98 protein-coding genes (1 of these 98 running past the window's edge) are annotated in these 115,343 nt (G+C 61.9%); 29 read left to right on the forward strand and 69 right to left on the reverse strand.

What is annotated here, in order from left to right; translation table 11 throughout:
* Positions 1 to 165: 165 nt before the first annotated feature.
* The 5 genes from F6S08_RS22015 to F6S08_RS22035 all read right to left on the reverse strand — a co-directional run bounded on the left by F6S08_RS22015 (position 166) and on the right by F6S08_RS22035 (position 4,921).
* Positions 166 to 387 (reverse strand): MbtH family protein, encoded by a 222-nt coding sequence (locus F6S08_RS22015; RefSeq protein ID WP_027603905.1) that lies wholly within the window; start codon positions 385 to 387, stop codon positions 166 to 168.
* 82 nt (positions 388 to 469) lie between these two features.
* Positions 470 to 1,864, reverse strand: coding sequence for an aspartate aminotransferase family protein (locus tag F6S08_RS22020; RefSeq protein WP_315872347.1), 1,395 nt, complete (start codon positions 1,862 to 1,864; stop codon positions 470 to 472).
* A 166-nt stretch (positions 1,865 to 2,030) separates the two neighbouring features.
* Positions 2,031 to 2,798, reverse strand: coding sequence for an N-acetylmuramoyl-L-alanine amidase (locus F6S08_RS22025; protein ID WP_065927230.1), 768 nt, complete (start codon positions 2,796 to 2,798; stop codon positions 2,031 to 2,033).
* Positions 2,799 to 2,921: 123 nt separating this feature from the next.
* On the reverse strand, positions 2,922 to 4,244 hold the full coding sequence (locus tag F6S08_RS22030) for an ATP-binding protein (RefSeq protein ID WP_065927229.1): 1,323 nt from the start codon (positions 4,242 to 4,244) through the stop codon (positions 2,922 to 2,924).
* Entirely contained in the window at positions 4,241 to 4,921 is a 681-nt protein-coding gene (locus tag F6S08_RS22035; protein ID WP_065927228.1) for a response regulator, read from the reverse strand. The genes F6S08_RS22030 and F6S08_RS22035 overlap by 4 nt, the downstream gene beginning before the upstream one ends.
* Positions 4,922 to 5,097: 176 nt before the next feature.
* On the opposite strand from F6S08_RS22035, the gene dsbD reads away from it, so the two are divergent.
* Genes dsbD through dsbG form a run of 3 tightly spaced genes read left to right on the forward strand, consistent with a single transcriptional unit; the run spans position 5,098 to position 8,413 of the window.
* Positions 5,098 to 6,825, forward strand: a complete 1,728-nt coding sequence (gene dsbD / locus F6S08_RS22040) for a protein-disulfide reductase DsbD (RefSeq protein ID WP_315872348.1) — start codon at positions 5,098 to 5,100, stop codon at positions 6,823 to 6,825.
* The gene (locus F6S08_RS22045) at positions 6,825 to 7,676 is read left to right on the forward strand and encodes a TlpA disulfide reductase family protein (RefSeq protein ID WP_065927226.1); all 852 of its coding nucleotides are present in this window, start codon (positions 6,825 to 6,827) and stop codon (positions 7,674 to 7,676) included. The genes dsbD and F6S08_RS22045 overlap by 1 nt, the downstream gene beginning before the upstream one ends.
* Positions 7,652 to 8,413 (forward strand): thiol:disulfide interchange protein DsbG, encoded by a 762-nt coding sequence (gene dsbG / locus F6S08_RS22050; RefSeq protein ID WP_315872349.1) that lies wholly within the window; start codon positions 7,652 to 7,654, stop codon positions 8,411 to 8,413. Before F6S08_RS22045 ends, dsbG begins: the two co-directional genes overlap by 25 nt.
* Before the next feature lie 316 nt (positions 8,414 to 8,729).
* Here the strand turns inward: dsbG and F6S08_RS22055 are convergent, their stop codons facing one another.
* Together F6S08_RS22055 and F6S08_RS22060 are read right to left on the reverse strand one after the other, a co-directional pair.
* Complete coding sequence (locus F6S08_RS22055) at positions 8,730 to 21,626, reverse strand: non-ribosomal peptide synthetase (RefSeq protein ID WP_315872350.1); 12,897 nt, start codon at positions 21,624 to 21,626, stop codon at positions 8,730 to 8,732.
* A 51-nt stretch (positions 21,627 to 21,677) separates the two neighbouring features.
* Positions 21,678 to 22,430 carry a thioesterase II family protein gene (locus F6S08_RS22060; protein WP_065927223.1) on the reverse strand — a complete coding sequence of 251 codons (753 nt, stop codon included), beginning with the start codon at positions 22,428 to 22,430 and terminating at the stop codon, positions 21,678 to 21,680.
* Between the two features lie 302 nt (positions 22,431 to 22,732).
* Between F6S08_RS22060 and F6S08_RS22065 the strand changes: the two genes are divergently transcribed.
* Complete coding sequence (locus F6S08_RS22065) at positions 22,733 to 23,284, forward strand: RNA polymerase factor sigma-70 (RefSeq protein WP_027603895.1); 552 nt, start codon at positions 22,733 to 22,735, stop codon at positions 23,282 to 23,284.
* Between the two features lie 256 nt (positions 23,285 to 23,540).
* On the opposite strand, the gene F6S08_RS22070 is transcribed toward F6S08_RS22065, so the two are convergent.
* Positions 23,541 to 24,329 carry a substrate-binding periplasmic protein gene (locus F6S08_RS22070; RefSeq protein ID WP_065927222.1) on the reverse strand — a complete coding sequence of 263 codons (789 nt, stop codon included), beginning with the start codon at positions 24,327 to 24,329 and terminating at the stop codon, positions 23,541 to 23,543.
* 93 nt (positions 24,330 to 24,422) lie between these two features.
* Entirely contained in the window at positions 24,423 to 25,046 is a 624-nt protein-coding gene (locus F6S08_RS22075; protein WP_065948329.1) for a TetR/AcrR family transcriptional regulator, read from the reverse strand.
* Between the two features lie 153 nt (positions 25,047 to 25,199).
* Here F6S08_RS22075 and F6S08_RS22080 point away from each other — a divergent pair, with 153 nt between their 5' ends.
* The 7 genes from F6S08_RS22080 to F6S08_RS22115 all read left to right on the forward strand — a co-directional run bounded on the left by F6S08_RS22080 (position 25,200) and on the right by F6S08_RS22115 (position 34,416).
* The gene (locus F6S08_RS22080) at positions 25,200 to 26,978 is read left to right on the forward strand and encodes an acyclic terpene utilization AtuA family protein (protein WP_315872351.1); all 1,779 of its coding nucleotides are present in this window, start codon (positions 25,200 to 25,202) and stop codon (positions 26,976 to 26,978) included.
* Positions 26,979 to 27,079: 101 nt separating this feature from the next.
* Entirely contained in the window at positions 27,080 to 28,696 is a 1,617-nt protein-coding gene (gene atuC / locus F6S08_RS22085; RefSeq protein WP_315872352.1) for a geranyl-CoA carboxylase subunit beta, read from the forward strand.
* Between the two features lie 16 nt (positions 28,697 to 28,712).
* A complete protein-coding gene (gene atuD, locus F6S08_RS22090; RefSeq protein WP_315872353.1) occupies positions 28,713 to 29,870 on the forward strand; it encodes a citronellyl-CoA dehydrogenase in 1,158 nt (385 codons plus the stop codon).
* Entirely contained in the window at positions 29,867 to 30,628 is a 762-nt protein-coding gene (locus F6S08_RS22095) for an enoyl-CoA hydratase/isomerase family protein (protein ID WP_092486482.1), read from the forward strand. The genes atuD and F6S08_RS22095 overlap by 4 nt, the downstream gene beginning before the upstream one ends.
* An 809-nt stretch (positions 30,629 to 31,437) precedes the next feature.
* Positions 31,438 to 33,321 carry an acetyl/propionyl/methylcrotonyl-CoA carboxylase subunit alpha gene (locus F6S08_RS22100; RefSeq protein ID WP_315872354.1) on the forward strand — a complete coding sequence of 628 codons (1,884 nt, stop codon included), beginning with the start codon at positions 31,438 to 31,440 and terminating at the stop codon, positions 33,319 to 33,321.
* Between the two features lie 74 nt (positions 33,322 to 33,395).
* On the forward strand, positions 33,396 to 33,938 hold the full coding sequence (locus F6S08_RS22105) for an exonuclease domain-containing protein (protein ID WP_065924152.1): 543 nt from the start codon (positions 33,396 to 33,398) through the stop codon (positions 33,936 to 33,938).
* 193 nt (positions 33,939 to 34,131) lie between these two features.
* Positions 34,132 to 34,416, forward strand: a complete 285-nt coding sequence (locus F6S08_RS22115; protein WP_027603886.1) for a pyrimidine/purine nucleoside phosphorylase — start codon at positions 34,132 to 34,134, stop codon at positions 34,414 to 34,416.
* Positions 34,417 to 34,479: 63 nt separating this feature from the next.
* Here the strand turns inward: F6S08_RS22115 and F6S08_RS22120 are convergent, their stop codons facing one another.
* On the reverse strand, positions 34,480 to 35,286 hold the full coding sequence (locus F6S08_RS22120; protein ID WP_065924151.1) for an MOSC domain-containing protein: 807 nt from the start codon (positions 35,284 to 35,286) through the stop codon (positions 34,480 to 34,482).
* 39 nt (positions 35,287 to 35,325) lie between these two features.
* Complete coding sequence (locus F6S08_RS22125; protein WP_027603884.1) at positions 35,326 to 36,261, reverse strand: chemotaxis protein CheV; 936 nt, start codon at positions 36,259 to 36,261, stop codon at positions 35,326 to 35,328.
* A gap of 29 nt (positions 36,262 to 36,290) precedes the next feature.
* On the opposite strand from F6S08_RS22125, the gene F6S08_RS22130 reads away from it, so the two are divergent.
* The 4 genes from F6S08_RS22130 to F6S08_RS22145 all read left to right on the forward strand — a co-directional run bounded on the left by F6S08_RS22130 (position 36,291) and on the right by F6S08_RS22145 (position 39,165).
* The gene (locus F6S08_RS22130) at positions 36,291 to 36,524 is read left to right on the forward strand and encodes a hypothetical protein (RefSeq protein ID WP_315872355.1); all 234 of its coding nucleotides are present in this window, start codon (positions 36,291 to 36,293) and stop codon (positions 36,522 to 36,524) included.
* Between the two features lie 287 nt (positions 36,525 to 36,811).
* Positions 36,812 to 37,261, forward strand: a complete 450-nt coding sequence (locus tag F6S08_RS22135) for a hypothetical protein (RefSeq protein WP_174562740.1) — start codon at positions 36,812 to 36,814, stop codon at positions 37,259 to 37,261.
* A 354-nt stretch (positions 37,262 to 37,615) separates the two neighbouring features.
* Positions 37,616 to 38,509 carry a sensor histidine kinase gene (locus F6S08_RS22140; protein ID WP_065924150.1) on the forward strand — a complete coding sequence of 298 codons (894 nt, stop codon included), beginning with the start codon at positions 37,616 to 37,618 and terminating at the stop codon, positions 38,507 to 38,509.
* Positions 38,506 to 39,165 carry a response regulator transcription factor gene (locus F6S08_RS22145; RefSeq protein ID WP_065924149.1) on the forward strand — a complete coding sequence of 220 codons (660 nt, stop codon included), beginning with the start codon at positions 38,506 to 38,508 and terminating at the stop codon, positions 39,163 to 39,165. Before F6S08_RS22140 ends, F6S08_RS22145 begins: the two co-directional genes overlap by 4 nt.
* Here F6S08_RS22145 and yegS read toward each other — a convergent pair.
* The 40 genes from yegS to fliS form a co-directional block, all read right to left on the reverse strand.
* On the reverse strand, positions 39,124 to 40,044 hold the full coding sequence (gene yegS / locus F6S08_RS22150; protein ID WP_065924148.1) for a lipid kinase YegS: 921 nt from the start codon (positions 40,042 to 40,044) through the stop codon (positions 39,124 to 39,126). The genes F6S08_RS22145 and yegS overlap by 42 nt on opposite strands.
* Before the next feature lie 292 nt (positions 40,045 to 40,336).
* Positions 40,337 to 40,663, reverse strand: a complete 327-nt coding sequence (locus tag F6S08_RS22155; protein WP_074847403.1) for a hypothetical protein — start codon at positions 40,661 to 40,663, stop codon at positions 40,337 to 40,339.
* 451 nt (positions 40,664 to 41,114) lie between these two features.
* Entirely contained in the window at positions 41,115 to 41,507 is a 393-nt protein-coding gene (locus F6S08_RS22160) for a DUF2802 domain-containing protein (RefSeq protein ID WP_065924146.1), read from the reverse strand.
* On the reverse strand, positions 41,508 to 41,990 hold the full coding sequence (locus tag F6S08_RS22165; protein WP_005790025.1) for a chemotaxis protein CheW: 483 nt from the start codon (positions 41,988 to 41,990) through the stop codon (positions 41,508 to 41,510).
* Positions 41,991 to 42,071: 81 nt separating this feature from the next.
* On the reverse strand, positions 42,072 to 42,866 hold the full coding sequence (locus tag F6S08_RS22170) for a CheW domain-containing protein (protein ID WP_027603875.1): 795 nt from the start codon (positions 42,864 to 42,866) through the stop codon (positions 42,072 to 42,074).
* Positions 42,867 to 42,868: 2 nt separating this feature from the next.
* Positions 42,869 to 43,657, reverse strand: coding sequence for a ParA family protein (locus F6S08_RS22175; protein ID WP_065924144.1), 789 nt, complete (start codon positions 43,655 to 43,657; stop codon positions 42,869 to 42,871).
* A 51-nt stretch (positions 43,658 to 43,708) separates the two neighbouring features.
* Entirely contained in the window at positions 43,709 to 44,596 is an 888-nt protein-coding gene (gene motD, locus F6S08_RS22180) for a flagellar motor protein MotD (protein ID WP_065924143.1), read from the reverse strand.
* A 142-nt stretch (positions 44,597 to 44,738) separates the two neighbouring features.
* Positions 44,739 to 45,479, reverse strand: coding sequence for a flagellar motor protein (locus tag F6S08_RS22185; RefSeq protein WP_027603872.1), 741 nt, complete (start codon positions 45,477 to 45,479; stop codon positions 44,739 to 44,741).
* Complete coding sequence (locus tag F6S08_RS22190; RefSeq protein WP_074847404.1) at positions 45,479 to 46,612, reverse strand: chemotaxis response regulator protein-glutamate methylesterase; 1,134 nt, start codon at positions 46,610 to 46,612, stop codon at positions 45,479 to 45,481. The genes F6S08_RS22185 and F6S08_RS22190 overlap by 1 nt, the downstream gene beginning before the upstream one ends.
* A 49-nt stretch (positions 46,613 to 46,661) precedes the next feature.
* Positions 46,662 to 48,887: a chemotaxis protein CheA gene (locus F6S08_RS22195; protein ID WP_137212127.1), complete on the reverse strand. Its 2,226-nt coding sequence runs from the start codon at positions 48,885 to 48,887 to the stop codon at positions 46,662 to 46,664.
* Positions 48,888 to 48,898: 11 nt separating this feature from the next.
* Complete coding sequence (locus tag F6S08_RS22200; RefSeq protein WP_065924973.1) at positions 48,899 to 49,687, reverse strand: protein phosphatase CheZ; 789 nt, start codon at positions 49,685 to 49,687, stop codon at positions 48,899 to 48,901.
* A gap of 18 nt (positions 49,688 to 49,705) precedes the next feature.
* Entirely contained in the window at positions 49,706 to 50,080 is a 375-nt protein-coding gene (locus F6S08_RS22205) for a chemotaxis response regulator CheY (RefSeq protein WP_160385018.1), read from the reverse strand.
* Positions 50,081 to 50,249: 169 nt separating this feature from the next.
* Positions 50,250 to 50,990 (reverse strand): RNA polymerase sigma factor FliA, encoded by a 741-nt coding sequence (fliA, locus tag F6S08_RS22210; RefSeq protein WP_065924972.1) that lies wholly within the window; start codon positions 50,988 to 50,990, stop codon positions 50,250 to 50,252.
* On the reverse strand, positions 50,987 to 51,820 hold the full coding sequence (fleN, locus tag F6S08_RS22215) for a flagellar synthesis regulator FleN (protein ID WP_003192912.1): 834 nt from the start codon (positions 51,818 to 51,820) through the stop codon (positions 50,987 to 50,989). Before fleN ends, fliA begins: the two co-directional genes overlap by 4 nt.
* Positions 51,821 to 51,925: 105 nt before the next feature.
* The gene (flhF, locus tag F6S08_RS22220; RefSeq protein ID WP_065924971.1) at positions 51,926 to 53,242 is read right to left on the reverse strand and encodes a flagellar biosynthesis protein FlhF; all 1,317 of its coding nucleotides are present in this window, start codon (positions 53,240 to 53,242) and stop codon (positions 51,926 to 51,928) included.
* Positions 53,243 to 53,254: 12 nt separating this feature from the next.
* Complete coding sequence (flhA, locus tag F6S08_RS22225; protein ID WP_370737638.1) at positions 53,255 to 55,369, reverse strand: flagellar biosynthesis protein FlhA; 2,115 nt, start codon at positions 55,367 to 55,369, stop codon at positions 53,255 to 53,257.
* 236 nt (positions 55,370 to 55,605) lie between these two features.
* Positions 55,606 to 55,812 carry a cold-shock protein gene (locus tag F6S08_RS22230; protein WP_027603866.1) on the reverse strand — a complete coding sequence of 69 codons (207 nt, stop codon included), beginning with the start codon at positions 55,810 to 55,812 and terminating at the stop codon, positions 55,606 to 55,608.
* 116 nt (positions 55,813 to 55,928) lie between these two features.
* Positions 55,929 to 57,065: a flagellar biosynthesis protein FlhB gene (flhB, locus tag F6S08_RS22235; RefSeq protein WP_065946824.1), complete on the reverse strand. Its 1,137-nt coding sequence runs from the start codon at positions 57,063 to 57,065 to the stop codon at positions 55,929 to 55,931.
* A gap of 3 nt (positions 57,066 to 57,068) precedes the next feature.
* A complete protein-coding gene (gene fliR, locus F6S08_RS22240; RefSeq protein ID WP_027603864.1) occupies positions 57,069 to 57,854 on the reverse strand; it encodes a flagellar biosynthetic protein FliR in 786 nt (261 codons plus the stop codon).
* Positions 57,855 to 57,858: 4 nt separating this feature from the next.
* Positions 57,859 to 58,128, reverse strand: coding sequence for a flagellar biosynthesis protein FliQ (fliQ, locus tag F6S08_RS22245; RefSeq protein ID WP_027603863.1), 270 nt, complete (start codon positions 58,126 to 58,128; stop codon positions 57,859 to 57,861).
* An 18-nt stretch (positions 58,129 to 58,146) separates the two neighbouring features.
* Complete coding sequence (gene fliP, locus F6S08_RS22250) at positions 58,147 to 58,890, reverse strand: flagellar type III secretion system pore protein FliP (RefSeq protein WP_065924965.1); 744 nt, start codon at positions 58,888 to 58,890, stop codon at positions 58,147 to 58,149.
* Complete coding sequence (gene fliO / locus F6S08_RS22255) at positions 58,890 to 59,324, reverse strand: flagellar biosynthetic protein FliO (protein ID WP_065924964.1); 435 nt, start codon at positions 59,322 to 59,324, stop codon at positions 58,890 to 58,892. Before fliO ends, fliP begins: the two co-directional genes overlap by 1 nt.
* Before the next feature lies 1 nt (position 59,325).
* Positions 59,326 to 59,793: a flagellar motor switch protein FliN gene (gene fliN, locus F6S08_RS22260; protein WP_027603860.1), complete on the reverse strand. Its 468-nt coding sequence runs from the start codon at positions 59,791 to 59,793 to the stop codon at positions 59,326 to 59,328.
* Positions 59,794 to 59,831: 38 nt separating this feature from the next.
* Positions 59,832 to 60,800, reverse strand: coding sequence for a flagellar motor switch protein FliM (fliM, locus tag F6S08_RS22265; RefSeq protein ID WP_065924963.1), 969 nt, complete (start codon positions 60,798 to 60,800; stop codon positions 59,832 to 59,834).
* Between the two features lie 9 nt (positions 60,801 to 60,809).
* A complete protein-coding gene (gene fliL / locus F6S08_RS22270; RefSeq protein WP_065924962.1) occupies positions 60,810 to 61,316 on the reverse strand; it encodes a flagellar basal body-associated protein FliL in 507 nt (168 codons plus the stop codon).
* Positions 61,317 to 61,706: 390 nt separating this feature from the next.
* The gene (locus tag F6S08_RS22275; protein ID WP_315872356.1) at positions 61,707 to 63,047 is read right to left on the reverse strand and encodes a flagellar hook-length control protein FliK; all 1,341 of its coding nucleotides are present in this window, start codon (positions 63,045 to 63,047) and stop codon (positions 61,707 to 61,709) included.
* Positions 63,048 to 63,133: 86 nt separating this feature from the next.
* On the reverse strand, positions 63,134 to 63,478 hold the full coding sequence (locus F6S08_RS22280) for an Hpt domain-containing protein (protein WP_065924960.1): 345 nt from the start codon (positions 63,476 to 63,478) through the stop codon (positions 63,134 to 63,136).
* 30 nt (positions 63,479 to 63,508) lie between these two features.
* On the reverse strand, positions 63,509 to 65,227 hold the full coding sequence (locus F6S08_RS22285; RefSeq protein ID WP_065946826.1) for a fused response regulator/phosphatase: 1,719 nt from the start codon (positions 65,225 to 65,227) through the stop codon (positions 63,509 to 63,511).
* Positions 65,224 to 65,529, reverse strand: a complete 306-nt coding sequence (locus F6S08_RS22290; RefSeq protein ID WP_027603854.1) for an STAS domain-containing protein — start codon at positions 65,527 to 65,529, stop codon at positions 65,224 to 65,226. The genes F6S08_RS22285 and F6S08_RS22290 overlap by 4 nt, the downstream gene beginning before the upstream one ends.
* A 95-nt stretch (positions 65,530 to 65,624) precedes the next feature.
* A complete protein-coding gene (gene fliJ, locus F6S08_RS22295) occupies positions 65,625 to 66,074 on the reverse strand; it encodes a flagellar export protein FliJ (RefSeq protein ID WP_027603853.1) in 450 nt (149 codons plus the stop codon).
* 3 nt (positions 66,075 to 66,077) lie between these two features.
* Positions 66,078 to 67,436 (reverse strand): flagellar protein export ATPase FliI, encoded by a 1,359-nt coding sequence (fliI, locus tag F6S08_RS22300; protein ID WP_027603852.1) that lies wholly within the window; start codon positions 67,434 to 67,436, stop codon positions 66,078 to 66,080.
* Positions 67,426 to 68,190: a flagellar assembly protein FliH gene (gene fliH / locus F6S08_RS22305; RefSeq protein ID WP_065946827.1), complete on the reverse strand. Its 765-nt coding sequence runs from the start codon at positions 68,188 to 68,190 to the stop codon at positions 67,426 to 67,428. The genes fliI and fliH overlap by 11 nt, the downstream gene beginning before the upstream one ends.
* Before the next feature lie 10 nt (positions 68,191 to 68,200).
* The gene (gene fliG, locus F6S08_RS22310; protein WP_017527617.1) at positions 68,201 to 69,217 is read right to left on the reverse strand and encodes a flagellar motor switch protein FliG; all 1,017 of its coding nucleotides are present in this window, start codon (positions 69,215 to 69,217) and stop codon (positions 68,201 to 68,203) included.
* Positions 69,210 to 70,988, reverse strand: coding sequence for a flagellar basal-body MS-ring/collar protein FliF (fliF, locus tag F6S08_RS22315; protein ID WP_065924957.1), 1,779 nt, complete (start codon positions 70,986 to 70,988; stop codon positions 69,210 to 69,212). The genes fliG and fliF overlap by 8 nt, the downstream gene beginning before the upstream one ends.
* Positions 70,989 to 71,004: 16 nt before the next feature.
* Positions 71,005 to 71,334 (reverse strand): flagellar hook-basal body complex protein FliE, encoded by a 330-nt coding sequence (fliE, locus tag F6S08_RS22320; RefSeq protein ID WP_005790083.1) that lies wholly within the window; start codon positions 71,332 to 71,334, stop codon positions 71,005 to 71,007.
* A 128-nt stretch (positions 71,335 to 71,462) separates the two neighbouring features.
* A complete protein-coding gene (locus tag F6S08_RS22325; protein ID WP_065924956.1) occupies positions 71,463 to 72,839 on the reverse strand; it encodes a sigma-54-dependent transcriptional regulator in 1,377 nt (458 codons plus the stop codon).
* A gap of 4 nt (positions 72,840 to 72,843) precedes the next feature.
* Positions 72,844 to 74,055, reverse strand: a complete 1,212-nt coding sequence (locus tag F6S08_RS22330) for a sensor histidine kinase (RefSeq protein ID WP_065924955.1) — start codon at positions 74,053 to 74,055, stop codon at positions 72,844 to 72,846.
* A 110-nt stretch (positions 74,056 to 74,165) separates the two neighbouring features.
* Positions 74,166 to 75,641, reverse strand: coding sequence for a sigma-54 dependent transcriptional regulator (locus tag F6S08_RS22335; protein WP_027603847.1), 1,476 nt, complete (start codon positions 75,639 to 75,641; stop codon positions 74,166 to 74,168).
* A gap of 168 nt (positions 75,642 to 75,809) precedes the next feature.
* Positions 75,810 to 76,106: a flagellar protein FliT gene (locus F6S08_RS22340; protein ID WP_033901076.1), complete on the reverse strand. Its 297-nt coding sequence runs from the start codon at positions 76,104 to 76,106 to the stop codon at positions 75,810 to 75,812.
* A 25-nt stretch (positions 76,107 to 76,131) separates the two neighbouring features.
* Complete coding sequence (gene fliS, locus F6S08_RS22345; protein ID WP_248077923.1) at positions 76,132 to 76,536, reverse strand: flagellar export chaperone FliS; 405 nt, start codon at positions 76,534 to 76,536, stop codon at positions 76,132 to 76,134.
* A 259-nt stretch (positions 76,537 to 76,795) separates the two neighbouring features.
* Here fliS and F6S08_RS22350 point away from each other — a divergent pair, with 259 nt between their 5' ends.
* Genes F6S08_RS22350 through F6S08_RS22365 form a run of 4 tightly spaced genes read left to right on the forward strand, consistent with a single transcriptional unit; the run spans position 76,796 to position 84,187 of the window.
* The gene (locus tag F6S08_RS22350) at positions 76,796 to 77,920 is read left to right on the forward strand and encodes a DegT/DnrJ/EryC1/StrS family aminotransferase (protein WP_248077925.1); all 1,125 of its coding nucleotides are present in this window, start codon (positions 76,796 to 76,798) and stop codon (positions 77,918 to 77,920) included.
* Positions 77,917 to 79,062: a hypothetical protein gene (locus tag F6S08_RS22355; protein WP_248077927.1), complete on the forward strand. Its 1,146-nt coding sequence runs from the start codon at positions 77,917 to 77,919 to the stop codon at positions 79,060 to 79,062. Before F6S08_RS22350 ends, F6S08_RS22355 begins: the two co-directional genes overlap by 4 nt.
* Positions 79,059 to 79,850 (forward strand): class I SAM-dependent methyltransferase, encoded by a 792-nt coding sequence (locus F6S08_RS22360; RefSeq protein ID WP_248077929.1) that lies wholly within the window; start codon positions 79,059 to 79,061, stop codon positions 79,848 to 79,850. The genes F6S08_RS22355 and F6S08_RS22360 overlap by 4 nt, the downstream gene beginning before the upstream one ends.
* A 2-nt stretch (positions 79,851 to 79,852) precedes the next feature.
* Positions 79,853 to 84,187: a glycosyltransferase gene (locus F6S08_RS22365; RefSeq protein ID WP_248077931.1), complete on the forward strand. Its 4,335-nt coding sequence runs from the start codon at positions 79,853 to 79,855 to the stop codon at positions 84,185 to 84,187.
* A gap of 104 nt (positions 84,188 to 84,291) precedes the next feature.
* Here F6S08_RS22365 and F6S08_RS31510 read toward each other — a convergent pair whose 3' ends face one another.
* From F6S08_RS31510 to F6S08_RS22430, 14 genes are all read right to left on the reverse strand, one after another.
* Positions 84,292 to 84,543: a hypothetical protein gene (locus tag F6S08_RS31510; protein ID WP_409999774.1), complete on the reverse strand. Its 252-nt coding sequence runs from the start codon at positions 84,541 to 84,543 to the stop codon at positions 84,292 to 84,294.
* Positions 84,506 to 85,570 carry a group II intron reverse transcriptase/maturase gene (ltrA, locus tag F6S08_RS22370; RefSeq protein WP_409999775.1) on the reverse strand — a complete coding sequence of 355 codons (1,065 nt, stop codon included), beginning with the start codon at positions 85,568 to 85,570 and terminating at the stop codon, positions 84,506 to 84,508. Before ltrA ends, F6S08_RS31510 begins: the two co-directional genes overlap by 38 nt.
* Before the next feature lie 508 nt (positions 85,571 to 86,078).
* The gene (gene fliD / locus F6S08_RS22375) at positions 86,079 to 87,479 is read right to left on the reverse strand and encodes a flagellar filament capping protein FliD (RefSeq protein WP_248077933.1); all 1,401 of its coding nucleotides are present in this window, start codon (positions 87,477 to 87,479) and stop codon (positions 86,079 to 86,081) included.
* An 81-nt stretch (positions 87,480 to 87,560) separates the two neighbouring features.
* The gene (locus F6S08_RS22380) at positions 87,561 to 87,911 is read right to left on the reverse strand and encodes a flagellar protein FlaG (RefSeq protein ID WP_248077935.1); all 351 of its coding nucleotides are present in this window, start codon (positions 87,909 to 87,911) and stop codon (positions 87,561 to 87,563) included.
* Positions 87,912 to 87,987: 76 nt separating this feature from the next.
* Complete coding sequence (locus F6S08_RS22385; protein WP_248077937.1) at positions 87,988 to 89,409, reverse strand: flagellin; 1,422 nt, start codon at positions 89,407 to 89,409, stop codon at positions 87,988 to 87,990.
* A 274-nt stretch (positions 89,410 to 89,683) separates the two neighbouring features.
* Positions 89,684 to 90,613 (reverse strand): ketoacyl-ACP synthase III, encoded by a 930-nt coding sequence (locus F6S08_RS22390; RefSeq protein ID WP_248077939.1) that lies wholly within the window; start codon positions 90,611 to 90,613, stop codon positions 89,684 to 89,686.
* Positions 90,614 to 90,889: 276 nt separating this feature from the next.
* Positions 90,890 to 92,506 carry a flagellar hook-associated protein 3 gene (locus F6S08_RS22395; protein ID WP_315872357.1) on the reverse strand — a complete coding sequence of 539 codons (1,617 nt, stop codon included), beginning with the start codon at positions 92,504 to 92,506 and terminating at the stop codon, positions 90,890 to 90,892.
* 14 nt (positions 92,507 to 92,520) lie between these two features.
* Positions 92,521 to 94,569: a flagellar hook-associated protein FlgK gene (gene flgK, locus F6S08_RS22400; protein WP_248077943.1), complete on the reverse strand. Its 2,049-nt coding sequence runs from the start codon at positions 94,567 to 94,569 to the stop codon at positions 92,521 to 92,523.
* Positions 94,570 to 94,579: 10 nt separating this feature from the next.
* Positions 94,580 to 95,848, reverse strand: coding sequence for a flagellar assembly peptidoglycan hydrolase FlgJ (flgJ, locus tag F6S08_RS22405; RefSeq protein ID WP_065924948.1), 1,269 nt, complete (start codon positions 95,846 to 95,848; stop codon positions 94,580 to 94,582).
* A gap of 4 nt (positions 95,849 to 95,852) precedes the next feature.
* Positions 95,853 to 96,941 (reverse strand): flagellar basal body P-ring protein FlgI, encoded by a 1,089-nt coding sequence (locus tag F6S08_RS22410; protein WP_033901075.1) that lies wholly within the window; start codon positions 96,939 to 96,941, stop codon positions 95,853 to 95,855.
* Positions 96,942 to 96,968: 27 nt separating this feature from the next.
* Positions 96,969 to 97,664, reverse strand: coding sequence for a flagellar basal body L-ring protein FlgH (flgH, locus tag F6S08_RS22415; protein WP_065924947.1), 696 nt, complete (start codon positions 97,662 to 97,664; stop codon positions 96,969 to 96,971).
* Positions 97,665 to 97,717: 53 nt separating this feature from the next.
* A complete protein-coding gene (flgG, locus tag F6S08_RS22420; RefSeq protein WP_027603835.1) occupies positions 97,718 to 98,503 on the reverse strand; it encodes a flagellar basal-body rod protein FlgG in 786 nt (261 codons plus the stop codon).
* 72 nt (positions 98,504 to 98,575) lie between these two features.
* Positions 98,576 to 99,316 (reverse strand): flagellar basal body rod protein FlgF, encoded by a 741-nt coding sequence (locus F6S08_RS22425; protein WP_065924946.1) that lies wholly within the window; start codon positions 99,314 to 99,316, stop codon positions 98,576 to 98,578.
* Positions 99,317 to 99,607: 291 nt separating this feature from the next.
* Positions 99,608 to 101,170: a sigma-54-dependent transcriptional regulator gene (locus F6S08_RS22430; protein WP_315872358.1), complete on the reverse strand. Its 1,563-nt coding sequence runs from the start codon at positions 101,168 to 101,170 to the stop codon at positions 99,608 to 99,610.
* Between the two features lie 257 nt (positions 101,171 to 101,427).
* Here F6S08_RS22430 and phhA point away from each other — a divergent pair, with 257 nt between their 5' ends.
* The 3 genes from phhA (at position 101,428) to F6S08_RS22445 (ending at position 103,874) form a co-directional block, all read left to right on the forward strand.
* Positions 101,428 to 102,219 (forward strand): phenylalanine 4-monooxygenase, encoded by a 792-nt coding sequence (gene phhA, locus F6S08_RS22435; RefSeq protein WP_065924944.1) that lies wholly within the window; start codon positions 101,428 to 101,430, stop codon positions 102,217 to 102,219.
* Positions 102,220 to 102,324: 105 nt separating this feature from the next.
* Positions 102,325 to 102,681, forward strand: coding sequence for a 4a-hydroxytetrahydrobiopterin dehydratase (locus F6S08_RS22440; RefSeq protein WP_315872359.1), 357 nt, complete (start codon positions 102,325 to 102,327; stop codon positions 102,679 to 102,681).
* The gene (locus tag F6S08_RS22445; RefSeq protein ID WP_315872360.1) at positions 102,681 to 103,874 is read left to right on the forward strand and encodes an amino acid aminotransferase; all 1,194 of its coding nucleotides are present in this window, start codon (positions 102,681 to 102,683) and stop codon (positions 103,872 to 103,874) included. The genes F6S08_RS22440 and F6S08_RS22445 overlap by 1 nt, the downstream gene beginning before the upstream one ends.
* A 136-nt stretch (positions 103,875 to 104,010) precedes the next feature.
* Here the strand turns inward: F6S08_RS22445 and F6S08_RS22450 are convergent, their stop codons facing one another.
* Positions 104,011 to 104,820, reverse strand: a complete 810-nt coding sequence (locus F6S08_RS22450; RefSeq protein WP_065924942.1) for a UDP-2,3-diacylglucosamine diphosphatase — start codon at positions 104,818 to 104,820, stop codon at positions 104,011 to 104,013.
* 137 nt (positions 104,821 to 104,957) lie between these two features.
* Here F6S08_RS22450 and F6S08_RS22455 point away from each other — a divergent pair, with 137 nt between their 5' ends.
* From F6S08_RS22455 to F6S08_RS22465, 3 genes are all read left to right on the forward strand, one after another.
* Positions 104,958 to 105,707 (forward strand): AraC family transcriptional regulator, encoded by a 750-nt coding sequence (locus F6S08_RS22455; RefSeq protein WP_315872361.1) that lies wholly within the window; start codon positions 104,958 to 104,960, stop codon positions 105,705 to 105,707.
* A gap of 99 nt (positions 105,708 to 105,806) precedes the next feature.
* On the forward strand, positions 105,807 to 106,691 hold the full coding sequence (locus F6S08_RS22460; RefSeq protein ID WP_315872362.1) for a DMT family transporter: 885 nt from the start codon (positions 105,807 to 105,809) through the stop codon (positions 106,689 to 106,691).
* Between the two features lie 131 nt (positions 106,692 to 106,822).
* On the forward strand, positions 106,823 to 107,104 hold the full coding sequence (locus F6S08_RS22465) for a hypothetical protein (protein ID WP_027603827.1): 282 nt from the start codon (positions 106,823 to 106,825) through the stop codon (positions 107,102 to 107,104).
* Between the two features lie 41 nt (positions 107,105 to 107,145).
* On the opposite strand, the gene F6S08_RS22470 is transcribed toward F6S08_RS22465, so the two are convergent.
* Positions 107,146 to 107,433, reverse strand: coding sequence for a SelT/SelW/SelH family protein (locus F6S08_RS22470; RefSeq protein WP_027603826.1), 288 nt, complete (start codon positions 107,431 to 107,433; stop codon positions 107,146 to 107,148).
* 84 nt (positions 107,434 to 107,517) lie between these two features.
* On the opposite strand from F6S08_RS22470, the gene F6S08_RS22475 reads away from it, so the two are divergent.
* A complete protein-coding gene (locus tag F6S08_RS22475; protein ID WP_065924938.1) occupies positions 107,518 to 109,707 on the forward strand; it encodes a patatin-like phospholipase family protein in 2,190 nt (729 codons plus the stop codon).
* 207 nt (positions 109,708 to 109,914) lie between these two features.
* Here F6S08_RS22475 and F6S08_RS22480 read toward each other — a convergent pair whose 3' ends face one another.
* Together F6S08_RS22480 and recQ are read right to left on the reverse strand one after the other, a co-directional pair.
* Positions 109,915 to 110,349: a MarR family transcriptional regulator gene (locus F6S08_RS22480; RefSeq protein ID WP_092486562.1), complete on the reverse strand. Its 435-nt coding sequence runs from the start codon at positions 110,347 to 110,349 to the stop codon at positions 109,915 to 109,917.
* A 121-nt stretch (positions 110,350 to 110,470) separates the two neighbouring features.
* A complete protein-coding gene (recQ, locus tag F6S08_RS22485; protein ID WP_315872363.1) occupies positions 110,471 to 112,597 on the reverse strand; it encodes a DNA helicase RecQ in 2,127 nt (708 codons plus the stop codon).
* Between the two features lie 279 nt (positions 112,598 to 112,876).
* Here recQ and F6S08_RS22490 point away from each other — a divergent pair, with 279 nt between their 5' ends.
* From F6S08_RS22490 to F6S08_RS22500, 3 genes are all read left to right on the forward strand, one after another.
* Complete coding sequence (locus F6S08_RS22490; protein ID WP_027603822.1) at positions 112,877 to 113,464, forward strand: YecA family protein; 588 nt, start codon at positions 112,877 to 112,879, stop codon at positions 113,462 to 113,464.
* A gap of 20 nt (positions 113,465 to 113,484) precedes the next feature.
* On the forward strand, positions 113,485 to 113,868 hold the full coding sequence (locus F6S08_RS22495) for a YbaN family protein (RefSeq protein WP_315872364.1): 384 nt from the start codon (positions 113,485 to 113,487) through the stop codon (positions 113,866 to 113,868).
* Positions 113,869 to 113,987: 119 nt separating this feature from the next.
* Positions 113,988 to 115,343, forward strand: the 5' end (the start) of a protein-coding gene (locus F6S08_RS22500; protein ID WP_065924935.1) for a PAS domain-containing hybrid sensor histidine kinase/response regulator. It continues 2,115 nt past the right edge of the window; only the first 1,356 of its 3,471 coding nucleotides appear in the window; it begins with the start codon at positions 113,988 to 113,990; the stop codon falls past the right edge of the window.

Below are 115,343 nucleotides of genomic sequence, written 5' to 3' on the forward strand. Positions count from 1 at the left end.
GAAGCAGCCCCACTCAAGAAGCACTCGGTGTATCAGACATAACTCAGCGGCTGGTTTTGGGGCTGCTGCGCAGCCCAGCGCGGGGCAAGCCCGCTCACCACAACAAGCCCGCTTGCCACAAAAAGCCCGCCCACCACGACAGGCCGGCCTACTGCAGGTTTTGCGTCAGGCCAGCGTTGCGCCGTCCATCTTCTGGCGCAGGCTCAACGGACGCATATCGGTCCAGGTTTCTTCGATGTAGGCCAGGCACTCTTTCTTCAGGCCGCTCTTGCCCACGGTGCGCCAGCCTTCCGGCACGGCCTTGTAGTCGGGCCAGATGGAATACTGTTCTTCATGGTTGACCACTACCTGAAACAGGATGTCGTCGCGGTCAAATACTGAGGTCATTGCTGTTCTCCATCGCTCAAAGGCTGGCTGCGCACCATGCGCAGCGCTGATATCTGTAGAAACGTACCAACACGCCAAAAAATTAGAGGCTGGCGACGGCTGCCGCCAGGGCGCGCCCGAAGATCTCGGCCACGCGGTCGATCTCGGCGGCGGTGATCACCAGTGGCGGCAGGAAGCGCACCACGCTGCCATGCCGGCCGCCCAGCTCGAGGATCAGGCCGCGCTTGAGGCATTCACGCTGTACCAGCGGTGCCAGTTGGCGATGCACCGGCGGGTGGCCCTGGATATCCAGGGCGCCGTCCGGGTCCACCAGTTCCACACCGAGCATCAGCCCGCGCCCGCGAATATCCCCCAGGTGCGGGTAGTCACGCTGCAGGATGCGCAGGTGTTCGCCCAGGCGCTCGCCCATGACGGTCGCATGGCCGGCCAGGTCGTGCTCCTTGAGGTAGCGCATCACCGCCGAACCGGCCGCCATGGCCATCTGATTGCCACGGAATGTCCCGGCATGGGCGCCCGGCAGCCAGGTGTCGAGCCAGTCGCGATACACCACCACCGCCAACGGCAGGCTTCCGCCGATGGCCTTGGACATCACCACCACATCCGGAATGATGCCGGCGTGTTCGAAGGCAAACATCTTGCCGGTACGGCCGAAACCGCTCTGGATCTCATCGACGATCAACGCCACGCCGGCCTGCGCGGTGATGCGCCGCAGGCCGCGCAGCCAGTCGAGATCGGCCGGGATCACCCCGCCCTCGCCCTGCACCACCTCGACAATCACCGCCGCCGGCAGCAACACCCCGGCTTCCGGGTCGTTGAGCAGGTTTTCCAGGTAATGCAGGTTGATCCGCACGCCTTCTGCGCCGCCGAGACCGAACGGGCAACGGTAGTCGTAAGGGAATGGCAAAAACTGCACGCCATTGCCGAGCAAGGCACCCAAGGGTTTTTTCGGCCCCAGGCTGCCCATCAGGCTCAACGCGCCCTGGCTCATGCCGTGATAACCGCCCTGGAACGACAGCACCGTGCTGCGCCCCGTGGCAGTACGCACCAATTTCAATGCTGCTTCCACGGCATCGGTACCGGTGGGGCCGCAGAACTGGATCTTGGCTTCCCGCGCCAGCTCCGCCGGCAGCAGGCCGAACAGGTCCTGCACAAACTGGTCCTTGACCGGAGTGGTCAGGTCCAGGGTGTGCAACGGCAGTTCGTCGCTCAGCACTTGCTGGATGGCCTGGATCACCACCGGGTGGTTGTGCCCCAACGCCAGGGTGCCGGCGCCGGCCAGGCAATCGATGAAACTGCGGCCCTCCACGTCTTCCACATAGATCCCCTTGGCGCGCTTGAGCGCCAGGGGAATGCGCCGTGGGTAACTGCGGGCGTTGGATTCCTGCTGGCGCTGGCGGGCCAGCAGCGGGCTTTCGTCGAACTGATAAAGCGTTTCATGCACCTGGGTATCTTCGATACGGCTGGTAGCGACTGACATCTCTCGATCCCTCAATACGCGGATGATGGTGACCAAACTGCCGATCCGTTGGCGTCTGGCCCAAGGGCATGCGCACGGATTTCCTGTTCTGGAAACGCACCAGCTTCAATCGGATTTAGGGGCTGTTGTCGGTAACTGATGCATGAAGATCCAAATATGCCGGGCTTTACAGTCCGCGGTACTTTTCATTCAGGGCATACAGGATCGCGCAGGTCTCGGCATCCAACACACCACAATAATCCCGCGCCCGAAAGTGCATCTGAAACGCCCGGGTGCGCTGCTCGAACGCCTGGCGATTCTGCGCCGGCTTATAGCCATAGCGCTGAAATGCCCGCTCCACCTCCACTTCAGGCGGCAGCCCGACACAAAACCGGCGCTGGTACATGGCCCGCGTCGACTCGTCGAACCACGCCCCGACTCCCGCCTCGAACAAACCGCGCCACGGCAGGCGCGGTCCCGGATCGCTCTTGCGCCAGTACGCCACGTCCGAGTGCCCGAGAATGTCGGCCGGCCCGATCTGCGGGTAACGCCCAAGGATGTCGCGAAGCAATGCAATCAACACCGCCACCTGCTCCTGGCCGTACGCTGGAAAGGTGAATACGCCCCCGTCATCCCGGGCCAGATTGACAATCTCGATGCCGATCGCCCGACTGTTGAGGTTATCGCGCCCCGCCCAGTGACTCGCCCCGGCATGCCAGGCGCGCTGGTTTTCGTGCACCAGGCGGAACACGCGCAACTCGTCATACCCGGCGGCGCGGTAGCCGGGCTCATGGGGATCTGGCAGCAGGTAATGCGCGCTGACCCCGTTCCGGGTCAGGGTGCGCAAGGAGGAGGCGAACGGCGCCGCGGTGTAATGCAGGATCACCTGCCGCACGGGTTCGCCGTGACGTTCGTTGAAATCCCTGGCGGGGAAACTGGTATCGATGACCAACATAAGAACCGTCCTTTTCAATACAGGCCGAGTCTTTCGGCCCGTTCAAGCGCAAAAAAATTACCGCCATCCTGAAGGCTTGCACTTCAAGCGGGCGGTAACTATTTGGCTTGTGAAAAAACGCGGTCAGCGTCGCAACGGCATGCCCAGGTCAACGCGCAGGCCATCCACCTGGCTATCGAACGTCAACGAGCAGGAACAGCGCTGCACGATCGCCTGCACGATCGCCAGGCCCAGGCCACAGCCCTCGCTGTTGCCATTGCGCCAGAAGCGTTGGGTGAGGTATTGCAGGTCTTCGGGGGAGATCTGCTTGCCGTGGTCGCGCACGCGGAAGATCACGTGATCGGCGGCGGTGAACACACTGAGCTCCACCCGTGTGTCTGCGGGTGTATGGCGCAGGGCGTTGTCCAGCAGGTTGCGCAGGGCCGCGACCGCCAGGCCCACCGGCATGTCCACCGGGGTTTCGCTGAGGTTGTCCGCCAGGTTCAGGTCGATACGCCCATTATCGCCGGCATTCGCGTCCTGGATCGCCAGCCGCGCGACTTCCTCGGCGCTGGACTGCAAGCCATCGTCGAATGACAGGCTGCCTTCCACCCGCGCCAACAGCAGCAATTGCTCCAGGGTGCGATGCAAGCGGTCGGCGCCCTCCTCGGCGTGGGCCAGGGATTGGTCGCGGGCCGCGCCCTCGGTCATGCGCGCCACTTGCAGGTGGGTCTTGATCGCCGTCAGCGGGCTGCGCAGCTCGTGGGCGGCGTCGCCGGTGAGGCGGCGTTCGCGCTCGATGGTCTTGGCGATGCGTTGCAGCAGTTGGTTCTGGGTGTCGAGCAGCGGCTTGAGTTCGCTGGGCAATGGGTGGATCTGCAACGGTTCGAGGGAATCGGCACTGCGGCGCATCAGCGCGTCACGCATGCGGTTGAGCGGCAGCAGGCTCTGGCCGATGCCCAGCCACAACAGGCACAGGCAACCGAGCATCGCCACGCCCACCGGCACCGAGGCGGCGAGCAGGATCGACAGGTTCAGCGCCTCGCGCTCCACCTGGCGGTCGGCGGTGGTGATCAACAGGTCGCCACGGGACAGGGTAAAACTGCGCCAGCCCACGCCATCGATGACTTGGTCACGAAAGCCGCTCTTGCGCGACTCCAGGCCCTCATCCGGCGTGGTATGGCTGCGGGCGAGGATTTCCCCGCGCAAGGAGCTGACCTGGCAGGCCATGCCCCCCGGCACATTCAGTTGCTCGGCACTGAAATGCGCGCCGCCGCTGACACTGGCCAGGCCCGGCATCTGCTCGGTCAGGCCCGCCACCATGCGCGCCGACGCCACCAGGCGCTGGTCGAGGGAAAACATCATCTGGTTGCGCAGGTCGTTAAGCATCCAGGCCGCCGCCAGGGCCCAGATCAGCACAAACGCGGCGCCGAGCTTGAACGTCAGGCGCAGGCGCAGGCTTTTCACGAAGCGTTCTCTCCATCATCTGCCGGGCCGAGGCGATAACCCAGGCCGCGTACGGTCTCGACGATGCCATTGCCCAACTTGCGCCGCAGGTGATGGATATGCACGTTGAGGGCGTTGCTTTCCAGTTCATCGTTGAAGCCGTAGACGCTGTCCTTGAGTTGCTCGCTGGACAGCACCCGGCCCTTGTTGTGCAACAGCGCCTGCAACAGCGCCTGTTCACGTCGGGACAGGTCCACCGGCTGGCCGCCCAACAGGGTTTCGCGACTGCTCGGGTCGTAGGTCAGCCGGCCGTGCTCGATCAGGTTGACGCTGCGCCCCGCCATCCGGCGCAGCAGGGTTTGCAGGCGTGCGGCCAATTCGCGCAGGTCGAAGGGTTTGAGCAGGTAGTCATCGGCACCGGCTTGCAGGCCGTCGACGCGGTTGGTCACCGAGTCCCGCGCGGTAAGGATCAGCACCGGAATCTCCAGGCCCTGGCTGCGCAGCTGTTGCAGCAGCTTGAGGCCGTCTTCGTCGGGCAGGCCGAGGTCGAGCACCATGATGTCGAAGGTCGCCGCCTTGAGCATCGCGCGCGCAGCGGCAGCCGTGGCCACGCGCTCGACTGTAAAGCCCTGGGCACCGAGGCCGGCCACGATGCCGCTGGCGATCAGTTCGTCGTCTTCACAGACCAGTACGTGCATGCTGAACCCTTCATGAAAGATGGGGGGATTAAAAGTGCAGCGGATTAAGCGCAGATTATGCCGTGAAAAGATGCAAGCTCAGATAATCCCTACACTTTAGAATAGCGCCCGGTTAATCATCGGTTAATCAACGCCACACATTGTGTGCCTCACTTGCATCGAACTAAGGCTTGACCATGCGGCATCTGTTTACCTTTCTGCTGGTGTTATTCGCGGGGTTCGCCCAGGCCGCGCCGGGCAATCCGTTTGAGACCAAAGCCGATTTCCTCCCGGTGGGCAAGGCCTTCACCTTTACCTCCGAACGTCTTGAAAGTGGCGAGACCCAGCTGTATTGGCAGATTGCCGACGGTTATTACCTGTACAAGCAGCGCATGAAGTTCGATGGCCTGGCCGAAAAGCCCGTGCTGCCGCAAGGCGAAGCCCATAGCGACGAGTTCTTTGGCGAGCAGGAAGTGTATCGCCAGGGCCTGGAAGTGAAGATTCCCGCCGGTGTCACCGGCCAGGTCAAGCTCGGCTGGCAGGGCTGCGCCGATGCGGGGCTGTGCTATCCGCCGCAGTCGATCAGCGTAGACCTGGGCGGCAACCCCGCCGTTGCGGCCACCGCCGAAGCCCAGGACCAGAGCCTGGCCAGCGGCCTGCAACAACGCAGCCTGGGCTGGAGCCTGCTGGTGTTCTTCGGCCTGGGCCTGCTGCTGGCGTTTGCCCCGTGTTCGTTGCCGATGCTGCCGATCCTCGCCGGCCTGGTGGTGGGCAGTGGCGCCAGCCCGCGTCGCGGCTTTGCCCTGGCCGGCAGCTACGTGGTGTGCATGGCGCTGGTGTATGCGGCGCTCGGTGTACTCGCCGCCCTGCTCGGCGCCAACCTCGCGGCGCTGTTGCAAACCCCGTGGATCCTCGGCAGCTTCGCCGCCTTGTTCGTGATCCTCGCCCTGCCGATGTTCGGCTTCTTCGAACTGCAACTGCCCGTGGCCTTGCGCGATCGCCTGGATAACGTCAGCCGCAACCAGAGCGGCGGCAGCCTGGTCGGCGCCGGGGTGCTCGGCGCGCTGTCCGGCCTGCTGGTGGGGCCGTGCATGACCGCGCCCCTGGCCGGTGCATTGCTGTACATCGCCCAGAGCGGCAATGCCCTGCACGGCGGCCTGATCCTGTTCGCCATGGGCATCGGCATTGGCGTGCCGCTGCTGTTGCTGGTGACCGTGGGCAACCGTTTCCTGCCCAAGCCGGGCACCTGGATGAATGTGCTCAAGGGCATCTTCGGCTTCCTGTTCCTGGCCACCGCCGTGCTGATGATTCGCCCGGTGATCGACGAAAGCCTGTGGCTCGGCCTGTGGGGCGTGCTGGCCATGTCCATGGCCTATTGCGGCTGGCGCCTGGCCCAGGATTTCGGGCGGGTCGCCATGCTGTTCGGCGCCGGTTCCGTGGTCGTGGGGGTGTGGGGCGGCCTGCTGCTGGTGGGTGCGGCGGGTGGCAGCGACGACCTGTGGCAACCGTTGAAGGTCTACAGCGGCTCGCGGACCACTGCCGCACCCACCGCCCACGAAGCCTTCATGACCATCAATGACCCGGGCGTGCTGCAAGGCCAGCTCGACAGCGCCAAGGCCCAGGGCCAATGGGTGCTGCTGGACTACTACGCCGACTGGTGCGTGTCGTGCAAGATCATGGAAAAACAGGTGTTCGGCAAACCCGAAGTGCTCGACGCGCTGAAGGATGTACGCCTGCTACGCCTCGACGTCACCGCCGACAATGCCGCCAGCCGCGCACTGCTGGGCCGCTACCAGGTGCCGGGGCCGCCCAGCTTCGTGTGGATCGGCCCTGACGGTGAGGAATGCCGCGCCCAGCGCATCACCGGCGAAGTGGATGCCGCCGCTTTCCTGCAACGCTGGACTCAAGCCCGGGACGCCCTCTGATGCTGACCCTGACCATCGGCACCTTCGCCATCGCCCTGAATCACATCCTGCTGATCAGCGCGTTGATTCTCGCCACCCTGGTGGGTTGGCGCGTGGCCAAGCGTGGCGGTGAAAATCCGGAATCGGTGCTGTTCAGCCTGTTCCTGCTGGGCATGCTGGCGGCCCGCGTCAGCTTCGTGCTGATGTACTGGAGTTACTACAGCAATGACTGGCTGCAGATGGTCGACCTGCGCGACGGCGGTTTTCTCGCCTGGCCCGGTATCGTCGCCCTGATCCTCGGTGCACTGCTCTATGGCTGGCGTCGCCCGGCGCTGCGCAAGCCCCTGAGCGCCGGGGTCATCACCGGGCTGGTGTTCTGGGGCATGACCAGCCTGTCCTTGAGCGTGTATGAAAAAGGCACACGCCTGCCGGACATCACCTTGCGCAACGCCAATGGCGAAGTGGTGCAACTGGCGGATTACCAGGGCGGTCCGCTGGTGATCAACCTGTGGGCCACCTGGTGCCCGCCGTGCCGCCGCGAAATGCCGGTGCTGGAAAACGCCCAGCGCATGCGCCCCGACGTGACCTTCCTGTTCGTCAACCAGGCCGAAAGCATGCAAAGCGTCAGCACCTTCCTCGCCACCCAGGGCCTGACCCTCGACAACGTGTTGTTCGACGCCAGCGGCCGCCTCGGCCAGGCCGTGGGCTCCATGGCCCTGCCCACCACGCTGTTCTACCAAGCCGACGGGCGCCTGATCAACAGCCACCTGGGCGAGTTGTCCCAGGCCAGCCTGGCCCGTGCCATGGAACCCTTCGACACCGCCCCTGCCGCCACAAGGAAACCGACATGCCTCGCCTCCGCCACCTGCTGACCCTGCTGCCGCTGACACTGGCGGCTACCCTGGCCCAGGCCGAAGACTGGCCGGCACCGATCAAACAGATCGAAGCCAAAGGCGCCAAAATCCTCGGCAAGTTCGACGCCCCCAGCGGCCTCACCGGCTACGCCGCGCAATACCAGAACCGCGGCATGGCGCTGTACCTGACCGCCGACGGCAAGAGCGTGATCGCCGGCAACCTGTACGACACCCAGGGCAATGACCTGAGCAGCGCGCCCCTGGAAAAACTGGTGTACGCGCCGATGGCCAAGGAAGTCTGGGCCAAAATGGAAAAAAGCAGCTGGATCCAGGACGGCGACAAAAACGCCCCGCGCGTCGTCTACCTGTTCAGCGACCCCAACTGCCCGTACTGCAACATGTTCTGGGAACAGGCGCGGCCATGGGTAAAAGCCGGCAAGGTGCAGTTGCGCCACATCATGGTCGGCATCATCCGCGAAGACAGCGCCGCCAAGTCGGCCGCCCTGTTCGCCGCCAAGGACCCGCAAAAGGCCCTGGAAGAACATGAAGCCGCCGGCAAGGGCAGCAAATTGCAGGCGCTGGCCAAGATCCCGGCGGACATCGAAGCCAAGCTCGATGCCAATATGAAGTTGATGGATGAGCTGGAACTGTCGGCGACGCCGGCGATTTTCTACCTGGATGACAAGGGCGGCTTGCAGCAACAGCAAGGGGCGCCGTCGCCGGAGAAGTTGGCGAAGATTATGGGGCCGAAGTAAGCGGCGCCTGGTCTGACGCCATCGGGGCATGGGTATCTACACAACTTTCAGTGAATACGGAATTTATGGCAATTAGGCTTCTGTAGTGAGCGGGCTTGTCGAATCGTCGCACCGCCCGCGCTGGGCTGCGAAGCCGCCCCAATAAGGTCACCGCAGAGTGCCAGAATCAATCGAGGTGAAGGTTTTGGGGCTGCTTCGCAACCCAGCGCGGGGCAAGCCCGCTCACCACAGAGTTATGTGTCAGCCTTTAAGAGTTGTGTAGATACCTATGGCCATCGGGGGCAAGCCCCGATGGCGTCCTGACAGACAGCGAAGATCAGAGCCCTTCCAGCTCCGCCATCAAATCACTCAACCGATCCACCTTCTCCGCACTGATTTCATTGGCCGCCAGCCCCTCGATGTACGCGGCCAACTCCGCCACCGTGCTGCATTCGAACATCGCCCGCAGCGGCACATCCCGCTGCAGGGTCTTCTGCACGCGCGAAGCAATCTGCGTGGCCAGCAACGAGTGACCGCCCAGTTCGAAGAAGTTGTCCTGCACGCCGACCCTGTCGACTTTCAGCACCTCGGCCCAGATCGCGGCCAAGGTGTTTTCCAGTTCGTTGCGTGGTGCCAGGTAGTCCTGGCTGTGCAACTGGCCGATCTCCAGTTCCGGCAGGGCCTTGCGATCGAGTTTGCCGTTGGCGTTGAGCGGCAGGCGCTCGAGCCATAGCCAGTGCAGCGGCACCATGTACTCCGGCAGTTCGGCGCGCAGGCGTTGCTTGATGCGGTCCAGGCGTTCGCCCGGATTCAGCCTCTCATCGGCGGCCACCAGGTAACCCACCAGATGCTTGCCGTTGACGCCTTCCTGCACGCCCACTGCCGCGTCGCGCACTTGCGGATGTTCGTGCAGGCGCGCTTCGATTTCACCCAGCTCGATGCGGTAGCCGCGAATCTTCACCTGATGGTCGATACGCCCGACGTACTCCAGCACGCCATCGCTGCGCCGCCGTGCCAGGTCGCCGGTGCGGTACAGGCGCTCTCCCGGTGCGCCGAACGGGTTCGGCACAAACACCTGGGCAGTGCGCAGCGGATCGCTGACATACCCACGGCCCACCCCGGTGCCGGCCACGCACAACTCACCGACCGCCCCCTGGGGCACCAATTCCAGCGCGCCATCCACCACGTACAAACGGTTATTGTCCGTCGGCGTACCAATCGGCAGGTAAGTGCCACGGGTAGACGCCAGGTCGACGCGGAAGAACGCCACATCGTCCGAACATTCCGCCGGGCCGTAGGCGTTGACCAGGCCGATCTCCGGGTAACGCAACAACCACTGGTGCGCCAGCTCCGGCGGCATCGCTTCACCGGTCGGCAGCATCCAGCGCAAACCGTCCAGGTTGATGCGATCCTGGGCAAGCATGCCCTGGATCAGCGACGGCACGCTTTCCAGCACGGTGATGCCGTGTGCCTGCACATGGGCCAGCAAGCCCTGCGGAACGTGGGCGATGCTGTTCGGCACGATATCCACCCGTGCGCCGAACAGCGGCGCGGCGAGGAATTGCCACACGGAAATATCGAAGCTTTGCGAGGCGGTCTGGGCGATCACATCCGCTGGCGTCAGGTCCATATACGGCACCTTGCTCAATTGGTTATTGAGCATGCCGCGCTGTTCGACCATTACGCCTTTGGGCAAGCCGGTGGAGCCCGAGGTGTAGATCACGTAGGCAAGGTTGTCCGGGCCGCTGTAGATGCCCGGATTTTCCCCACGGGCAGGCACGTCCTCCCACACCAGCAACTGGCAGTCGACGCCGTCCAGCAGTTCGATGGCCTGCTCGCGGCACGCCTCGGTGCAGACCAGCAACGGTGTGCGACTCAGGTCGATGATGCGGCTCAGGCGCGGGCGTGGCAGGCCCGGGTCCAACGGCAGGTAACCGGCACCGGCCTTGAAGCTGCCGATGATCATGCCCAGCAGGTCGAGGTTACGCTCGGCCAGCAACGCCACCGGTTGGTCCAGGCCGACGCCCGCCGCAATCAATGCATGACCCAGGCCGTTACTGCGCCGGTTCAGCTCGTCATAGGTCCATTGCCGGTCCAGGCAACGGGCGGCGATGCGCTGCGGATGCGCGCTCACCTGGGCTTCGAACAACTCGATATAGCTGCGTTCCAGCGGGTAGGCGTGTTCGCTCTGGTTGCAGCCGTCCAACAGGAACGCGCGTTCCTGTTCGCCCATCAGTGGCAGGTCGGCCATGTCACCATGGAAGCCCTGCACCAGCACCAGCAGCAGGCGCTTGAATTCACCGAGCATGCCCTGCACGGTGGTTTCATCGAAGTAACGCTGGTCGTAGGACAGGTGCAGGCCGAGGTCATCCCCCGGGTAGCACACGGCGGTCAGCGGGAAATTGGTGTGGGTGCGGCCGGAGTCCGAGGTGGCATTCAGGCTGTGGGCGCGGTCCAGCACCGAGACTTCCACCGGGGCGTTTTCGAACACGAACAGGCTGTCGAACAGCGGCTGGCCCTTGGGCAGTTCGCTGTGTTCCTGGATCGTCACCAGCGGCAGGTATTCGTACTCGCGCAGTTGCATATTGCTGTCGAGCAACGCGTTCAACCACTGGCGTACGCTGCAACGCTGGTCGTCTTCGGGCAGCTTCACCCGCAGCGCGATGCTGTTGATAAACAGGCCGACGGTGCGTTGCATCTCGGGCATTTCCACCGGGCGCCCGGCCACGGTGACGCCGAACAGCACGTCACGCTCGCCACTCAAGCGTCGCAGCACCAAGGCCCAGGCCGCCTGGGCAAAGGTGTTGACGGTGAGTTGATGGGCCTGGGCCAGTTCGCGAAGTTGCGCACCGTCACGGGCGTCGAGGCGGGTGTAGCAGTCACCCACCACCATGCCGCCACTGTGGCCGGCATGTTCGCGCAGGAACGGCCGGTCGCTGGGGATCGGCGTGGTGCGCTCGAACCCTTGCAGGTTCTGCTGCCACCACTGGCGTGCTTCGGCCAGGTTCTGGCGTTGCAGCCAGGCGATGTAGTCGCGGTAGCGCGGCGGCGTGGCCAGCTGCGCCTCACGGCCTTCGCCAAGGGCCATGTAGATATCGAAGAAGTCATTCATCAGCAGCGAGCGGCACCAGGCATCGATCAGGATGTGGTGGTTGCTCATCATGAACCAGTAGCGCGCTTCACCGACGCGGATCAGGCGCAGGTGGAACGGCGCCTGGTTGAGCAGATCGAAACCGGCTTCGCGTTCGGCCTTGAGCAGCGCTTGCAGGCGCGGTTCCTGTTCACTTTCCTGGTCGGCACTCCAATCCAGGTACTCGATCGGCGTGCTGCCCGGCTTGTGGATCACTTGCAGCATGTCTTCGCCGACGTTCCAGCAGAACGAGGCGCGCAAGGCTTCGTGGCGAGCGATCACCGCTTGCCAGGCCTGGGCGAAACGCTCGGGGTCCAGAGCGCTGTTGATGCGGTAGCGGTCCTGCATGTAGTAGAGGCCGGTGCCCGGTTCCAGCAGGGTGTGCAGCAGCAGGCCCTCTTGCATCGGGGTCAGCGGGTACACGTCTTCGATGGCGCTGGCCGGTACCGGCAAGCTGTCGAGTTGCGACTGGCTCAAGTGCGCCAGGGGGAAGTCGGACGGCGTGAGGCCGCCGGCGTTGTCCTCCAGGCAATGGGCGACCAACGCATGCAGTTCGGCCAGGTAGGCCTGCGCCAGGTCCTGGATGGCCTGTGGGTCGTGGCGTTCGCGGCTGAAGGTCCAGCGCAGCACCAGTTCGCCGCCGTACACCTGGCTGTCCACACTCAGTTCGTTGGGCAGCGGCGCATCCGGGTCATGGGCCAGGCCCGCCGATTCGTCCAGTGGGTGGAACAGTGCATCGGCGCCGAAGCTTTGGTCGAACTGGCCAAGGTAGTTAAAGGTGATCTGCGCACTCGGCAAGGCGGCCATGCTCTGTTTGCACAGGTCATCGGCGAGGTAACGCAGCACGCCATAGCCCAAACCTTTATGGGGCACCGCACGCAGCTGTTCCTTGATCGCCTTGATCGAATCGCCCTGCCCGGTTTGCGGGGTCAGGCGCAGCGGGTAAGCGCTGGTGAACCAGCCGACGCTGCGGGTCAGGTCGATGTCGTCGAACAGGCTTTCGCGGCCATGGCCTTCGAGCTGGATCAGCGCCGACCCGTGCCCGCTCCAGCGGCACAGCACACGGGCCAGGGCGGTCAGCAGCAGGTCGTTGACCTGGGTGCGGTAGGCGCTCGGCGCCTGTTGCAGCAACTGGCGGGTGTGTTCGGCATCCAGGCGCACGCTGACGGTATCGGCATCACGGTTGCGCAGCGAACCGTGCGGGCGGGCCACGGGCAATGCCGCGTCAGAGCCGGCCAACCGGTCCTGCCACAGGCTCAGTTCTTCACGCAGGGATTCGCTGCCGGCATACGCCTGCAAGCGCGCGGCCCAATCGCGCAGGGCGCTGGTCTTGGCCGGCAGGCTGACGGACTGGCCGTCGCTGAGCTGGCGGTAAACGTTTTGCAGGTCTTCGAGCAACACGCGCCACGACACACCGTCCACCACCAGGTGATGGATCGCGATCAGCAAGCGTTGCTGGCCTTGGGGGCCATCCACCAGCAAGGCGCGCACCAGCGGGCCGTGTTGCAGGTCGAGGCTGCGCTGGGTGTCGGTGAACAGCGCGGTGCACTGTTGCATGTCGCGCACTTGCGCCTGCATCAGCACGCCGCCTTTCGGCACGGCCAGGTGTTCGGCATGCCATTGCGCATCGCGCCGGGTAAAGCTCAGGCGCAGGGCGTCGTGGTGTTCGAGTACCGCCAGCAGCGCTTGCTCCAGGCGATGAGGCTCGAGCAGTTGCAGCGGCTTGAGCACCAGCGCCTGGTTCCAGTGCTGGCGCGCGGGAATATCGGTGTCAAAGAACCAGTGCTGGATCGGTGTAAGGCCCGAAGCGCCGGTGAGCACGCCTTGCTCGGCGCTGACCTGCTCGGAGCGCGTGGCCACCCCGGCCAGGGTTTGCACGGTCTGGTGCTGGAACAGGTCGCGAGGGCTGAAATGAATCCCCGCCTGCCGCGCGCGGCTGACCACCTGGATCGACAGGATCGAATCGCCGCCCAGTTCAAAGAAGTTATCGTCGAGGCCGACTTGCTGCACGTTCAACACCGCGCACCAGATCGCTGCCAAGGTGCTTTCCAGCTCGTTGCGCGGCGCCACGTACTGTTGCCGATTGGCCTCGGGATCGGGTTGCGGCAGGGCGCGGCGGTCGAGCTTGCCGTTGGCGGTCAGCGGCATGCTGTCGAGTACGATCAGGTGCGCGGGCACCATGTAGTCCGGCAGTTGCGCCTTGAGATGGGCCTTGAGCGCCTCACGCAAGGTGCCGTGGTCGGCGTCGCTGACCAGGTACGCCACCAGTTGCTTGCCACTCGGCGAATCCAGCGCCAGCACCACCGCTTCGCGCACGGCTGCGTGCTCCAGCAGGCGGGTTTCGATCTCGCCCAGTTCGATACGGAAACCGCGAATCTTCACCTGGTGATCGATACGCCCCAGGTACTCCACCAGGCCATCGGCGCGCTGGCGCACCAGGTCGCCGGTGCGATACAGGCGACCGCCCTGGCGGGCAAACGGGTCGGCGACAAACCGTTCGGCCGTCATCCCCGGACGTTCGTGGTAACCCTGGGCCAGACCGGCGCCGCCCACATACAACTCGCCGGTCGCGCCTTGCGGCACCAAGGCCAGGTCGGCGTCGAGAATATAGGCCACGCGATCGCCGATGATGCTGCCGATCGGCACGCTGGCGGCGCCCTCTTCCAACTGCTGCGGCGCCAGGCTGGCCAGGGGCATGACCACGGTTTCGGTCGGGCCGTAGGCGTTGAAAAACACCTCGGGCTGGAACGCCGCGCGGATACGCTGCAAGTGTTCGCCGGTCAGCGCTTCGCCGCCGGTGATGCACATGCGTACCGGCAAGGTCTGGTGCTGGGTCGCCAGCCACTGCGCCAACTGGCTGCCGTAGCTCGGGGTAAAACCAAGGATGGTGATGCCATGGGTACGGATCAGCCCGCAGATTTCCTCGGCATCCCATTGGCCCTGGGCGCGCAGGACCACTTGCGCACCGCTGAGCAGCGGCACCAACAGACGCTCGGTGGCGGCGTCGAAGTTGATCGAATAGAAATGCAGCTCGCAATCGTCCGGGCGCATGCCGAAGCGCTCGATCACGGACTGGCAATGCATGGCGATTTCACCGTGGGACACCACCACACCCTTGGGTTTACCGGTGGAACCGGAGGTGTAGATCAGGTAGGCCTGATGTTGCGGCAAACTGATAAACGGCAGCTCGCCGGCCGGGTAATTGGCCAGCACCGGCAAGTCATCTTCCAGGCACCAGCAGGCCACGCTCGCCGGCAATTCGCCAAGGGCGTCGAACATCGCCGCATCGCTGAGCAACAGACCGATGCCGCTGTCTTCGATCATGTAGTGCAGGCGGTCCAGCGGGTATTCCGGGTCCAGCGGCACATAGGCGCCACCGGCCTTGAGGATCGCCAGCAGGCCGATGACCATTTCCAGCGAGCGCGGCAGCGCCAGGCCGACCCGCACCTGCGGGCCCACGCCGCGCTCGCGCAGCATCCAGGCCAGGCGGTTGGCGCGGGCGTCGAGTTCAGCGTAGGTGAGGGTCACACCGGCAAAGGTCAGCGCCGGGGCATCGCCACGCTTGAGCGCCTGCTGGCTGAACAGTTGCTGGAGGCACTGGTCGAGACGATGCTCGCCCGCCTCCACTCCCAGGCTGTCCTGCAACGCGCGTTGCTCGGTGACGCTCAGCAACGGCAGTTCGCTGAGGCGTTGTTGCGGGTTGGCGATCAACGCTTCGAGCAGGTTGCGCCAATGCTCGGCCATGCGCGCGATGCGCGGTTCATCGAACAAATCGGTGCTGTAGGTCAGGCAGCAACCCAGGCGGTGGTCGAGGTCGGTGACTTCCAGGTTGAGGTCGAACTTGGTCGCGCGAGCATCGTTGGCCAGGTATTCGACGGTCATGCCGGCCAGTTGGCGGCTCTGCTGGAATTCCCAGCGCTGCACGTTGCACATCACCTGGAACAACGGGTTGTACGCCGCGCTGCGTGGCGGTTGCAGGGCCTCCACCAGATGGTCGAACGGCAGGTCCTGATGGGACTGGCCTTCGATCACGGTGTGACGGACCTGCTCGAACAGCTCGGCAACACTCATCTGCCCCGTGAGCTGGCAACGCAGTACCTGGGTGTTGAGGAACGCGCCGATCAGCCCTTCGCTTTCAGGGCGAATGCGGTTGGCCACCGGCGCGCCGATACGCAGGTCGGTCTGGCCGCTGTAGCGGTAGAGCAGCACGGCCAGGGTGGCGGTCATGGTCATGAACAGGGTCAGGCCACGTTCGGCGTTGAAGGCACGCACACGGGCGGCCAGATCGTCGCTGAGGTCGAAGCGGTACAGCTCGCCCCGGTGACTTTGCACCGGTGGCCGTGGGCGGTCGCCGGGCAATTCGAGCAGTGGGTGTTCGTTGCCCAGTTGCGCGGTCCAGTAGTCCAATTGGCGTTGGCGTTCGCCGGACTCCAGCCACTGGCGTTGCCACACGCTGTAGTCCAGGTACTGCACCGGCAACGGTGCCAGCGGCGACAGGCGCTCATCGATAAAGGCTTCGTACAGCGCGCTGAGTTCACGGGCAAAAATGTCCATGGCCCAGCCTTCGGTGACGATATGGTGCAGGGTCAGCACCAGGTAGTGCTCCCGCTCACCGGCCTTGACCAGGCACGCACGCAGCAGTGGCCCGGTTTCCAGGTTGAACGGGGTGTGCGCCTCGTGGTCGGCCAGTTGCTGCAAACGCTGCTCGCGCTCGCCTTCGTTCAACGCCGACATATCCTGCCAGTCCATGCGCAGGCCGGTCTGCGCCGACACCTTTTGATAGGCCACGCCGTCGACACTCGGGAATGTAGTGCGCAGGGTTTCGTGGCGCATGATCAAGGCCTGCAACGCCGCCTCGAAACGCCCCACATCCAGCACGCCACGCAGGCGCGCCATGCCGCCGACGTTGTAGGCCGGGCTGTCCGGTTCCATCTGCCAGAGGAACCACATGCGCTGCTGGGAATACGACAACGGCACCGGCAGGCTGCGGTCGACGGTGGCGATTGCGGTTTGCTGGTTGCGTTGACCGCTGGCCTGGATCAGGCCGACTTGCTCGGCAAAAGCCCCCAGCTCGCTGGCCTCGAACAAGGTGCGCAACGGCAATTCGACGTCGCAGGCCTGGCGGGTGCGGGAGATGATTTGCGTGGCCAGCAGCGAGTGGCCGCCGAGGGCGAAAAAGTCATCGCGCAGGCCGATTGTTGCCAAGCCGAGTACTTCGCGCCAGATCGCTGCAATCTGCTGCTGCAACGGTGTTTCGGGCTCGATGTGTTCGCGGGTTTGCCACACCGGCGCCGGCAATGCGCGACGGTCGAGCTTGCCGCTGGGGCTCAGGGGCATCGCGTCCAGGCGCATCAGTTGCGCGGGCACCATGTACTCCGGCAGCTCGGCGGCCAGGGCGGCTTTGACGTCCTGTTCGTCGAGGGCGGCATGGGCGGTGTAGTAACCGATCAACTGCGCGTCACGCACCAGCACCACGGCCTGGGCGATACCGTCCAGGGCCAGCAGGCGCGCTTCGATTTCTTCCGGCTCCACCCGGAAGCCACGCAGCTTGACCTGTTGGTCGAGACGGCCAAGGTATTCAAGCACGCCATCCGCGCCCCAGCGTGCGCGGTCACCGCTGCGATACAGGCGCGCGCCGGCCTCGCCCAGCGGGTCGGCGACAAAGCGCTCAGCGGTCAAACCGGCACGCCCAAGGTAACCGCGCGCCAGGCCGATACCGCCAATACACAGCTCACCCGGCACACCGGCCGGCAACGGGTTGAGCTGCTCGTCCAGCACGCGGCAGATCACATTGCCCAGCGGCCGGCCGATCGGCGAGCGCTCGCCATCCTCGGCGCGGCACTGCCAGTGGGTGACGTTGATCGCGGTCTCGGTCGGGCCATAGCGGTTGTGCAATTGCACCGCCGGCAACTGCGCCAATACGCGATTGCGCAACTCGGCGGGCAAGGCTTCGCCACCGGAGAACAGGCGACGCAGGCTGGTGCACTCGGGCACCAGCGCTTCGTCGATAAACAGCTGCAGCAGCGGCGGCACAAAGTGCAGCGTGGTTACGCCGTGCGCCTGCACCAACTGCGCGATGCGGTGCGGATCGCGGTGCTCGCCAGGACCGGCCAGCACCAGGCGGCAACCGGTGATCAACGGCCAGAAGCATTCCCACACCGACACGTCGAAACTGATCGGTGCCTTTTGCATCAGCACGTCGCTGTCATTGAGTTGATAGGTGGCCTGCATCCACTGCAAGCGCTCGGCCAGGGCCGCATGGGTATTGCCCACGCCCTTGGGCTGGCCGGTGGAGCCGGAGGTGTAGATCACATAGGCGAGGTTGTCGCCATCGAGGTGCAGGCCGGGCGGCTGGGTCGGCCAGCTGTCGAGGTGCAGGCTGTCCATGGCAATCACGCACACGCCTTCGGCACTCGGTACGCGGTCCAGCAATGCGGTCTGGGTCAACAGCAGGTGCACGTCGCTGTCCTTGAGCATGTAGGCCAGGCGCTCGGCAGGGTAATCCGGGTCCAGCGGCACATAGGCACCACCGGCCTTGATGATCGCCAGCAGGCCCACCAGCAACTGCGGCGAACGCTCGGCGGCGATGGCTACGCTCACGTCCGGGCCGACGCCTTTGTCGCGCAGGTAATGGGCCAGGCGGTTGGCCTGGGTGTGCAGTTGGGCGAAGGTCAGGCTGCCGTCCTGCCAAACCAGCGCGGTGTTGTCCGAGGTGTGCTGGTTGAGCAGTTCGGGCAGCCATTGTTGAGCGGGTGCGCACGGCGCCTGGCACCACGTTTGCTGTTCGTCCTGCTGCATCAGCTGGATGTCGCCGAGGGCTTGCTGCGGTTGCTCACAGACCGCTTGCAACAGGTGGATGTAGTGCTCGGCCAGGCGCTGGATCGTCGCGCTGTCGAACAGTTCATCGGCGTAGTCGAAGGACAGGCTCAGGCGCCCGTTGCGGTCTTCTTCGCTGTGCAGCTGCAGGTCGAACTTGGCTTCGCGGCTGTGCCAGGGCAGCTCGTCGGCGAGCATGCCCGGCAGGCGGCGCAAGGCGCTGAGGTCACGTTGCTGGTGGTTGAACATGACCTGGAACAGGCCTTGTTCGCGGGCTTGCGGGAAGGCTTCCAGCAGTTGCTCGAAGGGCAGGTCCTGATGGGCCTGGGCGCCCAATGCAGTCTGGCGGGTGGCGGCCAGCAGCTCAGTGAAAGGCCGGCGCCCGTCCAGCTCGGCCCGCAGCACCAGGGTGTTGATAAAGAAGCCGATCAGGCCTTGGGTTTCCTGGCGCGGGCGGTTGGCGTTGGGCACGCCGATGCGGATATCGCGCTGGCCGCTGTAGCGGTAGAGCAAGGTCTGGAACGCCGCCAGCAACAGCATGAACGGCGTGGACTCGTGGGTCTGGGCGGTCTGGCGAATCGCCTCGCTGAGGCTGACACTCAGGCGCACACTATGGCGCGACGCACTGTGGCGTTGCCGGGCCGCACGCGGGTGGTCGGTGGCCAGGCTCAGGGTCGGATGCTCGTCGCCCAACTGCGCTTTCCAGTACGCCAGTTGGCGCTGGCCTTCACCGTCGGCCAGCCATTGGCGCTGCCAGCTGCCGTAGTCGGCGTACTGCAAGGCCAGTGGCGGCAACACCAGGGCCTGGCCCTGGCTTGCGGCGGCGTACAGGCGCGAGAACTCGTCGAGGAGGATATTCAACGACCAGCCATCGGCGATGATGTGGTGCAGGGTCACCAGCAACTGGTGATCGTCTTCGTCCAGGCGCACCAGGGTCACCCACAGCAGCGGGCCTTTTTCCAGGTCGAACAGGGTACGGGCTTCGTCCTCCCGGATCTGTTGCGCGCGGGCTTCACGCTCGGCGACGGGCAAGGCGCTGAGATCGATAACCTGCAGGTCGAAATCACTGTTGGCCTCCACACGCTGGAAGCCCTGGCCATCGCGTTCATAGAAGCGGGTGCGCAGGGCTTCGTGGCGCTGGATCAGGTGCTGGAAGCTCGAGCGCAGCGCGTCTTCATCCAGCTCGCCACGCAGGCGCAGGGCGCCGGGGATGGTGTAGGCGCTGCTTTGCGGGTCCAGTTGCCAGGTGATCCACAGGCGGTTCTGGGCCAGGGATTGGGGCAGTTCGTCCTGGCGCGACAACGGGCGGATCGCACCTTGGGCAATGCCGCCGTCCTGTTGCAGGTGCGCCACGCCGGCGGCGAACCCGGACAGCGTCGGCGCCTCGAACAGCAGGCGCAGGTTCAGCTCCAGGCCGAGGGTTTCCCGCAGGCGCGCCACCACCTGAGTGGCGGTGATGGAGTTGCCGCCGAGCAGGAAGAAGTGGTCATCGGCCGCCACCGTGGCAACCTGCAACTGCTCGCACCAGATCGCGGCGATCCGGCTTTGCAGTTCGGATTCCAGCACAACAGCGCTCGCCTGGGCGCGCAGATCGGGGAACTGCGCGTAGCAGTCGAGGCTGCCGTCGGCCTGCCGAAGCGCGCACGCCGCACGCTGCACCTTGCCGCTTGAGGTCTTGGGCAGGCCGCCGGGGTTGAGTAGCACCACCACGCACGGCGCTTCTTGATAGGCCTCGGCCACGGCTTGGCGGATGGCTTTGATCAGCGCTTCAGGCGGCAGGATCTTCTGCACGCTGCGGCTGATTTCCGCGGCGATGCCGATGCCTTCCAGGCCGTTGTCATTCACCGCAAACGCCGCGACCCGACCCTTGCGCACCACTTCCACTTCACGCTCGATGGTCTGTTCGATGTCCTGGGGGTACAGGTTATGACCGCGCACGATCAGCAGGTCTTTCAGGCGACCGGTGATGTACACCTCGCCCTCGCGGATAAAGCCCAGGTCACCGGTGCGCAGCCAGGTACGGCCGGCATGCTGCACGAAGGTCTTGGCGCTGGCCTCCGGGTTGCGCCAGTAGCCGTGGGCGATGCTCGGGCCGCTGGCCCAGAGTTCGCCGACGCAGTTGTCGGCCAGCTCGCTCAGTGTGTGCGGGTCGGCGATCAGCACCGCGTGTTCCGGCTGGGAGGTGCCGCAACTCATGATCGCACTGCCCTGCCCCGGCTCGGCGCGGTTGGCGGCCAGGGCCTGCTCGTCGACGCGCAGCGCCGGGATGCCATGGCCACGCCGGCCGCCGGCGACAAACAGGGTGGCTTCGGCCAGGCCGTAGGAGGCGAAGAAACTATCCGAGGTAAACCCGCAGGCGGTGAACTTCTCGGCGAAGCGCTCGAGGGTGTCGAGGCGGATCGGTTCGGAGCCGGAATAGGCCACGCGCCAGTTGCTCAAGTCCAGGCGTTCCAGGGCCGACTCACTGACCCGCTCGCTGCACAGGCGGTAGGCGAAATCCGGCCCGCCGCTGATGGTGCCGCGGTATTCGCTGATCGCTTCGAGCCAGCGCAGCGGCCGGCCGAGGAAATAGGCCGGCGACATCAATACGCACGGCACGCCGCTGAAAATCGGTTGCAGCAGGCCACCGATCAGGCCCATGTCGTGGTACAGCGGCAGCCAGCTGACGATCACGTCGTCAGGGTTCAGGTCGATGCCAAAGCAGCGCCGGATCAGCACTTCGTTGGCCACCAGGTTGCCGTGACTGACTTGCACGCCCTTGGGCAACGCGGTGGAGCCGGAGGTGTATTGCAGGAAGGCGATGTCGTCGGGGTGCAGGTCGGGGGCGCTCCAGGCGCTGGCGATCTGTGCGTCGAGGGTGTCGACACTCAGCACCGGCGGCGCGTTTTCGATCTGCGCGAGGCCATCGGCCAGGCTGGCGATGGTCAGCAACAGGCGCGGTTCGGCGTCACCGATAATCGACAGCAAACGCTCCTGGTGATGACGGCGGGTGGACTCCGGCGGGTAGGCCGGCACCGCGATCACCCCGGCGTACAGGCAGCCGAAGAACGCCGCGACGTAGTCCGGGCCACTGGGGAACAGCAGCACCGCACGGTCGCCCTGTGCCGCATTGGCCTGGAGGGCGGCGGCGATGGTGCGGGCGCGTTGGTCCAGGTCACGGTAACTGAGTACCACGTTGTGCTCGGCCGACTCGGCGAGGAAGCGCAGGGCGACCTGGTCCGGGGCCTGGGCGGCGCGACGTTGAAGGGACTCGACCAGGGTGCGGGGAAGTTCGAAGGCGTCCATCATGGGGTTCCTGCCTGAAATCGGCTTACGGGAAATTCGGGAATGGGAGAGCGATCAGCCGGCGGCCAGTTGCCGCGCCGCGCCAATGCGCCAGCGGGCCAGGTGTTCGTCGGCATAGCGCCGCACGCAGCGCAATACGGCGCTTTCGTGCTGGATAAGGAAGAAGTGGTGGCCGTCGAACATGTCCAGGGAAAAACCGCTGGCGGCATCGAGCTGCCAGTCGAGCAACTGGTCGGCGCGCACGCTGTCCTGCTTGCCGCCGAACACATGGATCGGCAGGTCCAGCGGCTTGCGCTCGCCGTAGGTGAAGCTGCCGCACAGCAGGAAGTCGGCACGCAGGATCGGCAGCATCAACTGCATCAGCTCGGGATTGGCCAGGGCTTCTTCGGCGGTGCCTTGCAGTTCGCGCAGGCGGGCGATCAGTTGCGCGTCGGTCTTTTCGATGGCGTATTCGCTGACATCGCGGCGAGCCGGACCGGCCGTGCCGGAGGCGAACAGCGCCAGCGGCGCAGGGACATTTCGTGCGTTTAACGCGTGGGCCAATTCAAAGGCCAGCAGGCCGCCGAGACTATGGCCGAACAACGCGTAAGGGCCGCTCAAGTCGCGACTGATTTCCTCCGCGAGCTGCGCCGCCAAGGCCTTGATATCGCGCTGCAGGGGCTCGTCCATGCGCATGCCCCGCCCAGGCAGTTCCAGCGGACACACCTGCAACCACTCCGGCAACGTGCGGCGCCAACGTGCGTAAACCATGGCGCTGGCGCCCGAATAGGGCAGGCAGAACAGGCGCAGTCGAGTCGGCGTAGTCATCCAGCGACGACTCCAAACTGAAACACGCTGTGTGCACGATAAAAACCCATGTCGTCCTCCTGCGGGTGCTGATCCTTGGCCGCTTGACTAGCGACCCTGTCACCCAGAAGAACGGACGGCACCGGCAAATAATTAGTCGCCGGGTACCTGCGAGACGTGGTTCACACCAAACAAGAAAGCATAAGATTAGTTCGCCTTCTCATTTGACAATCATTATCATTCAGCATAATTTGTTGCCCGATGTGTAGGAGGCCTCAGCAAGGACGCCCTCCCCTAACCTCTTTTGCGACAAGGTGATTTCCATGACGGAACAAGTATCCACAGGCAGGTGCGACTCACCGCTTCTCCAGGCATTTGTCGACAATCGACTGATTCTGGTGAAGATTGCGGCACGTATTACCGGGTGCCGCTCCCGCGCCGAGGATGTAGTGCAGGATGCCTACTTCCGCCTGCAATCGGCGCCGACGATCACGTCATCGTTCAAGGCCCAACTGAGTTATCTGTTCCAGATCGTGCGCAACCTGGCGATCGATCACTACCGCAAGCAGGCCCTGGAACTCAAATATTCCGGGACGGAAGAGGAAGGCTTGAATGTGGTCATTCACGGCGCTTCACCGGAAACCTCCCACATCAATTTCAACACCCTGGAAAACATCGCCGACGCCCTGACGGAGTTGCCCCAGCGCACCCGCTACGCGTTCGAGATGTACCGCCTGCACGGTGTGCCGCAAAAGGACATTGCCAAGGAACTGGGGGTTTCACCGACGTTGGTGAACTTCATGATTCGCGATGCGCTGGTGCACTGCCGCAAGGTGTCCGGCAACCATAGCGATACGTTTGCACGGCGGGTGTGATTGAGGTGAAAGGGCTTGTTGTGGTGAGCGGGCAAGCCCTAATGCCAGTCAGTTAAGCGTACATCGCCTCCTGTAGGAGCGAGCTTGCTCGCGAAAAACGTCAACGATAACGCGTGCTTCCTGAATGAACGCGGCGCCTGTGAGTTTTTCGCGAGCAAGCTCGCTCCTACAAAAAGCCTTAACTGACTGGCATTAGGGCAAGCCCCGCTCACCACAACCAAAACCCGAACCACAGCCGCACTCATCCGAGCCAAGATCAGGGCACAGGCATCACATCAATACGATACGGCTCGAAAATCTTCAGCATCTCGCCGCTATCGCGCAGTCGCTTGAGCAACCCCGAAAACGCCTCGCCCGTGATCGGCGCCTTGGGCCGCAGCAACGCGTAGTGGTGATAGACCTGGTCGATGCGCTCCGAGACCAGGAACTGCCCGGCCATATCCGCATTGCGCACCATGAAGTCACTCAGGTACGAACGGGTTACCAAGGCGATGTCCGCACGCCCGCGCGCAACCATCAGCAGGTTGCTGTCATGGGAATAGGTCAAGGTGGCGTTGAAGTGCTCGGCCAAGTACTTGGGGTCGGGGTTGAAGTTGGCAAAGGCGTAGTGATAGCCGCTGAACACCGCCAGGCGTTTCCCGGCAAGGTCGGCGAAATAGTCCTGGCCTCGACCGGGCTCACGCTGGGCGACGAAGATTTCCGCGTCTTCCAGGCCCATGTCGATGCTGGTGTGGGCAACCTTCTGCCAGCCCCAATCGGGATTTTCGAAGATGGCCATGTCGATACGGCCTTGTTCGAAATCACGAAAACGCCGAGGGATGGAGGTGGGTACCAGCACAAACTGGTAGTCGGTTTGCGAGGCGTTCAGGGCCTCCACCAGTTGCGGCAACAGACCGGTGTCGGCGCCTTGCTCCGGGCGCACGGTGTAGGGCGGAAAATGCGCCGCGCCGATGCGCACCAGTTGCGCAGCCGAAGCCGGCAACCACGCTGCGGTGCCGAGTGCCCATAAAGTAAGTCCTGCAGCCAACCGCCATGGCGAAAACATCAAGGCACACACCGTTCAATACATCGATGTCGATAAGCTAGGCGTTTTTGTCCAGCTAGACAACTTTCCACCGGCAAATTAATAGCTTGCGCCTCAATCGGCCTTCAAAACCATCAACAAGGCTTCTTCGGCCAATTGCTCCAGGGTCAGGTTGCCCTCGGCGCGAAACCAGGTGGTGGTCCAGGACAAGGCCCCGGTGAGGAAGCGTCGCGCAATAAACACATCGCCCTTGATGTAACCCGCCGCCTTGGCCTCGCCCAACACCTGCAGCCAAATGTCTTCATACACATCGCGCAGCGCCAGCACCTGGGCCTGGGCGTCGGCCGAGAGCGAACGCCATTCATACACCAGCACCGCCATGGCCTCGCCGCTGCCACCCATGATCGACTGCAATTCGCAGCGAATCAGCGCCAGCACACGTTCACGTACGGTGTTCGCCTCCTCGAGCGAGGCACGCATCAAGGCCGTGTTGTAGTGGATGGTTTCCTCCATCACCGCACGCAGGATCTCGTCCTTGCTCTTGAAGTGATGAAAGATACTGCCGGACTGGATGCCCACGGCACTGGCCAGGTCACGCACGGTGGTGCGTTCAAAGCCCTTGTTGCGAAACAGGTGCGCCGCGGTTTGCAGCAACTTGCCCCGGGCACTGTCGGGGTCGGTCAATTGGCCGCCGTCGACCATGGTGCGCATCACCCGCAGGGCTTTGTGCTCATCCATGCTGCTCTCCTCTACTTCTACTGACGTCTTGGCCGGCAATTTAGGCCGTGCCAGTCACCCAAGCAAGCGCTTGGGCAAAACTTGTGACCGGAGTTTACAAACCAAGCGCTTGCTTGGTAGTCTCGTTGCCAGCCATTCGAGGAAGGATTTCTCATGAGCAAGACGGTTCGTATCGGCTGCGCCAGCGCCTTCTGGGGTGACACCTGCAGCGCCGCCGCGCAGTTGGTGCACGGCGGCAAGCTGAACTACCTGGTGTTCGACTACCTGGCGGAAGTCACGATGTCGATCCTCGCCGGTGCACGGATGAAAGATCCCCAGGCCGGCTACGCCACGGATTTCGTCGAGGTGCTCACACCGCTGCTGGCCGAGATCCAGCGCCAGGGCATCCGCGTGATCAGCAATGCCGGCGGCATCCACCCCCAGGCCTGCGCCGCCGCCCTGCAAGCTGCCTGCGATAAAGCCCAGGTGCCGTTGAAAATCGCCGTGCTGCTGGGCGATGACCTGCACCCCCGGCTCAAGCACCTGCACGGCATCACCGACATGTTCAACGGCGCGCCGCTGCCGCCCCTGTGCGTATCGGCCAATGCCTACCTCGGCGCACCGGGCATTGCCCAGGCGCTGCAACTGGGCGCGGACATCGTCATCACCGGCCGGGTGGTCGACAGCGCGGTGGTCAGCGCGGCGCTGGTGCATGAGTTCGGTTGGTCGTGGCAGGACTATGACCGCCTGGCCCAGGCCGCGCTGGCCGGGCATATCATCGAATGCGGCGCGCAGTGTACCGGTGGCAACTTCACCGACTGGCGCGACGTGCCCGACTACGAGCACATCGGCTTCCCCATCGTCGAAGTCAATGCCGATGGCCAGTTCACGGTCAATAAAGTCGAGGGCAGCGGTGGCCTGATCAGCGAACTGAGCGTGGCCGAACAACTGCTGTATGAAATCGGCGACCCTCACGCGTATCTGCTGCCCGATGTGATCTGCGATTTCAGCCAGGTGAAGCTGCAGCAGCAAGGCAAAAACTGCGTACGCCTGCACGGCGCCAAGGGGTTGCCGCCAACGCACCAGTACAAGGTCAGCGCCACGTACCCGGAAGGCTTTCGCTGCACCGCCAGTTGCCTGATCGCCGGGATCGATGCGGTGGCCAAGGCCGAGCGGGTCAGCCAGGCGATCATCAACAAGACCTCGGAACTGTTCAGCCAGCGCGGCTGGGCGCCCTACACCGACGTAAATATCGAACTGCTGGGCAGCGAAGCGACGTATGGCCCCCGCGCCCTGCGCCACGACTGCCGCGAGGTGGTGGTCAAGCTGGCGGTGCGCCACCCGAGCAAGCCGGCGCTGGTGCTGTTCGCCCGCGAGATCGCCCAGGCGGCCACGGGCATGGCGCCGGGGCTGGCCGGGATTGTCGGTGGGCGGCCGACGGTGTACCCGCTGATCCGCTTGTTTTCGTTCCTGATCGATAAGGCCGCCTGCGAGGTGGTAGTCGACTTCCAGGGCCAACGCCACGTCTGCGCGCTGCCTATCACCGATGCGCCGATCCTGCCTGCCGCGCCGCTGAATCCACCCAAACCCCAAGGCCGCGCCGACGCCAGCGTCGCGCTGGTGAAACTCGCCGTGGCGCGCTCCGGCGACAAGGGCAACCACAGCAATATCGGAGTCATCGCCCGCGCCCCCGAGTACCTGCCGTGGATCGCCGAAGCACTGACCCCGGAGGTGCTCGTCGACTGGATGGGCCACGTGCTCGACCCCGTGCACGGCCGCGTAGAACGCTGGTATTTGCCCGGCAGCCACAGCCTCAACTTCCTGCTGGAAAACGCCTTGGGTGGCGGTGGCATCGCCAGCCTGCGCATCGACCCCCAGGGCAAGGCCTTCGCCCAGCAGCTGTTGGAAATCCCCATCGCCGTGCCGCAACACATCGCCGATCAACTCACATAAAGGAGCGTCGCCGTGGCCTTCGACTCGATCTTCAAAGCCGGCCTGTTCCAGGGTCACACCGTGATCGTCAGCGGCCGCGACACAAGGCGGAGCAATAAACCATGCCGCTGATTGACAGCCTGATCGATCCCCACAGCCCGCAGTTCGCCCAGAACCGCGCCGCCATGCTGGCAGGCATCCAACACCTGCGCCAGTTGGAACAGACCCTGCTGAGCAAGGCCGAGGAGGCCAGGCCCAAATTCGAAAAACGTGGCCAACTGCTGCCCCGCGAGCGCCTCAACCTGCTGCTGGACCCTGGCGCGCCGTTCCTGGAACTGGCGAGCCTGGCCGGCTACAAGCTGCATGATGACAAGGACGGCAGCGCCGCCGGCGGTGGGTTGATCGCCGGCATCGGCTACGTCAGCGGCGTGCGCATGCTGGTGGTGGCCAATAACAGCGCGATCAAGGGCGGCACCGTTTCGCCCTCCGGCCTGAAAAAATCCCTGCGCCTGCAACAGATCGCCATGGACAACAAACTGCCGGTGGTGACCCTCGCCGAAAGCGGTGGCGCCAACCTCAACTATGCCGCGGAGATTTTCGTCGAAGGCGCGCGCAGCTTTGCCAACCAGGCGCGCATGTCGGCCATGGGCTTGCCGCAGATCACCGTGGTGCACGGCTCGGCCACGGCGGGTGGCGCGTACCAGCCAGGGCTGTCGGATTACGTGGTGGTGGTGCGCGGCAAGGCCAAGCTGTTCCTTGCCGGCCCGCCGCTGCTCAAGGCGGCGACCGGTGAAGTCGCCACCGATGAAGAATTGGGCGGCGCCGAAATGCATGCACAGATCGCCGGCACTGCCGAATACCTGGCGGAAAATGACGCCGATGGCGTGCGCATCGTGCGTGAAATCGTCAGCCTGTTGCCCTGGGATGAGCGCCTGCCGTTGACGCCCAAACGCACTTACGCCGAGCCGCTGTACCCCATCGACGACCTGCTGGGGCTGATCCCCGCTGACCCGAAAAAGCCCTACGACGTGCGCGAAATCCTCGCGCGCCTGGCCGACGGTTCGCAGTTCCTCGAGTTCAAGGCAGCGTTCGACGCCCATACCGTCTGCGGCCATCTGCACATCCAGGGCCGCGCGGTCGGCGTGATCGGCAACAACGGCCCGATCACGCCCAAGGGTGCGAGCAAGGCGGCGCAGTTTATCCAGCTGTGTGACCAGAGCCGCACGCCGCTGCTGTTCCTGCACAACACCACCGGGTTCATGGTGGGTACCGAAGCGGAGCAGCAAGGGGTGATCAAGCATGGCGCGAAGATGATCCAGGCGGTGGCCAACGCACGGGTGCCTAAACTCACGGTGGTGGTCGGTGGCTCCTACGGCGCCGGCAACTATGCAATGTGCGGTCGCGGCCTGGACCCGCGGTTTATCTTCGCCTGGCCCAACAGCCGCACGGCGGTGATGGGCGGTGCCCAGGCGGGCAAGGTGCTGCGGATCGTCACCGAGGCCAAGCAGCTGAAAGACGGCCTGGTGCCGGATCCCAAGGTGCTGGACATGCTCGAACAGGTCACCGCGCAAAAACTCGACAGCCAGTCCACCGCCCTCTATGGCAGCGCGAACCTGTGGGATGACGGGCTGATAGACCCACGGGATACCCGTACCTTACTCGGCTTTCTGCTGGACATCTGTCACGAGGCCGAGGTCCGCGAGTTGCAGCCCAACAGCTTCGGCATCGCGCGCTTCTAACCGGAGAACAAGAACAATGATCTTCACCCAGGAACACCATGAACTGCGCCGCACCGTCCGTGCCTTCGTCGACCGCGAGATCAACCCCCATGTGGACGCATGGGAAAAGGCCGGGCGCTTCCCCATCCACGACATCTTCCGCAAGGCCGGCGACCTCGGCTTGCTGGGGATTTCCAAACCGGAGCAATTCGGTGGCATGGGCCTGGACTACAGCTACTCGATCGTCGCCGCCGAAGAGTTCGGCACCATCCGCTGCGGCGGCATACCCATGTCCATCGGCGTGCAGACCGATATGTGCACCCCCGCCCTCGCCCGCTTCGGTTCCGATGAATTGCGCGACGAATTCCTGCGCCCGGCCATCAGCGGCGAGCAGGTCGGTTGCATCGGTGTCTCGGAAACCGGCGCCGGCTCCGACGTAGCCGGGCTCAAGACCCATGCGCGCAAGGACGGCGACGACTATGTGATCAACGGCAGCAAAATGTGGATCACCAACTCGCCCAGCGCCGACTTTATCTGCCTGTTGGCCAACACCTCCGACGACAAGCCGCATATCAACAAGTCGCTGATCATGGTGCCGATGAACACCCCAGGGATCAGCGTCAGCCCGCCCCTGGAAAAACTCGGCATGCACAGCTCCGAGACCGCCCAGGTGTTCTTCGACGGCGTGCGCGTACCCCAGCGCAATCGCATCGGCCATGAAGGCGCGGGTTTCATGATGCAGATGCTGCAGTTCCAGGAGGAACGCCTGTTTGGCGCGGCCAATATGATCAAGGGCCTGGAGTACTGCATCGACAGTACCGTCGAGTACTGCAAGGAACGCCAGACCTTCGGCAAGGCGCTGATCGACAACCAGGTGATTCACTTTCGCCTGGCCGAACTGGCCACCGAAATCGAATGCCTGCGCGCACTGGTCTACCAGGCCACCGAACAGTACATCAAGGGCCAGGACGTGACCCGCCTGGCCTCCATGGCCAAGCTCAAGGCCGGGCGCCTTGGCCGCGAAGTCAGCGACAGTTGCCTGCAGTACTGGGGCGGCATGGGATTCATGTGGGACAACCCGGTGGCCCGCGCTTATCGCGATGTGCGCCTGGTGTCGATTGGCGGCGGTGCCGATGAAATCATGCTGGGCATCATCTGCAAGTTGATGGGCACTTTGCCGGGGAAAAAGCCATGAATACCCTGCTGCTCGAACCCCACAACGGCGTGTTGCACATCACCCTCAACCGGCCCGAATGCCGCAATGCCATGAGCCTGGAAATGGTCAACGAACTGCGCGCGGTGCTGGCCGGGTTGGACAGCCAGGTGCGCGCCGTGGTGATCAGCGGCGCAGGCGGGCATTTTTGCGCCGGTGCCGATGTGAAGGACCTGGTCAGCGCCGGCGATCAATTGCAGGCCCTGAACCGGGCCTTCGGCACGTTGCTGCAAGCGGTGGAAGCCGTGTCGCAAGTGGTCATCGTGGTGCTGCAAGGCGCGGTGCTGGGCGGCGGGTTTGGCCTGGCCTGCGTGAGTGACATCGCGATTGCCGATCACCAGGCGCAGTTCGGTTTGCCGGAGACCAGCCTGGGGTTGCTGCCGGCACAGATTGCGCCGTTTGTGGTCAAGCGTATCGGCCTGACCCAGGCGCGGCGACTGGCGCTGACGGCGGCGCGGTTCGATGGGTTGGAAGCTCAACGGCTGGGGCTGGTGCACTTCACCGAGACCGACCCGCAGGCGTTGGCGGAGCGTCTGGATGAGGTGCTGGGGCAGGTGCTGCGCTGCGCGCCGGGCGCCAACGCGCGTACCAAGGCGCTGTTGCTGGCCAGCGTGGAGCAGCCCTTGGGGCCGCTGCTGGACCAGGCGGCGCAGTGGTTTGCCGAGGCGGTGACCAGTGCGGAAGGGATTGAGGGGACGCAGGCGTTTGTGCAGAAGAGAAAGCCCAGGTGGTGCAAGTGACGCCCGCTGAGCATGGGTATCTACACAATTTTCAGTGGTCTGTGGCGAAGGAGCTTGCTCCCGTGGCGGCCTTCGGGCCGACCATGTCGTTGGAGTTGACCGAGTGCATATCCGTTGCTGCGGTAACGGCGGCTATTGGTTCCGCCCTTACGGCGGGTCACTTTTGGAAGAGCCCAAAAGTAACCAAAAGGCTCTCGCCCCACCACTCGGTACCTCGCCTAGGCTCGGTATGCCCGAACGCAGGCTTGAATCCGTGGGCCGCCGTCATGGGCCATCCATGGCCCAGGACGGCTAACCCGGCGTCCTGCCGGGTTACCCACGGATTCAAGCCTGCGTTCGGCCAGCGTGGTTAACGGGGCGCCTGAGATCAAGATCAAAAGCCAGAGCCAGAGCCAGAGCCAGAGCCAGAGCAGATCAAAAGATTGCTGACTTCGTCAGCGGTTAAGGAAGTAGAAGCCACACCGCGCACGCTTCAAAGATCAGGTCGGCTTTAAGGCCGCCTCGCTTTGTTTTTGATCTGGGATCGCCCCGTCAAACACGCTGGCCGAACGCAGGCTTTGGAGCGTGGGTAACCCGGCAGGACGCCGGGTTAGCCGCACTGGGCCAAGGATGGCCCATTGCGGCGGCCCACGCTCCAAAGCCGGAGTGAGGGCACACCGAGCCTAGGCGAGGTGCCGAGTGTTGGGGCGAGGACCTTTTGGTTACTTTTGGCTGGGCCGGCATTCCGGTCCTTCCAAAAGTGACCCGCTGTAAGAGCGGAACCCTAAGTGGCCGTTACCTAAATAACGGATATACACACGGAGCAAAAAATGCCGCAGTTCACAAAAATCCTGATCGCCAACCGCGGCGAAATCGCCTGCCGCATCCAGCGCACGGCCCAGGCATTGGGCTACCGCACCGTCGCCGTCTACAGCGACGCCGACGCCCAAGCCCGGCACATACAAATGGCCGACGAAGCCGTCCACATCGGCCCCGCCCCGGTACAGCAGTCGTACCTGAACATAGAAGCCATCCTCAATGCAGCCAAACTGACCGGCGCCGACGCCATCCACCCCGGCTACGGCTTCCTCTCGGAAAACCCCGATTTCGCCCGCGCATGCCAAGACGCCGGCCTGACGTTCATCGGCCCCAGCGCCGAGGCCATCGAACTGATGGGCAGCAAGCGCCGCTCCAAGCTCGCCATGCTCGAGGCCGGCGTGCCTTGCATCGCCGGCTACCAGGGCAGCGCCCAGGACGACACCTGCCTGCAACGTGAAGCCGAGCGCATCGGCTACCCGCTGATGATCAAGGCCAGCGCCGGCGGCGGTGGCCGTGGCATGCGCCTGGTCCACCAGCCGGAGGCGCTGCTGGAAAGCCTGCACAGCGCCCGCTCGGAGGCCAGGCATGCGTTCGGCAGTGACGAACTGATCCTCGAACAGGCGCTGATCGAGCCGCGCCACGTCGAGATCCAACTGTTCGGCGACCGCCACGGCAACCTGATTTACCTCGGCGAACGGGACTGCTCGATCCAGCGCCGTCATCAAAAAGTCATCGAGGAAGCGCCCTGCCCGGTGATGACGCCCGAACTGCGCCAGGCCATGGGCGAAGCCGCGCTCAAGGCCGGACGCGCGGTAAACTACCTCGGCGCCGGTACCGTGGAGTTCCTGCTCGACCGCAACGGCCGGTTCTACTTCCTGGAAATGAACACCCGCCTGCAAGTGGAGCACCCGGTCACCGAGCTGATCACCGGCCTCGACCTGGTGGCCTGGCAACTGCAAATCGCCGCCGGCCAGCCGCTGCCGCTCGAGCAGGCGCAGGTGAGCCTGAACGGCCACGCCATGGAAGTGCGCCTCTATGCCGAAGACCCGGCCCAGGGCTTCCTGCCGCAAACCGGTGAGGTGCTGCGCTGGGAACCGGCCGTGGGCGTACGGGTTGACCATGGGCTGTGCGAAGGCGAAACCATCAGCCCGTTCTATGACCCGATGCTCGGCAAGCTCATCGCCCATGGCGCCACCCGCGAAGAAGCCCGGCGCAAGCTGCTGCGGGCGGTGGAAGACACGCTGTTGCTGGGGGTGACGACCAATCAGCGCTTGTTGGCTGAACTGCTCAAGCACCCAGGCTTTATCGACGGTGATTTCAGCACCGGGTTTATCGCCGAGCACTTCAGCGAAATACCGCGCCCGGCCGCGACAAGTGATCAACTCGCCCTGGCCGCCGCGCTGTTTTACCAACACAGCGCCGACCAGCATCCCCACGGCCTCGCGGGATGGCGCAACAACGCCCGTGTTCCCTGCACCTTTCGCCTGGAGGCCGACGGCGAAACCCACACCGTCACCGCCGCCGCCCTGCCACTCAGCACCGATGGCCGTCGCGCCACCCTGGTGCTCAACGGCGTTCGCCGTCGCATCGCCTATCACCTGGAGGGCTCCCGGCTGTGGCTGCCTGGCCTTACCGTCACCAACCGCACCCAGCAGGTTGCCGGGCGCCAGGCCGACGCCGGCAGCGGCACGATCAAGGCACCGATGGACGGTGCCATCGTCGACGTCCGCGTCAGCACCGGTGAACAGGTGACTAAAGGCCAACTGCTGCTGGTGCTCGAAGCCATGAAAATGGAGCATCCACTCAAGGCCGACAGGGACGGCGTGGTCAAGGCCGTGCAGGTCACAACAGGCGATCAGGTACGCAATCGCCAGGTTCTGCTGGAGATCGAATAACCCCCTAGTCGGAACTACAAGGCCGGTCTACGCTCTATCCCCAACAGGAAAGGACGAGTACGGGAACCTGCGCGATGCCTCATTGGCTGATTATTGACCTTGAAGCCACAACGGATGAAGGCGGCTGGCCCGTGACGGAGATGGAAGTCATCGAGATCGGCGCGAGCCTGGTGAACCGCCAGGGCCGCGAGCTGGACCACTTCCAGCGCTTTGTGCGGCCGCTGCGCCGCCCCTTGCTCACGCCCTTTTGTCGCCAGCTGACCCATATCACCCAGGCAAATATCGACGGCGCTGCGCCGTTCATCGAGGTGTGGCCGCTGTTCGAGCGCTGGCTGGGCCAGCATCAGGCGCGCCTGGAAGGCTGGGCCAGTTGGGGTGACTACGATCGCGTACAGCTGGAGCTCGAGTGGCAGCGCCATGGCCTGACCAGCGCCATGGCCCCCACGCCCCATGTCAACCTCAAGCAACGCTTCGCCAAGGCCCGGCGCCTGGACAAGCCCCTGGGGCTCAATGGCGCCCTGCAATTGGCGGGGATGCAGTTCCAGGGCCAGCAACATCGAGCGCTGGAAGATGCACGCAACACCGCGCGCCTGCTGCCGCTGATTTTGCCGGTCTAGGCAGCGCCCGAAGCCTTGGGCATACTGACTCCCCCTTTTCCTTGCTGCTCAACTGTAGGAGCGAGCTTGCTCGCGAAGGTCGTTAACGATAACGCGGTAAACCTGGCACCCAGCGGCGCTCTCAGGTTTTTCGCGAGCAAGCTCGCTCCTACAGGATGAGCGTAAAGCATCAACTTTTTCCGAGGATTCGCCCATGTTCAAAGTCAACGAGTACTTCGACGGCACCGTCAAGTCGATCGCTTTCGGCACCGCAGAAGGTCCGGCGACCATCGGCGTGATGGCCCCGGGTGAATACGAATTCGGCACCGCCCAGCGTGAAATCATGCACGTGGTGTCCGGCGCCCTGAGCGTCAAGCTGCCCGACGCCAACGACTGGGAAACCTTCGCCGCCGGCAGCCAGTTCAACGTACCGGCCAACAGCAAGTTCCAGCTGAAGGTCGCGGTAGACACCGCTTACCTGTGCGAATACCGCGGCTGATCGCTGCGCCGCAAAAAAAATGCCCGTCTCCTGCGAGACGGGCATTTTTTATGGGCCCATGGTTTATTCGAGGATGATCACCGGCATGCCCACTTCCAGGCGGCCCACACCATCGTTGACCAGGTTCTGGCCAAAAATCGCGCCGTCCTCGGTCTTGCGGTAGGCCTCCAGCGTCACAAAAGGCTCACGGTCGGGGCTGCGCTCGCCGGTGTGCGGATCGATGGTGGTGAGAATGCAGCGTGAGCAGGGCTTGACTGCGCGAAACTCCACATCCCCGATGCGCAGGCGCTTCCAGCCGTCTTCGGCGAAGGCGTCGCTGCCTTCGATCACCAGGTTGGGGCGAAAGCGCAGCATGTCCATGGGACGGCCGACTTTCTGCGAGAGGTCGTCGAGGGACGCTTGCCCGATCACCAGCAACGGATAACCGTCGGCGAACGCGACCTGGTCATCATCGCGGCCGTAACCTGCCTGGGTAGTGCGCGCCCGTTCCAGAGGAATCTGCACCAGCCGCGTGGGCTTGCCGATAAAGGCGCTGACCCAGGCGGCGGCTTCGTCGCCGGCGTCCGGCACACGCAAGGTGTCGCGCCAGATGGTCACGCCACGTAACTCAGCCGCGCTGCCGGGCAGCGCCACATCCAGCGGCGCGTAGCCAGGCGAACTCAGGGTCAGGCCACCGCTGCTGTTCCACAGCGCCGACAGTTGGCTCATCTTCGCCACGGCGCGTTGGGTGAGGAAACGCCCGCTGGCCTCATCCACCAGCATCCAGCGTCGATCGCCGTCCAACCCCAGTTTATCCAGGCCGACCTGTTGAAGAGTTTCGGCCTTGCCGGACTTCAAGGGGTAACGGTACAACGCGCTGAGACGAAGCATGGGCCAACATTCCTGAGGGGCAAAGCCGTCACCCTAAGGTCAAGCGGACGCTTCGTCCAGCATCAGGCGCTGACGTACCACATCCACCAGCTTGTCCGGCTGGAACTTGGACAGGAAGTTGTCGCAGCCGACCTTCTTCACCATCGAGTCGTTGAAGCTGCCTGACAGCGAAGTGTGCAGTACCACGTAGAGCTTGCGCAGCCGTGGGTCGTTGCGGATTTCGGTGGTGAGGCGGTAGCCGTCCATCTCGGGCATTTCGGCGTCGGTGAAGATCATCAGCAGCTTGTCGGTCATCACATGGCCGGCGTCGGCCCAGGCCTTGAGCATATTCAGCGCCTTGAGACCGTCGCTGGCGATGTGCATCTTCACGCCCAGTTGGCCGAGGGTGTCGCGCAATTGCGACAGGGCCACGTTGGAGTCGTCCACCAGCAGCACTTCGCGGCCACGGGCGCGTTCCAGCACCGGGTCGTCGAGTTTTTCGCGGGAGACCTTGGCGTTGTACGGCACGATCTCGGCGAGGACTTTTTCCACGTCGATGATCTCCACCAACTGGTCGTCGACCTTGCTGATGGCGGTGAGGTAATGCTGGCGCCCGGCGCTGGTCGGCGGCGGCAGGATGGCTTCCCAGTTCATGTTGACGATGCGGTCCACGCCACCCACCAGGAACGCCTGCACCGAGCGGTTGTACTCGGTGACGATAATGGTGCTGTTGGGGCCCGGCACCAGCGGACGCATGCCGATGGCCTGGGACAAGTCGATCACTGGCAGGGTCTGGCCCCGCAGGTTGACCACGCCGCACACGAAGGGGTGGCGCTGGGGCATCAGGGTCAGCTTGGGCAGTTGCAGGACTTCCTGCACCTTGAACACGTTGATGGCGAACAGCTGCCGCCCGGCCAGGCGGAACATGAGGATCTCCAGGCGATTCTCACCCACCAGTTGCGTGCGTTGGTCTACCGTGTCGAGAATGCCGGCCATTAAGAGCTCCTGGTGTGCGCTGGAAAGTAATGCGCGAAGTGTTTGTGCAGTTAGCTTGTTATCGGCGGCAAACGCCGGACCTTGACCCCGGTAAAATGCCACGTAAATTCATTGATGTCACACTGACATCATGCTTTACTGCCGAGGCCTGTTCATATGGCGGTGCAGCGACGTTGCGCGACATTCAAATCGACGCAAGGTTCCGCCATGTAAGGGATTCCCCTATACACAATCAGGCCCAACCTGATATTCGCAATATCTAATAGCCATTAATGTGACGCCATTCTCATTGCATGAATGGAGTCAGGCTTTTGTTTGCCATCCCCAGCCCTCGTCTTATGGGTTTTCCAGACGCTCACGTCGCGGCAACTGAAGGTGTGCAATCGAGCCCACTCACGAGGGCCACGCGCAGCCGTCGCCGTCATTCAAATAAACGTCCTACTGAAAACTCAGAAGCGACCTACAGATTCCCGTTATCTTTCAGCGGTAGTTTTACGCCATTCACCCGGTGCGACCTCTCATCACCCGACCTTATGTTGTGGAGACTTGCATGATGAACGACGGTAACGAGTGGCAAGTTGCACTTCCTGAGTTCCTGCGCGAGGCTGAAAAGCTGCTGACCAAGTCGGAAGAATGCCTGAGCCACCTGCATTTGATCCGCAACGACAGTGACGCCATCGACTGCATGAAAATCAGCCTGATCAAGCTCGCCGAAAAGGCCGATTGCCTGGCCCTGCAAGCGATCAGCGAATTCTCGCGGCATATCCAGGACGTGATCGCCAACGCCGAAAGTCCTTTGCAGTTACATGATCAAGCCCTGGAAGCCCTGCATGACTGCTTGACATTGCTGGCCTGGCAGCTGGAACTGATCGATGCAAAAACAGGCCAGCTGACCCTGGATAAAGAAGAACAGACCAAGTTGATTGACACGGTCACCCTGCACATTCCGCAAAAGGGTTTCAGTTACAATCCGCAACAACGTATGCACCATTTGTCTTGAAGCGTTATCAGGTCGCATTCAAGCACGGGGTTATCTAAAAACGACGACTCCAACTAATCCGCTGGAGAAAAATGGCGATTCAATATCAATTAGCCATTAACGATACAAACCCTTTAAAATAATACAACCTCACTTCATCAACTCTGGGATTATCATTCCCCGAGTTTTTGCGCGTTTAAATAGGCCTGCCAGGCAAGGCACCTGGCGACCAACGGTAAGAGTGGTGGTACTATGCCCCCGCTTGAAGTGACTCAACTTCAACCTGCTTGAAAACGATTCAAGAACGTATTCCAAACAGAGCCCGGTCAGCCGCTACCGGTCTTTTCGCAGCGAACCTTATTGGCTCCATCCGCTATGCATGCCAGCCTCAAGACATTCATCGCAAGGTCCGCGTCCCGCAGTAACGCACGCCGTTTGATCCTCGCCCTGTGCCTCGGCTCGCTGCTGCTGAGCCTGTGGGCCTACAGCCGCTCCGCGCCGTTGCCGCTGCTGGTGCTGCTGCTCAACCTGGCCACCTTGGTGGTGGTTGGCCTGCAACAGTGGCGCTCGCGTAAATCCATCAAGTTCCAGCCCCAGGAGTTGGCCGATCGCCTGCTGCAAGTGCAGGAAAACGAACGTCATCGCCTCAGCCGTGAACTGCATGACGATATCGGCCAGTTGCTGACCGCCGCCAAGCTGCAAAGCGAATGGCTCAAGCGCCGCCTGCCGGATGAATTGCAAAGCCAGTGCACTGTGCTGTGCAACACCTTGAACGAAACCCTGGCCAAGGTGCGCGACGTGTCCGCCATCCTCAACCCCCGGCAGCTCGCCAGCCTGGGCCTGGAAGCCAGCCTGCGCGCGCACCTGCTCAAAACCCTGGAAAACACCCCGGTGCACTGGAGCCTTGAATGCCAGCAACGGCTGAGCGGCATCCCTGAGGAAATGGCCGTGGCGGCCTTTCGCATTACCCAGGAAGCCGTGACCAACATGCTGCGCCACGCCCAGGCGCGCAACCTGCTGGTGCGCCTGCAGCGCCTGCCCGAGGGCCTGTCGCTGACCATCTGCGATGACGGCCAGGGCTTTTCGCCCGCCATCAACCCCGGCCTGGAAGGCCAACGGGGCATGGCTGGCATGTCCGAGCGCATTGACCAGCTTGGCGGTTCATTATCCGTCAGCAGCCAACCAGGCCACGGCACACGGATAGACGCGCTTTTCCCCTGGGCGCCTCGCTCCCTCGAACGGGCCAGCGCCCCTAAGGTTATCGAGTGACCTGCACATTACTCCTGGTGGATGACCATGCACTGATCAGGGCCGGCGTACGTGCGCTGATCCAGGATATTCCCGGCTACACGGTGACCGGCGAAGCCAGCGATGGCGCGCAATTGCTGGAGCAGTTCAATACCTTGCTGCCGGATATCGTGCTGTTGGACCTGTCCATGAAGCACACCAGCGGCCTCGAGGCGCTACAGCAACTCAAGCATGCGCACCCCAGGAGCAAGGTGCTGATCCTGTCGATGCACACCGACCCGGAGCTGATCATGTGTGCGCTGGAGGCAGGCGCCCACGGCTACCTGCTCAAGGACACCACTGCCAACGAGCTGGAACACGCGTTGCTGGCCTTGCGCAACAACGAGCGCTACCTGAGCCCGGCGATCGCCCATACCGTGATCAACCAGGCGCTGGTGCGCAGCCAGGGGCCGACCACGCCCGCCAGCCACAGCCATAACCTCACGGCCCGCCAACTGGAAATCCTGCGCCTGATCGTGCGCGGCAAATCCACCCGCGAGATCGCCCACGGCCTGGGCCTGAGCATCAAGACCGTAGAAGCCCACCGCTCGCAAATCATGAAGCGCCTGCAGATATTCGACGTGGCGGGCCTGGTGTTATTTGCCGTGCGCGAGCAGATCATCAGCCTGGACGACTAGGGGCGAACCCACCGGCAAATGCACGCGCAGGGCCTTGGGCAAGGCCTCGAAGTGCAGGTCGTCACCTTCCAGCGGCTCGCCATCGAGGTTGATGTACAAGCCCTGCGCGACCTTGATGTTGACCCACGGCAGGCGTGCCCGCACGAACATCGCGTCCAGCTCCCAGCCGTTCCCCATCAGCTCGCGCAAGGTGCCGACCACTTCCTGGGGCGCCGGCAGGATACTGACGTCCAGCAAGCCATCGTCGGCCAATGCCCCAGGGCACAGCACATGCCCACCGCCCGCCTGGCGACCGTTGCCGATGCCCAGCGCGAGCAGCTCGCCCTTCCAGTGGAAATCCGGCCCGTCCAGCTCGGCATAGGCGGCCTTCAACTCGCTGAAGCGCGTCAGGCCGGTGAACAGGTAGGCGGCGCCACCGAGGACTTTCTTCAGGTCTTCGGAGGTATTGGCGGTGACCTGGCTGCCGAAGCCGCCGGTGGCCATATTCAGGAAGATTTGCCCGCCGACCTGGCCGAGGTCGATCGCACGGGGCGGCACATCCAGCAACGCCAGGGCCTGGGCGGGCTCCAATGGCACGCCGGCAGCCTTGGCGAAGTCATTGGCGGTCCCCAGGGGCATCAGCACCAGGCTGGCTTCACCCTTGGCCTCGGCCATGGCCTCGGCCACGTCGCGCAAGGTGCCGTCGCCGCCGCCGGCAACGATGTGGGTATAGCCGCCCTCCAAGGCTTCCTTGACCAGGCGCTTTGCGTCACCGCCCTCCCAGGTCACCCGTACCGCCAGCTCCCCACCCTGCCTGCGCCGGGCCAACACGGCGCTGCGCACGTCCTCGTTGAGGGCCTGCTTGCCGTGGAGGATCAACAGTGCCTTGGGGGTAGTCATGGGTGGCTTACTCCTGGATTCAAAGGTGCTTGAAGGATGTGGACCCTGGGCGACCGAAAAAAAGCCATGGGCGTTGAAAAATTAATCCAGCGACCCAGGCATGCCCAGGCTTTCGCCGTTGTGATCGGGGAAGCCCGCTTTCGTCGACGCCATCACCCCGGCGCCCGGCACGTTCCAGTCCAGGCAATCACGTCCAGGCAATCACGCCCCGGCACCGCGCGCACCAGCAGCGCCACGGGAACCACACGTAAAATGTCATCAGCAGTCAACTCGCAGAGGAATAAAGGGCCGCTTACGGCTGACGGCAATTCTGCTTGACCGACAGCTCTGGCGCCGGCTCGTACTTCACCTGCTGCAAGCCATCAGCGCCCTGGAAGATGAAGTACTTGATCCGGCAGTCCTTGAACATCGGCGAATAACCCTCAGCCCGGAAGCCTTGGCCGTCGACCTGCTTGGTCACAGTGTTGTTGCGGCTGACCACCGCGAGCACCTGGGCATAACCCTGGCCCATCTTCACCCCCGGCTCGCCGGTGACCGTCATCGACGAGGCGCAACCGCCCAACCCTGCCGCCGCCAATACCAGCGCGACGCCGTACAGTCCATTGCGTAGATCGTTCATTCGCTGCTTCCCTTCAATGATGGATCAGCGGCGGCCATCGCACACTGGAGATTCGCCAACGCGTCCCTGGCATGGCCCGTGGCTCAACGTGAGGTCAATGCCGCTGGCACTGATGCAACGTCCTTGCAACGGATCATCGACAGGGTTTACTGGACATCTTCAGCCTGATCGCCACTGAGCACTACGCGGTCGATCTTGAAGCACGGCGTTTGATTGCGCGCTAAGCGCGGAAGTGGCCACCCAAGACGGCAGCCAAACAGAGGGTTTTGCTCGAGAGGGGGATCAACAGACATTTCGCATCCTTGTGAGTGAAATTTCCTACATGCGTAGATGGGTCATCACAAAGAAGTAAAAGTGCCACGGAGAACCATGGCACTGTGACACATCCGACACAATCAGCCGCAGCCGGCATTCAAGGCATAGAGAGAGGCGCACGGTTCACACGGCGCAATCAGCTCTTGTGTAACTTACTCATCAACTGCGCCTCAGCCTGGGTCAAGCCACACGACTGGGTCAGTTCATCCACGGTAGCGCCCATGCCCACCAGCTTCGCCGCCTGGGCAAATGACAGGCTGGAAGGATCACGCTGCTCGATCTGCGCCAGTTTGTCCGGCAACGGCGCGAGGATGGCGCGCAGTTCATGCACCTCGTCCCCGACCTTCACCGCACTCTGCTGGAAGTGATCGACCCGCTTGACCAACTCCAGCACCCGTCGATCACGCACCGCATCGCGCTCGGCCTGCTGCATCGCCAATTCGCGCTGCTGGCGTATATAGCGCAGCAGAAAACCCAAGGTCCCGGCCCACAACAGGGCCAGGACAATCACCGCGACCTCAAGGAACAATCAGATGCTCTCCAGTTCCGACCATTCTTCTTCGCTCATCATTTTGTCCAGCTCAACCAGAATCAACAGTTCGTTGTTCTTGTTGCACACGCCCTGGATGAACTTGGCCGATTCCTCGTTGCCCACGTTCGGCGCGGTTTCCACTTCCGATTGGCGCAGGTAGACCACTTCCGCGACGCTGTCGACCATGATCCCGACCACTTGCTTGTCGGCCTCGATGATGACGATACGCGTGTTGTCGCTGACTTCGACCGTGTCCAGGCCAAAACGCTGGCGGGTGTCGATCACCGTCACCACGTTGCCGCGCAGGTTGATGATGCCCAGCACATAGCTTGGCGCACCGGGAACCGGAGCGATCTCGGTGTAGCGCAGCACTTCCTGCACGCGCATCACGTTAATACCGTAGGTTTCGTTGTCCAGTTTGAAGGTAACCCATTGCAGGATCGGATCATCCAAACCTTGTGCGGACGCTGACTTGTTCATATCTCTGACCCCTTCAAATGCCGATGTAGGCGGCGTGTGTACTTCTTTTGGCCGCACGCTCGCGCGGCCCTTATTGTCCAATCAACTGCGTTTGTTCACCGGCATCGCCTTAACGGCACCGCTGGCGATCAACTCGGCCAGTTCGGCAACGTCCAGCAACGCGCACATGTGTTCGATCACGGTGCCTGCCAGCCAGGGCCGCTGGCCCCGATGGCTGCGCCATTTGATTTCATTCGGGTCCAGGCGCAGCGAGCGGCTGACTTGATGCACCGCCAGCCCCCATTCGTAGCCCTGCACCGAGATCACGTATTGCAAGCCTTGGCGGAAGTCATCGCGGTAGCGGTCGGGCATCACCCAGCGCGCGGTGTCCAGCACCTTGAGGTTACCGGCCTGGCTCGGCAGGATGCCCAGGAACCACTCCGGCTGCCCGAACAACGGCGTCAGTTCCTGGCCCTCCAACGAGTAGATCGAGCCCAGGCACACCAACGGCACCGCCAGGGTCAACCCGGCGACGTCGAACAGCAGACATTCAAATGGCTCGGCCGCCCAGGCCGGCCGATCATCGCCACTCACCGGCGGTGGCGTGATGCTCGGTGGCAGGTGCACTTCCACGACCGGCTCGACCACCGCAGGTACGACGGGAGCGACCACCGGGACGCTGACCGGGACGACGAGTGCATCGCGGGCCTGCTCTTCCAATACAGCCAACTGGAACTCATCCAGGCTGCTCGAGGACGGCACTTCGACCGCCGGCTCCAGCACCAGGATAGGCTCCTGTAATTCTTCTGCGGTCGCGTCCTGCAGCAAGGCATCCAGGTAGGATTCCAGTGCCAGTTGCGGCCGGGTCTTGACCTTGAGTTCGACGGGACGGTTCATCATCAGGCCACCTGCGCCACAAGCTGCTGGGACAGCAGGTGCTTGAGCAACGCCCGGTACGCCAGCACGCCCCGGCTTTTGCCGTCGAACTGCGACGGCGTGAGCCCGGCACGGCTGGCATCACGCAGGCGGGTGTCCACCGGGATGTAGCCGTTCCAGATGGTCTCCGGGTAGGCATCGCGCAGGACGCGCAAGGTGCCCAGGGACGCCTGGGTGCGGCGGTCGAACAGGGTGGGCACGATGCTGTAGGGCAACGCCTGTTTGCGCGAACGGTTGATCATCGCCAGGGTACTGACCATGCGCTCCAGGCCCTTGACCGCCAGGTGCTCGGTCTGCACCGGGATCACCAGTTGCTGGCTGGCCGCCAAAGCGTTGACCATCAGCACGCCGAGCAACGGCGGGCTGTCGATGATGGCGTAGTCGAAGTCCTGCCACAGTTGCGCCAGGGTCTTGGCGATCACCAGGCCCAGGCCGCTCTGCCCCGGCGACTGGCGCTCCAGGGTGGCCAGCGCGGTACTCGACGGCAGCAGGGAAATGCTTTCGTTACTGGTGGGCAGCAGCAATTGCCCGGGCAGGTCGGCCGGTACGTTGCCTTTGTGCAGGAACAGGTCGTAGTTGCTGTGCTCCAGCGCATCCGGGTCGTAGCCGAAATAGCTGGTCATCGAGCCGTGGGGGTCGAGGTCGACCACGACCACACGCTTGCCCGCCTCGGCCAGCAAGCCGGCTAAAGCGATGGAGGTGGTGGTCTTGCCGACTCCACCTTTTTGATTGGCAACTGCCCAGACTCTCATTCGGATGGTTCCTCCCGGTGGGCACACGCGCGACCGAGACATTGCATAAGGTTATTGAGCCGGCGACGGAGAATTGACGGCACTCTGCTGAACCGGCGGCTTTGCAGGGGCCGGTGCAGTTTGTGTGCCAGCGCGCTTCAAGGCCGCATCCGGTGTTGCATTGGCGGTACCGGTGCCGGTCAGGCTACGGCGCACCTCCAGGTTTCGGGACACCACCAGCACCACCCGACGATTGCGTGCGCGGCCTTCGAGCGTGGCGTTATTGGCCACCGGCTGGAACTCGCCATACCCCACCGACGCCAGGCGCCCAGGGTTCACGCCCTGCATCGCGAGCATGCGCACGATGCTCGCGGCACGGGCCGATGACAGCTCCCAGTTGGTCGGGTACTGCGCAGTACTGATCGGCACATTGTCGGTAAAGCCTTCAACGTGGATCGGGTTTTCAAACGGTTTGAGGATCGCCGCCACCTTGTCGATGATGGTGAACGCCTGGTCGCTGGGCAATGCATCGGCACTGGCGAACAGCAGGCTGGAATTGAGCTCGATCTCCACCCACAACTCATTGCCGCGCACGGTCATCTGGTTGGAGCTGATCAGGTCGCCAAACGCGGCACTGATGTCATCGGCGATGCTTTTCAGCGGATCACTGGTGCCGCCCACACCGGCAGCGGTTTCGTCGCTGTCATTGACCAGCGGCTTGGCCGGGGTCACGGTCTTGGGCCGCTCTTCGCCAATCGGGATCGGCTTGAGCGAACGGTCGGCGTCGTTGAACACGCCGATCAACGCCTGGGAAATGACTTTGTACTTGCCTTCGTTGATCGACGAGATGGAGTACATCACCACGAAAAAGGCGAACAGCAAGGTGATGAAGTCCGCATAGGACACCAGCCACCGCTCGTGGTTGACGTGTTCTTCAGGCTCGCGACGGCGACGGCTCACAGGCGATTACCTCCGCAAAACAAATCAACTGTAGGAGCGAGCTTGCTCGCGAAAAACCCGAGAGCAACGCGTTCATCCAGGATGCCCGCGTTATCGTTGACGATTTTCGCGAGCAAGCTCGCTCCTACAGGGTTCATGACCATCAATCCATGAAGCCCTGGAGCTTCAATTCGATGGAGCGCGGGTTCTCGCCCTCGGCAATCGACAGGATGCCTTCGAGCAGCATCTCGCGATAGCGCGACTGGCGCATGGCAATCGACTTGAGCTTGCTGGCCACCGGCAACAGCACCAGGTTGGCACTGGCCACCCCGTAGATGGTGGCAACGAACGCCACGGCAATGCCGCTGCCCAGTTGCGACGGATCGGCCAGGTTGCCCATCACGTGGATCAGGCCCATCACCGCGCCGATGATGCCGATGGTCGGCGCGTAGCCGCCCATGCTTTCAAACACTTTGGCGGCGTTGATGTCGCGGCTTTCCTGGGTGTAGAAATCCACCTCGAGGATGCTGCGGATCGCTTCCGGCTCGGCGCCGTCCACCAGCAATTGCAGGCCTTTGCGCGAATAGCTGTCGGGTTCGGCATCGGCCACGCCTTCGAGGCCCAGCAGGCCTTCCTTGCGCGCGGTGAGGCTCCAGTTGACGACGCGATCGATGCCACCGGCCAGGTCGACACGCGGCGGAAAAATGATCCAGATGAGGATTTGCATCGCGCGCTTGAACGAACTCATCGGTGACTGCAGCAACGCGGCGCCCACCGTGCCGCCAATCACGATCAGCGCCGCCGGGCCGTTGGCCAGGGCGCCCAGGTGACCGCCTTCGAGGTAGTTGCCGCCAATAATGGCGACAAACGCCAGGATGATGCCGATCAGGCTCAATACATCCATCAGAGGCAGGCCTCCACCAGATGCCTGCCGATATCGTCCAGGCTGTAGACGGCGTCGGCCAGGTCAGCCTTGACGATGGCCATGGGCATGCCATAGATCACGCAGCTGGCCTCGTCCTGGGCCCAGATCGCACTGCCGCCCTGCTTGAGCAGGCGCGCGCCTTCACGACCGTCGGCGCCCATGCCGGTGAGCACCACCGCCAGAACTTTGTCGCCGTAGGACTTGGCCGCCGAACCGAAGGTGATGTCCACGCACGGCTTGTAGTTGAGGCGCTCATCACCCGGCAGGATTTTGATCGCGCCACGGCCGTCGACCATCATCTGCTTGCCGCCCGGAGCCAGCAACGCCAGGCCAGGACGCAGGATGTCGCCATCCTCGGCTTCCTTGACGCTGATGCGGCAGAGCTTGTCCAGGCGCTCGGCAAAGGCCTTGGTGAACGCGGCGGGCATGTGCTGGATCAACACGATCGGCGCCGGGAAGTTGGCCGGCAATTGGGTCAACACGCGCTGCAAGGCGACCGGGCCGCCGGTGGAGGTGCCGATGGCGACCAGTTTATAAGCCTTGCGCTTGGGCGCAGGCGAATGGGCAGCCGCCGGTGCGGACGTCCGCACCGGCGGCGCGGCAGGCCGTGCAACCGGCGCAGGCGCCGGGCGGCCAAACGTGGAACCGGCAGGCGCCGCCGGCGCAGCAACCGGTGCCGGCGCAGGGGCTGGCGCGCTGAACAGGCTGCGGCGGTTGCTGCGGGAAATACTGTGGACTTTCTCGCACAGCAGTTGCTTGACCTTCTCGGGGTTGCGCGAGATGTCTTCGAAATTCTTCGGCAGGAAGTCCACCGCCCCCGCATCCAGCGCGTCGAGGGTCACTCGGGCGCCTTCGTGGGTCAGCGAGGAGAACATCAATACCGGGGTCGGGCAGCGTTGCATGATGTGCCGGACTGCCGTGATGCCATCCATCATCGGCATCTCGTAGTCCATGGTGATCACGTCCGGCTTCAACGCAATGGCTTGATCAATCGCCTCTTTGCCGTTGGTGGCCGTGCCGACCACCTGGATGCTTGGATCGGCGGAAAGAATTTCCGAGACGCGGCGGCGGAAGAAACCCGAATCGTCCACCACCAGGACCTTGACTGCCATAAACACTCCGTTAGGTGGGGCGGGCAATACCGCCTATGCCCCACCAGAATCAAATACGCCGAGCGGCGTAACGCTTGAGCATGCTCGGAACATCGAGAATCAGCGCGATCCGACCGTCACCGGTGATGGTCGCACCCGACATGCCCGGGGTTCCCTGCAGCATTTTGCCCAAAGGCTTGATGACCACTTCTTCCTGGCCAACCAGTTGATCGACGACAAAGCCGATACGCTGGGTGCCCACGGAGAGAATCACCACATGGCCTTCGCGCTGCTCTTCATGGGCGGCCGATGCAACCAGCCAGCGCTTGAGGTAGAACAGGGGCAACGCCTTGTCCCGCACGATCACCACTTCCTGGCCGTCGACCACGTTGGTGCGCGACAGGTCGAGGTGGAAGATCTCGTTGACGTTGACCAGCGGGAAGGCGAACGCCTGGTTGCCCAGCATCACCATCAGGGTCGGCATGATCGCCAGGGTCAACGGCACCTTGATGACGATCTTGGAGCCCTGGCCCTTGGTCGAGTAGATGTTGATCGAGCCGTTGAGCTGGCTGATCTTGGTCTTCACCACGTCCATGCCCACGCCACGGCCCGACACGTCGGAAATCTCGGTCTTGGTCGAGAAGCCGGGGGCGAAGATCAGGTTGTAGCACTCGGTGTCGGTCAGGCGGTCGGCGGCGTCCTTGTCCATCACGCCACGCTTGACGGCGATACTGCGCAGGATATTCGGATCCATGCCCTTGCCGTCATCGGTGATCGACAGCAGGATGTGGTCGCCTTCCTGCTCCGCCGCCAGGATCACCTTGCCGCCACGGGACTTGCCTGAGGCTTCGCGTTCTTCCGGGGTTTCGACACCGTGGTCGACAGCGTTGCGCACCAAGTGGACCAGCGGGTCGGCCAGGGCCTCGACAAGGTTCTTGTCGAGGTCGGTTTCTTCACCCACCAGTTCCAGGTTGATCTCTTTCTTCAGCTGGCGCGCGAGGTCGCGAACCAGGCGCGGGAAGCGGCCGAAGACTTTCTTGATCGGCTGCATGCGCGTTTTCATCACCGCGGTCTGCAGGTCGGCGGTGACCACGTCGAGGTTCGACACGGCCTTCTGCATGGCTTCATCGCCACTGCTCAGGCCCAGGCGCACCAGGCGGTTACGCACCAGTACCAGCTCGCCGACCATGTTCATGATGTCGTCCAGCCGTGCGGTATCGACCCGCACGGTGGTTTCGGCTTCACTGGCCGGTTTTTCCGCGACCGGCGCCGTAGCGGCACGCGCTGGAGCCGGGGCAGCAGCCGGCGCAGGCGCAGGCTTGGCGGCGGGCGCGGCGGCTTTGGCGGCAACCGGTGCCGCCGTGGCTGCAGCAGCGGCCGGGGCGACTTCGGTGAACTTGCCCTTGCCGTGCAGATCGTCCAGCAGTGCTTCGAATTCGTGATCGGAGATCAACCCATCATCCGCAGGCTTGGCGCCGGCAGCGGGTGCTGCCGGGGCCGCGGCCGTAGCGGCGACTGCCGGCAAGGCATCGGCCGCGAAGGTGCCCTTGCCATGCAACTGGTCGAGCAACGCTTCGAATTCATCGTCAGTGATGTCGGTGCTGGCAGAAGCGGCAGGCGCCTGCGCAGCACCGGCGGCGGCACCGGCAGGCGCCACGGCGTCGGCGGCGAACTGGCCCTTGCCGTGCAATTGATCGAGCAGGGACTCGAACTCAGCGTCGGTAATGTCCTCGCTGGTCGGCGCGGCAGCCGGGGCAACCGGGGCAACCGCAGCCGGCGCTTCGGCTTCGGCCTTGACGGCACTGAGGGAGCTGAGCAGTTGCTCGAACTCGCTGTCCGTCACATCCGCTTCAGGCTCCGCCACCGGTTCCGGTACGGCTTCGACCACCGGCGCTGCCGAGGTGTCGGCCGGCTCTGCATAGCGCGCCAGGGCGGCCAGCAGTTCCGGAGTGGCTGCGGTGATCGGGGCACGCTCGCGCACTTCGCTGAACATGCCGTTGACCGCATCCAGTGCTTCGAGAATCACGTCCATCAACTCCGAATCAACGTGACGCTCACCCTTGCGCAGGATGTCGAACACGTTCTCGGCGATGTGGCAGCACTCCACCAGCTCATGGAGCTGGAGGAAGCCGGCGCCCCCTTTTACAGTATGAAAACCGCGAAAAATTGCATTGAGCAGGTTCGCATCATCCGGGCGGCTTTCCAGCTCGACCAGTTGTTCGGACAGTTGCTCTAAAATTTCGCCGGCCTCTACAAGGAAATCCTGAAGGATCTCTTCATCGGCGCCGAAGCTCATGTGGGTGCTCCTTAGAAGCCTAAACTGGATAACAGGTCATCTACGTCATCCTGACCTGACACAACGTCTTCACGTTTATCGGCATGAATCTGCGGACCTTCACCCTTGGCGAGATGTTTTTGTGGATCTTTTTCAGAGAGGATCGCTTCGCGGTCATGTTCGATGCCGGCAAAACGGTCGACCTGGCCGGCCATGAGTACCAATTTGAGCAGGTTGCTTTCCACTTCGGTGACCAACTGGGTCACACGCTTGATCACCTGACCGGTCAGGTCCTGGTAATCCTGGGCGAGCAGAATGTCATTGAGGTTGCTGGAAACCGTGCGGTTTTCCTGCTCGCTGCGCGACAAAAACCCTTCGACCCGACGTGCCAGCTCACGAAACTCTTCCGCACCGACTTCACGGCGCATGAAGCGGCCCCAGTCAACGCTCAGGGCGTGGGCTTCCGTGGCCATGCCGTTGACCAGGGGCGTGGCGTTTTCCACCAGGTCCATGGTGCGGTTGGCCGCCGCCTCGGTCAGCCTGACCACATAGGACAGGCGTTCGGTGGCGTCGGTGATCTGCGAAATCTCTTCGGCCTGGGGCATGTGCGGGTCAATCTGGAAATTGACGATCGCGCTGTGCAGCTCGCGTGTGAGCTTGCCCACTTCCTGGTACAGGCCTCGGTCACGGGTCTGGTTGAGCTCATGGATCAACTGCACCGCATCGCCGAACTGGCCTTTTTCAAGGCTGTCGACCAACTGGTGAGCATGCTTTTTCAGGGTCGACTCAAAGTCTCCCTGTGACGTTTCTTTATGCTCCATAGCTCCCCCGCGATGGCATCAGCCGTGGATGCGTTCGAAGATCTTTTCGATCTTCTCTTTCAAGGCCTGTGCAGTGAATGGTTTGACCACGTAACCGTTGACCCCGGCCTGGGCGGCTTCGATGATCTGTTCACGCTTGGCTTCGGCGGTCACCATCAACACGGGAAGGCTGCGCAATTTTTCGTCGGCACGCACGTGGCGCAACAAGTCGATACCGGTCATCCCCGGCATGTTCCAGTCCGTTACCAGAAAGTCGATGCTCCCGCTGTTGAGGATCGGAATCGCCGTAAGGCCGTCATCCGCCTCGACCGTGTTTGTGAACCCAAGGTCACGCAACAGGTTTTTTATGATCCGCCGCATCGTTGAGAAGTCATCAACGATGAGGATTTTCATGTTCTTGTCCAATTCGACCTCCAAGCAGTCTTAAACGCGCCCAGCACCTGGACGCGCCATTTCAATCAACAGGCATTACACAAAAAGGACTGCCGAGGGCACCACGGCCCGAGCCCGCGAAGGCTATCACCTTCGCGGTATCGCTTTGCAATGCTCCCCACACTGCCTGTCAGCGCGCTCGCCACTCTCCCAGACGCCCCCGCAAGCGGGCCGCGCACTGGCTGTGCAACTGGCTGACACGGGATTCGCTGACCCCCAGGACCTCACCGATTTCCTTGAGGTTCAGCTCTTCGTCGTAGTACAGCGCCAACACCAACCGCTCGCGCTCCGGCAAGTTGGCAATGGCGTCCGCCAACGCTCCCTGGAAACGCTCATCTTCCAGGTCACGCGACGGCTCCATATGCGTGCTCGCGCCGTCCTCATGCAGCCCTTCGTGTTCGCCGTCCTGTAACAGGTCGTCGAAACTGAACAGGCGGCTGCCCAAGGTATCGTTCAAAATCCCGTAATAATCGTCGAGACTCAATTGGAGTTCGGCCGCAACTTCGTGATCTTTAGCGTCGCGACCGGTTTTTGCTTCAATTGCACGAATTGCGTCACTGACCATGCGTGTATTGCGGTGCACCGAACGCGGCGCCCAATCGCCTTTGCGCACTTCGTCGAGCATCGCGCCACGGATGCGGATGCCCGCATACGTCTCGAAGCTCGCGCCCTTGCTCGCGTCGTACTTGGTCGACACTTCGAGCAGGCCGATCATGCCCGCCTGGATCAGGTCTTCGACCTGGACGCTGGCGGGCAGGCGTGCCAGCAGGTGATAGGCGATGCGCTTGACCAGTGGCGCATAGCGCTCGATCAACTCGCCCTGGCTGTCACGGGCAGACTTCTTGTAAGCGTTATAGCCGTTCGCTGTCATAGCACCGGTCCTGCACTCGTCTGATGCACCAATCGCTCGACGAAAAACTCCAGATGCCCCCGAGGGTTGGCAGGCAACGGCCAGGTATCGACCTTCTGGGCAATAGCCTTGAACGCCAATGCGCACTTGGAACGAGGGAACGCTTCGTAGACTGCACGCTGCTTTTGCACAGCCTTGCGCACACACTCGTCGTAGGGAACTGCACCGACGTATTGTAAGGCGACATCGAGAAAGCGATCCGTGACCTTGGTCAACTTGGCGAACAGGTTGCGACCTTCCTGCGGGCTCTGGGCCATGTTGGCCAGGACGCGGAAGCGGTTCATGCCGTAGTCACGGTTAAGCAGTTTGATCAGGGCGTAGGCGTCGGTGATCGAGGTGGGTTCATCGCAGACCACCAGCAAGACTTCCTGCGCCGCGCGCACGAAGCTGACCACGGACTCGCCGATCCCGGCGGCGGTGTCGATCACCAGCACGTCGAGGTTGTCGCCGATGTCACTGAATGCCTGGATCAGGCCGGCATGCTGCGCCGGGCTCAGGTGCACCATGCTCTGGGTACCGGAGGCGGCCGGCACGATGCGGATCCCGCCTGGGCCCTGGAGCAGCACGTCGCGCAGCTCACAGCGCCCCTCGATCACATCGGCCAGGGTGTGTTTGGGCGTCAGTCCCAGCAGAACGTCGACGTTCGCCAGCCCCAGGTCAGCATCCAGCAGCATGACGCGACGGCCAAGCTCTGCCAGGGCCAGGGACAAATTCACTGACACGTTAGTTTTTCCGACGCCACCTTTGCCGCCGGTCACCGCGATCACCTGTACGGGATGCATGCTGCCCATTTTATTTCTTTACCTTGTCTTGCTTAGACGCAGGCTACATGGCTTGGCCGCGTGAATCGCTTGCAGACCATCGATGTAGGTACATTTCACGGTGTTCATCGCGCCTCAACCCACCCGCTTTGCCGGGTTGTGGTAAAGGTCGGCGAACATATCGGCCATCGCTTCCTCGCTAGGCTCTTCTTGCATTTGCACGCTGACAGCGCGGCTGACCAGTTGATGACGGCGCGGCAGATGCAAATCATCCGGGATCCGCGGGCCGTCGGTCAGGTAGGCAACCGGTAGTTCATGGCTGATAGCCAGGCTCAACACTTCGCCCAGGCTGGCGGTTTCATCCAGTTTAGTCAGGATGCAGCCGGCCAGACCGCAACGCTTGTAGCTATGGTACGCAGCGGTAAGAACCTGTTTCTGGCTGGTGGTTGCAAGCACCAGGTAATTTTTCGACTTGATACCACGCCCGGCCAGGCTTTCCAGTTGCAGGCGCAACGCCGGATCGCTGGCCTGCAGGCCGGCGGTGTCGATCAGCACCACGCGCTTGCGCAGCAACGGATCGAGCGCGTTGGCCAGGGATTGGCCCGGGTCGACGTGGGTGACCGGCACATTGAGGATACGGCCCAGGGTCTTGAGCTGTTCCTGGGCGCCGATGCGGTAGCTGTCCATGCTCACCAGCGCGATGCTGTTCGCGCCGTACTTGAGCACATAGCGCGCCGCCAGCTTGGCCAGGGTGGTGGTCTTGCCCATGCCGGCAGGGCCGACCATGGCGATCACACCGCCCTCTTCCAGGGGTTCGATTTCCGGGGTGGCGATCATCCGCGCCAGGTGGGCCAGCAACATGCGCCAGGCCTGGCGAGGCTCTTCGATTTCGGTGGTCAGGGCCAACAGGTCGCGGGACAACGGGCCGGACAGGCCGATGCGTTGCAGGCGGCGCCACAGGTTGGCCTGGTGCGGTTTGCTGCCTTGCAGTTGGGTCCAGGCCAGTGAACCCAGTTGCACTTCCAGCAATTCGCGCAGGCCGTTGAGTTCAAAACGCATCGAGTCGAAGACGCGCTGGTCGACTGCGGCGGCCGGGGCTGGCGCGGCAGGACGTGGCGGTTCGATGAACGTTGGCTCAACCAGCGGCTCGGCGGCGGTCAGCGGCAGGCCGGCGAACAACTGGCGATTGGTGGTGGCATCGCTGTCGCCACGCATGCTCAGCTCAGCCTGGGCCGAGACGATGCGCGAAGCGGTCTTGCGCAGCTCGTCTTCGAGTTCCATGTTCGGCACACGCGGCGCCAATGCCGAGGGGGTGTAGTCCAGGGCAGCCGTCAGCTCGACACCGCCGGCAATACGACGATTACCGATAATCGCGGCATCGGCGCCCAGCTCATCGCGGACCAGTTTCATGGCCTGACGCATATCGGCGGCGAAAAAACGCTTAACTTGCATAACCCACTACCCTCAGCCGTTGGGCCCTACTGTCGCAACGATAGTCACTTGCTTGTTGTCAGGAATTTCCTGATAAGCCAAAACGTGCAAATTCGGTACTGCCAGACGTCCAAACCGCGACAGCATCGCCCGGACCGGACCCGCCACCAGCAGAATCACCGGTTGGCCCTGCATTTCCTGGCGCTGTGCGGCGTCGATCAACGAACGCTGCAGTTTCTCAGCCATGCTTGGCTCCAGCAGAACGCCCTCTTCCTGGCCTTGTCCTGCCTTCTGAATACTATTGAGCAATATCTGTTCCAACCTTGGTTCCAAGGTGATCACAGGCAGCTCGGAGTCAAGCCCTACAATGCTTTGCACGATTGCGCGGGACAATCCGACACGCACCGCCGCCACCAGCGCGGCGGTATCTTGACTCTTGGCGGCATTGTTGGCGATAGCCTCGGCAATGCTGCGAATGTCGCGTACCGGCACCTGTTCGGCCAGCAGCGCCTGCAGCACCTTGAGCAGTTGCGACAACGACAGCACGCCCGGCACCAGCTCTTCTGCCAGTTTTGGCGAGGCCTTGCCCAGCAAGCCCATCAATTGCTGGACTTCTTCGTGGCCGATCAGCTCGTGGGAGTGCTTGTACAGGATCTGGTTGAGGTGGGTTGCGACCACGGTGCTGGCGTCCACCACGGTGTAGCCCAGGGACTGCGCCTGGCTGCGCTGGCTGATTTCGATCCACACCGCCTCCAGGCCAAAAGCCGGATCTTTGGCGGTAATGCCGTTGAGGCTGCCGAATACCTGGCCGGGGTTGATTGCCAGCTCGCGGTCCGGGTAGATCTCGGCTTCGGCCAGGATCACGCCCATCAGGGTCAGGCGGTAGGCACTGGGGGCCAGGTCGAGGTTGTCGCGGATATGCACGGTGGGCATCAGGAAGCCCAGGTCCTGGGACAGCTTCTTGCGCACGCCCTTGATCCGCGCGAGCAACTGGCCGCCCTGGTTGCGGTCCACCAGCGGAATCAGGCGGTAGCCGACTTCCAGGCCAATCATGTCGATCGGGGTCACGTCGTCCCAGCCCAACTCCTTGGTTTCCTGGGCGCGGGCCGGGGATGGCAGCAGTTCCTGCTGGCGCGCAACTTCTTGCAGGGCCTGGACCTTGACCGCATTCTGCTTTTTCCAGAACAGGTAGGCAGCGCCGCCGGCCAGGGCCGCCATGCTCAGGAACGACACATGGGGCATGCCCGGCACGATCCCCATGATCGCCATGATGCCGGCCGCCACAGCCAAGGCCTTGGGCGAGGCAAACATCTGGCGGCTGATCTGCTTGCCCATGTCTTCGGAGCCCGAAGCACGGGTCACCATGATGGCGGCAGCTGTAGATAACAACAGTGATGGCAATTGCGCCACTAAACCGTCACCGATGGTCAGCAGGGCGTACACCTTGCCCGCATCGCCGAAGGTCATGCCGTGCTGGAAGATCCCGACCGCCATGCCGCCGATCAGGTTGATGAACAGGATCAGCAGGCCGGCGATGGCGTCACCGCGCACGAATTTACTGGCACCGTCCATGGAACCGTAGAACTCGGCTTCCTGGGCGACTTCCAAGCGGCGGGTCTTGGCCTGGTTCTGGTCAATCAGGCCGGCGTTGAGGTCGGCGTCGATAGCCATCTGCTTGCCGGGCATGGCGTCGAGGGTAAAGCGTGCGCTCACCTCGGAAATCCGCCCGGCGCCCTTGGTCACCACCACGAAGTTGATGATCATGAGGATCGCGAACACCACGATACCGACCACGTAGTTACCGCCGATCACCACCTCACCGAAGGCCTGGATCACCTTACCGGCAGCGGCGTGGCCATCCTGGCCGTGGAGCATGACCACACGGGTGGACGCCACGTTCAGCGCCAGGCGCAACAGGGTTGCCACCAGCAGGATCGTCGGGAACACCGCGAAATCCAGCGGCCGCAAGGCGTAGACGCACACCAGCAGGACGACGACGGACAGGGCGATGTTGAAGGTGAAGAACACGTCCAGCAGGAACGGCGGCATCGGCAACATCATCATTGCCAGCATGACCAGCAACAACAACGGCACACCCAGATTGCCCCGCGAGAGGTCAGTCAGGGTGCCACGGGCCGTGCTGAACATTTGAGAGCGATCCACCACCGGTATTCCTCGTTTCCTTAAAGCAAACTTTTGACGCCGGGAGGCGTCCTGGAGGCGGTATTGCAAGAAGCCTTCCAACTTTGCTTTTGAGGAGGTGGATCGCTACAGGCGCCCGAGCTCTATCGGATGTAAACACTCCAACTGCGGGAGGGACAAGCCCCCTCCCGCAGTCGGTTCTGTGCACATCCATTGCCGACAGCGAAACTAGCGCTCGCGGGCTAGCTCACAGTTTTAACTTCAGTTGCCTGCAGCCCCTTGGGGCCGTTGGCAAGCACGTATTCGACCTTTTGGTTTTCATCCAGGCTTTTGAAACCGCCGGAAACGATCCCCGAGTAATGCACAAATACATCTTCAGAACCATCGTCCGGCTTGATGAAACCAAACCCCTTTTCTGCGTTGAACCACTTTACGATGCCGGTTGCCATTAACCTTCTCCACCCTGCTTGTTTTAAGACCTGAGCCTAATCAAACGCGCTGGAAATAAGATTGACTACTGTCAAAGTTGACAGGTAGACGGCAGTTAGTGACGAGTGGTAGGAGGTCAGGAATCGCGACGCAACTCCGGCGGAATCGGCAGGTCCTTGAGCGGATCCGGGCGTTTCCCCTTGCCCGCGCGGTATTGGCGAATCTGATAGACATACGCCAACACCTGGGCCACGGCCAGGTACAACCCCGCCGGGATTTCCTGGTCGAGGTCGGTGGAGTAGAAGATCGACCGCGCCAGCTCCGGCGATTCCAGCAGCAGGATGTCGTGGGCCACGGCGATTTCACGGATTTTCAGTGCGGTAAAGTCGCTGCCCTTGGCCAGCAGCATCGGCGCGCCGCCCTTCTCCGGGTCGTACTTGAGGGCCACGGCGTAGTGGGTCGGGTTGGTGATGACCACGTCGGCGTCGGGCACCGAGGCCATCATCTTGCGTTGGGACATTTCCCGCTGCAGCTGGCGGATGCGTTGCTTGACCTCGGGGCGGCCTTCCTGATCCTTGTGCTCGTCGCGCACTTCCTGCTTGGTCATCAGCAGTTTCTTGTGGCTTTCCCACAACTGGATCGGCGCATCCACCGCCGCGATGATGATCAGCCCGGCGGCCATCCACAGCGCACTCCAGCCCACCACCTGCACACTGTGGATGATCGCCGACTCCAGGGGTTCATGGGCGATGCGCAGCAGGTCGTCGATGTCGGACGACAACACCATCAGTGCCACGAACAGAATCAGGATGAACTTGGCCAGGGCCTTGAGCAGCTCCACCAGGGCCTTGGCGGAGAACATGCGCTTGAGACCGGCCGCAGGGTTCATGCGGCTGAACTTGGGTGCCATGCTGCCGGCGGCGAACAGCCAGCCGCCGAGGGCGACCGGGCCGATCAGTGCGGCCAGCAGCAGGGTGATCAGGATCGGCTGCACCGCCAATATCGCGATCTTGCCCGAGTGCAGCAGGTATTGACCCATGGAGCCAGGGTTGAGCAGCACATCGCGGGGCAAGGTGAAGTTGTGCTTCATCAGCTCCATCAAGTCCAGCGCCAGGCCGCCACCATAGATCAGCAAGGCACCGGATCCGGCCATCATGGTCGCAACGGTGTTGAGCTCCTTGGAACGGGCAATCTCGCCCTTTTCCCTGGAGTCCTTTTTACGCTTCTCCGTGGGGTCTTCTGTCTTGTCCTGACCACTCTCGCTCTCGGCCATGGCTCAGCGCGCCCGTGCCAGATCACGTAGGAACTGCAAGGCGTCGGTCGCCAGCGGTTGATACTGATTGAGAATGTCGGCCAGGCCGACCCAGAAAATCCCCATGCCCAGCACCAGGGTCAAGGGGAAACCAATGGAGAAAATGTTCAGCTGTGGCGCCGCGCGGGTCATGACGCCAAACGCGATGTTGACCACCAGCAAGGCCGTGATCGCCGGCAGTACCAGCAACAGCGAGGCACCGAGCACCCAACTGAGACGCCCCACCAGCTCCCAGAAGTGATTGACCACCAGCCCGGAGCCTACCGGCAAGGTGGTGAAGCTTTCGGTCAACACCTCGAACACCACCAGGTGGCCGTTCATGGCCAGGAACAACAAGGTCACCAGCATGGTCAGGAACTGCCCGATCACCGCCGCCGATACGCCGTTGGTGGGGTCGACCATGGACGCGAAGCCCATGCCCATCTGGATCGAGATGATCTGCCCGGCGATCACGAACGCCTGGAAGAACAGTTGCAGCGAAAAGCCCAGCAGCGAGCCGATCAGGATCTGCTCGGCAATCAGCATCAAGGCACTGAGGTCGAGTGCGTTGACCGGGGGCATCGGCGGCAGGCCAGGCACGAGCACCACGGTGATCGCCACGGCGAAATACAGGCGGATGCGGCGCGGCACCAGGGTAGTACCGAACACCGGCATGCTCATCAGCACCGCCGTCACCCGGAACAACGGCAGGATGAACGAGGCCACCCACGTGCTGATCTGGGTGTCGGTCAATGCCAGCAAGGACTGCATCGGGTCAGCCGATCAACTGCGGAATACTGCCGTACAGCTGCAGGATGTATTCCATGAAGGTTTGCACCAGCCACGGGCCGGCGACAATCAGGGTGATCAGCATCACCAGCAGGCGCGGCAGGAAACTCAAGGTCTGTTCGTTGATCTGGGTCGCGGCCTGGAACATCGCCACCAGCAGGCCCACCAACAGGCTCGGCACCACCAGCACGGCAACCATCACGGTGGTCAGCCACAGTGCTTCACGGAACAGGTCGACGGCGACTTCTGGGGTCATGCTGCTTCACCTAACAAATCACACCCCTCCGAAACTGCCGGCCAACGTGCCGATAATCAGCGCCCAGCCGTCCACCAGCACAAACAGCATGATCTTGAACGGCAATGAAATAATCAGCGGCGACAGCATCATCATCCCCATGGCCATCAGCACGCTCGCCACCACCAGGTCGATGATCAGGAACGGGATAAAGATCATGAAGCCGATCTGGAATGCGGTCTTCAGTTCCGAGGTGACGAACGCCGGCACCAGGATGGTCAGCGGCGCCTGGTCCGGGGTCGCGATGTCGGTACGCTTGGACAGGCGCATGAACAGCTCAAGGTCGCTGGAGCGGGTCTGCGACAGCATGAAATCCTTGATCGGCCCTTGCGCCCGGTCAATCGCAACCTGGGCCGTGATGGTCTCGGCCAGGTACGGCTGCAGGGCTTGCTGGTTCACCTTGTCGAACACCGGCGCCATGATGAACAGCGTCAAGAACAATGCCATGCCGGTGAGGATCTGGTTCGACGGCGTCTGCTGCAGGCCCAGGGCCTGACGCAGGATCGAGAACACGATGATGATCCGCGTGAAGCTGGTCATCAGCATGACAAACGCCGGGATAAAGCTCAGCGCAGTCATGATCAGCAGGATCTGCAGGCTGACCGAATACTCCTGGGCCCCCGCGGCGTTGGTACCCAGCGTAATCGCCGGGATCGACAACGGGTCGGCGGCCAGCGCCAATGGCGCGGCCAGCAACAGCATGAGCGTCAATAAAACGCGCATTACTTCTTATCCTTCTGATCCTTGCCCAGCAATTCCATCAGGCGCTGGGCGAATTCTGGCGTGGCGGGCTGGGATTGGGTGGTGGGCACCGGGGTCTTGAGCACATGCAGCGGCGTGATTCGGCCGGGGGTAATGCCCAGCAGGATCTGTTCCTCGCCCACTTGCACCAGCACCAGCCGGTCACGCGGGCCGAGGGCGCGCGAGCCGATCATTTCGATGACCTGGGCATTGCCCGGGCCGATGCTCTGCACACGACGCATCAGCCAGGCCAACACGAAGATCAAGCCGACCACCAGCAACAGGCCCAGCACCAGCTGCGTCAGTTGCCCGCCAACGCTGCCGCCGACGGGCGCAGCGGCAACTTGGGCCGCCGGCTCCGCCGCCCACGCCACCAATGGCAGCGCGGCGAACAGTCCCACCATCAGCCGTTTCATATCAGCGCAACTTCTTGATGCGTTCGCTTGGGCTGATCACGTCGGTCAGGCGGATGCCGAACTTTTCGTTGACCACCACCACTTCGCCGTGGGCGATCAGGGTGCCGTTGACCAGCACGTCCAGCGGCTCACCGGCCAGGCGATCCAGCTCGATCACCGAGCCCTGGTTGAGTTGCAGCAGGTTGCGGATGTTGATGTCGGTACTGCCCACTTCCATGGAGATCGACACCGGGATGTCGAGGATCACGTCCAGGTTCGGCCCATCGAGGGTCACCGGGTCGTTGTTCTTCGGCACGCTGCCGAACTCTTCCATGGGCAGGCGATTACCCGCTGGTGCTGTGGCGGCATCAGCGGCCAGCAGTGCGTCGATATCATCCTGGCCAACATCGCCGGTCTCTTCCAGGGCCGCAGCCCACTCGTCAGCCAGGGCCTGGTCTTCGGCGGAAGTGTTTTCGTGTTCGGTAGCCATTACATGTCCTCGGCGGAGCAAACATTCATAAATAGGGATCAGCGACGGTTGATCGGCTCAACCACTTGCAAAGCGAGGTTGCCCTTGTGGGACCCCAGCTTGACCTTGAACGACGGCACGCCGTTGGCGCGCATGATCATTTCGTTCGGCAATTCGACCGGGATAATGTCCCCCGGCTGCATGTGCAAAATATCCCGCAGGCGCAACTGGCGCCGGGCCACGGTGGCGCTCAGCGGCACGTCGACATCCAGCAGGTCTTCGCGCAGGGCCTTGACCCAGCGTTCGTCCTGGTCGTCCAGGTCGGACTGGAAGCCGGCGTCGAGCATTTCGCGCACCGGCTCGATCATCGAGTACGGCATGGTCACGTGCAGGTCGCCGCCACCGCCATCGAGCTCGATGTGGAACGTGGACACCACAATGGCCTCGCTCGGCCCGACGATGTTGGCCATGGCCGGGTTCACTTCCGAGTTGATGTACTCGAAATTGACTTCCATGATCGCCTGCCAGGCTTCCTTCAAGTCAATGAAGGCCTGTTCCAGCACCATGCGCACCACGCGCAATTCGGTAGGGGTGAATTCACGGCCCTCGATCTTGGCGTGACGGCCGTCACCGCCGAAGAAGTTGTCCACCAGCTTGAACACCAGCTTGGCGTCGAGGATGAACAGCGCGGTACCGCGCAATGGCTTGATCTTGACCAGGTTGAGGCTGGTGGGCACGTACAGCGAGTGCACGTACTCGCCGAACTTCATCACCTGCACGCCGCCCACCGCCACGTCCGCCGAGCGGCGCAGCATGTTGAACATGCTGATCCGGGTGTAACGGGCGAAACGTTCGTTGATCATCTCAAGGGTCGGCATGCGTCCACGGACGATGCGATCCTGGCTGGTCAGGTCATAACTTTTGACGCTGCCGGGCTCGGCAGCCATTTCAGTCTGTACCAGACCGTCGTCGACGCCATGCAACAGCGCGTCGATTTCATCCTGGGACAGCAGGTCCTGCACGGCCATGGGGTGATCCTACTGCAATACGAAATTAGTGAAGAGCGCCTGCTCGATCACGACTTTGCCGAGCTCCTTCTGGGCCACTTCCTGCACGCTGGCAGTGACCTTCTGGCGCAGCATTTCCTGGCCCACCGGGGTGGCCAGGGTGTCGAAACTCTGCCCGGAAAACAGCATCACCAGGTTGTTGCGGATCACGGGCATATGCACCTTGAGGGCATCCAGGTCCGACTGGTTACGCGCCAGCAAAGTGATGCTCACCTGCAGGTAGCGTTGACGACCGTTCTGATTGAAGTTGGCGACAAAGGCCGGAAGCATCGGCTCGAAGATTGCCGGTTGCTTGGCGTTAGTGGCGGTTTCGGCGGCAGGTGCCGGCTTGCTGGCACTGCTGTGCATGATGTACCAGGTGCCGCCCACCGAGGCGCCGATGGCCAGGAGCAGGCCCACGACAATCATCAGGATAAGCTTGAGCTTGCCTTTGCCTGCGGGTGCGGGTGCTTTTGCTGCGTCGTCGCTCTTCGCCATGCCAATAATCCGTCACTATTCGGGGATTCATAGATCTACGGAAAGGCAAGAGCAAGTGTTATGCCAGAGTTGGTTGGCTGAACGCAGACGAGGGAACACCACAAATCAAGTGTGGGAGGGGGCTTGCCCGATGAGGGTGTATCAGTCAACTGATGCATGAACTGACACACCCTCATCGGGGCATAAGTATCTACACAACTTCAGTAGGATAACGCGTAGCAGCTGTCGAGCCTTGGCGAGGCTGCGTCGGCGGTGTGTCAGACGCGCCGCAAACGCAGCCTCGCCAAGGCTCGACAGCTGCTACGCAGGGGACTCGGCTCAAGATGTGTAGATACTTATGCTCATCGGGGGCAAGCCCCCCTCCCACATTTGTCCTATGCCAGACTCACATCAGGCGTAGTAATCGACGGCGCTGGAGCCGATCACCGTCGAAGTCACGGGCGCCACGGCTTCGGCCACTTCAATGTGGCTGCCGCTGTCGCCGCTGTCGCCACCCCGCCCGCTACGACTAACGCCCCCCGTCTGCGCCTGCTGTTGCTGCTGCTCCTGGCCACGGGACTGGTCGGACACGTTCACATCCACCTGCCCCATGCCCTGCTGGGCGAACATCTCGCGCAAGCGACCGGACTGGCTTTCCAGGGCTTCACGCACCACCGGGTGGGCGCTCATGAAGTTGACCTGGGCCTGCTGGTCGGCGGTCATGTTGACCTTGATGTCCAGGCGCCCGAGTTCGGCCGGTTGCAACTGGATCTCCGCCGACTTGAGGTTGGCGCTGGAGAGGTACATCACACGGTTGACGATCTCGTCGGTCCAGCCGCTCTGATGCATGGCCAGCGGCGCATTCGTCACCGGCGGCAAGGCATTCGCGGTTTTCGGCGTGGCCGCCTGGGTCAATGCGGCCAGGCGGTTGGCGAAGTCATCGACGCGGGTGTCGCTGCTGGCCTCCTTCAAGTCCTTGAGGCCGCCTTCGATCAAGCCGCTGAAGGCCTTGTCGCCGCCCTGGTCCGTACTGTCCTTGGTGGCTTGCTGGTCGACCATGGTGGCCAGGCCGGCGGCAAAGTTCTGGGCGGCGGTTGGCTGGTCCTGGGTGGTCGTCGGGGCGGTTTTGGCCGGTGCCTGGCTGCTGGCCGACACATGCCCGCCCTGCTCCATTGCCAGGCGTACGGCCGGCATGGCGTCCAGGGGATCGGCCTCAGGGTCGAAGGCCGGCGTGGCGTCCTCGGTCGCTGCGATTGGCGCCGCAACCACGGGTGCGGCCTTATCATCCTTGGCAGCGGCAACGGGTGCCGGGGTTTCCACCGGTACTGGCACCACCACCACCGGGGTGACCGTGGCAATCAATGCCGGGTCGACCACCGGGTCCACCGCAGGCTGCTGCGCCAGGGCCGGATCCACAGGTGCAGCGTCATCCTTGCTGGCAGTGTCGTCGGACGATGCCGCAGGCTTGGCAGGCAAGGTATTGCCGCTATCGGCAACCGCTGGCGTGGCGGCGGCAGGTTTGTCGTTGCCCGCCGCAGGCTTGGCGCTGGCATCGACAGGCTTGTCCCGCGTGGGCTTGGCCGAGTTGTCATCAGCCTTGACCGTGGGTTTGGAACCCTGGCTGGCGAACACCTGAGCGAAGCCAGGGCCCTTGTCCCGTGGGTCCGCAGCCACTGCCGGTGGATTGACGGCAGGCGCTTGAGGCTTGGCCGCAGGGGCAGCCTGGAGAAGCGAATTCGGGGCGACTGGCATAGGTAAAGGTCTCCACTGCATGGGGATCGGGGATGCAGTATCAGGAGGTAGAGCAAGAGTCGGGCCAGGTTTTCAAACTGATGGAATCAAATCTGGAACCGCTGCCGCTCCGACTCATACATCGGCTTCACCAAGGCAAACTCATGATCGATCTGATCCACCAGCGCCCCCAGGTCCGCCGCGGCCTCGACCGACTCCGCCTCCAAGCGCTGGCACAGGTACGCCAACCGCACTGCGCCGAGGTTGCCACTGCTGCCCTTGAAGCTATGGGCGATACGCCCCAGTGCCTTGGCGTCGTCCCGTGCCTTGCGCAACGCTTCGACGCGTTTTTGGGAATCATCGAGGAAGGTATCGAGCAGCTTGGGGTACTCGCCTTCCATGACCTCCTGCAAACCCGACAACACGTCCGGGTCCATATGAATCTCAGCCACTTGCTCGCTCCTTGATCAAGAATCGGCGGATTATGCCAGAGCCCCCCAGCAAAACTCTACGCAGACACTGCGCCCGCCGTCGGACCAGCGCACCTCGCTGCTGAGTTGACGCACCAGGCTCAGGCCCCGACCGGACAGGCAATCAATGTCCAGCGGCCGGGCCAGCACCTGCTCCACGTCGAACCCTGGCCCACTGTCTTCAACGCGCAGGGTCATCTTGCCGCCCGCCTCGGTGGGCACCACCTGCACATGCACGCGCACATAACCACTGTTCAGCTGCGCCAGGCGGTCATTGCGCTGGCGATAATACTCGGCAAAGCCCCGGGCATCGCGCTTGAGCCGCGAGTCCAGGCCCAGCACGCCATGTTCCAGCGCATTGGAATACAACTCGGCCATGACGCTGTAGAGCGCCCCGCTCTGCTCGCGCAGCCCCTGGATCTCCAGCAGCAGTTGCAGTAGGTAGGGCAAGGGGTTGTAACGCTTGAGGGTTTCGGCACGAAATTCGAAACTCACCGACCAATCCAGCGGGCACGACTGGCCGCTGTCGGCATACAACGGCCCGGTGGCCCGCAGCGGCTGCCCGGGACGCAGTGTGATTTCCACCATGCTCACATCATCCCGCGTCACACCGCGAAAGGCCGCCAGGGCCTGCTCGATGTCGTCGAAGAGCCGGTCGGGCTCACGGTTGGCGGCAAAGACCTGCTGCAAGCGCTCGACGCCAAACAGCTGGTCGTTGGCGTCGGCGGTGTCCAGCACGCCATCGGAGAGCAGGAACACGCGGTCACCCAGCGCCATGGGCCAGACCTCGGTGCGATCATCAAATGCCTCAGCCGACAGCACCCCCAACGGCAAATGCCGCGACTGCAGCGGCGCGCGCTTGCCGCTGGCGACTTCATGCACATAGCCTTCGGGCATGCCGCCGTTCCACACCTCCACCACCCGTCGCTGCGTGCTCAGGCACAGCAGGGTGGCGCAGCAGAACATATCCACCGGCAGGATGCGCTTGAGCTTGGCATTCATCTCCCGCAGGATCTGCGCCAGGCCGTAGCCCTTGGCAGTCATGCCGTAGAACACCTCCGCCAGGGGCATGGCGCCCACCGCCGCCGGCAGGCCATGGCCGGTGAAATCGCCGAGCAGCACGTGCATGTCGCCCGACGGCGTATATGCCGCCAGCAGCAGGTCGCCGTTGAACAGCGCATAAGGCGATTGCAGGTAGCGGATATTCGGCGCCGCGTTGATGCAGCCGGAATGGGCGACTTTATCGAACACCGCCTTGGCCACCCGCTGCTCACGCAACAGGTACTCATGATGCCTGGCGATCTGGTCACGCTGCTGCAGCATCGTCGCCTGCAGCCGGCGCAGGCGGTCCATGGCGTTGATCTTGGCCGCCAGGATCAGCTGGTTGTAGGGCTTGGGCAGGAAATCATCGCCGCCGGCATCCAGGCACTCGGCCAGGGCGGCACTTTCGCGCAGGGACGTGAGGAAGATGATCGGCACCAGCTCCTCCCCCGCCAACTGCTTGATCCACCGCGCGGCGGCCAGGCCATCCATCACGGGCATGATCGCGTCCATCAACACCAGTTGCGGACGCTCGCGCGCGAACAGTTCAACGGCCTCCTCGCCATTGGTTGCAGTGAGCACCTGGTGCCCCTGGCGTCGCACAATGGTCGACAGCAACAGCAGGTCGGCGGCACTGTCTTCGGCGATCAGGATCGTCAGCGGCTCAACCGCGGGGGCCAGGGCGCTCAATTGATGTCGAACAATTTGTCGAAGTTGGAGATGGCGAGGATCTTGCGCACATCGGAGTTGGTGTTGATCACCTGGACCTCCGACTCCTCGCCGCCGGCATGGTCCCTCAACAGCAGGAGCATGCCCAGGGCCGAACTGTCCATATAAGTGGTTTCCTTCAGATCGACCACATACGACTCAGGCACCTTGTAGAAACGCTCGTAAGCCTCACGAAACGCCTGGTGGCTGCTGAAATCGAACCGACCCTTGATTGCGATCGTCAACTTCTTCCCGTCCAGGGATACTTCTGACTCGATTGACATGCGACTGCTTCCTTGTCATAGGCATAGACACAAGGTGTAGCAGGCGAATGGGATACCAGCAACACGACAGACCAAATGTGGCAGGCGGGCAACCGTCAGTATTGTGATTGGCGCGGCAGGCGCTGGGACAATTCGTCGAGCAATTTCTGCTCGCGCTTGTCTTCCAATGCCCGCGCTTCGTCGATGTAGCGCTGCACCAGTTTGCGCAGGCCCTCGACGCGGGCGAAGGCTTGCTGCCAGCTCTCGCGGGCCTTGTCGAGGTTGTTCTGGTGCCAGGCCAGGCTTTGGCGCTGCTGGCCGACGGCCGTCTCGAGCTGATTGAGAAAGCCCTGGTAACCCATCAGCCATTGCCCCGACACACCTTGCGTGCCGCGTTCGATCCATTGCTGCTGGTACTCGCCACGAAAGCGCTCCAGGTCGCCCAGCTTGCTTTCCGCCAAACGCACCTGGCCCTGGAAATACCCCAGGCGCTGGACCGCGGTTTTCTCGGCTTTTTCGGCCATGTCGACCACCGGGGCCAGGCGCGCAGCGCGGCTGTTGGCCATGGCTTAGCCGCCCGGCGCAGGGGCGAAGATCGAACCCAGGTGCGCTTCGCTTTCACCCATGCTGATCTTGTCGTTGAGGCCCTGGCGCAAGTAAGTCACCAACTGCGGTTGCAGGGCGATCGCCAGGTCGGTGTCGCGGTCGCCGCCGGCCACATAGGCGCCGACGCTGATCAAGTCGCGGCTCTGTTGATAACGCGACCACAGCTGCTTGAACTGCTGCGCGCGGGCCATATGCTCCGGCGTGACCACTGCCGGCATGACCCGGCTGATGGACGCTTCGATGTCGATGGCCGGGTAGTGCCCCTCCTCGGCCAGACGCCGCGACAGCACGATGTGGCCGTCGAGCACGCCCCGCGCCGAGTCGGCGATGGGATCCTGCTGGTCATCGCCTTCGGACAATACGGTGTAGAACGCGGTGATCGAGCCGCCACCGGCCTCGGCATTACCGGCGCGCTCCACCAGCTTGGGCAGCTTGGCGAACACCGACGGCGGGTAGCCCTTGGTGGCCGGGGGCTCGCCGATGGCCAGGGCGATTTCCCGCTGGGCTTGGGCGAAACGGGTGAGCGAGTCCATCAGCAACAGGACGTTCTTGCCCTTGTCGCGAAAATATTCGGCAATGCGCGTGCAGTACATGGCCGCGCGCAGACGCATCAACGGTGCATCGTCCGCTGGGGATGCGACCACCACCGAACGCTTGAGGCCTTCTTCGCCGAGGCTGTGTTCGATGAACTCCTTCACCTCGCGGCCCCGCTCGCCGATCAGGCCCACCACGATGATGTCGGCCTCGGTAAAGCGCGTCATCATGCCGAGCAACACCGACTTACCCACACCCGTACCCGCGAACAGGCCCAGACGCTGGCCACGGCCGACCGTCAATAAACCGTTGATGCTGCGAATCCCCACGTCCAGCGGCACGCTGATGGGGTTGCGGTTGAGCGGGTTGATGGTGGGGCCGTCCATCGGCACCCAGTCTTCGGCTTTCATGCCGCCCTTGCCGTCCAGTGCGCGACCGGCGCCGTCCAGCACCCGGCCGAGCATGCTCATGCCCATGGGCAGGCGGCCGGTGTCGGCCAGGGGCACCACGCGGGCGCCGGGGGCGATGCCGGCCAGGCTGCCGACGGGCATGAGGAAAATCTTGTTGCCGGAAAAACCCATCACTTCGGCTTCGACCTGCACCGGATGGTAGCTGTCGTCGTTGATCACCATGCAACGGCTGCCCATGGCGGCGCGCAGGCCCTCGGCTTCGAGGGTCAGGCCGACCATGCGCAACAGACGCCCTTCGAGGATTGGCTGGCCGGGCAATTCGGTGGCCTCGGCATAGCCGCCCAGGCGCTTGGCGAAGCTGGTGCGATCAAGGCGCATCGGGGGCGTCCAGGTCCACGCTCAGGTCCGGCTCGGCCGGGTTCAGCGCCTGCTCGTGTTGTTGATCAAGCAGCTTGGCCATGATCTGGCTGATGCGGGTTTCCACCGTGGCATCGATGCGGCTGTGCTCGGTCTCGACCCGGCAACCGCCGGGCTGCAGCGCCGCATCTTCGACGATGCGCCAGGTTTCTTCATGGCGCTCGCGCATCGCTTTGACCTGTTCGAAGTCCTGCGGGTTGATGTACAGCCGCACATTGCCGACGCCCAGGGGCAGCAACTTGAGGGCTTCGCGCATCACGCTTTCGATCTGGCTGGAATCCAGCACCAGTTCGCGCTGAATCACCTGGCGGGCGATGTGCTGTACCAGGCCGACCATGGCTTTTTCGATTTGCGAATCCTGCTCGGCGATGGGCGCGAACAGGTTGCCCATCAGGCGCTCCAGGCTGGCCAGCTTGACGCTCAGCGCCGCCTCGGCTTCCTGGCGCACCTTGAGGGTGGTGCTGCGAAAACCGTCTTTCTCGCCAGCGGCAAAGCCTTCGTTGTAGGCCTCCTGACGGATGCTTTCCAACTCTTCCAGGGTCAGTGGCTGGACTTCCTCCAGCGGCACTTCTTCCATTTCCACCGGCGGCTCTTCGACCGGTTCCGGCTCGGGCTCGGGCACATGCGGATCGAAGCTGGGCAACGACCAGATGTCGAACCCACCGACGTCCCGTGCGCGAATCAGATCGCTGGGCGCCTCATCTTTGTTCGACATGGGGAGCGCCTTAGATCATTTCTTCGCCGCCCTTCCCACCGAGAACGATTTCTCCGGCTTCGGCCATACGGCGGGCAATGGTGAGGATTTCTTTCTGGGCGGTTTCCACGTCGCTGACGCGCACCGGCCCCTTGGCTTCCAGGTCGTCGCGCAACAGCTCGGAGGCACGCTTCGACATGTTCTTGAAGATCTTCTCCTTGACGCCTTCGTCCGAGCCCTTGAGGGCCAGTACCAGCACGTCGGAGGACACTTCGCGCAGCAACGCCTGGATGCCACGGTCGTCGACATCGGAGAGGTTGTTGAATACGAACATGAGGTCTTCGATCTGGCCGGACAGGGTGTCGTCGATCTCGCGGATCGAGTCCATCAACTGGCCTTCGACCGAGCTGTCGAGGAAGTTCATGATGTCGGCCGCGCGCTTGATACCACCCAAGGTGGTCCGCGAGGCGTTCGAGTTGCCCGAGAACTGTTTCTCGAGAATCGTGTTGAGTTCCTTCAGGGCCGCCGGCTGCACGGTGTTCAGCGACGACACGCGCAGGATGATGTCCAGGCGCACCTTATGGTCGAAGTGGCCAAGCACTTCACCGGCCTGGTCCGGGTCGAGGTAGGCCACCACGATTGCCTGGATCTGCGGGTGCTCGTAGCGGATCACGTCGGCGACCGCGCGCGGCTCCATCCACTTGAGGCTGTCCAGGCCACTGGTGTTGCCGCCCAGCAGGATGCGGTCGATCAGGCCGTTGGCCTTGTCTTCGCCCAGGGCCGAGGTGAGCATCTTGCGGATGTAGCTGTCGGAGCCGACGCCCAGGCTGGTCTGGTCGCCGACGATCTCGACGAACTCGCTCATCACCTGTTCGACTTGCTCGCGGTGCACATTGCGCATTTGCGCCATGGCCACGCCCACCCGCTGGACCTCTTTGGGGCCCATGTGGCGCAGCACTTGGGCGGCGTCGGTTTCCCCCAGGGACAGCAGCAGGACTGCGGCTTTGTCGACCCGGGAGAGCTTGGCAACAGCGGCTCGATCACTCATCTGCGTTAATCCACTCTTTCACGACCTGGGCCACACGGCCCGGGTCTTCTGCTACCAGACTTTTGATTGCGTTCAACTGAGCGTCATAGCCTTCGCTCGGGCTCGGCAACAGAATGCTTTGCGGGCCGCCGAGGCTGACGCGGTCGTTGGCCAGTTCGCCGTCCAGGCCGCCCATGCCACCCAATTCGACATCGCTGCCACCGAAGGCCGCCAGTTGTTTCTTGCCGTTGCCGGTGATGTTGTTGAGCACCGGGCGCAGCACACCGAACACCAGCACCAGGATGAACAACACACCCAGCACTTGCTTGACGATGTCCCAGAACCACGGCTGGGTGTAGAACGCCGCTTCGGCGATCACTTCGCCACGCTCGGCGGAGAACGGCATGTTGATTACGCTGACGCTGTCACCCCGACTGGCGTCAAAACCAACGGCGTCCTGCACCAGGCGTGTGAAGCGCGCCAATTCGTCGGCGCTCCACGGTGCACGTGTTACGGCACCGTCAGCGGCGTTGACCTTGACCTGGTCATCCACCACCACCGACACCGACAGGCGATTGACGCGACCCTGCTGCTGCTTGGTGTGGCTGATGGAACGGTCGAGTTCGAAGTTCTTGGTGGACTGGTTACGCTTGTCCGCCGGGTACGGCGCGAGCATCGGCTGGCCGGTGGCCGGGTCCATGATCTGCTGGCCGTTGGCATCCAACAGTGGCTGGCCAGGCTGGATCGCGCCAGCGGTGGCTGCGGCGCCACCGGTGGTTTGCGGCGCCGAGGCCGGGGCCGGCGGCTGGTTGCTCAGGGCACCCGGCACACCTTGCGGGCCATTGCTGGCGGTACGTTGTTCGCTGGTCGATTGCTCACTGCGCAGGGCCGGCTGGTCCGGGTTGAACTGCTCGGAGGTCGACTCGACGGCGCTGAAGTCCACGTCGGCAGACACTTCCGCCTTGTAGCGGTCATTGCCCAGCACCGGTTGCAGGATGTTGTGCACACGCTGGGTGAGCATGCTTTCCATGCGGCGGCTGTAGTCGAACTGCTTGCCGGCCTGGGTCAGCGCGGAGTTTTCGGCCATGTCGGACAGCAGGTTGCCCTTCTGGTCGACCACGGTGATCTGCGACTTGCTCAGTTCGGGAACGCTGGTGGCCACCAGGTTGATGATCGCCAGGACCTGGCCAGGCTCCAGGGAGCGGCCGGAAAACAGTTCGACCAGGACCGAAGCACTTGGCTTGCGCTCATCGCGCACAAACACCGAGCTTTTCGGGATCGCCAGGTGCACGCGGGCACCCTTGACGTTGTTCAGGCTGGAAATGGTGCGCGCCAGCTCGCCTTCAAGGCCACGACGGTAGCGGGTGGCTTCCATGAACTGGCTGGTCCCCAGGCCCTGGTCCTTGTCGAGGATCTCGAAACCGATATTGCTGTCGGACGGGGTCACGCCGGCGGCGGCCAGCTTCATGCGCGCACGGGCCACATCGTCGGCCTTGACCAACAAGGCGCCGGAGTTGGGCTCCACGGTGTAGGCGATGTCGGCGGCGGCGAGGGTTTCCATGATCTGCTTGGAATCCATGCCCGCCAGGCTGCCGTACAACGGCCGGTAATCGGGTTGCTGCGACCACAGCACTACGGCAAAACCAATCGCCACGCTGGCAGCCAGGCCGACCATCAGGCCCACCTGACGCAGCATGGTCATTTCCGAGAGGTTTTCCAGGAACGACAGGCCAAACAGCGGCGGCTTGCCGTCTGTCTTGGCGGGTACGTTGTCGGAGACTGCTTCTGCCATGACTTAAATCTCGCCCTTAAACCGGCATCTGCATGATGTCTTGATAGGCCTGAACCAGCTTGTTACGCACTTGGGTCAGGGCCTGGAAGGAGACGCTGGCCTTTTGCGAGGCGACCATCACATCGGTGAGGTCCACGCCGCTTTTGCCGATTTCGAACGCAGTGGCCAACTGGCTGGAAGCTTGCTGGGTGTCACTGACTTTGTTGATGGCCTGGCCGAGCATGTCGGCGAAGCTGCTTTGGCCCAATTCCGGCGCTGGCGCGACGGATTTCGGTTGAGCCATGGCATCCATCTGCATGGCGCGCATGTCCAACATCAACCGATTGAACTCAATACCCTGGCTCATGACCTTCTCTCTCCAACCTGCAATTTTTTGACACTACGCAGCGATTACTAGGGGAGGTAGCAACAAGGGTGCCAGATCCGCATCAACTCGTAAGAAAAGGCGACAAACCTTGTCGACCTTCTTACCGGTTACGTGGCGAATAGATACGCTTCCACATCCATTCCGGCGTCACGCATCTGCGCCAGCTTGTAGCGCAGGGTGCGCGGGCTGATGCCCAGGCGCTCCGCGGCCTCTTTGCGTCGGCCGCGCTCGGCGCGCAGGGTGTCGATGATCATCTGGAATTCGCGGCGACGCAGGTCGTCGCCCAGGGCACCGGCAGACTCAGCCTCTGCAACCACCGGCGCAGGCGCCAACGAGGGCAATGGCGCCGCACCACTGCCCATGGCCAGGCAGAAATCCTGGGGCTGGATCAAGCCGCCTTGCTGCAGGATCAGGGCGCGCTGGATGGCGTTATCTAATTCCCGCACGTTGCCGGGCCATGGATAACTCACCAGGCAGGCCTGGGCTTGCGCCGACAGCCGCGCCTGGGCGTGCTTCATTTTTTTGACGTGGTTGTTCAGCAGGCGCTCGGCCAGCGGAATGATATCTGCCGGGCGTTCACGCAGCGGGCGCCAGGCCAGGGGGAACACCGAAAGCCGATAGAACAGGTCTTCCCGGAAGCGCCCCGCCGCCACTTCGCCGGCGAGGTCCCGGTTGGTGGTGGCGACCACACGGATGTCCAACTGGATCGGCTTGCGCGCGCCAACCCGCTCCACTTCCCGCTCTTGCAGCACCCGCAGCAACTTGGCTTGCAGGCCCAGGGGCATTTCCGAGATTTCATCCAGCAAAATGGTGCCGCCATCGGCCTGTTCGAACTTGCCCGCCTGGGCCGCGATGGCACCGGTGAACGAACCTTTCTCATGACCGAACAGGGTGGCCTCAAGCATGTTGTCGGGGATCGCCGCGCAGTTGATGGCGATAAACGGTTGCTGGGCGCGGGTCGACTGCTGGTGGATATAACGCGCCAGCACCTCTTTACCGGTGCCGGACTCGCCGGAGATCAGCACGGTGGAATCACTGCGCGCCACACGGGCCGCCAACTCAAGCAATTGTGCACTGGCCGGTTCGAAGGCGATCGGGCCCTCGCCTTCGTTGGCCGGGATCACCCCCAGGGCGTGGCGCGCCACCAGTTCGATCAGGGCTTTAGGCTCGAAGGGCTTGACCAGGTAATCCGCAGCGCCCTGGCGCATCGCGTCCACGGCACGCTCCACCGCACCATGGGCGGTCATCAGCAGCACCGGCAGTTGCGGCTGACGCGCACGCAAGAGACCGAGCAACTGATGGCCGTCCATGCCGGGCATGTTCACGTCGCTGACCACCAGGCTGAAGGCTTCCTGCTCCACCGCGTCCAAGGCGTCCTCGGCAGAACCGACCGCCCGATAGTCATGGCCCGCCAACAACAGCGTGTCAGCCAATGCTTCACGCAGGGCGCGATCGTCTTCCACCAACAAAACCTTGATAGCCATATCCTTACTCCGCGCTTGCCGCGCATGAAAACAGCGGCAAGGTCATCAATGCACAGGTGCCACGCCCAACGCGGGAATGCAGCTGCAATTCTCCCTGATGGGCACGCGCCACCGCCTTGACCACGGTCAGGCCCAGGCCGGTACCGTTGGTCTTGGTGGTGAAAAAGGGTTCACCCAGGCGCTTGAGCACCACCGGGTCGATACCGCTGCCGCTGTCGCTGATGCACAGGCGCAGGGTTTGCTCGCGGTTGTACAGGTGCACCTTGAGCCGCGCGCCGGGGCCGCTGGCCTGGGTGGCGTTTTCGATCAGGTTGAGCAGCGAGCCCACCAGGGTGTCGCGGTTGCAGAGCAGCTCGCCGAGGTGACTGTCGCACTGCCAACGCACGTGCACGTCCTGGATATGGGCAGCGGCCGCCGCTTGCAGGGCCTGCATCAACTGGGCCGGCGTCACGCGGTCGGTCAGCGGCAATTCGCCGCGGGCAAACACCAGCATGTCGCGGACCTGGTGCTCCAACTCATGCAGACGCTCCTTCAGGCGCCCGGCAAAGCGCTGGTGCGTGGCGGCGGGCAATTGCTCATCAGTCAAATGACTGGCGTAGATCAACGCGGCCGACAACGGCGTACGGATCTGATGCGCCAACGAAGCGACCATCCGCCCCAACGAGGACAAACGCTCATGGCGCGCCAACTGGTCTTGCAGATGACGGGTTTCAGTCAGGTCGTTAAGCAGCACCAACTGGCCCGGCTCCGCATCCAGGGAACGGGTGGCGATGGACAGGCGGCGCCCGTCCTTCAGGGAGATTTCGTGGCCATCGTCCTCACGCGGCGCAAAGCAGCGGGTGATGACATGGCGCCACAGCTCGCCTTCCAGCGGCAGGCCGAGCATGTCGCAGGCCGCCGGGTTGGCTTCACGCACGCGGCCTTCTTCATCGATGACGATCACGCCACCGGGCAACAGCGACAACAGGTTTTGCAAACGGTTGGCCAGGCGCTCTTTTTCGGCCAACTCTTCCATGCGCTGGGCGCTAACTACCGCCAGTTCGCCTTTCAGCTCGGAGACCCGGGCTTCCAGCAGGCTGTAGGAGTCGGTCAGCTGGCTCGACATCTGGCTGAACTGCGAGAACGCCTGCTCAAGACCCTGGCGGGTCGGCGGCTCGACAGGCGGAACCAGCCCCTGGATGGCAGGGGCCGAAGATAGTTGGGCGGCGTGGGGCATGATGCTCTCTCGCTTGGCTGACCGTCAGTTAAACGGAACGTTGCGAGGGCTGTAGCAATAGTTGTGCCGAAAAAAAACCGCTGAAATATCAGCGGCTTGGAAAACAGGCGTCAATCATCTGCCTGTTCATCACCTTCTTTGCGGCTCATTCCGTACTTGCGCATCTTCTCCACCAGGGTGGTTCGACGGATGCGCAGGCGCTCGGCGGCACGGGCGACGATGCCGTTCGCGTCGTCCAGGGCCTGCTGGATCAGCCCCTGCTCGAGGTTACCGAGGTAGTCTTTCAAGTCCAGGCCTTCAGGCGGCAGCATGGCGGTGGAGCCGAAGTCCGGGGTGTGGCCGTTGATGGCAACCCGTTCTTCCATGTCGCTGCGCAGGCTGTCGACCAGTTGCTCGTCTTCGTCGTCGACGTAGCGGAACTTCTTCGGCAACTCGACCACGCCGATCACACCGTAGGGATGCATGATCGCCATGCGCTCCACCAGGTTGGCCAGTTCACGGACGTTGCCCGGCCAGCCGTGGCGGCACAGGGACATGATCGCGGCCGAGTTGAAGCGGATCGAACCGCGCTTTTCGTGCTCCATGCGCGAGATCAGTTCGTTCATCAGCAACGGGATGTCCTCCACGCGCTCACGCAGCGGGGCCATCTCGATCGGGAATACGTTGAGGCGGTAGTACAGGTCTTCGCGGAAGCTGCCGACCTCGATCATGCTTTCGAGGTTCTTGTGGGTCGCGGCGATGATGCGCACGTCGACGCTCTGGGTCTTGTTGCTGCCCACGCGCTCGAAGGTGCGCTCCTGCAAGACGCGCAGCAGCTTGACCTGCATCGGCAGCGGCATGTCGCCGATTTCGTCGAGGAACAGGGTGCCGCCGTTGGCCAGCTCGAAACGCCCGGCACGGCTGGTGATCGCCCCGGTAAAGGCGCCCTTCTCGTGACCGAATAGTTCGCTTTCAAGCAGCTCTGCCGGGATCGCTCCGCAGTTGACCGGCACAAAAGGCCCGTCGCGGCGCTTGGAGTGATAGTGCAGGTTGCGCGCGACCACTTCCTTGCCGGTGCCCGACTCGCCGAGGATCAGCACGCTGGCGTCGGTATCGGCCACCTGCTGCATCATCTGGCGCACGTGCTGGATGGCGCGGCTGGTGCCGACGAGGCTGCGGAACAGGTTGGGCTCGCGGTGGCGACCGCGCTCGCGGGCCTGGTCGTACATCTCGCGATAGACCTGGGCACGGTGCAGGGAATCGAGCAATTTGCTGTAGCTGGGCGGCATTTCCAGGGTGGAAAGCACACGACGGCGCTGGTCTTCGGGCAGGTCGACAGAAGAAATATCGCCTATTAGCAACACCGGAAGGAACTCATCCCAGGTTGACAGTGTCTTTAACAAGCCCAAAACAGCGCCAGGAGCGTTTACCGTCCCGATCAGCACACAAATGACTTCACGGCTCGATGACAATGAGCTGACTACCTGCTGCCAGTCATGGCTGCCGCAGGGCAGATTTTCTTCGCCAAGAAAATTCAAAATCACCGCTAAATCGCGGCGGCGGACGCTATCGTCATCGATCAGCAGAATTTTGGTTTCACGCCACATGCAATAGCAACTTCCCTAGTAAAACGCTCTGCCCAGTGTAAGGGCAATCGAGACGGCCGTAAGACTTCTTACTTTATAGACGTCTGAAATCTGAAAACAGCACTAGTTAAGTCAAAAAAGCTGGCACGGTCAAATTTATGACGCGCCGTTCGGATTAACTGCGTCTGTTCAGCCGAACAAATGGTAAACCTTTGACGCGTTCTTCGCTTGGTTGATCTGCGACATCTCTTCGAAAATCGCCTGGCGCTCGCCAGTCGTCACCTCGAGCAACTGCTGGTACACCGCCAACAGGCTCTCAAGCTTCTCACGCAACGCATCCTCGTCCACCGGCGCCTCACTGAGCACCTGCTCGATCACGTCGCGACAACCCATGTCCAGTTCGCCAATGGCGTCCCAGTTACGGTCCGCCAGCGCGCCCATCAGCGCTTCACGGGTTTCATCAATGCGTTGCAGTGCATGGCTCATGACAGGTTCCTCAAGGCCGCAGGCCTTATTCTGCTGCGCCTTGTGGCGCGCCGATGGCATCCCAGCCTTCTTTAACGGTAATCATCAAACGGGCGACTTCGTCGATCATGTCGGCGTCGTTGTGCAGGTTCGCCTCCATCAGACGGTTGGTCATGTACGCGTACAGGCTTTCCAGTTGCTGGACGTAGGCCGGGTTATCGCTTTTTTCCGCATCCAGACCATCACGCAGGCCGATCACAATGTCGATGGCCTTGCCGAGCATCAAGCCCTTCTGGGCAATGTCACCGCGTGCCAATGCGCCCTTGGCCTGAGCCATACGGTCCAGGCCGCCTTCCATCAGCATCTGCACCAGACGATGCGGGCTGGCTTCGGAGATCTGAGCATGGGAATTGACCTTCTGGTATTGGCGAAGGGCTCTCATGGGATTCATGTTTCTACCTCGTGACAGGCGACAGCGAAAAGGATTTCAGTGACTAGTATGTCGACTGGGTTACCCATTACTTTAATTCGACGACTGTTAAATAAAACCAGTGCTCAAGGCATTGGTTTTTTGCATGCCTGGCAAGCGCCCTATTATAAGTACGCAACCTCGTCCGCTGCCGCGAACCTGCTCGACTGCTGTTGGTACGCTTCCTGCTTCGCCCTCCAGCGATAGCAAAAACGATATTTCATTGACAGTCGTGGGTACCATGAAAAACATCATCAAGTTGTTAGTACCAGAGATGCCGAAAGTCGAGCAAATTCTCCCGTACTGGCAACAAATCGATGAGAACCGGTGGTATACCAACTTCGGCCCACTGGTCACCGAGCTTGAAGGTCGATTATCGCGCTCATTCAGCCGGGAGCCAGCGCAGGTACATGTTGTATCCATGGCCAATGGCACCTGTGCGCTGCAAATAGCCCTGGAAGCATTAAAATTACGTAAGGGGGGTCGTGTACTCGTCCCTGGATTGACCTTCGTAGCCACGGCGACCGCCATCATCCGGGCCGGGCTCACCCCTCTGATCAGTGACGTAAACCTTGACAATTGGCTGCTTACGCCGGCTATCGCACGGAATGTCCTGGCTGAAACGCCCTATGACGCAGTAATGCCGGTGGCCACTTACGGTTGTCCTCAAGATGTCGCAGGCTGGGACCTATTCAGTGCCGAAACCGGCATTCCGGTGGTCGTGGATGCCGCAGGTGCCTGGGGCAACCAACAGATAGGCCTGACGACAAAAGTCGCTTTCAGCCTCCACGCGACCAAGTCTCTGGGCGGCGGAGAAGGTGGGTTCGTGGCGTCGCGACACCACGCCTACGCCCAAAGCATGCGAGCATTGAGCAACTTCGGTATCGACGCCCACAGTGGCGGCCTGGTCTTCGAGGCAGGTGAGAACGGGAAAATGAGCGAATACCACGCCGCGGTTGCATTGGCCGCGTTGGACAATTGGCCAAGCGTCTCTGAGACACGGCGCAGCCTGCATCAACGTTACGCCGCACAGCTACTGAAAAAAATTCCCTCACTCAAACTTCAGGTCAAACCCATGGATGGCCTATACAGCTTGATGCTGGTACTCCTGCCGCCAGGATTTCGTGGTGTGGATATTCAACTGCGCCTGCTTGGCAAAGATATCGAAACACGCCGCTGGTATTGCCCTCCGCTGCACAGCCATCCGGCGTTCCAGGCATGCACGGCAGGCCCGCTACCCATGGTTGAGCTGCTGGCGGAGCGCTTGCTGGGCTTACCCTTCCATCTTTCATTGACAGACGCAAACATCCAAAGAGTTATCGACTGCCTGGCAGAGTTGCTAGCTGCACAGCCGGCGGCGCAATGACTCCGATGTCGGGCGACAAGCCTTTGGTTGTCATATTCACCGGCGCCAACGAGCGTGCGGTCGGGGCTTTTTGCCGCTCCCTGCAACGCGATCATATCGACTTCGTGTTGATCACGCGCAACGCGCAGGATCTGTTGTACCGCACCCGCCTGCAACGTCACCTGTTTGCTCAGCGTACGCTTGACGCCTTGGACGAAAACGAATTCAAGCGCTTGCTGCTCGACGTCAAAGCCCATTACCCCAAGCGTGCTTTGACCTTGGCGCCCAGCGCCGAGTCGATAAATCGCTTGTTACTCGGCATGCAGGACTGGATGGAGCGCGAAGGTATCCAAGGCATCACCGTCAGCCCGGCGATTTACCGGTTATTTTCCGACAAGGAAAAGCTCCTTGCAGCAGCGGTGACAGTCGGCCTGGAAATACCGGCAGCGGTGGAGCAACTATCAGAAAGCCAAATACCTTTTGTACTCAAGCCCAGAGTCGAAAGCGGCGCCCACGGGCAACGCATTTACCCGCTACTGGTACGCAATGTCGCCGAATATTCCGAACATGCCGTCAGCTATGACGCGAAGCGTTATTTGATTCAGCGCTACATAGACGGGCAGAGTTTTTACTACGTCTATTTCCGCAACGATGCGGGTGTTGTCGCGCTGTTTCAACGCAACATCGTCCAGCAGGCGGCAGGCAAGTCGATGGTCGCCGCCGAACTGGTGAGATGCCCGGATGCAGATACGGACCAGCGCCTGCGGGTACTACTCGAACAGCATGAATATTGCGGTTTCATCATGTTCGAGGTGATGGAGAGCGCTGGCCGGCATTTCCTTATCGAAGCCAATCCGCGCCTTTGGGGGCCGATGCAACTGGCTTTGGAGAATGGCTTCCGCGCCAGCTGGCTGGTTCAAGCCCGTCACACCCCGCCACAGATGACCACGCCGCTACGCTTTCTCGGTCTTTGGCGACGGGACAAATACCTCTGGCTCGGCGGCTTTGTAGGACAGTCACGCAGTGATATGCGTTTTTTTGTCGGCTCTCAGCGTTGGCTGTGGAAGGCCTGCTGTTGGTTACCGCGCTATGACATTTGGTTCTCCACCGACAGCCTTCGGCTGTTTTTCTTCGAGCTCTTTCGTTCAGGCAAACGCCAATGACCAAAGAACAATTACTGGCGCTATACATGCACTCTGGCAAACACGCCAGCTATCAACCGCTGCCTGAGTTTGTGGTCGAGCAGTTGGGTGTCGACGTTCCTGTGAACCCGCGCTGGCGCGCCGACCATGGACGCCTTGATTACCTCAAAGCACATTTTGATTTCAGTGGGCAGCGGCTGCTGGATGTCGGTGCCAATACCGGATTGTTTACCACTACCCTCGCCCACGCGTACCCCACAAGCCATTGCGTTGCTTGGGAACTGGACGAGAGCAGCGCCGACTTCATCCGCGCTCTAGCCACTGAATTCAATCTGGCAAATGTTGAGGTGGTGCAGCAGCCGCTTGACTATCAGATCGCCCAGGCCATGCCGGAGCATTTTGACACCCTATTGCTGTTCAACGTACTGCACCACGCCGGAGTCGATTTCGACGCCGCATTGGTACCCGATAAACAAGCGCTGCAAGACTATATCCAGGGTTTCCTGAAGGGGCTTCGTCCAGCAGCCGATTGTCTCCTCTACCAGATGGGGTTCAATTGGGGCGGTGATACCGCCCAACCCGTGGCAGGCCGCAATGCGTTGGTCGAAAAGCTTGCTTATATCGAGGCGGCGCTGGCCGGGACCGGATGGAGGATTGAACACGTCGGCCTGGTACTGGATCCGCAGACCCGGAAAATCGAACTGTTCGATTCGGCCGGCGCCCTTGCCCATGCTGACCTATGCGATCGCCTGGGCCGCGAAGGCGGCCTCAGCGAGTTCTACCTTCGCCCCTTATTTAAATTGGTGTGAGCATGACCACTACTCCTCCAGCCGACCGCTTGCCGCTGGTCAGCATTGCGATACCGGCCTACAACCCGCGCTTCTTTGAGGCAGCGTTGAGCAGCGCACTGGAACAGCGTTATGCCAATATCGAAGTCGTCATCACTGACGATTGTCGCAGCGATGGCATTCGTCTGATCACCGAGCGTCTTGCTGCGCATACGACTGTACCGGTCCGCTACCTGCACAACGAACACCAGTTGGGCGGCATGCTGAACCTCAACCGATGCCTGGAAGAGTCCCGCGGCGAATACATCAAGTTTCTCAACGACGACGACCTGCTACTGCCAGATTGTGTACAGCGCATGGCCGCTGTGCTGCAAGCGCGTAACGATATCTCGCTGGTCACCTCGCGACGCAGGTTGATAGATGCCGAAGGTGAGCGTCTGCCGGATATTCTCGAGACATCCGGCGTGTTCGTCGAAGACACCTGCCTGCATGGCGAGGACGTTATTTCGCTGCTCTGCGACTGGCCCACGAACTTCATTGGTGAACCGAGCACCGTAATGTTTCGCCGTGCGCAATTGATCGACAAGGTGCCACACATCTGCGCCCTGGGTGGTGTAGTTATTCGTGCCATCAACGACCTTGCATTGTTTGTGAATCTGCTGCAGGAGGGCCATCTGGCTTTTCTGCATGAACCTCTGTCGTTTTTCCGCAGGCATGCCGAGCAGCGCCAGAACCAGTCCGACATGCGAGCGCTGTTCAAACAGGGCCGCGTCGACTTCATCCAGCAGATTCGTGCACTTGGGTTATACCGCCCGCAATTCTTATTGCAGGTCCGTCGTGCGTCCTTGTCAAAACCTCAGGCTTTCACACTGTTTCGATTGCGCGACGCTTACGTTGCACCCCATTCTCAACTTGGCGATTCACTCAACGACACCGGCGCACTCACCGAAATGTGCGAATTGCTGGAGGTGGAGCGATCATCTGTTCCGGACGACGAGCCACCCGTCGGTGTAGTTATCCATGCTTATCATCCCGAAATGTTGCCGGACATTTTTCGGCGCCTGATTCAGTTGCATGAACGCCTGCATCTGTATGTCACCTGCGTGGCCGGAGATGAAAATGACGTACGCGGCCAATTAGCCACCACTGGACTCGGTTATTCGTTATTCAGGGTGCCAAACCACGGCCGAGACGTTCTACCCTTCCTGCGGGTATTGCCATTTTTACGGGCCGATAACATCCACACATTGGTCAAGCTGCACACAAAGCGCTCTCTGCATCTGGGCGCGGACAACGCCTGGGCCAGCCAGCTTTTCGATGACCTGCTGGGCCCTGTGCGATTCCGCCAATCGGTAGAGTACCTTGCCAACCCGATGCACCATCCAATGCTCGGCACAGAGCAATACCGTCAGCCAGTGAGCACCAACCTTGATGACAACAACCGCGTGCATATGCTGGCGCTTGCCCAGCGTGCGGCTATTGATCCCCAGCAAATCGATGACGCGGACTTTTTCGCCGGCACCATGTTCTTCATGCGTATGGATGCCTTGGCCCCGCTGGAACACATGCAGCTTACGGGAGCCGATTTCGAAACTGAATCCGGCCAACTCGATGGCACGCTTGCCCACGCCTTCGAACGTTTTTTTGGCGTGCTGGCAAATATTGGTAAACAGCAGCGCAACATCCGCCTGTATCAACGCTGGCTGGATACCCGGCAGTTGGCGGCCGCCGAGTTCGAAAGTTTGCCGGCGCGCCTGGCGAGCTGGCCACAACAGCCGGGCGTGTTGGTGATCGTGACCGATACCACCGGTGATATCGCGTCATTACGCGACAGCCTGGACAGTATTGGGCGCCAGCTTTACCAGGCGGCGGCAGTCGCCGTGCTGTCCAACGCCGAACCCGAGGGCGTGACGCCGGCTGATAATCTGGTCTGGTTGCCTCTGGCTGATGCTTGGCCGAGCCAGCTCAATGAGCTGCTGCAAGGCATTCAGACCGACTGGTGTTATCTGCTGCGCGGCGGCGACCAGCTCGACCCCCACGCATTGCTGTTACTTGCCGAAGGCATTGCGCTGAATCCGGGCATCAGTGCCTGTTACAGCGATGAAGACACACTGACCGCAGCCGGCTGCCAGAACCCGGTGTTCAAGCCGGACATGAACCTGGATCTGTTGCGCAGTTATCCGTATGTAGGCCGCAACCTGGCCTTCAGCCGCGAAGCCGCGTTGCGGGCCGACGGCTTTGATCCCGCCCACGCCGAACTGGCACCCCATGACCTGCTCTTTCGGTTGGTAGAGACCCACGGGCTGGGGACCGTAGGTCACCTCGCCGAAGTGCTGGTGCACCAGGCAATCAACTTCGGCCAGTGGCTTGGCGAACCCCAGGTAATCGCAAACTCCGCCGCGGTTACGCAGGCACATTTGCAGCGCTTGGGCGTGGCTCATGAGTTACGTGCGGGCCCCTTGCCGATGGTCACCCGAGTGGTATACCAGCACTTCGGCAAACCGTTGGTATCCATCGTGATTCCCACCAAAGATCAACTGCCAATGCTGATGCGTTGCATTGAAAGCCTGATGGAGAAAACGCTTTACACGAACTACGAACTGATCATCGTCGACAACAACAGTGAAACCAATGAAGCCCGAGAATGGTTCGCAGGCATGACGCGCTTGAACGACGCCAAGGTTCGTATCCTGCGCTACCCTCATCCGTTCAACTATTCGGCGATCAACAATTTCGCCGCGAGCCAGGCCCGCGGCGAGTACCTGTTGTTGCTCAATAACGACACCGCTGTCGTTGATGGTGGCTGGCTTGACGCACTTATCCATCATGCCCAGCGCCCGGAAGTGGGCATAGTCGGGGCCAAATTACTGTTCCCACACGGAACAATCCAGCACGCTGGCGTCGTTCTTGGTCTGCGTGGCGTCGCAGATCACCCCTTCATCGGCGAACCAATGCTGTCCAACGGCTACCTTCATCGTTTACAGATTGATCAGAACTACAGCGCAGTCACCGCTGCCTGCCTGATGATCCGTACCGAGTTGTACCGCCAGGTGGGGGGAATGGACGAGACCCAGCTTGGAGTTTCCTATAACGATGTAGACCTGTGTCTGAAAGTCGGCCAGGCCGGGCAATTGATCGTATGGACACCGTATGCAGTGTTGATGCATGAGGCCAACGTAAGCCAGAACAAGGTCGACAAGACAAGACTGGAAGCCAAACGCGAGCGTTTCAAGCGTGAACAATCAGTGATGTACGAGCGATGGCTACCGCAGCTCGCAAGCGACCCGGCCTACAATCGCAACCTGACGCTGGAGGGCAGTGGCTTTGCTTACGAATGCCGCAGTGAAGTGAGCTGGCAACCCTTCGCCAGTCGCGCTCTGCCTTACGCATTGTGCTACCCCGGCGACTCTTTCGGCAGCGGACATTATCGGGTGCGTCAGCCCTTCGCTGCACTGCAAGCGGCGAGATTGATCGAGGGGGAAGTGAGCGACTTGCTGCTGCAACCAGTGGAACTGGAGCGTCTGAACCCGGACACGATCCTATTCCAGCGCCAATTTACCAAAAACCATCTGGAAATCATCCAGAACACTCGGTCGTTCTCCAAGGCATTCAAGGTTTACGAGTTGGATGACTACATCCTTGATGTACCCGCCGGCAACATAACCCGCGGACTGTTTCCCAAGGACACTGCCAAGCGTCTAAAGAAAGCAGTGGGCCTTTGCGATCGACTGGTGGTGTCGACCCAGCCGCTGGCCAATGCGCTGAATAGCTTTAATACCGATATCCGCGTGGTAGAAAACCGCCTGCCAATCCAGTGGTGGGGCGGCTTGGTCGCCCGCCGCCGGCAGGGCAGCAAACCTCGGGTCGGCTGGGCGGGAGGCTCAAGCCACGGTGCCGACTTACAAGTCATTACCGAGGTAGTCCGCGAACTGACCGATGAGGTCGAATGGGTGTTCATGGGTATGTGCCCGCCAGCCCTGCGACCTTATGTCCATGAGTTCCACAGCGGAGTCAATATCGAGAAATACCCGGCGCGACTGGCCGGTTTGAACCTGGACTTGGCGCTGGCTCCCCTGGAAGACAATTTTTTCAACGCCTGCAAAAGCAACCTGCGCTTACTGGAATACGGCGCGTGCGCTTTTCCGGTCATCTGCTCGGACATCCTCTGTTATCGAGGCGACCTGCCGGTGACAAGGGTGAAGAACAATGCAAAGGCCTGGGTTGCCGCCATTCGCGAACACCTCGCTGAACCAGACGCCAGCGCTGCGGCTGGAGATGCTTTGCGCCGCGTAATCCTGGATCAATGGATGCTCAAGGAGCAACACCTGTTGGCCTGGCGCAATGCCTGGCTGCCTTGACTGGTTTTGCCACTCAATCGGCATAGGGGGCGGCCTTCATAGGCCTCTCCCCTGCCGCACCACCCGGCATGCGGGTCCGCACTGGGCGGTTCGAGAGATTGAGATTATGAGAGACGCACCAATCCCAGCCTGTCGAACCACGCCAGATCCAACGCTCGATTCAGCTCAAATAGGCTGTTACGCCACCAGCTATACGAGCTGGCCGCCACGTTTCCGGCCGATTGGCTGCTGGCTCCCAACGCCCGCAGTTCACGGTAGATCGTCGGACCGCGCTTCCGTTGCTTAAGCTGGATCGCTCGCAGTCGGTGTCGTATCCATTCATCCAGCTCTCGCCAGATTTTCGGTGTTTGCGACAACCCAAAGTAAGTTTTCCAGCCCAGGAGATACGGGCGTAGATTCTAGACAACTTGTCACAGACTGCGACCGCATGAGCGACGGGTGAGCTCGCGTATCCGTTGCTTGAACTGCTTGCGCGCCTTGACCGCTACCGCTCTTTTGACGCCTTGTGGAGATGCCCAGAAACTTGCAACCATACGCACGAGCCACCGCACTCTTGCTCTCGTTGACGCTCAAGTGCCGCTTTTCATACAGACGCTTCAGTAAAGCCATCACCCGCTGCCCCGCCCTGCGGATGCAAACGTACACGTTCGCATCGTCGGCGTAGCGCACGAAACAATGGCCTCGACGTTCAAGCTCTCGATCCACTTCGTCCAGCAGCACATTCGCCAGCAGCGGCGACAGCGGGCCGCCTTGCGGCGCCCCGCAGCGGCTTTTCTCGACCATGCCATGATTCAGCGTTCCTGCATCCAGATACGCACGAATCAGCCGGATAACCGCCCGATCCGCGACCCGCTTGCGTAAACGACCCATCAAAATATCGTGGTCGACCCGGTCGAAGAATTTCTCCAAATTAACATCCACCACCGCTTTGCGACCCGAGGATACGTAACGCTGAGCCGCCAATACGGCGTCCTGCGCAGAGCGTCCCGGACGAAAGCCGTCGCTGTGTTCACTAAAAGTCGGATCGAGTAATGGTTGCAAGACTTGCAGCAACGCTTGCTGGATCAAGCGGTCGGTGACCGTTGGAATACCCAACTCGCGTTCGCCGCCGTCAGGCTTGAGGATGACCACGCGGCGTACCGGACTGGGTCTGTAGACACCTGAGAGAAGCTGTTCATGAATCGCCGCCCACTGAGTCAGTAGATGTTCGGCCGTCTGTTCAATATCCAGACCGTCGACTCCTGCTGCACCTTTGTTGGCCTTGACCCGCTTCCACGCTCGCTTCAGGTTTTCTCTCGCAAAGGCTCGTTCCAGCAGCCCTTGGCCTGCGTTATAGGGTTTATTTTGCGGGCGATTGACCTCGTCGCTGATGGGACCTCTCACGGTTTCACCGCTCGTTATCTCCATCCGCCCCGCGTTTGGCAAGCATCTGACTTCCGGTCGTTCGCATCAACATGGCCTATGACGCTTTCTCTCGTTCGGCCCTTCGTCAAAAAAAGACTACTACGGCCTCTGCTGACTTCTCGCTCCGGCTAGCACCGTTGCCCTTTCAGGCACAAGGCGAGATCTCCCCAGGTAAGAACGCAATCCTTCCCCGCACAACCGCCGGATTTACGCAGCCTGATCTTTGACCACAAGAGCTTCGCGATTTTTGGCTCGCTCGCCTTGTATCCGGTTCTAGTCCATCGGCTCACGGTTTCGATTCACGCTTCCTCCCCACACTCAGTCACCCTCCTGCAGTTGCGCTTCACTTCGTTCGCTGTGGTCAGCTTATGGCGGAACTTTCACCCACAAGATTGCGCCCATGCTGGGCGCACCAAAAATAAAGCCCGGGTCAAGAACCCGGGCTTTATTTACAGTAAAACCTATTTCAGGACTAGACACGCCTCAATCAGCTGTCTTTCTGATTATTCAGGGCGTTGAGGGTGCCCATGACGTTGTTACTTTGCTGACGCAACTGCGCGACCAGGGAGTCCATGGCTGCATATTTGTTGGTAAGCGTAGTTTGATAGTCAGCGATACGCTGATCCAACGCAGCTTGTTGCTTGGTAAGGTCTTTGAGGCTATCGGACAGCGAGGACGCGCGCGTCGCCAGCAGACCGGTGGTGGGCTTAGCATAGTCTTCGGTTGCTGCGGTCAGACGCGCCAGCAGACCGCCCTTGCCATTGAAAATACTGCTGATGTCTGCAGAATTGGTTTTCATTGCATTGTCCCACTGCTTGTCATCGATCGACAGCATGCCAGTGGTCTGATCAGTCTCGACGCCGAACTGTGCCAGGGACTTCAAGGTCCCGCTGCCCGACAATGAGTTGAACTCGTTGCGGATCGACGCCTGCAACGTACGCATTGTGGAGTCGCCGGTCAGAGTGGCCGCGACTGGGTTACCAGCGGCATCCTTGGTCACCGCAGTTTCGGCGGTCATTGCCTTGAGCAACGCATTGTAGGTGTCGACAAATCCCTTGACGCCGGATTTGAGCGCGGTCGTACTGGTGCTTACAGAGATCGTCGAAGCATTACGTTTAGGGTTTGTAGAAAGATCGCCTGCGGTCGTCAGTGGCGAGACCGAGAGCAACTTGATACTAACGCCACTCACTGCATCGCTGATGTCGTTGGTCTTCGACTCGGCGGAGATACCGTCGATGGTGTACTTGGCGTTCTGCGGCGGATCGACGACCGTATAGCCTGTGTCGATGCCGGAATTACCCGACATAGTCAAGTCTGTACCCACACCGCCGGTGGTAGACGTCAGGATCAACCGAGAACCATTGGAGTCGTTGAGTACGTTTGCACTGAGGCCGGCGGTCGCGAATTGCGTGTTGATAGAGTCGCGCACCTGTTGCAGGGTCGCGCCAGGCGGCACACTCAAGTCGAAGTTCTTGCCTGACTGACTGATCGTCAGCGTGGTTGCCGAAGCGGTTTTGTTGACGACCGTTGACGCGCCACCGGAGAAACTAGCGGTCGTCAACTTTGAAGGCTTCGCCAATTGCGATACCACCAGGGAGAAAGAGCCGTTGGAAGCGCCCTGCCCTGCCGTCATGGTGGCGACCTTTTCATCCGAGGAGGTGCCGGTCAACCCACTGAAGCTGTTGTCGGTGCCCATTGTCTTAAGCGCACCACGAAATGCGTCCAAAGCCGCCTGAATCTTACCGATGGACGAAAGTTGAGTGGTAGCTTTCTGCGATTGAGTGTTGATCTGAAGCTGCTTCGGTGCTTTTTCAGCATTCACCAGCGACGTGATAATCGAACTGGTATCGATTCCAGAACCAACACCACTGACCGTTGTACCCGCCATCATCTTTCTCCTAATTCGGTAGTTGCCGTCTTCTTGACAGACAACGCTTCAAGAAATGACCGCAACAAGTTTCATGCCAGCTCAGACCTTTTCGTCGAACAGCACGCTCCGCACATTCGCCAAATCTTGCGCCAACTTCAAAGCAGTTTCCGACGGGATCTGACGAATGACTTCGCCGGTATCTGTGGCGATAACCTTGACAACTACCTGATGCGTGGAGTCATCAATTGAAAAGTCCAGGCTGCGTTGAGACGCCTGTACAAATTCTCGAATATCTGTAACAGCTTTTTCCAGGTCAGCCCGTTGCGGCTTACCTGCCGTCGGTGCAATGGCTTCGACCTTGGTTTTATCTTTGTCCGCGATAACCGGAGCAGGTGCGCTTTGAGGTGCAACCGGTGGATATGACGAGGCAAGTTTTACACTCATGTCCATGACCAATCTCCTCTACAACCGAAAAAGACGAAAGGGCACGTAAACGCGCCCTTCCGTCAGTCACCCAGCGCCGTTATTACTGAAGCAGCTTCAGTACAGCAGATGGCAGTTGGTTGGCTTGCGACAGGATCGCGGTAGCCGCCGATTGCAGTGTTTGTTGCTTGGTCAACTCGGCTGTTTCAGCAGCGAAGTCGGTGTCTTGTACGGTGGAACGTGCAGCGGTAGAGTTTTTCTGAATGTTGGTCAGGTTGTCCACGGTAGTGGTCAGACGGTTCTGAACAGCACCCAAGCCCGAACGAACGCTGTCAATGCCGCCAATAGCCTTGTCGATCACTGCCACTGCGGCCTGTGCGTTGAAGGCACTGGTCACGTCGGTTTGAGCGACGCTGGTTTTGGTCGAAGCAGCCGAAGTACCGGTAGCAGCGAACAGACCGGTTACACCAGCACCGTTCAGCGCGTAGCCTTTAGAGGAATCCAGGTTAACTGCACCGGTAGCGATCAGGCCGTTAGCCAGGGCAACACCTGTACCGTAAACCCCAGAGCCGTTTTTGGTAGCAACAGTGATCGAACCGGCAGCAGTCGAAGCACTGAAGTTCAGGTTCTCACCGGAATCGGATTTAACCGACAGAGTGCCTTTGGACTCGTCATAGTTAACACTGATACCGAGCTTGGCGGAGTTGGACTTCAACTGGTCAGCCAGGCTGGCGGTATCGGTTACACCGGTGAAGGTGGTAGCTTGGCCGCCAACAGTCATGGTGAACGAAGCCGGGGTAGTAGCGGCAGCAGCGCCGACTACGAACTGAGCTTCAGTGCTGGCGGTAGCCGACAGGCCGCCTACAGCGCCGTTCAGTTGGCTGGCGATGGTTTTGGCCGAAGAACCTGCTGCTACGGTAACGCTGGCAGTCTGGCCATTACCAGTGATACCAATTGCACCTGCTGCTACGCCTGTGGTGCTAGGCGCAACGCCGACGCTTTTGATCTGCTGCGAACCGATGTTGTTGGCTGCAACGTTGTCCAGGCTCAGGTTGATGGTTTCGTTGGCGTTGGCGCCAACCTGAATGGCTTTGGTGCCGTACGAACCGTCCAGCAACTTCTGGCCACCGAAGGTGGTGGTCTGGGAAATACGTGTCAGTTCCGAAGTCAGCGCCTGATATTCTTCGTTGTTCGAAGTACGGTCAGCGTCGCTCAGGGAGCCGGTAGCCGAGGACAGAGCCAGGGTACGCATTTTTTGCAGAATGTCGGTCGAAGCCTGCATTGCGCCTTCAGCGGTTTGCGCGATGGAGATACCATCGTTGGCGTTCTTGACTGCTTGGCCCAGGCCGTTAATTTGGCTGGTCAGACGGTTGGAAATCTGCAGGCCCGAGGCGTTATCTTTAGCGCTGTTGATGCTCAGACCAGTGGACAGGCGCTGCATGGAGGTTTGCAGCGAGCTGGCCGCTTTGCCAAGGCCGTTCTGGGTAGTGATCGAAGCAATGTTGGTGTTTACTGTTAAAGCCATGACGAAATCCTCGTTGGATGGATACTGCGGCTTCCGGCCCTGGCAACCGCCGGGTGTGGCCTGAGAACCTACGTAATAGTTATCGTCGTGGTAGCCGGTTGCTTGAGGATTTTTTTGATTTTTTTTACTGGCGCCGTGCCACCCCTTGCAATTCAAGGGCTTAGACCGCCCACAGCACCCGATTTTGCCGGGTTTTTTGACGCCAAATAAAAAACGCCGATGATCTTTTGATCATCGGCGTTTGCGTTTGCGGTGAATGCGGACTACCGCAGCGTCACGGACGGTGAAGAATCGCCGAACCCCACGACAGGCCCACACCAAACCCGCTGATGGCTACGCGCTTCCAGGCGGCGTCCATCACGTGCTTTTCCAGCAGCAATGGAATGCTCGACGACACGGTGTTGCCGGTCTCGACCATGTCCTTGATGAACTTGTCCACCGGCGCGTCTTCAAAGCGCCGCGCCACAGCGTCGACAATCGCCGCGCTGCCCTGGTGGATGCAGAACGCATCGATCTCATCGGCTTTGAGGTCCGACTCATTGAGCAGCTCGTGCAAATGCGCCGGCACTTTGAGCAAGGCGAAGTTGAACACCTGGCGACCGTTCATAAAGAACACACCATTACTGACCTTCAAGTGCGGCGCGCCGGAACCGTCGGTGCCGAACTTGGCCTTACCGAGGTGCCAGGCGGCGTCTTCGCCCATCCAAGTGGCGGTGGCGGCATCGCCGAACAGCATGGTGGTGTTGCGGTCTTCCGGGTCGACGATCTTCGAGTACGGATCGGCGGTGACCAGCAGGCCGTTTTTCAGGCCGGCGGCTTCCATGAAACCTTTCATCGCGTAGATGCCGTAGACGTAGCCGGAGCAACCCAGGGAGATATCAAAGGCAGCAACGTGGGTCGGCAGGCCGAGCTTGTCCTGGACGATGGCCGCGGTGTGGGGCAAACCCTCTTCATCACCGTTCTGTGTGACCACGATCAGCGCGTCAATCGACTCGCGCTTCAAATTCGGGTTGTTGGCAAACAAAGCGTTGACCGCCTCGACGCACAGATCGGAGGTTTCCTGCGCCGCTTCCTTGCGCGGCAGAAACGCCGAACCGATCTTGCCAATGATGAACTCTTCATCCTTGGCGAATTTGGCACCCTGGGCGTAGTTATCGATCCCGTCTGCCGGCACGTAACTGGCGATACTTTTTATGCCAATCATTGTGGCTTCCCAATACTAAATAGCTGGAGAACACCCCTCGGGCTAAGCCTGGAGTGCTGACAATAAAGGGGATAACCCCATAACAATCTCACTGAAAGCCGCCGCGCAAGGACCCTGCGACGACTTAGCCTTTTCACACGATACAGTGAAGATGCGCTTTATGACTCACAGGTCACTCAATTTTGTGCGCTTTGTGCAAAACGTTTCAACCGTTTGACCCCAGAAACGACAACGGCCCACCCCGTTTCCAGGGTGGGCCGTGTGGGGGCCAGCCGCTTACATCTTGTTGAACAGGCTCAACTGCGAGACTTTCACAAAAGCCAATTGCGAGGCTTCCAACATACTCTGCTGCAACGTCAAATTGATCGCTGCCTGCGCCGTATCCATATTACCCAGGTCGCTCATGGTGGTCGTGTTGGCCAGACCGACGCTGGTATTTTCCGCGGACTGGATATCCAGCGCATTCTGCCGGGCTCCCAGGGAGCCACGCACATTGTCGACCTGGGTACGGGAGTTGGACAAGTTGGCGATGGAAGCGTCCAGCACATCCTTGAGCTTGACCATGGCTCCAGGATTGCCGTCAGCAGGCTTTTCCAACTGCTGACGTAACTGACTAAGCGTATCCAGCGCATTCTGGGTTTTTTGGGTGGTAGCGCCTACCGAAAACTGGTCGCCGGATTGCGGGGTGTCACCACTCACATCGAAAGTGATGCCTGCCGCGGTCACCGTGGTACCGCCCGTTGGACTCAGCCCCGTAACCCCCGAAGCGATTGCCTTGCTGTTGGCGGTATAAGGCTGTGCGTAGACCTCGTAGGCCGTGGCGCTGGTGAACTTGATCACCGCCCCGCTGTTGGCTGGAAAAGTGCTGGCGTATGTTGTCTGGTTGGTGACGGCGCCACCAGTCAGTTGAGCCTTGGAAGCATTGCTCGGGGTGCGCGAGACACTGAAAGTGTCAGGCTTGGTTTCCAGAGTAAAGGCGCGATCCTTGACTACCGCGTCAGAGTCCGGGCCCGACGCTATGTTGCCGAGGTTGAGGCTGATATCGAACTTCACCCCACGCAGGTTCACGCTGGAACTGCCGTCCTTGGTGGAATCAAACGTGCCGTTACCTTGAATCTCCGAGGTGATGTCGTTGTTGTTTTTATCCAGTACTACGTATTGGGTACTGCTGGTGAACGTCAGCTTGTACGGCTGGCCTTCGGCGAACTTCTGGGCGTAGTCGGTGCTAGACGTCACCAGACCGGCAGACAAGGCCACTTTGTCGTCGTTGACCACCGGCGCGGCAGGCGGTACCACCGTCGGCTGGATCCATTTCGCCTGGGTGCGACCGGAGTTGACAGCGCCTTCGAGGATGGTTTTGCCCGTGTCGCCTGCACTGATATTCAGCGTGTCGGAAACCTGCAGGCTCAGCGGCGTTTCATCGCCCTGGTAACTGTAGGTGCCATCATTGTTACGCGCGTATGGCGGAGTCTGGGTTTTCGCCCCGGAGAATAGATAGTTACCCGACGAGTCCTTGCTGTTAAGCAAACCCAACACCGAATCTTCAATGGCGCCAATTTCTCCGGCAATCGACCGGCGATCCGCGTCACTGAGCGAGCCTCCCGCACGCAGCGCCAGCTCACTGGCACGCTGAAGCGCATCATTAACCGCCGTTAGCACGCCTTCTTCATTGGTCAGGGAGTTTTTCAGGCTGGTAATGTTGCCATTGAACTGGCCCAACATGTCTTTCTGTTGCTGAAGCAGCAACAACCGTGCAGCCGCCACCGGATCATCGGCGGCGGTTTGCACACGTACGCCGGAGGACGCCTGGTCCTGGGACTTGACTACGCTGGAATAATTTTCCTGATACTTGGCGGTGCTGGTGTCGTAATACTGCTGTGTAGAAATGCGCATCGTCCCAGACTCCCTTAAAGACTATTGATCAGCGTGCTGAAGGTTTCTTGCGCAGCTTTGATGATCTGCGACGACGCTGTGTAGTACTGCTGGAACTTGATCATGTCGCCCGCCTCTTCATCCAGGTTGACCTGGGACACCGAGTTGCGCGCGTTCTTGTTGGCGGTCAGCAGTGCACCGGTGGCGCTGCTGTCGGTGCCGGCCGACGCGGCCTTGGCGCCGACGGTGGAAACCAGCTTGCTGTTGGCGCCGACCAGGCTGGCGCCGCCGCTGCCGTCAGTCGCCAGGCCCACGGTCGCCTTGGTCTGCAGGTTAAGCAGAGCCTGGGCGTTGCGGTTGTCGGACTTGCCGGAAGCATTGAACGAGAATGTGGTGCTGTCGCCGTTCGCCGGCGAGCCGCCCATCGTCGTGTCGAAGCTGAAGCTTTTCGCCGGTGTCACCAGGACTCCGCTGGCATCGCGCATTGGCACGCTGATGCTGATTTTATTAGCCTGCCCAGGAATAATGGTGCCTGAGCCGATCGGATCGCCTTGGGCGTTACTCAGTGTGTAGGACTGGGTGCCATCCGCCGCCGGCGAGCCGAACACCATCTTCACCGGCATCGAATGCTCAATAGCGGTACGCAGTTGCGCGGTGTCGGCGCCGCCCTGGATATCCAGGGGCACCGTCAGCGTCGGTGATGTGAACGTGCCCGTGCCTATGTTGGTCTTGCCGGCCTCGCCTTGCAGCGGAGCGGCAAAAGCAATCTTGCTTGGATCGGTCAGGACCGTGCCGATTTCCTTGGCGCCATTGGCGGTGGGGCTGACTTTGAAGCTGTCGCCGGCCTGCACCGCGCCGGTCTTGACCGCCAGCGTGAAGCCATCGATGACCGGCGGCGGCGTGGCACTCAGATCGTACGTGCCCATGGCTTTGCCATCGGAACGCAGCACGGTGATCTTATTGAGGTCGGTACCGTCGTTGAAGCTGACCTTGTAATCGAAGTTGGTCAGCTTGCTGCTGTCTTTAATAGTGACGCCCAACGCACCGTCGCCCAGATTCCCCTGGGCCGCCTGGCTGCGCAGGGCAACGGACGCTGCATTGTTGATGTCAGTGAACATCGAGGCGCCGAATTCACCATTCAGGTCCACGCCCTGGCCTAACTGACTGTTGATGGCATCGGCGGTGACCAACGCAATACGCCCCAGGTCATTGATCGCCGGCATCAACGCATCGCTGCGGTAACGCAACAGGCCGCCGATGCTGCCACCACTGATCACACCGCCCAGGTCCAGCGTCGTACCGCCGGCCGCGTTGAGCTGGATCGTGTATTGGCTGGTATCCGACTGGCTTGGCACCGCGGAAATGGTGTTGGAGCGATCACCCAGCACCAGGGACTGACCGCTGCCCGTGCTGACACTGAATACACCGTTCTTTTCAGTGGCGGTCACGCCGATCAGCTCATTGAGCGAACGCACGGCTTCGGCACGCGCGTCCAGCAGGTTGGCCGGCGTGGTGTTTGACGAGCCTTGCACCTGGGCAATCTGCTTGTTGAGCGAAGCGATCGACGTCGTCAACTGGTTGACCTGATCGCTCATCGTGCTCAACTGGCCGTTGATGGACTCTTTCTGCTGGCTCAATTGGGTGGAGATCGAGTTGAACCGGTTGCTCAAGGTCTGGGCACTAGTGAGCAAGACCTGACGGGCAGATGTGTCGCTTGGGTTGGCCGAAGCCGTCTGCACCGCCGCAAAGAACGAACTGAGCACCGCCGACATGCCGGTGGTCTTGTCCGAAAGCGTCTTGTCGACCGCGCTCACCTGGTCCAGGTACGCCTTGGCATCGCTGTTGAGCGAGGTGCTGTTCTGGTACGCGGTGTCCAGGTATTCGTTGTACACCCGGCGCACGTCGGCCAAGGTGGTGCCGCTGCCGATGAACACGCCACCGTATTGGTTCGCCGTGTTCGCGCTCTGGGTGGTCTGCTGACGCGAATAACCCGCGGTATTGGCGTTGGCGATGTTGTTACTCAAGACCGACAACGATCCTTGAGCGGCGTTAAGCCCCGACATCCCGATATTGAGCAAACTCATGGTTCAGACCTTATAAATGAGTGGTCGCGCCCGCGGCAGCGTAATTCTGGTAACTGTTCATGGTTTTTGCGATCTGCGAAATCTTGCTGGCGTAGGCCGGGTCCGTGGCGTACCCGGCTTTTTGCAACTCGCGTACAAACTGTTCCGGGTTGTCGGCCGATTTCACAACATCTTTATAGCGATCATTGCTTTGCAGCAATGTCACGAGGTCATGGAAGCTGTCCTGGTAAGAATCGTAGGACCGGAACTGCGCCGTTTCCTTGACCATCGCCCCATCACGAAACTCGCTGGTGATTGCACGGGCCTGGCCGCCCTGCCAGCTCTGGCCGGCCTTGATGCCGAACAGGTTGTGGCTGCTGCTGCCATCCTCGGCGCGCATCACCGACTTGCCCCAACCGGTTTCCAGGGCGGCCTGGGCCACCAGGTACTTCGGATCGACACCGATACGCGCGGCCGCCGCCTTGGCCATCGGCAACATGGTCGCGACAAACTCATCCTGGGAGCTGAACGCCTTCTTCACCGGTGCCAATGGCGGCTGGGCCACGGCGCGGCCGTAGACCTGCATGCGCCCGCTCGGCACGGCAAACGTGCGCGCCGTGCTGTTGACCACATTGTCGGCGGCCGCGCTGTTACGCAACGGCGCCGCCTGGGCAACGGTGGTGGTGTCGGTGCTCGGCACGATACCGGCGAGCAGGCGATCGGTGAGCTTGCTCGGCAAGGCGATACGGCGCTGGTTCATCAGTGCGATGTCATTGCTATGGGCCGCTGCAGCGCCCGCCTGGGGCTCCGCCACGCGATAGGCCCACAGTGGACGCTGGCCATTGGAACGCCCCAGCGGGCCCTCGGCCTGGGTACCGGCGGCAATTTGCGTCGGCACATCGACTTTCTTGACCGCCTCGGCCGCCGCCGGGCCCTGCAAGGTGGCCGCCTGGGCGTCCACCGGCTTGTTCTTCTGCATCTGGCGCATCAGCACATCGGCCAGGCCGATACCGCCGCCTTCGCGGGACATCGACACCGCCAGTTGCTGGTCGTACATTTCCTGGTACTGCTTGGCGGCCGGGGTGTTCATCGGGTTGTCCTTGCCCAGGGCCTCGGTGGCCGAGCGCATGGACTTGAGCATCTCGCTCAAGAACAGCGACTCGAACTCCTGCGCCACCTTGCGCATGTTGCCTTCGCTGTTCTTGTCGCCGACCTTCAGTTGGTTCAGGCGATTCAAGTCGGAATACGAACCCGAATCCGCCGTGCTGGTCAGGCCGCTGTTACGCATGTCCATGGCCATGGCCTTAAATCACGATCAGGTCGGCTTGCAACGCGCCGGCCTGCTTCAACGCTTCGAGGATCGCCATCAAGTCGCCTGGCGCTGCGCCCACCTGGTTCACCGCACGCACAATCTCATCCAGCGTCGTGCCGGGGCCGAACTTGAACATCGGCTTGGCTTCTTGCTGGGCATTCACTCGCGAGCGTGGCACCACCGCCGTCTGGCCATTGGACAACGGCCCAGGCTGGCTGACGATCGGGTCTTCGGTGATGGTCACGGTCAGGCTGCCGTGGGTCACCGCCGCCGGCGAGACCTTGACGTTCTGGCCGATCACGATGGTACCGGTGCGCGAATTGATGATGACCTTGGCCACCGCCTGGCCCGGATCGACTTCGAGGTTTTCCAGGATCGACAGGTAGTCCACACGCTGGCTGGGGTCCAGCGGCGCGGTGACGCGGATCGAGCCGCCGTCGATGGCCTGGGCCACGCCAGGGCCGAGCATGTCGTTGATCTTGTCGACTACACGCTTGGCGGTGGTGAAGTCCGAACGGTTGAGGTTCAAGGTCAGGCTGTTGCCCTGGTTGAAACCGCTCGGCACGGTGCGTTCAACCGTGGCGCCACCCGGGATACGCCCGGCCGACGGCACGTTGACGGTGATCTTCGAACCGTCGCGACCTTCAGCGTCAAACCCGCCCACCACCAGGTTGCCCTGGGCGATGGCGTAGACGTTGCCGTCGATACCTTTCAGCGGCGTCATCAGCAGGGTGCCGCCACGCAGGCTTTTGGAGTTACCGATGGACGACACAGTGATGTCGACCACCTGGCCCGGCTTGGAAAACGCCGGCAAGTCGGCACTGATCGACACCGCCGCGACGTTCTTCAACTGCACGTTGCCCGAACCCGCCGGCACCTTGATGCCGAACTGCGAGAGCATGTTGTTGAAGGTTTGCAGGGTGAACGGGGTCTGGGTGGTCTGGTCACCCGTTCCGTTGAGCCCCACCACCAGGCCGTAGCCGATCAACTGGTTGGAACGCACGCCGGAGATGCTGGCGATGTCTTTCAGGCGTTCGGCCTGGGCGACTGCGCTCAGGCTCAGCAACAGTGCGGCCGCCATCAGCTGTTTGAATTTCAAAGTAGTCACCTAGAAAGGGAACAGCGGGCTGAGGAAGAAACGGTCGAGCCAACCGGGCTGACTCGCATCAGCAAAAGCACCGGTACCGGAATAGGTAATGCGTGCATCGGCAATCCGCGTGGAAGGCACGGTGTTGTCCGTGGAAATATCATCGGCGCGGACCATACCGGCTATGCGCACCAATTCGTCACCGGTGTTGAGGGTCATCCACTTCTCGCCGCGCACGGCAATGATGCCGTTGGGCAATACGTCAGCGACCGTCACGGTGATCGAGCCGGTCAGGCTGTTGCCCTGCCCCGCCGCACTCTTGCCGTCGGTAGCGCGGCTGCCGCTGTAGCCGGCGTTCAAGGTCAGGTCACCGTCGCTCAACGGGTTATTGACGTTGGGCACGGCGCCAAACAGAGAACTCAAACCAAGGCTGGCGGTGCTGTTCTTGCCCACCTGGGAGTTGGCATTCTTGCTGGCCTGGGTGCGTTCGTTCAGGGTGATGGTGATGATGTCACCGACCCGGAACGCCTTGCGGTCGCTGTACAGGTTCTGTTCGAAACCGGCCTGGTAGATCGAACCGTTGTTGGCCGCCGCCGGCAGTGGGGTGCGCGGCAACACCGGCGCGTAGTACGGGTCATTGGGTTTTGGCGTCGGGGCGACACAGCCCGCGAGCACGGCAATCCCACTCAATGCCAGAACGGAAACATAGCGATTCATGACCCTTACCTCACGGTGTTGCAGGTGCTCTCAGGAGCGCCCCATAGACTTGATTACAGATTCTGCGTTACGAACGAAAGCATCTGGTCGGCGGTGGAAATCACCTTGGAGTTCATCTCGTAGGCGCGTTGAGTGGTGATCATGTTGACCATCTCTTCAACGGTGCTGACGTTGGAGGTTTCCAGGGTGCTTTGCAGCGTGGTGCCGAAACCGTTCAGGCCAGGGGTGCCGATTTGCGGCGCGCCGCTGGAAGCGGTTTCCAGGAACAGGTTATTACCCATCGCCTGCAGGCCGGCCGGGTTGATGAAGTCGGCGGTTTGCAGGTTGCCGATCACTTGCGACGCCGGGTTACCGGCCACGGTGATCGACACGGTGCCGTCGTTGCCGACGGTGAAGGTCTGGGCGTTGTTCGGCACGACGATAGCCGGTTCCAGGGCGAAACCGTTGGCCGTCACGATCTGGCCATTGGAGTCCAGGTGGAAGGTACCGTCACGGGTGTAGGAAGTGGTCCCATCCGGCTGCAGGATCTGGAAGAACCCTTTACCGTTGATGGCCATGTCCAGCGGCTGCCCGGTCTGCTGCAGGTTACCGGCGTTGAAGTTCTTCTGGGTGCCGACGATCTTCACACCGGTACCCAGTTGCAGACCCGACGGCAACTCGCTGTCCTGGGTCGACTGGGCGCCTGGCTGGCGCTTGATCTGATAGAGCAAGTCCTGGAACTCGGCGCGGTCACGTTTGAAACCCGTGGTCGACACGTTGGCCAAGTTGTTGGAAATGGTGGTCAGGTTGGTGTCCTGGGCGGACAGGCCTGTTTTGGCAACCCATAGAGCCGGAAGCATGCTGTTCTCCTTCGTGCGCCTGTTTGTTGGCGCTGCGCTGCAAAAATTAGTAGTCGGTCAATAACGCGGCTATCAGCTCATCGCCATTACGCGAGTCATGGCCTGGTCGTCTTCCTTGGCGCTGTTCATCATCTTGATGTGCAACTCGAACTGCTTGGAAAGCGCCAGGACCGCGGTCATTTCTTCAACCGCGTTGACGTTGCTCGCCTGCAGGAAACCCGAGGTCAGCGTGACGTTCGCATCGGCGACGGCCGGCTGGCCATCCTTGGTATGGATGGTGCCATCCAGGCCTTTATTCATATTCTTGAGGTCGGGCTGGACCAGCTTGATGCGGTCCACTTCAGCCATCACCCGCGGGCCTTCGCCCATGGCGCGGATGCTGATGGTGCCGTCGGCGCCCACTTCGACTTTCTGCTGCGGCGGTACGGCGATCGGGCCACCGTTGCCCATGATCGGCATGCCATTGCCGGCGCGCAGCACACCCAGCGCATCGACGTTCATGCTGGCACTGCGCACGTAGGCTTCACCGCCATCCGGGGTTTGCACCGCCATCCAGCCATTGCCGTTCACCGCCACATCCAGGTCGCGACCGGTCTCGATCATGGCGCCGGGGCTGAAGTCGGTCGCAGGTCGCTCGGTCATGGCAAACGCACGCGCCGGAAAGCTGTCACCGAACACCGGCATCGAACGCGCCTGTTCCAGGTCGCGTTGGAAACCGTTGGTGGAAATGTTCGCCAAGTTGTTGGCATGGGCCTTCTGCGCCAGTGCATTCTGGCTGGCGCCGGTCATTGCCACATAAAGGTACTTGTCCACGCTCTTTCCTCTTTCTGACGCAGGCTTGCCGCCCACCGCTGTACTGATGAGGCTTAAGCAATTTGCGAACCAACTTTTTAAAAGAGGACGAAGCCCAGCAACGACGGGGGTTTGCGCGAAGGTATTGAAAAATATGGATGGAGGGATAGTCGAAAAAACGGCGGACTACTGCCGCTTACGGCAACGGCGCAGATCAATGTGGGAGGGGGCTTGCCCCCGATGGCAGTCTGTCAGCCAGATTACTCTTAGCTGACACACCGCTATCGGGGTGTAGCCCCCTCCCACATTGGGTTATTTGTCGGACTTGAGGATTTCGTAATCACGCAACTTATTGGCGATGGTGGTGTGTGACACCCCCAGGCGTTTCCCCAACTGCCGGCTGCTGGGATGCTCGGCATACAGGCTCTCCAGCACCGCCTTCTCGAAGCGTCCGACGATCGCCTCCAAACCGCCCTCCAGGGAAAAGTCGCCAAGGGGTTGGCGCACGCCGTAGTCCGGCAGGCGGATGTGTTCGACCTTGACCGTCCCGCCGTCACACAGCGATACCGCCTGGAACAGCACGTTTTCCAGCTGCCGCACATTCCCCGGCCAGTGGTAGTGGCTGAGCTTGTCCATGGCGGCAGGCGCCAGCTTGGGCAACGGGCAGCCGATCTGCCGGCTGGCCTGGTCGAGAAAGTGCTCGACCAGGGGCGCAAGGCCGTCGAGGCATTCGCGCAGGGGCGGGATATGCAAGGACAGCACGTTGAGGCGGTGATAGAGGTCCTGGCGGAATTCGCCACGGGCGCAGAGTTCGGACAGGTCCACCTGGGTGGCGCAGATCACCCGCACATCCAGGTACACCTCTTCGTCACTGCCCACGCGCCGAAAGCAGCCGTCCTGCAGGAAGCGCAGCAATTTCACCTGCAAGCGCGCGCTCATTTCCCCGACACCATCGAGAAACAACGTACCGCCTGACGTCAGCTCCAGCAGCCCGAGCTTGCCTTCGGCCCGCGCGCCTTCAAAAGCGCCGGGGCCGTAGCCGAACAATTCGGTCTCGGCCATCGACTCGGGCAGCCCAGCGCAGTTCAGCGCCATCAACGGCGATTGCCCGCGCGGGCTGGCCAGGTGGCAAGCGCGTGCCAACAACTCTTTGCCGGTGCCGGTTTCGCCTTCTATTAATAGAGGCGCATCCAACGGCGCCATGCGCCGGGCTTCACGCACCACGGCGGCCATGACCTTGGAGCTTTGGAAAATACTGTCGAAACCGCGCAGCTCCTGTTTGCGCACATTGTAGATACGCTCGCCCACGCGGTCGGCACGGTGCAGGGTCAACACGGCACCGGCCATGGCTTCGCTGTCGTCATGTTCGGAGGATTGCAGCGGTGCGATATCCGCCAGGAACACGTCACCCTTGACCTTGACCCGCAGGCCATTGATCCGCGATTTACTCGCGCGCACCAGTTCCGGCAAGTCGAAATCCTCGGCGTAGCGCGACAGCGGAATGCCCGGCACCTCGTCCACCCGCACCCCGAGCAACTGCGCGGCCGCACGGTTGGCGGCGACGATGGAGCCGCCCATGTCGATGGACAGCACCGGAAACTCAAGCGCACCGAGCAGCGCATTGAGTTCCATATGCCGACGCTCACTGGGCATCAGCCCTACCCTTTTGACGCCAAACACCCCGGCAATCGCCTCGAACTGCGGCCGCAGCGCCTGGAATTGCATGTTCACCAGGTTTGGGCAGAACAGGTAAATGGCGTTGCCATGCTCGCCACCCACCTCACCCTTGGCGACGTTGACGCCGTACTCCACCAACAGGTTGAGGATGTCCCGCAGGATGCCGATGCGGTTCTGGCAATGCACTTTGATACGCATGAAAAAGCCCGGAAAGTGGGTAGGCGCCGCGTCTTTTTGTCGCTGGGCGCAGATAGTCGTCAAGATTATGTGACAGCTTGGGGGCTTTTCCCAGCCCAATACCGTATTGAGCCAAGCAAGCGTAACGAATACTTTACGAAAATCGGTAAATTTTCCTACATGAGCGCTTTTGAAGCCGATGGAATCTTGCCCCGCACGGCGTATCAATAGGCTCATCCCAGGACATAACAAGAACGAATGCCTAGCAGGAGAGCCGTATGAAGCAGACGCACTACGTGGCCCGCGAGCCCGATGCGCAAGGTTTTATCCACTACCCGCCGGAAGAGCACGCGGTGTGGAACACCCTGATCACCCGCCAGTTGAAAGTGATCGAGGGCCGCGCGTGCCAGGAATACCTGGACGGCATCGACAAGCTCGGCCTGCCCTTGGATCGCATCCCGCAACTGGGTGAAATCAACCAGGTGCTGGCCGCGACCACCGGCTGGCAAGTCGCTCGCGTGCCGGCGCTGATCCCCTTCCAGACCTTCTTCGAATTACTCGCCAACAAGCAGTTTCCGGTGGCGACCTTTATTCGTACCCGCGAAGAACTGGATTACCTGCAAGAGCCGGATATTTTCCACGAGATCTTTGGCCACTGCCCGCTGCTGACCAACCCGTGGTTTGCCGAGTTCACCCACACCTACGGCAAGCTCGGCCTGGCGGCCAGCAAGGAGCAACGGGTATACCTGGCGCGCCTGTACTGGATGACCATCGAGTTCGGCTTGGTGGACACCCCCGACGGCCGGCGTATCTACGGTGGCGGGATTTTGTCGTCGCCCAAGGAAAGCGTGTACTGCCTGTCCGACCAGCCTGAACATCAAGCCTTCGACCCGCTGGAAGCGATGCGCACCCCGTATCGCATCGACATCCTGCAACCGCTGTATTTCGTATTGCCCAACCTCAAGCGCCTGTTCGAAGTGGCGCAGGAAGACATCATGGGCATGGTCGAGCACGGTATGCAGTTGGGCTTGCACGCGCCGAAGTTCCCACCCAAGCCCAAAGCCGCGTGAGCCTCAGCTTTTAAGGCCAGGTGAGTCTGTTCCCTGGCCCCGCGTTGCTTTAGGGTGACGCCACTGACGACCGTTTTTAAACACTCGAATTCAGGACACCACCACATGACCACCTTGAACCAAGCCCACTGCGAAGCCTGCCGCGCCGATGCCCCGCAAGTCAGCGATGAAGAACTGCCGGTGCTGCTCAAGCAGATCCCCGACTGGAACATCGAAGTGCGCGATGCCGTGATGCAGCTGGAAAAGGTTTTCCTGTTCAAGAACTTCAAGTTCGCCCTGGCCTTTACCAACGCCATGGGTGAAATCTCCGAAGCCGAAGGCCATCACCCAGGCCTGCTCACCGAGTGGGGCAAGGTCACCGTGACCTGGTGGAGCCACTCCATCAAGGGCCTGCACCGCAACGACTTCATCATGGCCGCGCGCACCGACGAAGTGGCCAAGGACGCCGAGGGCCGCAAGTAATGCATTTCGATGCCATAGGCCGCGTGCCCGGCGACCCGATCCTCGGCTTGATGGACCTGTATGCCCAGGACGCCAACCCGAACAAGTTCGACCTCGGCGTGGGCGTTTATAAGGACGACCAGGGCCTGACGCCGATTCCCGCTTCGGTGAAGCGCGCCGAACAGCGCCTGGTCGACACCCAGGCCACCAAGACCTATATCGGCGGCCACGGCGATGCAGCGTTCGGCAGCCTGATCAGCGAACTGGTGCTGGGCGCCCACTCCGCCCTGCTGCGCGAACACCGTGCCGGCGCCACTCAAACCCCAGGCGGCACCGGGGCCCTGCGCCTGAGCGCCGACTTTATCGCCCACAGCCTGCCCGGCCGTGGCGTGTGGTTGAGCGACCCGACCTGGCCGATCCACGAAACCATCTTTGCCAAGGCCGGGCTCAGGGTCAGCCATTACCCCTACGTGGGCGCGGATAACCGCCTGGATGTGGCGGCGATGCTGGCAACCCTCTCCACCGTGCCCAAGGGCGACGTGGTCTTGCTGCACGCCTGCTGCCATAACCCGACCGGCTTCGACCTGTCCCAGGATGACTGGCGCCAGGTACTGCACATCGTGCGTGAGCGCCAGTTGCTGCCACTGATCGACTTCGCCTACCAGGGCTTTGGCGACGGCCTGGAGCAGGACGCCTGGGCGGTGCGCTTGTTTGCGGCTGAACTGCCGGAAGTATTGATCACCAGTTCATGCTCGAAGAACTTCGGCCTGTACCGCGACCGTGTCGGCGCGTTGATCGTGTGCGCGGCGGATGCCGAGAAGCTGAAGGATGTACGCAGCCAACTGGCGAATACCGCGCGCAACCTGTGGTCGACGCCGCCGGACCATGGTGCGGCGGTGGTCGCGACCATCCTGGGGGATGCCGAGCTGAAAAAGCAGTGGAGCGAGGAAGTCGAAGCCATGCGTGCGCGAATCGCGCAGTTGCGTTCCGGACTGGTGGAGGCGTTGGCGCCCCACGGTTTATCGGAACGGTTTGCGCACATCGGGGCGCAACGCGGGATGTTTTCCTACACCGGCTTGAGTGCCGAGCAGGTCAAGCAACTGCGCGAGAAGCACAGCGTGTATATGGTCAGTTCGGGGCGGGCCAACGTGGCGGGTATTGATGCGACACGCCTGACACTTCTGGCCGAAGCCATCGCCGACGTCTCCCTCTGACGAAACACAAAACCAATCGTAGGAGCGAGCTTGCTCGCGAAGAACTCATAAGCTACGCGCCTATTCAGGCTGCACGCGTTATCGTTGACGTTTTTCGCGAGCAAGCTCGCTCCTACAGTTGGACTGTGGTTGGCCTTCAGTTTGTGATCATCTCAGCTTTCAACTGCGCTTCTTTCGCCTGGGCATCCGCCAACCGATACAACTCGATGCTCCCGTCCCAGTGCTCGATCAACGCCGTGCACGACTCCACCCAATCCCCGCAGTTGAGGTAATCCACCTCGCCCACCTTGCGAATCTCCGCATGGTGGATATGCCCGCACACCACGCCATGCAACTCGCGCCGGGTCACTTCGTGGGCGATGGCCTCTTCAAAATCGCTGATAAAGCTCACGGCGGTTTTGACCTTGTGTTTCAGGTACGCCGACAAAGACCAGTAGCCATAGCCGTAGCGGGCGCGCCAGTGGTTCAACCAGCGGTTCAAGGTGAGTGTGAACTCGTAGGCCGAGTCGCCCAGGAACGCCAGCCAACGGTGATAGCGGGTGATCACATCGAACTGGTCGCCGTGGATCACCAGCAGATGGCGACCGTCGGCCGTCACGTGCACCGCCTCATCCACCAACTGGATATTGCCCAGGATCAGCTTGGAGTAGCGGCGCAGGAACTCGTCGTGGTTGCCGGTGACGTAGATCACCTCGGTACCGCGCTTGGCCATGGTCAGCAGGCGACGGATCACGTTGGTATGGGCCTGGGGCCAATACATGCCGCCGCGCATTTTCCAGCCGTCGATGATATCGCCCACCAGGTAGACCTTATCGGCGTGGTAGCCCTTGAGGAACTGCGATAGGTGTTCGGCCTGGCAATCCCGGGTGCCCAGGTGCACGTCGGAAATCCACAGGGTACGAACCCGCTGCTTGCGGCTGGGCTTGGTGAACTCGGCACTGGTCATGGGCATCCCTCGACGCTGTTTTCGCGAGCTTGCGCCCTGGCGATTAATAGCCCATGACAGTCGTGCGTCAGTCCGATGACAGCGCCCGCCGGCCGCGAAGCGTTGTAGACTGGCGCCCTGCCGCCCAGGAGACCGCGATGAGACCGTCGCTCACGCTACGCCACTACCTCGAAGCGCCCATCGCCCACAGCCATGACCATGCGCAGTTGGTGTTCGGCCTGTCCGGCCACCTGGACCTGGAAGTCGACGGCCGTGGCAGCCAGGTGCGCGAAAGCAGCGTGATGGTGCTGCCCTTCTCCGCCCACCACGCCTGTGCCAGTCGCGATGGCAGCCGTTGCCTGGTGCTGGATGTGCCCACGGAGCATTGGCTCCTGCAATCCCTGGGCGAACACGCCGACGCCAGCCGCCGCCTGCTCGATCAACCGGCACGCCTGGCCCTGGATTCCCGGCAGCACCAACTGGTGCAATGGCTGGCGCACAGCCCCGTGGATGATCCATTGATCGCCCAACACGGTGCGGTGCTGTTGCTGGCCAGCCTCAATCATCCGCAGGCCCCGCAGGTGCCGGGCCGCCGCCTGCCGTATGCGGCATTCAATGCGCATATCGAGCGACACGTTGCCCATCCGTTGCAGGTCGCCGACCTGGCGCGCATCGCCGGCCTGTCGGTGGCGCGCCTGCATGCGCGCTTTATCGCCGAATGCGGGCAGACGCCCATGGATTACATCCGCAGCCGGCGCCTGCAACTGGCCCTGAACCTGCTGCGCGAGACGCCGCTGCCCGTCGGTGAAATCGCCGTGCGGGTTGGCTACACCTCACAAAGCGCCTTTGCCGCCGCTATGCTGCGCGAATTCGGCGCCTCTCCCGGCGCGTTGCGGCGCGCCACATAGGGCGAGCCTTGCGCTAAAAATCGCGAGTCCCACGACAGACGCACACACCGGCACCCTCTAGACTGCGAACCTGTCACTCCCGTTGGTTCAAGGATCGCAATGACTCCCCGCGCAGCCCTCGGCGCCCTGCATATCGGCGCACTGATGTTTGGCCTCACCGGCGTATTCGGCAAGCTGGCGGCCGCCTCCCCGGCCATCATCGTCTTCGGGCGCGCCGCGTTTGCCGTGATTGCCCTGGCAGTGTTTGCACGCTTCGCCAGCAACGCCCCCTGGAAAACCCTGGCGCTGCAGGACTGGCGCCGCCTGCTGGTCAGCGGCGTGTTGCTGGCGGCGCATTGGGTGACGTTCTTCATTGCCGTCAAGGTCGCCGGCGTAGCCGTCGCCACGCTGGGGTTCACCGCATTCCCGGCGTTTACCGTGATCCTCGAAGGGCTGATCTTCCGCGAGCGTATCCGCGCCAATGAAATCGTGCTGGTGGCCTTGGTCACCGTTGGCCTGGTGCTGGTGACGCCGGACTTCAATCTCGCCAGCGAAGCCACGGGCGGCCTGCTTTGGGGGATTGTCTCGGGTTTGCTGTTCTCATTGTTGTCGCTGAACAACCGCGCCAGCTCCGGACGGATTCCCGCCGTGCAGGCAGCGCTGTGCCAGAACGTGGTGGTCGCGGTGTGCCTGCTGCCCGTGGCCGCGCCGGGGCTGGCGGACGTGCGCGCGCTGGACTGGTTGTGGATCGGCCTGCTTGGGGTGTTCTGCACCGGCCTGGCCCACAGTCTGTTTGTTGCCAGCCTCGCGGTGATCAAGGCGCGCACCGCCTCGGTGGTGTTCGCCATGGAGCCGGTCTACGGCATCACCGTGGCCTGGCTGCTGTTTGCCGAAACCCCGACCCTGCGCATGTTGCTGGGCGGCGCGTTGATCATCGTCGCCATCGTGCTTTCCGGGCTGATGGGCAGCGCCAGCCAGGCCAGACAGCCCGCTGCAACGGCCTGATCTATACTTTAAACATCCGCAACAGTCAGCCGTCGTTCAACGGATAAAGACTCCTCGACGACAGCCATGGTGTTTTCTGCAGTTGCTGCACGCGAGTGGTCACTCCATCAACGCGATGCAGGGGTTTCATCATGGAAATGTTCATCAGCTTGTTGGTTCAGATCATCAGCGGTGCCGTCGGTGGCAATTTGGCCGGCATGACCAAACAAAGCCTGGGCACCGGGCTCAATACCATGCTGGGGGGTGTCGGCGGGCTCGTGCTGGGCCAGGTCGTGGCCGCGCTGACCGGCACATCGGGCGGCGAGGCGCTGGATGTGGCGGCGGTCGGCAGCAATATCGTCGGCGGCGGCGTGGGCGGCCTGGTGCTGACCTGGGTCGTGGGCTTCATCAAAAGCAAGATGGCCGCCAAATAGCGGCGCACTGAGGGGTCACCGCCCTGATGTGGCGGTGACCTTCATGGCGTACGGTCGTTGTGGCCCAGGTCGCGGTGTGGGTCGATCTGGTCGCGCACCCGCTGCTTGAGCACCTTGGCTTCAGGGAAGCCACCATCCGCCTTGCGCTCCCAGATCTGCACACCGTCGCAGGTGATCCGAAACGCACCGCCGGTGGCCGGTTCCAGCGCCACCCGGCCGAGGTCATCGGCAAACGTACTCAACAACTCCTGCGCCAGCCACGCGGCGCGCAGCAGCCACTGGCACTGGGTGCAATAGGTGATGACAATCTCGGGTTTGCTCAGCGACATAATTTGAGAGGCTCCTGGTGTGACGGGCTCGGCGGATCGGATGGCTATAATACCGGCCTTTATCGCCCAGCCTCGAGATTCATGATGCGCCGCCTGTTGTCCTGCCTGTTCCTGTGCCTGCTCCCGCTTCTTGCCGACGCCGTTGAGACGCCCCGCCCCAAAATCGGCCTGGTGCTGTCCGGCGGTGCCGCCCGAGGCCTGGCCCATATCGGCGTGCTCAAGGCCCTGGAGGAACAGGGTATTCATATCGACGCGATTGCCGGCACCAGCATGGGCGCGGTGATTGGCGGGCTGTATGCGTCGGGCTACAAGATCGATGAGCTGGAAAAACTGGCCCTGGGCATCGACTGGCAACAGGCGCTGTCCGACGCACCGCCACGGGAAGACGTGCCGTTTCGACGCAAGCAGGATGACCGGGATTTCCTGGTCAAGCAGAAGCTCAGCTTCCGCGATGACGGCAGCCTCGGCCTGCCCCTTGGCGTGATCCAGGGCCAGAACCTGGCGCTGCTGCTGGAAAGCATGTTCGCCCACACCAGCAACACGCGTAATTTCGACAAGCTGCCGATCCCCTTTCGCGCCGTGGCCACCGACATCACCACCGGCGAGAAAGTGGTATTCAGCAAGGGCCACCTGCCCCAGGTGATCCGCGCCAGCATGTCGATCCCGGCCGTGTTCGCGCCGGTGGAGCTGGATGGTCGCCTGCTGGTGGATGGCGGCATGACCGATAACATCCCACTGGATGTGGCGCGTGAGATGGGCGTGGACATCGCCATCGTGGTCGACATCGGCACCCCGTTGCGTTCACGCAAGCAACTGGCAACGGTGGTGGACGTGCTCAACCAGTCCATCACCCTGATGACCCGGCGCAACTCCGAAGAACAACTCAAGGCCCTGCATCCCAAGGACGTACTGATCCAGCCGCCCCTGGCCGCCTATGGCGTGACGGATTTCGGCCGCGCCAAGGACATGATCGATGCCGGCTACCGCGCCACCCGCGCCCTTGACGTTCGCCTGGCCCATTTGCGCCCCGCCGAGCCGATCGACCCGCAACTGGTAGCCGCGCGTACCCCGGGCGAACGCACCCCGGTGATCACCGCGATCAAGGTGGAGAACGACTCGAAGGTCAGCGACGACGTGATCCGCTACTACATCCGCCAACCGTTGGGCCAACCGCTGGAACTTGGCCGCCTGCAGACCGACATGGGCACCCTGTATGGCCTGGATTACTTCGAGCAGGTGCAATACCGCGTGGTGAAAAAGGGCCAGGACAACACCCTGGTGATCAGCGCGCGCGGCAAACGCAGCGGCACCGACTACCTGCGCCTGGGCCTGAACCTGTCGGACGACATGCGCGGCGACAGCGCCTTCAACCTCGGCGCCAGCTACCGCATGAACGGCATCAATCGCCTGGGCGCCGAGTGGCTGACGCGGGTACAGATCGGTGATCGGCAGGAGCTTTACAGCGAGTTCTACCAGCCGATGGATACCGGTTCGCGCTATTTTGTCGCGCCGTATATCAGCGCCCAGGCACAGAACGTCGAGCTGATCCTGGACAACGACCCCATCTCCGAATACCGCCTGGAACGCTACGGCTTCGGCCTCAACGTGGGGCGGCAGATCGGCAACAGCGGCGAGATCCGCTTCGGCGTCGGCGAGGCCTGGGGCAAGGCGGATGTGCGCATCGGCGACCGCGACCTGCCAAGTGTGAGCTTCAGCGAAGGCTTCTATGAACTGAAGTATTCATTCGACTCCCTGGATAACGTGTACTTCCCCCACAGCGGCGAGGACATTGGCTTGGCGTTTCGCGAATTCGAACCGGGGTTGGGCTCGGACCAGCGCTATCGACAATGGGAGTTCAAGCTGGACAAGGCCATGAGCCATGGTCCGGACACCCTGGTACTGGGCGGGCGCTACGGGCGTACCCTGGATGATTCGGACGTGGTGATTTCCAGCTTCCTGCTGGGGGGTGCGCGGCAGTTGTCGGGCTTCCGCCAGGATGCGATATCCGGGCAGAACATCAGCTTGATGCGCGCGGTGTACTACCGCCGGCTGACACCGCGCTCCTACCTGCCGCTGGATTTCCCGCTGTACCTGGGCGCGTCCCTGGAACGCGGCCGGGCATGGAACAACGACAATGAATTCGACAGCGGCTATATCAACGCCGCGAGTATTTTCCTCGGGTTTGATACACCGCTGGGGCCGCTGAATTTCAGCTATGGCTTCAACGATGATAATCAGAAGGCGGTGTACCTGAACCTGGGGCAGACGTTCTGATACAACGCTGCACCCGTGTTGGAGCGGCTATTAATTGTGGTGAGCGGGCTTGCCCCGCGCTGGGCTGCGGAGCGGCCCTGAAACCAGGCCCTGCGGTTTTTCTGAAGAATCGCGGCGGGCTCATTGGGGCCGCTTCGCAGCCCAGCGCGGGGCAAGCCCGCTCACCACAGCAAGTCCCCCACATTTTGATCGTCACTTCACCTGGGATCAGGACTTTTCCAGGTTCGCCAGAATGTGCCCATGCACCCGCATGCAGACACGCATATCTTCTTCGTCAACGCCCATAAACAGTTCCTGGCGCAGAGCCGTGGCAATAGTCTCGATCTGCTCGATCAACGGCTTGGCGGTGTCACATAGCAAGATGCGCTTGGCGCGACGGTCTTCCACCACGGCCTGGCGTTGCACCAGGCCCTGGCCTTCGAGGCTGTCGAGCAACCGGGCCAGGGTCGGCCCTTCTACACCGACGCTTTGCGCCAACTCACGCTGGGTGGGAGCGTCTTCAAAACGGGCCAGGTGCAGCAGCACCAGCCAGCGCGCCTGGGACAGGCCCAGCCCGGCCAAACGGCGGTCGAGCTCGGCGCGCCAACCTCGGGACATTTGCGCCAGTTGCATGCCAAAACGGTGTTGATCGGTTAACGGCATAAAAAACTCATGGTTTAGACTGAAAATAAAGTATGGCTAATTATTAGTCAGCTAAGCATGAGCCATGTCACTAGGCAAGAGTTGCTATGTACTGATTCGTTACATTGTCGTAATTGGCACACTAAATTTCGAATTCAGACTGCAAAGCGGCCCGTACGCAGTACAAAACCCCTTCAGGCACACGCCCGACAAACAGCGGTGCTATCTCCGCAACCGGTGGCAATTCGCCTTCTCCGTCAAGGAATGCGTCCTGGATCTCGCCGAGCAAATCCTCCGGCAAATCAAGGGCCTGCTCCAGGGACAACTGCTGCTTGCCGATGGATTCGGCCAGCAAGGTGTAGACGTTTTTCTCCGAGCATTGCAGCTGGCCGGCGATCTGGATCGGGGTCATGCCGGCGCGGGCCAGGCTGATCAGTTCATGGCGAATATCGGCGATTTCCTTCGGCGCTTCGGCCTGGCCACCAAGCACTTCGAGGAATGCCTGGCCGTAGCGCTCCAGCTTACGCGCACCGACGCCGCTGACCCGTGCCATTTCGGCCATGGTGGTGGGCTGCTCGCGCAGCATCTCCAGCAACGTGGAGTCGGGAAAAATAACGTACGGCGGCACGCTGTGTTCCTGGGCCAGTTTGCGTCGCAGGGTACGCAGGGCTTCCCACTGTTCGCGCTCCTCGCCCCGTACAAGCTGGCTGGCCTGGCTGGTGCTGGTCTTGGCGGTGGTTTGCGGCTTTAGGTCGCGGCGCAGCTCCAGGCTCACCTCGCCCTTGAGCAACGGCCGGCAGCTGTCGTTCAGGCGCAGGCCGCCATACCCTTCGATATCGATGTCCACCAGACCGCGCGCGACCATCTGTCGGAACAACGAACGCCATTCGCCCTCGGCACGGGCCTTGCCGACGCCGTAGACCGAGAGTTTCTCGTGGCCGAAGCTGCGTACTTTTTCGTTGTCCTTGCCCAGCAATACATCCACCAGATGACCGACGCCATAACGCTGGCCGGTGCGATAGATCGTCGACAACGCCTGGCGGGCGGGCTCGGTGGCGTCCCAGGTCTGCACCCCATCGATGCAGTTATCGCAGTGGCCGCACGGTTGCGGCATGTCCTCGTCGAAGTAGGCCAGCAAGGTCTGGCGGCGGCAGCGGGTCTCTTCACACAACGAGAGCATCGCGTCGAGCTTGTGCTGCTCCAGGCGCTTGTGGCGCTCATCGCCTTCGGAGTTCTGCAGCATCTGCTTGAGCATCACCACGTCCTGCAGGCCGTAGACCATCCAGGCATCCGCCGGCAGGCCATCACGGCCGGCACGACCGGTCTCCTGGTAATAGGCCTCGAGGGACTTGGGCAGGTCCATATGGGCCACGAAGCGCACGTTGGATTTGTCGATGCCCATGCCGAACGCTATGGTGGCCACCATGATCAGGCCTTCCTCGTTGAGAAAACGCTTCTGGTGGGCAGCGCGCGTTTCGTTGGGCAGTCCGGCGTGGTACGGCAGCGCCGGGTAGCCCTGCTCGCAGAGGAACGCGGCCACTTCATCGACCTTCTTGCGCGACAGGCAATAGACAATGCCCGCATCGCTGCGTCGCTCGGAAAGGAATGCCAGCAACTGCTTGCGCGGCTGCTCCTTGGGTACGATGCGGTAGAAAATATTTGGCCGGTCGAAACTCGACAGGAACCGCTCGGCGTTCTGCAGGTGCAGGCGCTCGACGATTTCTTCACGGGTGCGCTTGTCGGCCGTGGCGGTCAGGGCGATGCGCGGGACGTCCGGGAACAGCTCCGCCAGTTGACCGAGCTGCAAATATTCGCGGCGGAAATCATGCCCCCATTGCGATACGCAGTGGGCTTCGTCGATGGCGAACAGGGCAATTTCCAGGCTCTGCAAAAACGCCAGCATGCGCGGCTGCACCAGGCGCTCAGGTGCCAGATAAAGCATCTTCACTTCACCGCGCTTGATCCGCGCGGCCAGGTCGCGTTGCTGCTCGGCACTGAGGGTGGAGTTCAAGGCGGCGGCAGCGACGCCAAGTTCTTCCAGGGTCGCAACCTGGTCGTCCATCAACGCGATCAGGGGCGACACCACCACTGCCAGCCCGTTGCGCAACAACGCCGGCACCTGGAAGCACAACGACTTGCCACCACCGGTAGGCATCAGGACCAGGGCATCACCGCCCTTGGCCACGCGCTCAATGATCGCACCCTGGCGACCACGAAAGCTGTCGTAGCCGAAGATGTCCTTGAGGACGCGTTGAGCCTGATCGAGCATGTATAACTCCAACAAAATAGTGCCGAAATCCCTCTGTACAGGCTGGTCGAAAAAATACGGGCTCACGGAAAATAATCCGTAAGCGAAGTTTTCTCGACCTGGCGCTTGGCCTGCAGGGGCATCACAAAACGCGGCAGTATACCCGAGCGTCATCCGGCAAAGGGCGCCGCTGACGAATTGCAGCCCGTCTCTAAAACCTGGCAAATATGCACGCCGACTGGCTTGGGCGCGCAAGAAAGCCTAGAATTCAGCATCGTTTATTCCCAAGGTAGTCCTTCAATGTCCTTCGCTGAGCAACTAACCCGCCTGCAAGCCTTCCTCGACGCCGATGAGCTGCATGACGAGGCGCTGGACTACGTGGCCGCCCACGGCTACCTGACCGCCCTGTCGATCTGCTCCGAGGTCGTTCCCGACCGTGAATGGATCGACGCACTGTTCGCCGAAGAGCCGCACTACGCCGACGCCGCCCAGCGCGAAGAAATCGAATCCACCCTGCTGGCCCTCAAGGCTCACATCTCTCGCCAACTGGCCTCCGATGAAGAGTTCGAGTTGCCGTGCGAGCTGGACCTGGGCGAGGAGCCGGACGACTCCGACCTGCGCGGCTGGTGCATCGGCTTCATGGAAGGTGTGTTCCTGCGTGAAGCCGCCTGGTTCGAAACCGCCGAGGAAGAAGTCAGCGAAATGCTTTTGCCGATCATGGTCGGCTCGGGGCTGTTTGAGGAAGAAGCTGAATTTTCCGACATCGCCGCCGACGCCAACCTGATGGACGACATGATCGTACAGATCCCCGAAGCGCTGACCGCCCTGTACCTGCTGTGCAACGCCCCTGACGAAAAACCGGCGATCCTCAAGCCACGCCACCACTGAGTCGCTTGCCCGTGACACCCATGGGCAATCGCTCGCTGCTCCTGCGCTACGTGCTGCTGGCCATCGGCTGGCTGAGCGTAGCGTTGGGAGTGATCGGTATTTTCCTGCCGGTATTGCCGACCACCCCCTTCCTCCTGCTCGCCGCCGCCTGCTTCGCTCGAAGCTCCCCGCGTTTCTACCAGTGGCTGGTGGAACACCCGCGCCTGGGCCCCTGGATTCGTGACTACCTGGACGGCAACGGCATCCCGCTCAAGGGCAAGGTCTACGCCATCGGCCTGATGTGGCTGAGTATCGGTTTTTCCTGCTACCTGGTGCCGTTGCCATGGGCACGTGGCTTCATGTTGACCAGCGGGGTGCTGGTGACAATCTACATCCTGCGCCAGAAAACCTTGCCACCGCGCTGAGCGCCCCCTGCGACATTAGATCCCACACGACCTTGGTCGACACTGACTAACCCCAGGCATCATGCGAGACTGTCCAACCGGGCCTGGAATGCCTGGGTGTTCTCATGCTCGGAGTTACCATGACGCTGTCCAGCGGGCTGATCGCCGCCGTTGCCCTGGCCTATATGGCCATTATGTTTGCCATCGCCTTCTACGGTGACCGCCGCCGCGCGCCGCTGCCGCCGCGCATGCGTGCCTGGGTCTATAGCCTGTCGCTGGCCGTCTACTGCACCAGCTGGACCTTCTTCGGCGCCGTAGGCCAGGCCGCCGAACAGCTGTGGGCGTTCTTACCGATCTACCTGGGACCGGTGCTGTTGCTGGTGTTGGCACCCTGGGTCCTGCAGAAGATGATCCTGATCAGCAAGCAGGAAAACATCACCTCCATCGCCGACTTCATCGCCGCACGCTATGGCAAATCCCAGTCCCTGGCGGTGGTGGTCGCGCTGATCTGCCTGGTGGGCGTGCTGCCTTATATCGCCCTGCAACTCAAAGGCATTGTGCTGGGGGTCAACCTGCTGATTGGCGCAGGTGCCGATACCACCGGCACCCGAGCCCAGGACACGGCGCTGATCGTGTCCCTGGTGCTGGCGCTGTTCACCATTGTGTTCGGTACCCGCAACCTCGACGCCACCGAACACCACCGCGGCATGGTGCTGGCGATTGCGTTTGAATCGTTGGTGAAGCTGTTCGCCTTTCTCGCGGTCGGGGCGTTTGTGACCTACGGCCTGTACGACGGTTTCGGCGACCTGTTCAGCCAGGCGATGCTCGCGCCACGCCTGGAGGAATACTGGAAGGAAACCATCAACTGGCCGTCGATGGTGGTGCAGACCGGCGTCGCCATGATGGCGATCATCTGCTTGCCTCGGCAGTTCCATGTGACGGTCGTGGAGAACATCGACCCCCAGGATCTGCGCCTGGCCAAGTGGGTGTTCCCGGCCTACCTGATCCTCGCCGCGCTGTTTGTCGTGCCGATCGCCTTGGGCGGCAAAATGATGCTGCCCGGCTCGGTGCTGCCGGACTCCTACGTGATCAGCCTGCCCATGGCCGAAGCCCACCCGGCCCTCGCCGTGCTGGCGTTTATCGGCGGTGCGTCGGCGGCCACCGGCATGGTGATCGTGGCGAGCATCGCCTTGTCGACCATGGTCTCCAACGACATGCTGCTGCCCTGGCTGCTGCGCCGTTCCAGCGCCGAGCGGCCGTTCGAAGTGTTCCGCCACTGGATGCTGTCGGTGCGCCGGGTCAGCATCGTGATCATCCTGCTGCTGGCGTATGTCAGCTACCGCCTGCTGGGCTCCACCGCGAGCCTGGCGACCATCGGCCAGATCGCGTTTGCCGCGGTGACTCAACTGGCCCCGGCCATGCTTGGCGCACTGTATTGGAAGCAAGCCAACCGACGCGGTGTATTTGCGGGGCTGGCGGCGGGTACGTTCCTGTGG

It is taken from the genome of Pseudomonas sp. JV449, from assembly GCF_032424295.1.
Classification (GTDB): Bacteria; Pseudomonadota; Gammaproteobacteria; order Pseudomonadales; family Pseudomonadaceae; genus Aquipseudomonas; species Aquipseudomonas marginalis.

What these genes read in the sequence shown, in the direction of transcription:
- F6S08_RS22190 (WP_074847404.1), bottom strand. Translation starts at nt 46,612, where the DNA reads ATGGCAGTCAAGGTCCTGGTGGTGGACGATTCGGGTTTCTTCCGCCGC.
- F6S08_RS22105 (WP_065924152.1), top strand. Translation starts at nt 33,396, where the DNA reads ATGCCTCATTGGCTGATTATTGACCTTGAAGCCACAACGGATGAAGGC.
- flhF (WP_065924971.1), bottom strand. Translation starts at nt 53,242, where the DNA reads ATGCAAGTTAAGCGTTTTTTCGCCGCCGATATGCGTCAGGCCATGAAA.
- F6S08_RS22020 (WP_315872347.1), bottom strand. Translation starts at nt 1,864, where the DNA reads ATGTCAGTCGCTACCAGCCGTATCGAAGATACCCAGGTGCATGAAACG.
- fliP (WP_065924965.1), bottom strand. Translation starts at nt 58,890, where the DNA reads ATGCGCGTTTTATTGACGCTCATGCTGTTGCTGGCCGCGCCATTGGCG.
- fliH (WP_065946827.1), bottom strand. Translation starts at nt 68,190, where the DNA reads ATGTCGAACAAAGATGAGGCGCCCAGCGATCTGATTCGCGCACGGGAC.
- F6S08_RS22380 (WP_248077935.1), bottom strand. Translation starts at nt 87,911, where the DNA reads ATGGACATGAGTGTAAAACTTGCCTCGTCATATCCACCGGTTGCACCT.
- fliJ (WP_027603853.1), bottom strand. Translation starts at nt 66,074, where the DNA reads ATGGCCAACAGCCGCGCTGCGCGCCTGGCCCCGGTGGTCGACATGGCC.
- F6S08_RS22455 (WP_315872361.1), top strand. Translation starts at nt 104,958, where the DNA reads ATGAGACCGTCGCTCACGCTACGCCACTACCTCGAAGCGCCCATCGCC.
- F6S08_RS22390 (WP_248077939.1), bottom strand. Translation starts at nt 90,613, where the DNA reads ATGATTGGCATAAAAAGTATCGCCAGTTACGTGCCGGCAGACGGGATC.
- F6S08_RS22290 (WP_027603854.1), bottom strand. Translation starts at nt 65,529, where the DNA reads ATGTCAATCGAGTCAGAAGTATCCCTGGACGGGAAGAAGTTGACGATC.
- fleN (WP_003192912.1), bottom strand. Translation starts at nt 51,820, where the DNA reads ATGGGCAGCATGCATCCCGTACAGGTGATCGCGGTGACCGGCGGCAAA.
- fliL (WP_065924962.1), bottom strand. Translation starts at nt 61,316, where the DNA reads ATGGCGAAGAGCGACGACGCAGCAAAAGCACCCGCACCCGCAGGCAAA.
- F6S08_RS22200 (WP_065924973.1), bottom strand. Translation starts at nt 49,687, where the DNA reads ATGGAGCATAAAGAAACGTCACAGGGAGACTTTGAGTCGACCCTGAAA.
- F6S08_RS22205 (WP_160385018.1), bottom strand. Translation starts at nt 50,080, where the DNA reads ATGAAAATCCTCATCGTTGATGACTTCTCAACGATGCGGCGGATCATA.
- F6S08_RS22385 (WP_248077937.1), bottom strand. Translation starts at nt 89,409, where the DNA reads ATGGCTTTAACAGTAAACACCAACATTGCTTCGATCACTACCCAGAAC.
- F6S08_RS22060 (WP_065927223.1), bottom strand. Translation starts at nt 22,430, where the DNA reads ATGACTACGCCGACTCGACTGCGCCTGTTCTGCCTGCCCTATTCGGGC.
- F6S08_RS22125 (WP_027603884.1), bottom strand. Translation starts at nt 36,261, where the DNA reads ATGGCCGGCATTCTCGACACGGTAGACCAACGCACGCAACTGGTGGGT.
- F6S08_RS22430 (WP_315872358.1), bottom strand. Translation starts at nt 101,170, where the DNA reads ATGCGTATCAAAGTGCATTGCCAGAACCGCATCGGCATCCTGCGGGAC.
- F6S08_RS22480 (WP_092486562.1), bottom strand. Translation starts at nt 110,349, where the DNA reads ATGCCGTTAACCGATCAACACCGTTTTGGCATGCAACTGGCGCAAATG.
- F6S08_RS22100 (WP_315872354.1), top strand. Translation starts at nt 31,438, where the DNA reads ATGCCGCAGTTCACAAAAATCCTGATCGCCAACCGCGGCGAAATCGCC.
- recQ (WP_315872363.1), bottom strand. Translation starts at nt 112,597, where the DNA reads ATGCTCGATCAGGCTCAACGCGTCCTCAAGGACATCTTCGGCTACGAC.
- fliR (WP_027603864.1), bottom strand. Translation starts at nt 57,854, where the DNA reads ATGCAGTCCTTGCTGGCATTGACCGACACCCAGATCAGCACGTGGGTG.
- F6S08_RS22155 (WP_074847403.1), bottom strand. Translation starts at nt 40,663, where the DNA reads ATGAACGATCTACGCAATGGACTGTACGGCGTCGCGCTGGTATTGGCG.
- dsbD (WP_315872348.1), top strand. Translation starts at nt 5,098, where the DNA reads ATGCGGCATCTGTTTACCTTTCTGCTGGTGTTATTCGCGGGGTTCGCC.
- fliD (WP_248077933.1), bottom strand. Translation starts at nt 87,479, where the DNA reads ATGGCGGGTACAACGGTCAGTGGTGTTGGTTCTGGAATCGATACCAGT.
- yegS (WP_065924148.1), bottom strand. Translation starts at nt 40,044, where the DNA reads ATGACTACCCCCAAGGCACTGTTGATCCTCCACGGCAAGCAGGCCCTC.
- F6S08_RS22045 (WP_065927226.1), top strand. Translation starts at nt 6,825, where the DNA reads ATGCTGACCCTGACCATCGGCACCTTCGCCATCGCCCTGAATCACATC.
- F6S08_RS22440 (WP_315872359.1), top strand. Translation starts at nt 102,325, where the DNA reads ATGACCACCTTGAACCAAGCCCACTGCGAAGCCTGCCGCGCCGATGCC.
- F6S08_RS22195 (WP_137212127.1), bottom strand. Translation starts at nt 48,887, where the DNA reads ATGAGCTTCGGCGCCGATGAAGAGATCCTTCAGGATTTCCTTGTAGAG.
- fliN (WP_027603860.1), bottom strand. Translation starts at nt 59,793, where the DNA reads ATGGCTACCGAACACGAAAACACTTCCGCCGAAGACCAGGCCCTGGCT.
- F6S08_RS22495 (WP_315872364.1), top strand. Translation starts at nt 113,485, where the DNA reads ATGGGCAATCGCTCGCTGCTCCTGCGCTACGTGCTGCTGGCCATCGGC.
- F6S08_RS22350 (WP_248077925.1), top strand. Translation starts at nt 76,796, where the DNA reads ATGAAAAACATCATCAAGTTGTTAGTACCAGAGATGCCGAAAGTCGAG.
- atuD (WP_315872353.1), top strand. Translation starts at nt 28,713, where the DNA reads ATGATCTTCACCCAGGAACACCATGAACTGCGCCGCACCGTCCGTGCC.
- F6S08_RS22175 (WP_065924144.1), bottom strand. Translation starts at nt 43,657, where the DNA reads ATGAGAGTCTGGGCAGTTGCCAATCAAAAAGGTGGAGTCGGCAAGACC.
- F6S08_RS22165 (WP_005790025.1), bottom strand. Translation starts at nt 41,990, where the DNA reads ATGAACAAGTCAGCGTCCGCACAAGGTTTGGATGATCCGATCCTGCAA.
- phhA (WP_065924944.1), top strand. Translation starts at nt 101,428, where the DNA reads ATGAAGCAGACGCACTACGTGGCCCGCGAGCCCGATGCGCAAGGTTTT.
- fliS (WP_248077923.1), bottom strand. Translation starts at nt 76,536, where the DNA reads ATGAATCCCATGAGAGCCCTTCGCCAATACCAGAAGGTCAATTCCCAT.
- F6S08_RS22015 (WP_027603905.1), bottom strand. Translation starts at nt 387, where the DNA reads ATGACCTCAGTATTTGACCGCGACGACATCCTGTTTCAGGTAGTGGTC.
- F6S08_RS22055 (WP_315872350.1), bottom strand. Translation starts at nt 21,626, where the DNA reads ATGATGGACGCCTTCGAACTTCCCCGCACCCTGGTCGAGTCCCTTCAA.
- flgG (WP_027603835.1), bottom strand. Translation starts at nt 98,503, where the DNA reads ATGCTTCCGGCTCTATGGGTTGCCAAAACAGGCCTGTCCGCCCAGGAC.
- F6S08_RS22135 (WP_174562740.1), top strand. Translation starts at nt 36,812, where the DNA reads ATGATGAACGACGGTAACGAGTGGCAAGTTGCACTTCCTGAGTTCCTG.
- F6S08_RS22230 (WP_027603866.1), bottom strand. Translation starts at nt 55,812, where the DNA reads ATGGCAACCGGCATCGTAAAGTGGTTCAACGCAGAAAAGGGGTTTGGT.
- fliO (WP_065924964.1), bottom strand. Translation starts at nt 59,324, where the DNA reads ATGAAACGGCTGATGGTGGGACTGTTCGCCGCGCTGCCATTGGTGGCG.
- fliA (WP_065924972.1), bottom strand. Translation starts at nt 50,990, where the DNA reads ATGACAGCGAACGGCTATAACGCTTACAAGAAGTCTGCCCGTGACAGC.
- F6S08_RS22035 (WP_065927228.1), bottom strand. Translation starts at nt 4,921, where the DNA reads ATGCACGTACTGGTCTGTGAAGACGACGAACTGATCGCCAGCGGCATC.
- F6S08_RS22465 (WP_027603827.1), top strand. Translation starts at nt 106,823, where the DNA reads ATGGAAATGTTCATCAGCTTGTTGGTTCAGATCATCAGCGGTGCCGTC.
- atuC (WP_315872352.1), top strand. Translation starts at nt 27,080, where the DNA reads ATGCCGCTGATTGACAGCCTGATCGATCCCCACAGCCCGCAGTTCGCC.
- flgH (WP_065924947.1), bottom strand. Translation starts at nt 97,664, where the DNA reads ATGAATCGCTATGTTTCCGTTCTGGCATTGAGTGGGATTGCCGTGCTC.
- F6S08_RS22115 (WP_027603886.1), top strand. Translation starts at nt 34,132, where the DNA reads ATGTTCAAAGTCAACGAGTACTTCGACGGCACCGTCAAGTCGATCGCT.
- dsbG (WP_315872349.1), top strand. Translation starts at nt 7,652, where the DNA reads ATGCCTCGCCTCCGCCACCTGCTGACCCTGCTGCCGCTGACACTGGCG.
- fliG (WP_017527617.1), bottom strand. Translation starts at nt 69,217, where the DNA reads ATGAGTGATCGAGCCGCTGTTGCCAAGCTCTCCCGGGTCGACAAAGCC.
- F6S08_RS22080 (WP_315872351.1), top strand. Translation starts at nt 25,200, where the DNA reads ATGAGCAAGACGGTTCGTATCGGCTGCGCCAGCGCCTTCTGGGGTGAC.
- flgK (WP_248077943.1), bottom strand. Translation starts at nt 94,569, where the DNA reads ATGAGTTTGCTCAATATCGGGATGTCGGGGCTTAACGCCGCTCAAGGA.
- F6S08_RS22355 (WP_248077927.1), top strand. Translation starts at nt 77,917, where the DNA reads ATGACTCCGATGTCGGGCGACAAGCCTTTGGTTGTCATATTCACCGGC.
- flgJ (WP_065924948.1), bottom strand. Translation starts at nt 95,848, where the DNA reads ATGGCCATGGACATGCGTAACAGCGGCCTGACCAGCACGGCGGATTCG.
- F6S08_RS22325 (WP_065924956.1), bottom strand. Translation starts at nt 72,839, where the DNA reads ATGGCTATCAAGGTTTTGTTGGTGGAAGACGATCGCGCCCTGCGTGAA.
- F6S08_RS22410 (WP_033901075.1), bottom strand. Translation starts at nt 96,941, where the DNA reads ATGGCGGCCGCACTGTTGCTGAGCCTGAGCGCAGTCGCCCAGGCCGAA.
- F6S08_RS22445 (WP_315872360.1), top strand. Translation starts at nt 102,681, where the DNA reads ATGCATTTCGATGCCATAGGCCGCGTGCCCGGCGACCCGATCCTCGGC.
- F6S08_RS22475 (WP_065924938.1), top strand. Translation starts at nt 107,518, where the DNA reads ATGCGCCGCCTGTTGTCCTGCCTGTTCCTGTGCCTGCTCCCGCTTCTT.
- fliE (WP_005790083.1), bottom strand. Translation starts at nt 71,334, where the DNA reads ATGAGCCAGGGTATTGAGTTCAATCGGTTGATGTTGGACATGCGCGCC.
- F6S08_RS22025 (WP_065927230.1), bottom strand. Translation starts at nt 2,798, where the DNA reads ATGTTGGTCATCGATACCAGTTTCCCCGCCAGGGATTTCAACGAACGT.
- F6S08_RS22470 (WP_027603826.1), bottom strand. Translation starts at nt 107,433, where the DNA reads ATGTCGCTGAGCAAACCCGAGATTGTCATCACCTATTGCACCCAGTGC.
- F6S08_RS22130 (WP_315872355.1), top strand. Translation starts at nt 36,291, where the DNA reads ATGCGCGAAGTGTTTGTGCAGTTAGCTTGTTATCGGCGGCAAACGCCG.
- F6S08_RS22340 (WP_033901076.1), bottom strand. Translation starts at nt 76,106, where the DNA reads ATGAGCCATGCACTGCAACGCATTGATGAAACCCGTGAAGCGCTGATG.
- F6S08_RS22490 (WP_027603822.1), top strand. Translation starts at nt 112,877, where the DNA reads ATGTCCTTCGCTGAGCAACTAACCCGCCTGCAAGCCTTCCTCGACGCC.
- fliF (WP_065924957.1), bottom strand. Translation starts at nt 70,988, where the DNA reads ATGGCAGAAGCAGTCTCCGACAACGTACCCGCCAAGACAGACGGCAAG.
- flhA (WP_370737638.1), bottom strand. Translation starts at nt 55,369, where the DNA reads ATGTTCAGCACGGCCCGTGGCACCCTGACTGACCTCTCGCGGGGCAAT.
- F6S08_RS22275 (WP_315872356.1), bottom strand. Translation starts at nt 63,047, where the DNA reads ATGCCAGTCGCCCCGAATTCGCTTCTCCAGGCTGCCCCTGCGGCCAAG.
- F6S08_RS22185 (WP_027603872.1), bottom strand. Translation starts at nt 45,479, where the DNA reads ATGGATGTATTGAGCCTGATCGGCATCATCCTGGCGTTTGTCGCCATT.
- F6S08_RS22365 (WP_248077931.1), top strand. Translation starts at nt 79,853, where the DNA reads ATGACCACTACTCCTCCAGCCGACCGCTTGCCGCTGGTCAGCATTGCG.
- F6S08_RS22460 (WP_315872362.1), top strand. Translation starts at nt 105,807, where the DNA reads ATGACTCCCCGCGCAGCCCTCGGCGCCCTGCATATCGGCGCACTGATG.
- F6S08_RS22065 (WP_027603895.1), top strand. Translation starts at nt 22,733, where the DNA reads ATGACGGAACAAGTATCCACAGGCAGGTGCGACTCACCGCTTCTCCAG.
- F6S08_RS22335 (WP_027603847.1), bottom strand. Translation starts at nt 75,641, where the DNA reads ATGTGGCGTGAAACCAAAATTCTGCTGATCGATGACGATAGCGTCCGC.
- F6S08_RS22120 (WP_065924151.1), bottom strand. Translation starts at nt 35,286, where the DNA reads ATGCTTCGTCTCAGCGCGTTGTACCGTTACCCCTTGAAGTCCGGCAAG.
- F6S08_RS22170 (WP_027603875.1), bottom strand. Translation starts at nt 42,866, where the DNA reads ATGAACCGTCCCGTCGAACTCAAGGTCAAGACCCGGCCGCAACTGGCA.
- flhB (WP_065946824.1), bottom strand. Translation starts at nt 57,065, where the DNA reads ATGGCCGAGAGCGAGAGTGGTCAGGACAAGACAGAAGACCCCACGGAG.
- F6S08_RS22075 (WP_065948329.1), bottom strand. Translation starts at nt 25,046, where the DNA reads ATGGATGAGCACAAAGCCCTGCGGGTGATGCGCACCATGGTCGACGGC.
- F6S08_RS22095 (WP_092486482.1), top strand. Translation starts at nt 29,867, where the DNA reads ATGAATACCCTGCTGCTCGAACCCCACAACGGCGTGTTGCACATCACC.
- fliQ (WP_027603863.1), bottom strand. Translation starts at nt 58,128, where the DNA reads ATGACCCCAGAAGTCGCCGTCGACCTGTTCCGTGAAGCACTGTGGCTG.
- F6S08_RS22450 (WP_065924942.1), bottom strand. Translation starts at nt 104,820, where the DNA reads ATGACCAGTGCCGAGTTCACCAAGCCCAGCCGCAAGCAGCGGGTTCGT.
- F6S08_RS22070 (WP_065927222.1), bottom strand. Translation starts at nt 24,329, where the DNA reads ATGTTTTCGCCATGGCGGTTGGCTGCAGGACTTACTTTATGGGCACTC.
- F6S08_RS22140 (WP_065924150.1), top strand. Translation starts at nt 37,616, where the DNA reads ATGCATGCCAGCCTCAAGACATTCATCGCAAGGTCCGCGTCCCGCAGT.
- F6S08_RS22395 (WP_315872357.1), bottom strand. Translation starts at nt 92,506, where the DNA reads ATGCGCATTTCTACACAGCAGTATTACGACACCAGCACCGCCAAGTAT.
- F6S08_RS22360 (WP_248077929.1), top strand. Translation starts at nt 79,059, where the DNA reads ATGACCAAAGAACAATTACTGGCGCTATACATGCACTCTGGCAAACAC.
- F6S08_RS22330 (WP_065924955.1), bottom strand. Translation starts at nt 74,055, where the DNA reads ATGCCCCACGCCGCCCAACTATCTTCGGCCCCTGCCATCCAGGGGCTG.
- fliI (WP_027603852.1), bottom strand. Translation starts at nt 67,436, where the DNA reads ATGCGCCTTGATCGCACCAGCTTCGCCAAGCGCCTGGGCGGCTATGCC.
- fliM (WP_065924963.1), bottom strand. Translation starts at nt 60,800, where the DNA reads ATGGCCGTGCAGGACCTGCTGTCCCAGGATGAAATCGACGCGCTGTTG.